The organism is Pseudolysinimonas kribbensis (genome assembly GCF_039531715.1).
Classification (GTDB): domain Bacteria; phylum Actinomycetota; class Actinomycetes; order Actinomycetales; family Microbacteriaceae; genus Pseudolysinimonas; species Pseudolysinimonas kribbensis.
On the sequence record NZ_BAAAQO010000002.1, the window covers coordinates 928,243 to 1,036,167 of the forward strand.

At 72.9% G+C, this 107,925-nt stretch carries 114 protein-coding genes and 1 pseudogene (1 of these 115 only partly in view); 79 read left to right on the plus strand and 36 right to left on the minus strand.

Annotated elements, in window-relative coordinates; genetic code table 11:
* Positions 1–179: 179 nt before the first annotated feature.
* The 4 genes from ABD285_RS05230 to nhaB all read left to right on the plus strand — a co-directional run bounded on the left by ABD285_RS05230 (position 180) and on the right by nhaB (position 5,063).
* The gene (locus ABD285_RS05230; protein WP_284254224.1) at positions 180–1,484 is read left to right on the plus strand and encodes an ABC transporter substrate-binding protein; all 1,305 of its coding nucleotides are present in this window, start codon (positions 180–182) and stop codon (positions 1,482–1,484) included.
* 92 nt (positions 1,485–1,576) lie between these two features.
* On the plus strand, positions 1,577–2,503 hold the full coding sequence (locus ABD285_RS05235) for a carbohydrate ABC transporter permease (protein WP_344200837.1): 927 nt from the start codon (positions 1,577–1,579) through the stop codon (positions 2,501–2,503).
* Entirely contained in the window at positions 2,500–3,402 is a 903-nt protein-coding gene (locus ABD285_RS05240) for a carbohydrate ABC transporter permease (RefSeq protein WP_284254226.1), read from the plus strand. The genes ABD285_RS05235 and ABD285_RS05240 overlap by 4 nt, the downstream gene beginning before the upstream one ends.
* A 158-nt stretch (positions 3,403–3,560) precedes the next feature.
* Positions 3,561–5,063: a sodium/proton antiporter NhaB gene (nhaB, locus tag ABD285_RS05245; RefSeq protein WP_344200840.1), complete on the plus strand. Its 1,503-nt coding sequence runs from the start codon at positions 3,561–3,563 to the stop codon at positions 5,061–5,063.
* Here the strand turns inward: nhaB and ABD285_RS05250 are convergent.
* Complete coding sequence (locus ABD285_RS05250; protein WP_344200843.1) at positions 5,060–5,662, minus strand: TetR/AcrR family transcriptional regulator; 603 nt, start codon at positions 5,660–5,662, stop codon at positions 5,060–5,062. The genes nhaB and ABD285_RS05250 overlap by 4 nt on opposite strands.
* A gap of 145 nt (positions 5,663–5,807) precedes the next feature.
* Between ABD285_RS05250 and ABD285_RS05255 the strand changes: the two genes are divergently transcribed.
* Positions 5,808–6,833 carry an aldo/keto reductase gene (locus tag ABD285_RS05255; RefSeq protein WP_344200846.1) on the plus strand — a complete coding sequence of 342 codons (1,026 nt, stop codon included), beginning with the start codon at positions 5,808–5,810 and terminating at the stop codon, positions 6,831–6,833.
* Positions 6,834–6,853: 20 nt separating this feature from the next.
* Here the strand turns inward: ABD285_RS05255 and ABD285_RS05260 are convergent, their stop codons facing one another.
* Positions 6,854–7,246: a carboxymuconolactone decarboxylase family protein gene (locus tag ABD285_RS05260; protein ID WP_344200849.1), complete on the minus strand. Its 393-nt coding sequence runs from the start codon at positions 7,244–7,246 to the stop codon at positions 6,854–6,856.
* Positions 7,247–7,329: 83 nt separating this feature from the next.
* Here ABD285_RS05260 and ABD285_RS05265 point away from each other — a divergent pair, with 83 nt between their 5' ends.
* The 4 genes from ABD285_RS05265 to ABD285_RS05280 all read left to right on the plus strand — a co-directional run bounded on the left by ABD285_RS05265 (position 7,330) and on the right by ABD285_RS05280 (position 10,296).
* Positions 7,330–7,989, plus strand: a complete 660-nt coding sequence (locus ABD285_RS05265) for a TetR/AcrR family transcriptional regulator (RefSeq protein WP_284254227.1) — start codon at positions 7,330–7,332, stop codon at positions 7,987–7,989.
* A gap of 42 nt (positions 7,990–8,031) precedes the next feature.
* On the plus strand, positions 8,032–8,649 hold the full coding sequence (locus ABD285_RS05270; protein ID WP_284255681.1) for a TMEM175 family protein: 618 nt from the start codon (positions 8,032–8,034) through the stop codon (positions 8,647–8,649).
* A 73-nt stretch (positions 8,650–8,722) separates the two neighbouring features.
* A complete protein-coding gene (locus ABD285_RS05275; protein WP_284254228.1) occupies positions 8,723–9,142 on the plus strand; it encodes a hypothetical protein in 420 nt (139 codons plus the stop codon).
* Between the two features lie 2 nt (positions 9,143–9,144).
* Positions 9,145–10,296 carry a serine/threonine-protein kinase gene (locus ABD285_RS05280; protein ID WP_425564941.1) on the plus strand — a complete coding sequence of 384 codons (1,152 nt, stop codon included), beginning with the start codon at positions 9,145–9,147 and terminating at the stop codon, positions 10,294–10,296.
* Between the two features lie 5 nt (positions 10,297–10,301).
* Here the strand turns inward: ABD285_RS05280 and ABD285_RS05285 are convergent, their stop codons facing one another.
* Both ABD285_RS05285 and ABD285_RS05290 read right to left on the minus strand, forming a co-directional pair.
* Positions 10,302–13,376, minus strand: a complete 3,075-nt coding sequence (locus ABD285_RS05285; RefSeq protein ID WP_284254231.1) for a DUF7507 domain-containing protein — start codon at positions 13,374–13,376, stop codon at positions 10,302–10,304.
* Positions 13,377–13,529: 153 nt separating this feature from the next.
* Positions 13,530–14,987, minus strand: coding sequence for a cation:proton antiporter domain-containing protein (locus ABD285_RS05290; RefSeq protein ID WP_284254232.1), 1,458 nt, complete (start codon positions 14,985–14,987; stop codon positions 13,530–13,532).
* A 244-nt stretch (positions 14,988–15,231) separates the two neighbouring features.
* Here ABD285_RS05290 and ABD285_RS05295 point away from each other — a divergent pair, with 244 nt between their 5' ends.
* Together ABD285_RS05295 and ABD285_RS05300 are read left to right on the plus strand one after the other, a co-directional pair.
* Complete coding sequence (locus ABD285_RS05295; protein ID WP_284254233.1) at positions 15,232–15,657, plus strand: Hsp20/alpha crystallin family protein; 426 nt, start codon at positions 15,232–15,234, stop codon at positions 15,655–15,657.
* Positions 15,657–15,830 (plus strand): hypothetical protein, encoded by a 174-nt coding sequence (locus ABD285_RS05300; protein WP_284254234.1) that lies wholly within the window; start codon positions 15,657–15,659, stop codon positions 15,828–15,830. The genes ABD285_RS05295 and ABD285_RS05300 overlap by 1 nt, the downstream gene beginning before the upstream one ends.
* 75 nt (positions 15,831–15,905) lie before the next feature.
* Here ABD285_RS05300 and ABD285_RS05305 read toward each other — a convergent pair whose 3' ends face one another.
* Positions 15,906–16,199, minus strand: coding sequence for a DUF2277 domain-containing protein (locus tag ABD285_RS05305; RefSeq protein WP_284254236.1), 294 nt, complete (start codon positions 16,197–16,199; stop codon positions 15,906–15,908).
* A 176-nt stretch (positions 16,200–16,375) separates the two neighbouring features.
* Here ABD285_RS05305 and ABD285_RS05310 point away from each other — a divergent pair, with 176 nt between their 5' ends.
* A complete protein-coding gene (locus tag ABD285_RS05310) occupies positions 16,376–16,903 on the plus strand; it encodes a flavin reductase family protein (RefSeq protein ID WP_344200861.1) in 528 nt (175 codons plus the stop codon).
* 123 nt (positions 16,904–17,026) lie between these two features.
* Complete coding sequence (locus tag ABD285_RS05315; protein WP_425564942.1) at positions 17,027–18,100, plus strand: fatty acid desaturase family protein; 1,074 nt, start codon at positions 17,027–17,029, stop codon at positions 18,098–18,100.
* Between the two features lie 25 nt (positions 18,101–18,125).
* On the opposite strand, the gene ABD285_RS05320 is transcribed toward ABD285_RS05315, so the two are convergent.
* Positions 18,126–19,277, minus strand: a complete 1,152-nt coding sequence (locus ABD285_RS05320; RefSeq protein WP_284254237.1) for an ROK family transcriptional regulator — start codon at positions 19,275–19,277, stop codon at positions 18,126–18,128.
* A 192-nt stretch (positions 19,278–19,469) separates the two neighbouring features.
* Between ABD285_RS05320 and ABD285_RS05325 the strand changes: the two genes are divergently transcribed.
* The 11 genes and pseudogenes from ABD285_RS05325 (at position 19,470) to ABD285_RS05370 (ending at position 29,604) form a co-directional block, all read left to right on the plus strand.
* Positions 19,470–20,750 carry an extracellular solute-binding protein gene (locus ABD285_RS05325; protein WP_344200865.1) on the plus strand — a complete coding sequence of 427 codons (1,281 nt, stop codon included), beginning with the start codon at positions 19,470–19,472 and terminating at the stop codon, positions 20,748–20,750.
* Positions 20,751–20,754: 4 nt separating this feature from the next.
* Positions 20,755–21,723: a carbohydrate ABC transporter permease gene (locus tag ABD285_RS05330; protein ID WP_284254239.1), complete on the plus strand. Its 969-nt coding sequence runs from the start codon at positions 20,755–20,757 to the stop codon at positions 21,721–21,723.
* Positions 21,720–22,556: a carbohydrate ABC transporter permease gene (locus tag ABD285_RS05335; protein ID WP_344200868.1), complete on the plus strand. Its 837-nt coding sequence runs from the start codon at positions 21,720–21,722 to the stop codon at positions 22,554–22,556. Before ABD285_RS05330 ends, ABD285_RS05335 begins: the two co-directional genes overlap by 4 nt.
* A complete protein-coding gene (locus tag ABD285_RS05340; protein ID WP_284254242.1) occupies positions 22,553–24,151 on the plus strand; it encodes a glycoside hydrolase family 66 protein in 1,599 nt (532 codons plus the stop codon). Before ABD285_RS05335 ends, ABD285_RS05340 begins: the two co-directional genes overlap by 4 nt.
* Positions 24,148–25,899 (plus strand): alpha-glucosidase, encoded by a 1,752-nt coding sequence (locus tag ABD285_RS05345; RefSeq protein ID WP_344200871.1) that lies wholly within the window; start codon positions 24,148–24,150, stop codon positions 25,897–25,899. The genes ABD285_RS05340 and ABD285_RS05345 overlap by 4 nt, the downstream gene beginning before the upstream one ends.
* A gap of 87 nt (positions 25,900–25,986) precedes the next feature.
* Entirely contained in the window at positions 25,987–26,589 is a 603-nt protein-coding gene (locus tag ABD285_RS05350; RefSeq protein WP_284254243.1) for a dihydrofolate reductase family protein, read from the plus strand.
* Positions 26,590–26,621: 32 nt separating this feature from the next.
* On the plus strand, positions 26,622–26,960 hold the full coding sequence (locus ABD285_RS05355; protein WP_344200874.1) for a YciI family protein: 339 nt from the start codon (positions 26,622–26,624) through the stop codon (positions 26,958–26,960).
* 50 nt (positions 26,961–27,010) lie between these two features.
* Complete coding sequence (locus ABD285_RS05360; RefSeq protein WP_344200877.1) at positions 27,011–28,177, plus strand: RNA polymerase sigma factor; 1,167 nt, start codon at positions 27,011–27,013, stop codon at positions 28,175–28,177.
* A gap of 6 nt (positions 28,178–28,183) precedes the next feature.
* Positions 28,184–28,228 (plus strand): annotated as a pseudogene (locus tag ABD285_RS16980) (hypothetical protein); the annotation flags it as partial.
* Positions 28,229–28,232: 4 nt separating this feature from the next.
* Positions 28,233–28,907, plus strand: coding sequence for a Type 1 glutamine amidotransferase-like domain-containing protein (locus ABD285_RS05365; RefSeq protein ID WP_284254245.1), 675 nt, complete (start codon positions 28,233–28,235; stop codon positions 28,905–28,907).
* Positions 28,897–29,604 carry an MBL fold metallo-hydrolase gene (locus ABD285_RS05370; protein ID WP_344200880.1) on the plus strand — a complete coding sequence of 236 codons (708 nt, stop codon included), beginning with the start codon at positions 28,897–28,899 and terminating at the stop codon, positions 29,602–29,604. The genes ABD285_RS05365 and ABD285_RS05370 overlap by 11 nt, the downstream gene beginning before the upstream one ends.
* Before the next feature lie 30 nt (positions 29,605–29,634).
* Here the strand turns inward: ABD285_RS05370 and ABD285_RS05375 are convergent, their stop codons facing one another.
* From ABD285_RS05375 to ABD285_RS05385, 3 genes are read right to left on the minus strand one after another with little or no spacing between them, the layout of a single operon-like run.
* Complete coding sequence (locus tag ABD285_RS05375; RefSeq protein WP_284254247.1) at positions 29,635–30,459, minus strand: M23 family metallopeptidase; 825 nt, start codon at positions 30,457–30,459, stop codon at positions 29,635–29,637.
* Between the two features lie 56 nt (positions 30,460–30,515).
* Complete coding sequence (locus tag ABD285_RS05380) at positions 30,516–30,890, minus strand: RodZ family helix-turn-helix domain-containing protein (protein WP_344200883.1); 375 nt, start codon at positions 30,888–30,890, stop codon at positions 30,516–30,518.
* A gap of 16 nt (positions 30,891–30,906) precedes the next feature.
* Complete coding sequence (locus ABD285_RS05385; protein ID WP_284254248.1) at positions 30,907–32,298, minus strand: dihydrolipoyl dehydrogenase family protein; 1,392 nt, start codon at positions 32,296–32,298, stop codon at positions 30,907–30,909.
* Positions 32,299–32,371: 73 nt separating this feature from the next.
* Between ABD285_RS05385 and ABD285_RS05390 the strand changes: the two genes are divergently transcribed.
* From ABD285_RS05390 to ABD285_RS05405, 4 genes are read left to right on the plus strand one after another with little or no spacing between them, the layout of a single operon-like run.
* Complete coding sequence (locus ABD285_RS05390; protein WP_344200886.1) at positions 32,372–33,328, plus strand: AraC family transcriptional regulator; 957 nt, start codon at positions 32,372–32,374, stop codon at positions 33,326–33,328.
* 22 nt (positions 33,329–33,350) lie between these two features.
* The gene (locus tag ABD285_RS05395; RefSeq protein ID WP_344200889.1) at positions 33,351–33,968 is read left to right on the plus strand and encodes a TetR/AcrR family transcriptional regulator; all 618 of its coding nucleotides are present in this window, start codon (positions 33,351–33,353) and stop codon (positions 33,966–33,968) included.
* A gap of 19 nt (positions 33,969–33,987) precedes the next feature.
* Positions 33,988–34,755, plus strand: a complete 768-nt coding sequence (locus ABD285_RS05400) for an ABC transporter ATP-binding protein (RefSeq protein WP_284254253.1) — start codon at positions 33,988–33,990, stop codon at positions 34,753–34,755.
* Positions 34,740–36,263, plus strand: a complete 1,524-nt coding sequence (locus ABD285_RS05405; RefSeq protein WP_284254254.1) for a hypothetical protein — start codon at positions 34,740–34,742, stop codon at positions 36,261–36,263. The genes ABD285_RS05400 and ABD285_RS05405 overlap by 16 nt, the downstream gene beginning before the upstream one ends.
* A gap of 7 nt (positions 36,264–36,270) precedes the next feature.
* Here ABD285_RS05405 and ABD285_RS05410 read toward each other — a convergent pair whose 3' ends face one another.
* Positions 36,271–36,660, minus strand: a complete 390-nt coding sequence (locus tag ABD285_RS05410) for an ester cyclase (protein ID WP_344200892.1) — start codon at positions 36,658–36,660, stop codon at positions 36,271–36,273.
* Positions 36,647–38,059, minus strand: a complete 1,413-nt coding sequence (locus tag ABD285_RS05415; RefSeq protein ID WP_344200895.1) for an MFS transporter — start codon at positions 38,057–38,059, stop codon at positions 36,647–36,649. The genes ABD285_RS05410 and ABD285_RS05415 overlap by 14 nt, the downstream gene beginning before the upstream one ends.
* A gap of 159 nt (positions 38,060–38,218) precedes the next feature.
* Between ABD285_RS05415 and ABD285_RS05420 the strand changes: the two genes are divergently transcribed.
* The gene (locus ABD285_RS05420) at positions 38,219–38,413 is read left to right on the plus strand and encodes a hypothetical protein (RefSeq protein ID WP_284254257.1); all 195 of its coding nucleotides are present in this window, start codon (positions 38,219–38,221) and stop codon (positions 38,411–38,413) included.
* Between the two features lie 22 nt (positions 38,414–38,435).
* Here ABD285_RS05420 and ABD285_RS05425 read toward each other — a convergent pair whose 3' ends face one another.
* Entirely contained in the window at positions 38,436–38,942 is a 507-nt protein-coding gene (locus ABD285_RS05425) for a DinB family protein (protein WP_284254258.1), read from the minus strand.
* Positions 38,943–39,010: 68 nt separating this feature from the next.
* On the opposite strand from ABD285_RS05425, the gene ABD285_RS05430 reads away from it, so the two are divergent.
* Genes ABD285_RS05430 through ABD285_RS05450 form a run of 5 tightly spaced genes read left to right on the plus strand, consistent with a single transcriptional unit; the run spans position 39,011 to position 42,329 of the window.
* Positions 39,011–39,715, plus strand: coding sequence for a response regulator transcription factor (locus tag ABD285_RS05430; protein ID WP_284254260.1), 705 nt, complete (start codon positions 39,011–39,013; stop codon positions 39,713–39,715).
* 8 nt (positions 39,716–39,723) lie between these two features.
* The gene (locus ABD285_RS05435) at positions 39,724–40,803 is read left to right on the plus strand and encodes a sensor histidine kinase (protein ID WP_344200898.1); all 1,080 of its coding nucleotides are present in this window, start codon (positions 39,724–39,726) and stop codon (positions 40,801–40,803) included.
* 55 nt (positions 40,804–40,858) lie between these two features.
* Positions 40,859–41,476 carry a D-alanyl-D-alanine carboxypeptidase family protein gene (locus ABD285_RS05440; protein ID WP_344200901.1) on the plus strand — a complete coding sequence of 206 codons (618 nt, stop codon included), beginning with the start codon at positions 40,859–40,861 and terminating at the stop codon, positions 41,474–41,476.
* 50 nt (positions 41,477–41,526) lie between these two features.
* A complete protein-coding gene (locus tag ABD285_RS05445) occupies positions 41,527–41,850 on the plus strand; it encodes an ArsR/SmtB family transcription factor (protein WP_344200904.1) in 324 nt (107 codons plus the stop codon).
* Positions 41,847–42,329, plus strand: coding sequence for an SRPBCC domain-containing protein (locus ABD285_RS05450; protein WP_284254264.1), 483 nt, complete (start codon positions 41,847–41,849; stop codon positions 42,327–42,329). The genes ABD285_RS05445 and ABD285_RS05450 overlap by 4 nt, the downstream gene beginning before the upstream one ends.
* A 10-nt stretch (positions 42,330–42,339) precedes the next feature.
* Here ABD285_RS05450 and ABD285_RS05455 read toward each other — a convergent pair whose 3' ends face one another.
* Positions 42,340–42,738, minus strand: a complete 399-nt coding sequence (locus ABD285_RS05455; protein ID WP_284254265.1) for an arsenate reductase ArsC — start codon at positions 42,736–42,738, stop codon at positions 42,340–42,342.
* 221 nt (positions 42,739–42,959) lie between these two features.
* Between ABD285_RS05455 and ABD285_RS05460 the strand changes: the two genes are divergently transcribed.
* Positions 42,960–43,313, plus strand: a complete 354-nt coding sequence (locus ABD285_RS05460) for a metalloregulator ArsR/SmtB family transcription factor (RefSeq protein WP_344200909.1) — start codon at positions 42,960–42,962, stop codon at positions 43,311–43,313.
* Between the two features lie 76 nt (positions 43,314–43,389).
* Entirely contained in the window at positions 43,390–43,713 is a 324-nt protein-coding gene (locus ABD285_RS05465) for a hypothetical protein (protein ID WP_284254266.1), read from the plus strand.
* Between the two features lie 18 nt (positions 43,714–43,731).
* Here ABD285_RS05465 and ABD285_RS05470 read toward each other — a convergent pair whose 3' ends face one another.
* A complete protein-coding gene (locus ABD285_RS05470; RefSeq protein ID WP_284254267.1) occupies positions 43,732–44,007 on the minus strand; it encodes a hypothetical protein in 276 nt (91 codons plus the stop codon).
* Positions 44,004–44,273: a hypothetical protein gene (locus ABD285_RS05475; RefSeq protein ID WP_284254268.1), complete on the minus strand. Its 270-nt coding sequence runs from the start codon at positions 44,271–44,273 to the stop codon at positions 44,004–44,006. The genes ABD285_RS05470 and ABD285_RS05475 overlap by 4 nt, the downstream gene beginning before the upstream one ends.
* Positions 44,274–44,446: 173 nt before the next feature.
* On the opposite strand from ABD285_RS05475, the gene ABD285_RS05480 reads away from it, so the two are divergent.
* Positions 44,447–44,731: a hypothetical protein gene (locus ABD285_RS05480; RefSeq protein ID WP_284254269.1), complete on the plus strand. Its 285-nt coding sequence runs from the start codon at positions 44,447–44,449 to the stop codon at positions 44,729–44,731.
* 34 nt (positions 44,732–44,765) lie between these two features.
* Here ABD285_RS05480 and ABD285_RS05485 read toward each other — a convergent pair whose 3' ends face one another.
* Positions 44,766–45,239, minus strand: a complete 474-nt coding sequence (locus tag ABD285_RS05485) for an SRPBCC family protein (protein ID WP_284254270.1) — start codon at positions 45,237–45,239, stop codon at positions 44,766–44,768.
* Positions 45,240–45,393: 154 nt separating this feature from the next.
* Between ABD285_RS05485 and ABD285_RS05490 the strand changes: the two genes are divergently transcribed.
* The 4 genes from ABD285_RS05490 to ABD285_RS05505 are packed head-to-tail and all read left to right on the plus strand — an operon-like array spanning position 45,394 to position 48,619.
* Entirely contained in the window at positions 45,394–45,813 is a 420-nt protein-coding gene (locus tag ABD285_RS05490) for a hypothetical protein (RefSeq protein WP_344200914.1), read from the plus strand.
* Positions 45,813–46,541: a DUF981 family protein gene (locus tag ABD285_RS05495; RefSeq protein ID WP_284254272.1), complete on the plus strand. Its 729-nt coding sequence runs from the start codon at positions 45,813–45,815 to the stop codon at positions 46,539–46,541. Before ABD285_RS05490 ends, ABD285_RS05495 begins: the two co-directional genes overlap by 1 nt.
* Before the next feature lie 41 nt (positions 46,542–46,582).
* A complete protein-coding gene (locus ABD285_RS05500; protein WP_344201286.1) occupies positions 46,583–47,626 on the plus strand; it encodes an alcohol dehydrogenase catalytic domain-containing protein in 1,044 nt (347 codons plus the stop codon).
* Positions 47,627–47,683: 57 nt separating this feature from the next.
* Positions 47,684–48,619 (plus strand): ROK family protein, encoded by a 936-nt coding sequence (locus ABD285_RS05505; RefSeq protein ID WP_284254274.1) that lies wholly within the window; start codon positions 47,684–47,686, stop codon positions 48,617–48,619.
* 36 nt (positions 48,620–48,655) lie between these two features.
* On the opposite strand, the gene ABD285_RS05510 is transcribed toward ABD285_RS05505, so the two are convergent.
* Positions 48,656–49,048: a hypothetical protein gene (locus tag ABD285_RS05510; protein WP_284254275.1), complete on the minus strand. Its 393-nt coding sequence runs from the start codon at positions 49,046–49,048 to the stop codon at positions 48,656–48,658.
* A gap of 107 nt (positions 49,049–49,155) precedes the next feature.
* On the opposite strand from ABD285_RS05510, the gene ABD285_RS05515 reads away from it, so the two are divergent.
* Positions 49,156–49,812 (plus strand): VOC family protein, encoded by a 657-nt coding sequence (locus ABD285_RS05515; protein WP_284254276.1) that lies wholly within the window; start codon positions 49,156–49,158, stop codon positions 49,810–49,812.
* Positions 49,813–49,818: 6 nt separating this feature from the next.
* On the opposite strand, the gene ABD285_RS05520 is transcribed toward ABD285_RS05515, so the two are convergent.
* Complete coding sequence (locus tag ABD285_RS05520; protein WP_344200920.1) at positions 49,819–51,021, minus strand: iron-containing alcohol dehydrogenase; 1,203 nt, start codon at positions 51,019–51,021, stop codon at positions 49,819–49,821.
* Between the two features lie 149 nt (positions 51,022–51,170).
* Between ABD285_RS05520 and ABD285_RS05525 the strand changes: the two genes are divergently transcribed.
* The 4 genes from ABD285_RS05525 to ABD285_RS05540 are packed head-to-tail and all read left to right on the plus strand — an operon-like array spanning position 51,171 to position 58,361.
* Positions 51,171–54,146, plus strand: coding sequence for an FtsX-like permease family protein (locus tag ABD285_RS05525; protein WP_344200923.1), 2,976 nt, complete (start codon positions 51,171–51,173; stop codon positions 54,144–54,146).
* Positions 54,143–56,788 (plus strand): ABC transporter permease, encoded by a 2,646-nt coding sequence (locus tag ABD285_RS05530; RefSeq protein ID WP_344200926.1) that lies wholly within the window; start codon positions 54,143–54,145, stop codon positions 56,786–56,788. Before ABD285_RS05525 ends, ABD285_RS05530 begins: the two co-directional genes overlap by 4 nt.
* Before the next feature lie 2 nt (positions 56,789–56,790).
* Entirely contained in the window at positions 56,791–57,690 is a 900-nt protein-coding gene (locus tag ABD285_RS05535) for an ABC transporter ATP-binding protein (RefSeq protein ID WP_284254283.1), read from the plus strand.
* On the plus strand, positions 57,687–58,361 hold the full coding sequence (locus ABD285_RS05540; RefSeq protein WP_344200930.1) for an ABC transporter ATP-binding protein: 675 nt from the start codon (positions 57,687–57,689) through the stop codon (positions 58,359–58,361). The genes ABD285_RS05535 and ABD285_RS05540 overlap by 4 nt, the downstream gene beginning before the upstream one ends.
* Here the strand turns inward: ABD285_RS05540 and ABD285_RS05545 are convergent.
* Together ABD285_RS05545 and ABD285_RS05550 are read right to left on the minus strand one after the other, a co-directional pair.
* Positions 58,351–59,076, minus strand: coding sequence for a GtrA family protein (locus tag ABD285_RS05545; protein WP_344200933.1), 726 nt, complete (start codon positions 59,074–59,076; stop codon positions 58,351–58,353). The two genes, ABD285_RS05540 and ABD285_RS05545, sit on opposite strands and share 11 nt — an antisense overlap.
* Entirely contained in the window at positions 59,069–59,836 is a 768-nt protein-coding gene (locus tag ABD285_RS05550; RefSeq protein ID WP_284254284.1) for a polyprenol monophosphomannose synthase, read from the minus strand. Before ABD285_RS05550 ends, ABD285_RS05545 begins: the two co-directional genes overlap by 8 nt.
* Before the next feature lie 181 nt (positions 59,837–60,017).
* Between ABD285_RS05550 and ABD285_RS05555 the strand changes: the two genes are divergently transcribed.
* The 3 genes from ABD285_RS05555 to ABD285_RS05565 are packed head-to-tail and all read left to right on the plus strand — an operon-like array spanning position 60,018 to position 62,770.
* On the plus strand, positions 60,018–60,695 hold the full coding sequence (locus ABD285_RS05555) for a response regulator transcription factor (protein ID WP_284254285.1): 678 nt from the start codon (positions 60,018–60,020) through the stop codon (positions 60,693–60,695).
* On the plus strand, positions 60,692–62,074 hold the full coding sequence (locus ABD285_RS05560) for a sensor histidine kinase (RefSeq protein WP_344200936.1): 1,383 nt from the start codon (positions 60,692–60,694) through the stop codon (positions 62,072–62,074). The genes ABD285_RS05555 and ABD285_RS05560 overlap by 4 nt, the downstream gene beginning before the upstream one ends.
* Positions 62,075–62,092: 18 nt before the next feature.
* A complete protein-coding gene (locus ABD285_RS05565; RefSeq protein WP_284254287.1) occupies positions 62,093–62,770 on the plus strand; it encodes a response regulator transcription factor in 678 nt (225 codons plus the stop codon).
* Positions 62,771–62,831: 61 nt separating this feature from the next.
* On the opposite strand, the gene ABD285_RS05570 is transcribed toward ABD285_RS05565, so the two are convergent.
* Positions 62,832–62,981, minus strand: coding sequence for a hypothetical protein (locus ABD285_RS05570; protein ID WP_344200939.1), 150 nt, complete (start codon positions 62,979–62,981; stop codon positions 62,832–62,834).
* Between the two features lie 141 nt (positions 62,982–63,122).
* On the opposite strand from ABD285_RS05570, the gene ABD285_RS05575 reads away from it, so the two are divergent.
* Positions 63,123–63,830 carry an ABC transporter permease gene (locus tag ABD285_RS05575; RefSeq protein WP_284254289.1) on the plus strand — a complete coding sequence of 236 codons (708 nt, stop codon included), beginning with the start codon at positions 63,123–63,125 and terminating at the stop codon, positions 63,828–63,830.
* Positions 63,831–63,834: 4 nt separating this feature from the next.
* Here the strand turns inward: ABD285_RS05575 and ABD285_RS05580 are convergent, their stop codons facing one another.
* Positions 63,835–64,296 carry a DUF2127 domain-containing protein gene (locus ABD285_RS05580; protein WP_284254290.1) on the minus strand — a complete coding sequence of 154 codons (462 nt, stop codon included), beginning with the start codon at positions 64,294–64,296 and terminating at the stop codon, positions 63,835–63,837.
* 76 nt (positions 64,297–64,372) lie between these two features.
* On the opposite strand from ABD285_RS05580, the gene ABD285_RS05585 reads away from it, so the two are divergent.
* Entirely contained in the window at positions 64,373–65,284 is a 912-nt protein-coding gene (locus ABD285_RS05585) for a cation diffusion facilitator family transporter (RefSeq protein WP_344200943.1), read from the plus strand.
* Positions 65,285–65,351: 67 nt separating this feature from the next.
* Positions 65,352–65,786, plus strand: a complete 435-nt coding sequence (locus ABD285_RS05590; protein ID WP_344200946.1) for a hypothetical protein — start codon at positions 65,352–65,354, stop codon at positions 65,784–65,786.
* On the opposite strand, the gene ABD285_RS05595 is transcribed toward ABD285_RS05590, so the two are convergent.
* On the minus strand, positions 65,783–66,439 hold the full coding sequence (locus ABD285_RS05595; RefSeq protein ID WP_284254291.1) for a response regulator transcription factor: 657 nt from the start codon (positions 66,437–66,439) through the stop codon (positions 65,783–65,785). The two genes, ABD285_RS05590 and ABD285_RS05595, sit on opposite strands and share 4 nt — an antisense overlap.
* Positions 66,439–67,857 carry a sensor histidine kinase gene (locus ABD285_RS05600; protein WP_344200949.1) on the minus strand — a complete coding sequence of 473 codons (1,419 nt, stop codon included), beginning with the start codon at positions 67,855–67,857 and terminating at the stop codon, positions 66,439–66,441. Before ABD285_RS05600 ends, ABD285_RS05595 begins: the two co-directional genes overlap by 1 nt.
* Before the next feature lie 112 nt (positions 67,858–67,969).
* Between ABD285_RS05600 and ABD285_RS05605 the strand changes: the two genes are divergently transcribed.
* Positions 67,970–70,075: an MMPL family transporter gene (locus ABD285_RS05605; protein ID WP_344200952.1), complete on the plus strand. Its 2,106-nt coding sequence runs from the start codon at positions 67,970–67,972 to the stop codon at positions 70,073–70,075.
* Here the strand turns inward: ABD285_RS05605 and ABD285_RS05610 are convergent.
* Complete coding sequence (locus ABD285_RS05610; RefSeq protein WP_344200955.1) at positions 70,072–70,920, minus strand: IclR family transcriptional regulator; 849 nt, start codon at positions 70,918–70,920, stop codon at positions 70,072–70,074. The genes ABD285_RS05605 and ABD285_RS05610 overlap by 4 nt on opposite strands.
* A 105-nt stretch (positions 70,921–71,025) precedes the next feature.
* Between ABD285_RS05610 and hutH the strand changes: the two genes are divergently transcribed.
* The 4 genes from hutH to ABD285_RS05630 are packed head-to-tail and all read left to right on the plus strand — an operon-like array spanning position 71,026 to position 76,278.
* Positions 71,026–72,603: a histidine ammonia-lyase gene (gene hutH / locus ABD285_RS05615; RefSeq protein WP_344200958.1), complete on the plus strand. Its 1,578-nt coding sequence runs from the start codon at positions 71,026–71,028 to the stop codon at positions 72,601–72,603.
* Positions 72,600–74,261, plus strand: coding sequence for a urocanate hydratase (hutU, locus tag ABD285_RS05620; RefSeq protein ID WP_284254293.1), 1,662 nt, complete (start codon positions 72,600–72,602; stop codon positions 74,259–74,261). The genes hutH and hutU overlap by 4 nt, the downstream gene beginning before the upstream one ends.
* Positions 74,262–74,285: 24 nt before the next feature.
* Positions 74,286–75,437 (plus strand): imidazolonepropionase, encoded by a 1,152-nt coding sequence (hutI, locus tag ABD285_RS05625; protein ID WP_344200961.1) that lies wholly within the window; start codon positions 74,286–74,288, stop codon positions 75,435–75,437.
* Positions 75,430–76,278, plus strand: a complete 849-nt coding sequence (locus ABD285_RS05630; RefSeq protein WP_344200964.1) for an arginase family protein — start codon at positions 75,430–75,432, stop codon at positions 76,276–76,278. The genes hutI and ABD285_RS05630 overlap by 8 nt, the downstream gene beginning before the upstream one ends.
* 194 nt (positions 76,279–76,472) lie before the next feature.
* Here the strand turns inward: ABD285_RS05630 and ABD285_RS05635 are convergent, their stop codons facing one another.
* On the minus strand, positions 76,473–77,210 hold the full coding sequence (locus ABD285_RS05635) for a CDP-alcohol phosphatidyltransferase family protein (protein WP_284254294.1): 738 nt from the start codon (positions 77,208–77,210) through the stop codon (positions 76,473–76,475).
* 50 nt (positions 77,211–77,260) lie between these two features.
* Here ABD285_RS05635 and ABD285_RS05640 point away from each other — a divergent pair, with 50 nt between their 5' ends.
* From ABD285_RS05640 to ABD285_RS05675, 8 genes are all read left to right on the plus strand, one after another.
* On the plus strand, positions 77,261–78,256 hold the full coding sequence (locus tag ABD285_RS05640; RefSeq protein WP_344200968.1) for a zinc-dependent alcohol dehydrogenase: 996 nt from the start codon (positions 77,261–77,263) through the stop codon (positions 78,254–78,256).
* Positions 78,253–78,663, plus strand: coding sequence for a 6-pyruvoyl trahydropterin synthase family protein (locus ABD285_RS05645; protein ID WP_284254295.1), 411 nt, complete (start codon positions 78,253–78,255; stop codon positions 78,661–78,663). The genes ABD285_RS05640 and ABD285_RS05645 overlap by 4 nt, the downstream gene beginning before the upstream one ends.
* Entirely contained in the window at positions 78,660–79,682 is a 1,023-nt protein-coding gene (locus ABD285_RS05650) for a glycosyltransferase family 4 protein (protein WP_284254296.1), read from the plus strand. Before ABD285_RS05645 ends, ABD285_RS05650 begins: the two co-directional genes overlap by 4 nt.
* On the plus strand, positions 79,679–80,494 hold the full coding sequence (locus tag ABD285_RS05655; RefSeq protein ID WP_284254297.1) for an SAM-dependent methyltransferase: 816 nt from the start codon (positions 79,679–79,681) through the stop codon (positions 80,492–80,494). The genes ABD285_RS05650 and ABD285_RS05655 overlap by 4 nt, the downstream gene beginning before the upstream one ends.
* Positions 80,482–81,441 (plus strand): lysylphosphatidylglycerol synthase domain-containing protein, encoded by a 960-nt coding sequence (locus tag ABD285_RS05660; protein ID WP_344200973.1) that lies wholly within the window; start codon positions 80,482–80,484, stop codon positions 81,439–81,441. The genes ABD285_RS05655 and ABD285_RS05660 overlap by 13 nt, the downstream gene beginning before the upstream one ends.
* Complete coding sequence (locus ABD285_RS05665) at positions 81,438–82,181, plus strand: RibD family protein (protein WP_284254299.1); 744 nt, start codon at positions 81,438–81,440, stop codon at positions 82,179–82,181. Before ABD285_RS05660 ends, ABD285_RS05665 begins: the two co-directional genes overlap by 4 nt.
* On the plus strand, positions 82,178–83,791 hold the full coding sequence (locus tag ABD285_RS05670; protein WP_344200976.1) for an alkaline phosphatase family protein: 1,614 nt from the start codon (positions 82,178–82,180) through the stop codon (positions 83,789–83,791). Before ABD285_RS05665 ends, ABD285_RS05670 begins: the two co-directional genes overlap by 4 nt.
* Positions 83,792–83,859: 68 nt before the next feature.
* A complete protein-coding gene (locus ABD285_RS05675; protein ID WP_284254302.1) occupies positions 83,860–84,399 on the plus strand; it encodes a GIY-YIG nuclease family protein in 540 nt (179 codons plus the stop codon).
* 98 nt (positions 84,400–84,497) lie between these two features.
* Here ABD285_RS05675 and ABD285_RS05680 read toward each other — a convergent pair whose 3' ends face one another.
* Positions 84,498–84,986 (minus strand): Lrp/AsnC family transcriptional regulator, encoded by a 489-nt coding sequence (locus tag ABD285_RS05680; RefSeq protein WP_344200979.1) that lies wholly within the window; start codon positions 84,984–84,986, stop codon positions 84,498–84,500.
* A 127-nt stretch (positions 84,987–85,113) separates the two neighbouring features.
* On the opposite strand from ABD285_RS05680, the gene pdhA reads away from it, so the two are divergent.
* Genes pdhA through ABD285_RS05720 form a run of 8 tightly spaced genes read left to right on the plus strand, consistent with a single transcriptional unit; the run spans position 85,114 to position 94,625 of the window.
* Positions 85,114–86,244: a pyruvate dehydrogenase (acetyl-transferring) E1 component subunit alpha gene (gene pdhA, locus ABD285_RS05685; protein WP_344200982.1), complete on the plus strand. Its 1,131-nt coding sequence runs from the start codon at positions 85,114–85,116 to the stop codon at positions 86,242–86,244.
* Positions 86,241–87,302, plus strand: a complete 1,062-nt coding sequence (locus ABD285_RS05690) for an alpha-ketoacid dehydrogenase subunit beta (protein WP_284254304.1) — start codon at positions 86,241–86,243, stop codon at positions 87,300–87,302. The genes pdhA and ABD285_RS05690 overlap by 4 nt, the downstream gene beginning before the upstream one ends.
* Positions 87,299–88,570 (plus strand): dihydrolipoamide acetyltransferase family protein, encoded by a 1,272-nt coding sequence (locus ABD285_RS05695; protein WP_284254305.1) that lies wholly within the window; start codon positions 87,299–87,301, stop codon positions 88,568–88,570. The genes ABD285_RS05690 and ABD285_RS05695 overlap by 4 nt, the downstream gene beginning before the upstream one ends.
* Positions 88,571–88,581: 11 nt before the next feature.
* Entirely contained in the window at positions 88,582–90,189 is a 1,608-nt protein-coding gene (locus tag ABD285_RS05700) for a carboxyl transferase domain-containing protein (RefSeq protein WP_284254306.1), read from the plus strand.
* A 5-nt stretch (positions 90,190–90,194) separates the two neighbouring features.
* Positions 90,195–92,123, plus strand: coding sequence for an ATP-binding protein (locus tag ABD285_RS05705; RefSeq protein ID WP_344200987.1), 1,929 nt, complete (start codon positions 90,195–90,197; stop codon positions 92,121–92,123).
* Entirely contained in the window at positions 92,120–93,313 is a 1,194-nt protein-coding gene (locus ABD285_RS05710) for an acyl-CoA dehydrogenase family protein (RefSeq protein WP_284254307.1), read from the plus strand. The genes ABD285_RS05705 and ABD285_RS05710 overlap by 4 nt, the downstream gene beginning before the upstream one ends.
* Positions 93,310–93,822: a MaoC family dehydratase gene (locus tag ABD285_RS05715; RefSeq protein WP_284254308.1), complete on the plus strand. Its 513-nt coding sequence runs from the start codon at positions 93,310–93,312 to the stop codon at positions 93,820–93,822. The genes ABD285_RS05710 and ABD285_RS05715 overlap by 4 nt, the downstream gene beginning before the upstream one ends.
* Positions 93,819–94,625 carry an HpcH/HpaI aldolase/citrate lyase family protein gene (locus ABD285_RS05720; protein ID WP_284254309.1) on the plus strand — a complete coding sequence of 269 codons (807 nt, stop codon included), beginning with the start codon at positions 93,819–93,821 and terminating at the stop codon, positions 94,623–94,625. The genes ABD285_RS05715 and ABD285_RS05720 overlap by 4 nt, the downstream gene beginning before the upstream one ends.
* Before the next feature lies 1 nt (position 94,626).
* Here ABD285_RS05720 and ABD285_RS05725 read toward each other — a convergent pair whose 3' ends face one another.
* From ABD285_RS05725 to ABD285_RS05745, 5 genes are all read right to left on the minus strand, one after another.
* The gene (locus tag ABD285_RS05725; protein WP_284254310.1) at positions 94,627–95,928 is read right to left on the minus strand and encodes an MATE family efflux transporter; all 1,302 of its coding nucleotides are present in this window, start codon (positions 95,926–95,928) and stop codon (positions 94,627–94,629) included.
* Between the two features lie 89 nt (positions 95,929–96,017).
* Positions 96,018–97,391, minus strand: coding sequence for a D-alanyl-D-alanine carboxypeptidase family protein (locus ABD285_RS05730; RefSeq protein WP_344200993.1), 1,374 nt, complete (start codon positions 97,389–97,391; stop codon positions 96,018–96,020).
* 72 nt (positions 97,392–97,463) lie between these two features.
* Positions 97,464–98,129, minus strand: a complete 666-nt coding sequence (locus tag ABD285_RS05735; protein ID WP_284254313.1) for a nitroreductase family protein — start codon at positions 98,127–98,129, stop codon at positions 97,464–97,466.
* Positions 98,126–99,001 carry an LLM class flavin-dependent oxidoreductase gene (locus ABD285_RS05740; protein WP_344200997.1) on the minus strand — a complete coding sequence of 292 codons (876 nt, stop codon included), beginning with the start codon at positions 98,999–99,001 and terminating at the stop codon, positions 98,126–98,128. The genes ABD285_RS05735 and ABD285_RS05740 overlap by 4 nt, the downstream gene beginning before the upstream one ends.
* Before the next feature lie 43 nt (positions 99,002–99,044).
* Positions 99,045–99,866 (minus strand): aldo/keto reductase, encoded by an 822-nt coding sequence (locus tag ABD285_RS05745; protein ID WP_284254315.1) that lies wholly within the window; start codon positions 99,864–99,866, stop codon positions 99,045–99,047.
* A 52-nt stretch (positions 99,867–99,918) separates the two neighbouring features.
* Here ABD285_RS05745 and ABD285_RS05750 point away from each other — a divergent pair, with 52 nt between their 5' ends.
* Both ABD285_RS05750 and ABD285_RS05755 read left to right on the plus strand, forming a co-directional pair.
* Positions 99,919–100,677: an SDR family NAD(P)-dependent oxidoreductase gene (locus ABD285_RS05750; protein ID WP_344201000.1), complete on the plus strand. Its 759-nt coding sequence runs from the start codon at positions 99,919–99,921 to the stop codon at positions 100,675–100,677.
* Between the two features lie 61 nt (positions 100,678–100,738).
* On the plus strand, positions 100,739–101,383 hold the full coding sequence (locus ABD285_RS05755) for an HAD family hydrolase (protein ID WP_344201002.1): 645 nt from the start codon (positions 100,739–100,741) through the stop codon (positions 101,381–101,383).
* A gap of 243 nt (positions 101,384–101,626) precedes the next feature.
* Here ABD285_RS05755 and ABD285_RS05760 read toward each other — a convergent pair whose 3' ends face one another.
* Entirely contained in the window at positions 101,627–102,250 is a 624-nt protein-coding gene (locus ABD285_RS05760) for a flavodoxin family protein (protein WP_284254317.1), read from the minus strand.
* A gap of 66 nt (positions 102,251–102,316) precedes the next feature.
* Positions 102,317–102,568: a DUF6953 family protein gene (locus tag ABD285_RS05765; protein ID WP_284254318.1), complete on the minus strand. Its 252-nt coding sequence runs from the start codon at positions 102,566–102,568 to the stop codon at positions 102,317–102,319.
* Positions 102,569–102,684: 116 nt separating this feature from the next.
* Here ABD285_RS05765 and ABD285_RS05770 point away from each other — a divergent pair, with 116 nt between their 5' ends.
* The gene (locus ABD285_RS05770; protein ID WP_284254319.1) at positions 102,685–103,134 is read left to right on the plus strand and encodes a rhodanese-like domain-containing protein; all 450 of its coding nucleotides are present in this window, start codon (positions 102,685–102,687) and stop codon (positions 103,132–103,134) included.
* A gap of 38 nt (positions 103,135–103,172) precedes the next feature.
* Here ABD285_RS05770 and ald read toward each other — a convergent pair whose 3' ends face one another.
* Positions 103,173–104,273: an alanine dehydrogenase gene (gene ald / locus ABD285_RS05775; RefSeq protein WP_284254320.1), complete on the minus strand. Its 1,101-nt coding sequence runs from the start codon at positions 104,271–104,273 to the stop codon at positions 103,173–103,175.
* A gap of 96 nt (positions 104,274–104,369) precedes the next feature.
* On the opposite strand from ald, the gene ABD285_RS05780 reads away from it, so the two are divergent.
* From ABD285_RS05780 to ABD285_RS05790, 3 genes are all read left to right on the plus strand, one after another.
* Positions 104,370–104,876: an Lrp/AsnC family transcriptional regulator gene (locus ABD285_RS05780; RefSeq protein WP_344201007.1), complete on the plus strand. Its 507-nt coding sequence runs from the start codon at positions 104,370–104,372 to the stop codon at positions 104,874–104,876.
* A gap of 131 nt (positions 104,877–105,007) precedes the next feature.
* Positions 105,008–105,934 carry a DUF4190 domain-containing protein gene (locus ABD285_RS05785; protein WP_344201010.1) on the plus strand — a complete coding sequence of 309 codons (927 nt, stop codon included), beginning with the start codon at positions 105,008–105,010 and terminating at the stop codon, positions 105,932–105,934.
* A 132-nt stretch (positions 105,935–106,066) separates the two neighbouring features.
* Entirely contained in the window at positions 106,067–106,744 is a 678-nt protein-coding gene (locus ABD285_RS05790; protein ID WP_284254323.1) for a YoaK family protein, read from the plus strand.
* A gap of 26 nt (positions 106,745–106,770) precedes the next feature.
* Here ABD285_RS05790 and ABD285_RS05795 read toward each other — a convergent pair whose 3' ends face one another.
* On the minus strand, positions 106,771–107,925 hold the 3' portion of the coding sequence (locus ABD285_RS05795) for an aspartate aminotransferase family protein (RefSeq protein ID WP_284254324.1). It continues 246 nt past the right edge of the window; the window shows 1,155 of its 1,401 coding nt (coding positions 247–1,401); the start codon falls outside the window, past its right edge; its stop codon occupies positions 106,771–106,773.

A 107,925-nucleotide genomic window follows, 5' to 3' on the forward strand; every position in this document is an offset into this window, starting at 1 on the left:
CGACCCTAGACGGTTGGACCGGTCGCACACCACGCCATCATCGGATGATGGGGACGAACCGGCCGCCCGCCTTGACAGCGCATGCGGACGATCCTAGGGTCGACTGGAATGCGCATTCCGCCCACATCGGCGTGCCAACCCCGCACCCTTGCGACATCACATCAAAGGAGATGCACCACGTGAACAAGAAGCTCCTGCGCGGCCTGGCGATCCCGCTCGCCGGCCTCGTCGCGCTCGGCGGCCTCGCGGCCTGCTCGACCTCCGGCGGTCAGTCCGACGGCTCGGGCGTCGTGAACCTGACGTTCGTCAACTGGGACAACGGCATGGACAAGGTGGTCGACGCCTGGAACACCGCCAACCCCAAGATTCAGGTCAAGCTCATCAAGCCCTCGGGCACCGGCTACACGCTCTACAACAAGCTGATCACCGACAACAAGGCGGGGACCAACCCCGACATCGCGGAGATCGAGTACCCCGCGATCCCGCTGATGATCTCGAACAAGGTCATCGTGCCCGTCGACAAGTACATCTCGTCGCTCGACAACTACTCGCAGAACGTGCTCGACCGGGTGCGGTTCGAGGGCAAGACCTACGGCGTGCCGCAGAACATCTGCCCGCTCGTGTTCTTCTATCGCAAGGACCTCTTCGAGGCGGCCGGCATCACCAAGCCGCCGGCCACCTGGGACGAGTTCGCGGCCGACGCGGCGATCATCCACGGCAAGAACCCGAAGCAGTACATCAGCAACTTCGACGCCGCGAGCCCCGAGTGGTTCTCCGGCCTCGCCGAGCAGGCGGGCGCCAACTGGTGGTCGGCGAAGGGTTCGACCTGGACCGTCGACATCGACGACGCCGCGACGCAGAAGGTCGCGAACTACTGGCAGGACCTGCTCACGAAGGACCTCGTGGCGCCCGGGCCGAGCTGGTCGACCCAGTGGAACACCGACATGAACACCGGCAACATCGTGGGCTGGATCTCGGGGCAGTGGGCGCCGAACCAGCTGCCCTCCATCACGCCCGACACGGCCGGCAAGTGGGCGGCGGCCCCCGTGCCGTCGTGGACGGCGGGCGACCAGCAGATCGGCACCTGGGGCGGTGAGGTCGAGGGCGTGACCGCGAACTCGAAGCACCCCGCCGAGGCCGCCAAGTTCGTCGACTGGATGAACAACAGCGAGAAGGGCATCGACCTGCTCATCACGAAGGCGCAGGTCTTCCCGGCGTCCGCGAAGTACCAGTCGCTGCCGGCGCTGAAGACGCCGCCGCCGTTCATGAGCACCCAGCCCGACTACAACGCGCTCATGGCTCAGCTCGCCTCGCACGTCCGCGGCTTCGACATCTGGGGCCCGAACGCGAACATCACGTTCAACGCCTACTCCGACGCCTTCGGCAAGGCCGTCCAGAACAAGACCTCGTTCCAGGACGCCCTGAAGACCGTGCAGGAGGCCTCCGTCGCCGACATGAAGAAGGCGGGCTACACGGTCAAGTAGCCGTCTGCTTCACTCGGGCGGGATGCCGGCGGCGCGTTCGCCGGCATCCCGCCTCCCCCTGCTCCCGCCCCTCCCACCCCGCAAGGAAGCCGATGGCCACCGTCCCCGCCGCAGCCCCGGCGCGACCCGCACCCGCTCGGCGCCGACGGCGCGGCCCGATCCTGCCGGTCGTGCTCGTCGCCCCCGCCGTCGCGCTGCTGCTGCTGTTCACGTTCGCTCCCGCGGTCTACGCCTTCGTGCTGAGCCTGTTGCGCGTGCACGTCTCGGGCGGCCTGCTCGGCACCTCGACCGAGACGGTCTTCGCCGGTGTCGCCAATTACGCGTCGACGCTGGCCGACCCCGAGTTCTGGGCGAGCCTCGGGCGCATGCTGCTGGTCGCCTCCGTCGGGGTGCCCTCGGTGCTCATCCTCGCGACGCTGTTCGCCCTCTGCCTCGACGCGAACCGCGCGCGTCTCACCGGCTTCAGCCGGCTCGCGATCTTCCTGCCCTACGCCGTGCCGGGCGTCATCGCCTCGCTGCTCTGGGGCTTCCTCTACCTCCCCGCGACGAGCCCCATCGGCGGTCAGTTCATCGACTACTTCGGCAACACGACGATCTTCTTCGCCGTCGCCAACGTCGCCATCTGGGGCGTGCTCGGGTTCAACATGGTCGTGCTCTACACCGCCCTGCAGTCCATCCCCCGCGAGCTCTTCGACGCCGCGCAGATCGACGGCGCGAGCGAGCTGCAGATCGCCGTGCGCATCAAGCTGCCGATGATCGCCCCCGCCATGACGCTCGTCGCACTGTTCAGCGTGATCGGCGCCCTCCAGCTCTTCAACGAGCCCACCACCTTGAAGCCGCTCACCAACGCGATCAGCTCGACCTGGGTGCCGCTCATGCGCGTCTACTCGGACGCCTTCGTCAACAACGACATCTACGGGGGAGCCGCCAGCGCCTTCACGCTGCTCGTCATGACCGTCGTGGCGACCGTGCTCGTGAACGTCGTCGGCAACCGCCTGAGCAGAAGGAGCGCCCGATGACCGCGGTCGTCTCATCCCGTCGCCGCAGCGCTCTGCGGCCGAGTCGTGACGGCCGGCCCGGCGCGCGACGGGTCAGCTGGGTGCCGACCCTGATCCTGCTCGCGGGCGCGGTCTACTGCCTCGTGCCGGTGCTGTGGATCCTCATCGCCGCGACCAAGTCCAACGGGGAGCTGTTCTCCACGCCCCCGCTCGTGCCGTCGTTCGACGGGGCGTTCGGGAGCAACATGGTCGGCATCCTGACCTACGATCACGGGATCTGGGTGCGATGGGCCCTCAACACCGTGATCTACGCGGTCGGCGGCGGCATCCTCTCCACCTTCATCGCGGCGGCCGCCGGCTACGCGCTCGGCAAGTACCGATTCCGGGGCAGCCGCTTCGTGTTCCGCTCGATCGTGGCGGCCGTGCTGCTGCCGCCGGTGCTGCTCGCGGTACCGCAGTACCTGCTGCTGGCACCGGTGGGGCTGACCGACACCTACTGGAGCGTGCTGCTGCCGCAGCTCGTGAACCCGTTCGCGATCTACCTCTGCAAGATCTACGCCGAGGCGTCGGTCGCGGACGAGATCATGGAGGCCGCGCGCCTCGACGGCGCCTCGGAATGGCGGATCTTCCACTCGATCGGGCTGCGCCTCATGTCGCCCGCGCTCATCACGGTGTTCCTGATCCAGTTCATCGGCGTCTGGAACAACTTCCTGCTGCCGTTCGTGATGCTGACCGACCGCGAGCTCTATCCGCTCACGCTCGGGATGTACGGCATGATCATGCCGACCGGCGGGCAGCCCAATCAGTTCTCGCTCGTGATCGGCGGGGTGTTCCTCTCGATCGTGCCGCTCGCCGCGATCTTCCTGTCGCTGCAGCGGTTCTGGAAGGTCGACCTGCTCTCCGGCGGCGTGAAGCTTTAGGCGAATGAGACGCACTCGAGAAGGCGAAGAGGTAGCTTCAGAGCACCCGGGTCAGGCGGGGTACCGACCGCCGGCACGACCCCGCCGCATAGGCTGGTGCCGGAGCGCCGGGAAGTCTGGTCGGCCGGCATCTGTGCCGTGACCGAACGGGAGGCCGTGTGCTGAGAGCCCTGCCGTCCTCCCTCGCCCGCAACTTCCTCGGCGACTCGCCGCGCTGGTACAAGATCACCATCGTCGCGTTCCTCGTTGCGAACCCGGTCGTGTTCCTGCTGATCGATCCGTTCGTCGGCGGCTGGCTGCTCGTCGCGGAGTTCATCTTCACCCTCGCGATGGCGCTGACGTGCTACCCCCTGCAGCCCGGGGGCCTTCTCGCGATCGAGGCGGTCGCGATCGGGATGGCGTCGCCCCAGGCGGTGTTCGAGGAGACCCGGTCGAACTTCACCGTGATCCTGCTGCTGATGTTCATGGTGGCGGGCATCTACTTCATCCGCGAGCTGCTGCTCCTGCTGTTCACCAAGCTCCTGGTCGCGGTCCGCTCCAAGGTGCTGCTGTCTCTGGCCTTCGCGACGATGACAGCCGTGTTGTCGGCGGTGCTCGACGCCTTGACGGTGGCGGCGGTCGTCATCGCGGTGGCCGCGGGCCTGTATGCGGTCTACCATCGCTTCGCTTCCGGTCGCGGCGCGGGAGACCTCCACGATCACAGCGATGACCGTCTGGTGCACGAGCGCCATGAGGGCGACCTCGAGACCTTCCGCGCCTCCTTGCGGAGCCTCATGATGCACGCGCTGGTCGGCACCGCGCTCGGCGGCGTGGCCACGCTCGTGGGGGAGCCGCAGAACCTGCTGATCGGCGACACGGTGGGGTGGGATTTCGGGCAGTTCCTGCTGCACGTCGCGCCGGTCTCGATCCCCGTCGTCATCGTCGGGCTCGCGATGTGCGCGCTGCTCGAGCGCACCCGATCGTTCGGGTACGGAGCGCGCCTGCCGGACTCGGTGCGCTCGGTGATGGAGCACTGGGACGAGGGTCAGAGCGGCGGCCGTGACGCCCGCGCGCGGGCGCGACTGCTCATCCAGGGGCTCACCGCGGTCGCCCTGGTCGTCGGGCTCACCCTTCATCTCGCCGAGGTCGGCCTGGTCGGGCTCGCCGTGATCGTCCTGGCGACGGCGTTCGCCGGAGTGACGGAGGAGCACGCGATCGGCAAGGCGTTCCAGGAGGCGCTGCCCTTCACCGCGCTGCTGGTCACGTTCTTCGCGATCGTCGCCGTCATCCACGAACAGCACCTGTTCGCGCCGATCATCGACACCGTGCTGGCGCAGCACGGACGGGCCCAGCTCTCGCTCATCTTCCTGGGGTCGGGCGCGTTGTCGGCGATCAGCGACAACGTGTTCGTGGCGACCGTGTACATCAGCGAGATCGCGAAGGCCTTCCACGCCGGCGACATCTCGCGGCATCAGTTCGAGCTGCTCGCCGTGTCGATCAACACCGGCACCAACATCCCGAGCATCGCCACTCCCAATGGGCAGGCGGCGTTCCTGTTCCTCCTCACGTCGACGCTCGCGCCGCTCATCCGGCTCGGCTACGTCCGGATGCTGTGGATGGCGCTGCCCTACGCAGCGGTCCTCTCGGTCACCGCATACCTGGCCACGGTGTTCCTGCTCTAGCCGTCCGAGGCGCGCAGCCCGGCCAGCAGCAGGCGCACCATGCGCTCCGCGTGCGCGGGGCTTCGGCCGTGCTGCTCGGCGCCGTGGCAGAGATTGGCCACCGCGCCCAGGAACTCGCCGGCGTCGACATCCTGGATGCGCACCCCCGAGCGCCGCGCCGATTCGAGCAGTCGTTCGAGGGTCGGGGTCAACCGCGCCGAGAAGTAGTCCGCGAGCGGAGCGTAGGCCGGGTCGCCCGAGTGCAGCGCCGCGGCGAGACCCTGCTTGGTGGCGAGGAACTCGGTGTACCGCAGGATCCACCGATCGAGCGCCTCGTCGGGCGGGAACGACGCCTCGATCTCCGTGGCCGCCGTGACGCACGCATCCATCTCGCGTCGGAACACCGCCGAGATGAGGTCGGACCGTCGAGGGAAGTGGCGGTACAGCGTGCCCACACCGACGCCCGCGCGGTCGGCGATCGCACGCACCGGTGTATCGACGCCGGATGCCGCGAACTCCGTCTTGGCGGCCTCCAGCAGCGCGTCGAGGTTCTGCCGCGCATCGGCGCGCATGACGCGCGGCGCGTCGCTGGGGCTCTCCGCGGTCGGGACTGAGGGCATGGCGGCATCCGAGACTTGCGGCGGAACCCTGTTCCGCATATGGTCGTCTTAAGCGGAACCATGTTCCGGTTATATCCGGAGTGTCGTTCCGTCTCTCACCACACTATGCCGCCGCGGTCCCGATCGCGGCGACGAGGAGCACACCATGCAGTACCGCACGCTGGGCCGCACCGGCATCAAGGTCACGCCCTACGCGCTGGGGGCGATGATGCTCGGCTCGCTGGGCAACCCGGATCGCAGCGCCGGCGTCGCGATCATCCACCGCGCCCTCGATGCCGGCATCAACTTCGTCGACACCGCCGACCGCTACGGCGACTCGGAGGAGGTGGTCGGCGAGGCGCTCAAGGGGCGCCGCGACGAGGTGGTGCTGGCCACCAAGTTCTGGGGGCCCGTCGACGACGACGTCAACCATCGGGGCGCGTCGCGGCGCTGGATCCGGGAGGCGGTCGAGCGATCGCTGCGTCACCTCCAGACCGACTACATCGACCTGTACCAGCTGCACCGCCCCGACCCCGACACCGACATCGACGAGACGCTCTCGGCCCTCACGGATCTCGTTCGGGAGGGCAAGGTCCGCTCGGTCGGCAGCTCGTCGATGCGCGGCTCCGAGATCGTCGAGGCGCAGTGGATGGCGGAGCGCCGCGGCTTCGAGCGCTTCCGCACCGAGCAGCCGAACTACTCGATCCTCGACCGGGAGATCGAGCGCGAGATCCTGCCCGTGGCCGAGCGCTACGGGATGGGCACGCTCGTCTACAGCCCGCTCGCGGGCGGCACGCTGACCGGGCGGTACCGGTCGGGGCAGGAGAACGACAACTTCCGCTCCACCCGGACGGGGATGCGCCACTTCCGCGACGAGCGTCGGCTGGCCGCCGTCGAGCAGCTCGTCGCCCTCGCGGAGGAGCTCGGCGTGAAGCTGACCCACCTCGCGATGACCTTCGCGATCGCGCACCCGGGCGTCACGTCGGCCATCGCCGGACCGCGCACGATGGAGCAGCTGGAGGACACCCTGGCCGGGGTCGACCTCGCGCTCTCCGACGAGGTGCTCGACCGGATCGACGCGATCGTGCCCCCGGGCGAGAGCATCGGCGCGATGGACATGGTCTACCGGGGTCCGCAGGTCGGCGCTGCGGCCCTGCGCCGACGGCCCCCCGCGGAGCGTTCCGCCGGCTGACCTTCGCCGACACGGCGTCGTCAGGCGCGTTCGGCGAAAACCGCGGCCGCGACTCCGTACCCCTCGAATGCCCTCGCCACGCCGGCATAGGCGGCGACCTGCACGAACACCTCGACCACCTCCCGTGCGGTGGCGCCGCTGTTGAGGGCGATGCGGATCTGGCCGCGGAGCGGCTCGAGGGTCCCGAGCGTGGCGGCGATGGCCACGGAGACCAGGCCGCGGGTGCGGTGGTCGAGGTCGTCGGTGCGCGGCCACGCGTCGGTGAACGCCTGGATGGTGGCGATCCGCTTGAAGTCCGCGCCGTTGGCGGGTTCGCCCGGGGTGGCCGCGAGGAACGGCTCGAGGGGTGTGCCGAGCAGCTGCCCGGCGTATTCCAGCGCTGCGGAGTAGTCGCGGTCGGACGCGAGGGTCATGACGGGGTCCTGTCTCTCTCGGAGAACACCTAGTACAACATGGTTGTGTTATTAACGCAACCCAGGCGCGTTACGCTCACTGCATGTCCGAGTTCCAGCGCGCGCGCACCGCCGACGCCAAGCGCTCCCGTGAGACCGCGATCCTCGACGCCGCCCGCGCGCTGGCGACGCGCGACGGTGTGCGCTCGGTGACGCTGACCGGCATCGCGCAGCAGATCGGGATGCACAAGTCGGCGCTGCTTCGCTACTTCGAGACCCGGGAGCAGATCCTGCTCCGTCTCGCCGCGGCCGAATGGGCGCGGTGGGGTCCCGAGCTGAGCGCGGCGCTGGCCATGCTGGACGATCCCCGTGACGTCGGCGGGGCGGTCTCCGCGACCCTCACCGCTCGCCCGTTGTTCTGCGACCTGCTGGGTCACGTCTCGCTCAGCCTCGAGCGCAACGTCTCGGTCGACTCGGTCCGGGAGTACAAGCTGGTGACGCACGGGGAGGTCGACCGCATCGGCGCAGCGCTGCGGGCTGTCCTGCCCGAGCTGGTCGAGCAGGATGCCGTCGATGTCATCTCGACGGCGATCTCGGTGGCCGGCACCATGTGGCAGATGTCGACGCCGGGGGAGGTGCTGAGCGACGTGTATCGGCGCGACCCGCGCCTGGCGCACGCCATCGTCGATCTGCAGCCCACGTTGACGCGGATCCTCGATGCGGTGGTCGAAGGGTTGCGGGTTGCACGGCACGCAGGCGGGTGAGCCGACGCCGGCGCGAGGGCGCAGGATGGTGCCGTGTCGAAGATGAGCCCCAGCACGCCGGAGCGGCTGTCCGGCTACACCGACGCGGTGTTCGCGGTGATCATCACGATCATGGTGCTCGAGCTGAAGCCGCCGGCCTCCGCCGAGCTGAGCGCGCTGCTGTCGCTGTGGCCGGTGGCGTTGAGCTACGTCGTCAGCTACGCGTTCGTGGCGATCATCTGGATCAACCACCACTACCTGATGACCTACATCACGTCACCGTCGCTGCGGGTGATCTGGCTGAACTTCGGCCACCTGTTCTTCGTCTCGCTCGTGCCGTTCACGACGGCGTGGATGGCGCAGACCGAGTTCGCGCCCGCTCCCGTCCTCGTCTACGCGGCCCTGTTCGTCGTGACCGACGGCATGTACAACCTGTTCGAGCGGGAGATCCTGCGCAGCTCCGGCGAGTTCAGTCCGGTCGAGTACCGGGCGACCCGTCGCCGCTCGCTCTTCGCGTTCCTGCTGTTCGTGGTGGCGGCCGTGCTGGCGGTCTTCTCCAACTGGGCGGGATTCGGCTTCATCTGCGTAGCGCTCGCGCTGCACCTGGCCCCGGATGCGACCGGGTGGCGGCGCCGGGCGCGCGAGACGCGCCGGCAACGGCGCGCGACTCCCGGGATGTGAGCTCCTCGGCGCCGGTCTGAACGGCCGCTCGGAGCTTGGGAGGCGCCCAGCGTTCGACCGGCATCCTGGATCCATGAGAGGCATTCCCGTGGCGGCGGCCGCCGTCGCGCTCGCGATCGGGCTGAGCGGGTGCGCGGGCAACGCGGGCTACTCGACGGCCACTGCGCGGGGTCTGCAGCGCTCCGTGTTCGACGTGGCGAGCTCCGCGGCCGGCAGCGACTACTCCGCCGCGCTCACCCGGCTGAGCGCGCTCGAGAGGCTGAACGACGCGGACGCCGAGAAGGGCACGATCGAGCCCGCGCGCCACGACGCGATAGCCCGGTCGATCGCCCTCGTGCGCGCCGACCTGATCCAGCTGCAGGATGCCGCCACCACGGCCGAGCTGCGCGCCCGGCTCCAGCAGCTCCAGGAGCAGCAGGAGCAGCAGAAGACGCAGGCTCCCACGCCGCCGAAGAAGAAGGGCGGCCCGAAGCCCCCGGGGCCGAAGGGATGACGGTGACCGAGAGCCTCGACCTGATCGCGGCGCGATACCGGCTCCGGGATCGGGTCGGCACCGGCGGCATGGCGGAGGTGTATCGAGCCCTCGACGAGAGCCTCGGCCGGGACGTCGCGCTCAAGATCTTCCGGCGCGAGCTCGCGGAGGGCGAGGACCTGCATCGCCAGCAGGGGGAGATCCGCCTGCTGGCGCGCCTGTCGCACCCCTCCCTCGTGACCCTGTTCGACGCGGTCTCGGACGACCGCGGCCGCGGGGTGCTCGTGCTGGAGTACGTGCACGGGTCCGACGTGCGCGCTCGACTCGCGCGCGGACCGCTGCCGCCCCCGGAGGTCGCGGCGATCGGCGCCGACGTCGCGCGCGCGCTCGCCTACATCCACGGTCAGGGAGTCGTGCACCGCGACATCTCGCCCGCGAACATCCTCCTGCCCGACGACAACGCGTCGGGCCCGACGGCGAAGCTCACCGACCTGGGCATCGCGCGCCTGGTCGATGATGCGAAGATCACCGCCACGGGGTCGGTCATCGGCACCGCCGGGTACATGAGCCCGGAACAGGCCGAGGGCCGCCCGGCCACGCCGGCCGGCGACGTCTACTCGCTCGGGCTGGTGCTGCTGGAGTGCCTCACCGGGCGGCGCGAGTTCCCGGGCAGCGGGGTCGAGTCCGCGGTGGCGCGGCTGGCGCGCGACCCCGCCATCCCGCCCGCCCTTCCGGCGGCCTGGCAGGAGCTGCTGCGCACCATGACGGCGCGTGATCCGGATGGGCGCCCCACCGCCGCGGAGGCCGCCCAACGGTTGAGCGCGCTGGTCTCGCTCCAGGCCCCCGCGCTCGACGACCCCTCCCTCGCCGAGCTCCCCACGGTGGCGATGACCGTGGCCGCGGCACCGGATCCGACCAAGGTGCTGCCCGCGAACCCCGCGCCGGACCAGCCGGCGGCGGCGAAGCCGCGCATGCGGGGCCGCCGCGCGGTGCAACTCGTCGCGGGCCTCGCGCTCGCGGTCGCCGTCGTGCTCGTGGTCGTCCTCGTCATGGTCTCCGCGCACGGCGCCACGCCGCGGCCGGACCCCGTGACGAGCTACCCGGCGGTCAGCGGTCCGCTCGGCGAGCACCTGAAGCAGCTCGAGAAGCAGACCTCCGTGACCTACGCGCCGTAGCGGCGTCAGTCCGTCGGCGATCCGTCTCCACGCCGCCGACGGATCACGATCGCGAGACCGCCCGCGAGCAGCAGCACGAGCGCCATCGCGACGCCCGGGAGCAGGAGGTCGCTGCCGGTGAGCGCGAGCCCGCCCGGCGGGTCGACGAGCACCCGCGACGTGGACGGATCACTGGTGATCGTCCCGCCGCCGCGGAGCGTGCCGCTGACCGTCGCGCTGTTGCTCAGCCGGGAGCCGCGGACGAGGTCGGCATCCACGACCGTGTAGGTCGCGGTGCAGGTGACCGACTCAGCCGGTGACAGCGTCGACGCGCTGTCGGGGCAGGCGATCGCCGAGAGCGTGCCGTGACCGGTGAAGGCGCCCTCGTGCACGACCGGGTCGGTGATCGTCACGTTGCCGGTGTTGGTGACCGCGAACGAGTAGGTCACCACCTGACCCGCGCGGGTGACCTTCGCGGCGTCGGCCGTCTTCACGATCGTCAGCGCCGGTGCCGGACTCGTGGTCACGACCGAGGTCGACGGCGGCGACACGGGAGGCGTCGTGCCGTCCGGCGGGGTGCCGGTGACCGTGGCGGTGTTGGTGAGCGCCCCGGAATCCACGTCGTCCTGGGTCGCCGTGTAGTCCGCGGTGCAGCTGACGTCATCGCCGGGCGCGAGGCTGATCGGACCGGTCGGGCACTGGATCGCCGACAGCGCGCCGCTGCCCGAGAACGCGCCCTCGTCGATCACCGGATCGGTGATCGTGACGTTGCCGGTGTTCGTGACCAGGAACGAGTAGGTCAGATGCTGCCCCGCCGCCGCCGCCGTCACATCCGCCGTCTTGGCGAGGGTGAGCGCCGGTGTCCGCGTCACGTTCACCGTCGCGGTGGAGGGGATGGACAGCGCGACGACGCCGCTCGGCGCGACGCCGGTCGCCGTCGCGGTGTTCGAGACGACGCCGCCCGCGTCGATGTCGGCTTGGGTGACCGTGTAGTCGGCGCTGCAGGTCTCGAACTGCCCCGCGAGCAGGGTCTCCCGGGGGCAGTCCAGCGCGCCGAGGGTGCCGGTGCCGGTGAACGTGGTCTCCGGCACATCGATCGCCGAGAGCGTGACGTTGCCCGTGTTCGTCACGAGGAAGGAGTAGGTCACGCTCTGCCCGGCGGCGTCGACGGTGGTCGGCGTCGCGGTCTTGCTCAGGGTGATCCCGGGCGCCTCGGGCGTGGGAACGACGATGGTCGACGGCTCCGAGGGGACCGGGATCTCCGATCCTGGCGGCGTGCCCGTCACCGTCGCGGTGTTGCTGACGCTGCCCGCGTCCACATCCCCACCGCTGAGGGTGTAGTCGGCGGTGCAGAGCGTCTGCTCCCCGGGCGCGAGGGTCGTCTGCGCGCACGTCGGCGTCGGCAGCGAGCCGGTGCCCGTGAAGGTGGAATCGTCGATCGCGATGTCGCTCATGGTCACGTTGCCGGTGTTGGTGACCACGAAGTCGTAGGTGATCGTCTGACCCGGCTGGAAGGTCGCGTCTCCGGATGGCGTGGCCGACTTCACGACGGTGAGCGCCGGAGCGGGGTCGGCGGCGGGCGTCGACGTCGTCGACGGCGGAGAGGTGGTGACCACGCCGCTCGGCGGGGTGCCGTGGGCCGTCGCGGTGTTGTCGACCGCGTGCGCCGCCACATCATCCGGGGTCACCGTGTAGAGCGCGTCCGCTGTGCACGTCTCGGTGTCCCCGGGTGCGAGCGTCGTGCTCGGACAGGTGACCGGCCCGGCCTTGGCGTCGGTGACGCCGACGTCGGTCAGGGCCACGTCTCCGGTGTTCGTGACGGTGAAGGTGTAGCCGATCGTGTCACCGGCATTCGTGATGCCGTCGCCGTTGGCATCCGTCGGCGTTCCGGCGTGCTTCACCAACGTGAGGGCCGGGCTCTCGAAATGCACCGTGCTCGATCCCGGCGGGTTCAGCCCGACCGTCGTCACGTTGCCGGGGCCGTTCGTATAGGCGACCCCGGTGGTCGCGGAGGCGACCTGCACGGTGACGGTGCACGACGCCATGCCGGCGGCGAGGTCGCCCGTCGCGGCGACGCTCGTGCTGCCCGCGGCGGCCGTGACCACGCCGGACGGGCAGGTGGTGCTGATCGCCGGCACCGCCGCCACCCGGAGGCCGGACGGCAGCGCGTCGGTGAACGACCAGCCGTTCTTCGCGGCGAGCTCACTCGTGTTGGTGACCGTGAACGTCAGGGCCGACGCGCCCCCGGTCGGAACGATCGCGGGGCTGAAGGCCTTGTCCAGCTGCGGGGTCACGTCGAGGATCTTGAAGTTGTCGAACGCCTGGTCGTTCCCGGAACCGGACGGCTGCTGGTTGGTGAGGCGGAATCCGATCGTCGAGCTGGTGACCAGAGCGGACTGGTTGCCGGTGAACGTGCCGACGGTGACGGTCGCTGCGTCGACGGCGAAGCTGCGCCGATTCGGGTCGGCGCAGATGTTGTAGTCGGTCGTGTTCAGCGGGATGGCACTGCCTCCGTCGAGGAGGTAGAACCGATCGAGCGCCTGTACTCCGGTGGAGCAGAGGTTGCCGACCTGAACGGAGAACGTGAGGAACCGGCCACTGGTGGGCACGGTGATCCCGTTGCCTTGCAGCATCGTGCCGGTGTAGTTGTTCGACGTGCCGCCGACGGTCTGGTCGGCGACCGCGAGGTTCTGTGTCGGGTCGGTCATGCCGTTGTAGAGCCCGATGCCGGACGGGATCGTCCGCGCGCTCGGCCACCATCCGCTCGACGCGCCGCAGAAGCTCTGCGCCCCGAGGGCCGCGTTGGTCGCCTGGTGGCCGAAGATCAGCCCGTTGCAGAGCGTGGTGTTCTGGTACACGGGGTCCGCCGTGTAGGTCGCTCCGCTGCTGCTCGTGTAACCGGCGATCCTGGTTGCGCCCGCGACCGGCGCATTCTGGAAGTCCTCCTGGTAGACGAGGGTTCCGTCGCTCGGCACCCCCGGGTTCCCGGGTGCGGCGCTCGCCGGTTGGGCGACCAGACCCAGGGCCAGGCCGGAGGCGATCAACGCGGCGGCGCCCGCCGCCGCAGCGAGACGCAGCGGCAGCGATCGCAGTGCCGGCAACAGGCCCCGCCTGCCCTGCTTCGAACCAGGTACGGACAGACCGGTCACTCGGATCCCCCTGCGAATCGCGACTCGGCGCTCCCAGCCCCATCCACACCCGTGGATCACGCGAATAGTCGTCAGCATAGCGATCGGCGCGGCCGGCGCCCATGGTTACTCCCGGGGCGTGAAGAGGTCCGTGATGTCGTGCCCGTCGTCGATGTCGGTGAGCACGACATCCCCGGATCGGAGCCGGGTGCCGGAGCGGACGGGCAGGCTGCGTCCGTCCCGGCTCGCGAGCGCCACGCGGGCGAGCTCGTCGGGGAACAGGTCGCCGACCGTGGCGCCGTCGGCGGCCGACCCCGACTCGACGGTGTGGCGCTCGAGGCCGGTGGGCCGGTCCGCGAAGCGGACGTCGAGCGACCAGGGACGCGCCTCCACCTCGCGCATCGGCACCCGGAGCGCTCGGGCCAGCAGCGGCACGAGTCCGCCTTGCACCACGACGGAGAACAGGACGACGACGAAGACGATCCCGTATAGCGTCTGCGCGCCGGGCACGTCGGCACTCACGATGAGCAGCCCGAGCAGGATCGGCACCGCGCCCTTGAGCCCCGCCCAGAGCAGGAACGCGCGCTCGCCCCACCGGATGCGCAACGGGAGGCTCAGTGCACCGACCAGCACCGGCCGAATGATGAACGACAGGATCGCCGCGATGGCGAGTCCGGGCACCAGCACCTCCGGCCGGAGCACGACGTCGAGCCGGATCGTCAGCCCCAGCACCGCGAACGCGACGATCTCGGCCAGGCTGGCGATGCCCGAGGTGAATCGGGTGATCTCCGTCTTGTAGGGCGCGTGCAGGTCGCCGATGAGGATCCCGGCGATGAACACGGCGAGGAACCCCGAGCCGTGGGCGGCGGTGCCCAGACCGTAGAGCAGCCCGGCGGCGGCGATCGCGAAGACCGACGCGAGCGATTCGCTGGGGAGGGTGAGGCGCGACAGCAGCAGTCGCAGGCCGAGCCCTCCGATGATGCCGACCACGGCGCCGATGCCCAGTTGCAGCAGGAATTCGAGCACCCCGCTGCCGACGGCGCCCCACCCCGTGCCGGTGGCGGCGAGCAGGGCGGCCATGATGGCGATCCCCACCGGGTCGTTGGCGCCGGACTCGCCCTCGAGGATCGTGCCGGTGCGGCCGCCGATCTCCTTGCGCCCCAGCACGGAGAAGACGACGGCCGGGTCGGTCGGCGAGAGCGCAGCCCCGAGCAGAAGCGACGCGGTGAGATCGAGCCCGAGCAGGAGATGAGCGGCGAGGGCGACTGCCGCGGCCGTGACGGCGGTGCCGGCGATGCCGAGCCAGAGAATGGGCGCGGCCGAGCCGCGGAAGCGCCGCCAGCCGATGTGCATGCCGCCGTCGAACAGGATGAAGGCGAGCGCGATGCTGACGACCTTCTCGTCGAGCTGTCGTCCGGATTCCGCGACGGGCGGAAGGGCCAGAGCGAGGAGGGCTGCCGCGACCAGGAAGAACGCCGGGGCCGGGATCCGCAGCCGCTGGCTCAGCCGGTTGGAGAGCACCGCGAGGATCACGGCGGCGGCGACGGCGGCCACCACGAGCGCGAAGGCGATCTGATCGGTCATGCGGCTCCAGGGCGTGCGGGGATGGAGCCGACCAGACTTCCCGGCGCACCTGGGGCCAGCGTAGCCGGGCGTCCACCGGCGGAGCACGAGCGGATCGTCGGGCCCGGACTCCGGGCCGCCTGCACGGCACCTTCGGATATGTCGAAAGCACCCACGACACTATTGGCACTCGGCAGCGGAGAGTGCTAATACATCTTCCGTGGCCCCTCGACCGGGACCGCACCCGATGAGGAAGGAGAGATCCATGTCCAACCCGTTCGATGTTCTGAGCCAGCTCGACCGCCTCGCGTCCGGCGTGTTCGACACGGCCCTGACTCCTCGCCTGATGCCCGTCGACCTGTTCCGTGACGGCGACCAGTACGTGCTGTCCGCCGACCTCCCCGGCATCGATCCGGCCAGCGTCGACCTCGACGTGGACGGCCAGCTGCTGACCATCCGCGCGGAGCGCAGGACGCCGGCGAACGACGGCGTGCAGTGGCTGAGCCACGAGCGCCCCGACGGCTCCTACATGCGCCAGTTCACCCTCGGGGACGGCGTCGACGTGGAGCGGATCACCGCGAACTACGAGCACGGCGTGCTGTCGGTCATCATCCCGATGGCCGAGCGCGCCAAGCCCCGCAAGATCGCCGTCGCCGCGGGCGGTGCGGAACAGAAGCAGGTGAGGGCCTGATGAGGCGGCTCGTGGCCGTGCCGCAGGACCCGCGCGATCGCCGCTCCGAGGGCTCCGGGGTGCGGCTTCCGAACCTCGGACGACGGCTCACGCCGCCGCTCGGGGAGCGTCGGCCGTCGCGCACCGGCTGGTCCGGGCGCTTCCCGGGAGGCCCGCCGCTGCGCGCCGCCTGAGCAACCGGGTCCCGGACGCGTCCTCGCGCCCGGGACCCCTCGGCTCGGGTCGGGGCTCATCGATGCCGTCGGACGTCAGGTCGCCGTTCGGATCCTGACCTCGCGCTCCATCCGCTTCTCGTGCCGCCGGCGGCCCTTGATCGCCTCGAGCTCACGGCTCTTCGGCGGCGCGCTCGTCACCAGCTGCTCGAGCATGCGGCGAGTCGCGAGCGCGATCTCGTCGATCGCCTGCTCGAACGCCGCCGCGTTCGCGCGGGAGGGCCGGGTCGACCCGCTGACCTTGCGCACGAACTGGAGCGCGGCCTCCCGTACCTCGTCATCGGTGGTCGGCGGCTCGAAGTTGTGGAGGCACCGGATGTTGCGGCACATGCCGCCGACCATAGTCCGTGAGGAGCGCCGTGGTGCCGTGTCCGAATCCCGCGAGCCCAGGCATCCGGCGATCGTCAGGATCGACAGGTGCGAACACACGACGTGATCAGCCCCGCGATCTTCTACTTCGGCACCCCGGTCGCTCTGCTGAGCACCGTGACCCCGACCTCGCTCCGATGTCGAGCATCTTCTGGCTCGGCCGACGGGCCGTCATCGGCATGTCGCCGCGGTCGCAGACGGCGCTCAACATCCGCGCGACCGGCGAGTGCGTGATCAATCTGCCCTCCGCCGACCTCGTGGATGCCGTCGACCGGCTCGCGCTGACGACCGGCCGCAATCCGGTCTCGGAGCGCAAGGCCTCTGTCGGATACCGGTACGAGCCCGACAAGTTCGGTGTCGCCGGGCTCACTCCCGTGCCCTCCGATCTCGTGCACCCGTTCCGCGTCGCCGAATGCGCGGTCAACCTCGAGGCGCGACTGGTGGTCGACCACCGGTCCGACGCCGATGCCGACTCGATGCGGCCGATGGAGCTCGAGATCGTGCGCACGCACGTCCATCCGCGCATCCGCTCCGACGAGGGGATGCAGCGGGTCGACCCCGATGCATGGCGGCCGCTCATCATGAGCTTCCAGCACTTCTACGGCGTCGGCGAGCGGCTGCACCCCTCCCGGCTCGCCACCATCGGTGAGGAGTGGTACCGGTAGGCGCGGCGGACCGCCGCGTTCGGTCGGCGCACAGCCGAACCGGCTAGATTCGACCCATCTGTTCGATGGGCGAGTCGCCCGCACCTCTGACTGGGAAGTCGGACTTCGATCCCAGGAGAGGCCATGTCCTCCGTTTCGTACACGCGCACCATCTCGGCATCCGCCGCGGGCCCGAACTTCGCCGCGATGTCGCGTGTCGTCCGCGAGACGGGGCTGCTGCGCCGCAGTCGCTGGTTCTACGCCCTCCTGCTCGGCGGGCTGTTCGTCGCGCTCGGCGGGGCCATCACCGGCTTCGTCATGCTGGGCGACTCGTGGTACCAGTTGCTCATCGCCGCGGCACTCGGGCTGATCTTCACACAGTTCGCCTTCCTGTCCCATGAGGCCGCGCACCGCCAGGTGCTCGCATCCGGGCCGGCGAACGACCGCCTCGGGCGGTTCATCGGCACGGCGATGGTGGGCATGAGCTACCAGTGGTGGATGACGAAGCACACCCGCCACCACGCCAACCCGAACCAGCTCGGCAAAGACCCCGACATCGCGGCCGACACGGTCTCCTTCCACCAGGATTCCGCGGCGTCGCGCCGGGGCCTCCTCGCTCTGTTCACGCGGGTGCAGGGCTACGTGTTCTTCCCGCTGCTCTCGGTCGAGGGCGTCAACCTCCACGTGCAGTCCGTGCGCTCGCTCGTCGAGCGCCGCAAGGTGCACGGCCGTGGATTCGAGCTCACCGTGCTCGCTCTGCGCTTCGGGATCCTGCTGAGCGCCGTCTTCCTCGTCCTTCCGCTCGGGATGGCGTTCGCCTTCCTCGGTGTGCAGCTCGCCGTGTTCGGCATCTACATGGGGGCCACGTTCGCCCCGAATCACGTCGGCATGCCGTTCGTGGCGCGCGACGCGAAGCTCGACTTCCTCTCCAAGCAGGTGCTGACCTCGCGCAACATCACGGGCGGCTGGGCGATGACGCTCCTCATGGGCGGCCTCAACTACCAGGTCGAGCACCACCTCTTCCCGAGCATGTCGCGACCGCACCTCGCCCGGGCCCGCGACATCGTGCGCGAGCACTGCGAGCAGCACGACGTCCCCTACACCGAGTCGACGCTCCCGGCCGCCTGGCATCGGGTGATCGAGCACCTCAACACGGTCGGCGGAGCCGCTCCGCGGATCTTCGAGTGCCCCGTCGCCGCGCGCTACAGCGCGGGCTGAGCCGGCCCGTACCCCGGGGGATACCTCAAGAGCGCTTGCCCAGCACGAAGCGCTGGATCGCGATCACGGCGGCGCCGCGGCACCACTGTGAGTCGTCGCCTGAGGTGCTGACGAGGTCAGGCGTACGCGCTCTCGGGTCGCGGTCGAGCGCGATGCCCTCCCGAATCGCGTCGGCAGCCACGTCGGTCAGGCCGATGCCCTCACCACCCAGCACGATGCGCTCGGCAGCGGTGAGATTCGCCACGGCCGCGATCAGGCGGCCGAGCGCGCGACCGGCATCGTCGACGACGCGCAATGCAGCGGAGTCGCCCGACGATGCGAGTTGCAGCGCCTCCGGGTAGTCGACGACGCGACCGACTGCAGCGGAGACCGCCTGGCTGATGGCGGTCGAGGTGAGCACGCTGCGCGCGCACCCGCGATGGCCTGCCGGGCACACCGGGCCGAAGGGATCCAGCGGCCAGTGGCCGACGAGCCCGAGTCCCGAGTCGCCGTCGACGACGACATCGCCGTGGATGACGAGGCCGTACCCGACTCCGGCACCCAGGGTGATGACGGCGAAGCGGTCGAGGCCGCGCCCGACCCCGAACCAGTGCTGCGCCTCGGTGAACGCGACGACGTCGTTCTCGATGACGACAGGAAGATCGGTCTCGTGCTCGACCATGCTCCCGAGGGGCACGTCCTCCCATCCGAGGAACGGGGCGCTGCGCACGGTGCCGTGGTCGGCAACCAATCCGCCGATCCCGATCCCGACGGCCGTCGGGGTCGGCAGACCCCGCGAGACGCTCGACACCAGCTCGCCGACCTGGCGTGCGACGGCGCGCGGTTCCTGCGATGTGAGCTGCATCGACTCCTCAGCGACCACGTTGGCACGCAGGTCCGTGACGACGGCGCGCAGGTCGGCGCCCGTCAACTTCATCCCGACGAAATGCCGCGAGTCCGCCACGACATCCAGCGGCCGCGATGGCCGCCCGGCACGCGGTGTCTCGGATCGCTCGTCGAGCTCGACGAGCAGACCGCTCTCGATCAGCGGAGTGCTCAGTCGGGTCAAGGATCCCGGCGAGAGATCTAGTCTCCGCGCGATGTCGCTCCGGGAGATCGGACCGTGCAGCAGCACCTCGAGCGCGACCGCGAGCGTGGCCCCCGAGTCGGGCGTCCACGCCGGCGTGGTGATCCGCATTCCGTCCCTCCTTCGATGTGCTCAGAGTGACATAGCGGGGTATCTATTGCAAAGGAAACAACTAGGCCATCGATTGGCCGCGGATCTCGCAGTTGACAGTGTATTTATTTTTGTTGTAAAACTTACCTCGCACGGCCCCCGACTCTCGCGGACGAGGTCGGACCCCCGAACCACGACAGGAGAACCCACGCAATGAAGCGCTCGTACAAGATCGGATCGGCGGTGGTGATCGCGACTTCCGTCGCTCTGATCGCCAGCGGTTGCTCCACCGGGGCCGGTACCGGATCCGATTCGCACAAGGACGTCACCATCACCTTCTGGGGGGCCTACGGCAACGGCGGCAACTCGACCCAGCAGGATGCGCTGAACAAGACGCTCATCCCCGCCTTCGAGAAGGCGAACCCGGGCATCACGGTCAAGTACGTGGACGTGGCGTACGACTCGCTGCTGCAGAAACTCACGACGAGCGCCGCCGGCGGCAAACTGCCGGACCTCGTCCGCGCGGACCTCGGCTGGGTGCCGCAGTTCGCCGACCTCGGGGTGCTCGAGCCGCTCTCCACCTCGATGTCGGACTACAAGGCCCTCGCGGCCAAGGACTATCCGGGCAGCGTCGCAACCAATCGATACAAGGGCGAGTACTACGGTCTGCCGCTGGACACCAACACGCGCGTGCTCATCACCAGCCAGCAGGCGCTCGACAAGGCGGGCGTCAGCGAACCGCCGAAGACCTTCGCCGACCTGAAGACGATGGCCACCGCGCTCAAGGGCACCGGCGTCTCGCTCTGGGCCGACAGCAAACTCGAGGCCTGGAACATCGCGCCCTGGATCTGGTCGGGCGGCGGCGAGTTCACCAACAAGGCCGAGACCAAGGCCACCGGCTACCTCAACAGCGCGGCCAACGCCGCGACCATCCAGATGCTCGTGGACTGGTACAAGGAGGGGCTGATCCCCAACCTCCTGACCGGCAACAGCGGGGCGGTCGCCACACAGGACGGCCTGCCCAAGAACGACTACGCGACGATCTTCGACGGTCCGTGGATGGCGGGCGTGTGGTCCGGCTCGTACAAGGACTTCCACCCCATCTACGCGCCGATTCCGGCCGGCAAGGGCGGCTCCGTCAGCGTCGTGGGCGGCGAGGACATCGTCATGACCGCGAGCTCCGCGCACAAGGCTGCTGCAGCGAAGTTCATCCGCTTCACGCAGAGCAAGCAGTTCCAGATCGAGATGGCCAAGACGGGTCAACTCACGGTGCAGCCGCGCCTGGCCGATCAGCAGGCCGAGATGGCGGCCGACTACAGCGTCTACTCCGACCAGTTGAAGACGGCCAAGTCGCGCATCGCGAGCCCGAACCAGAGCAAGATCGATGCCGTCCTCGCGGCGGCCCTGACACCGGCCTTCACGGGCGGCACCACGGTCAAGGCGGCGCTGAACAGCGCCGCGTCGCAGATCGACGCTCTGCTGTCGGGAGACTGATCGGATGACGAGCATCCCCACCCGGGGGACGACGACCGGCCGCGCGACGGGATCCGTCGCGCGGCCGGCGCGGTCTCCCCGCCGTGGGCGCTTGCGGGTGGGTGCGGTGCCGTACCTGTTCCTGGCCCCCGGTGTGATCCTCTTCGCCGTGTTCATCGTGTGGCCGGCGGTGCAGGCGCTCCGCATGAGCTTCTACGACTGGAAGATCGTCGCGGGCGCGATCAGCAGGTGGGTGGGTCTCGACAACTACGTCCGAGCAGTGCAGGACCCGCACTTCTGGCTGAGCCTGACCAACAGCGGCATCTACATGCTGGCGACGGTCGCGCCGCAGATGGCGCTGGGGCTGGCCATCGCCCTGCTGCTCAAGCGCAAGAGCCCTGTGCAGCCATTGTTCCGCGTGCTGTTCTACCTTCCGGTCGTCACGAGCTGGGTGGTCGTCTCGCTGCTGTTCAAGTACCTCTTCGCCGACAGCGGGCTCGTCAACTTCACACTCCACGACTTCCTCCACCTGATGAACAGCGACGTGTCGTGGCTCGCCCAGCGCGGCACGGCTCTCGTGGTGATCTGCCTGCTGGGCATCTGGAAGGGCATCGGATGGTCGATGATGATCTACCTCGCCGCCCTGCAGGGCGTGCCGCAGGCCCTCGAGGAGGCGGCGATCATGGACGGCGCAGGCCGGTGGCAGCGCTTCCGCGCGGTGACGCTGCCCGCTGTGAATCCGGCCACGGTGTTCCTCTCGGTGATGCTCGTGATCGGCGGTCTGAACGTGTTCGCATCGGTCGTCCTCGTCACGAACGGCGGCCCGATCGGGCAGACCGACGTGGTGCTGACCTACATGTACAAGCAGGCCTTCACCTACCTCGACTTCGGCTACGGGTCGGCGATCGCGATGCTGCTCGCCGTGCTCGTGTTCGTGCTGGCGGTCCTCCAGCTGCGGATCGCCCGCGGCCGCGCCGACGAGGCACTGGCGTGACGCCCGCCCGTCGCGGCGCCTCCTCGGTCCTCCGCTACGTCGCCCTGATCGCGGGCGCGCTCGTGATGGTGACGCCGTTCGTCTACATGCTGTCGACGAGCTTCCAGCCACAGGCGTACGTGCTCTCCCTGCCGCCGCAGCTCATCCCGAATCCGGCGACCATCGACAACTACACACGGGCGCTCACGACGGAGGACTTCGCCCTCTACTTCGTGAACTCGATCATCGTCACCGCGATCTCCACCTTCTTCTCGGTGCTGATCAGCTCGATGATGGCGTTCGCGTTCGCCCGATTCCAGTTCCGGTTCAAAGAGACGATCTTCCGCGTGCTGCTTGCGGGGTTGACCATCCCGGCCATCATGCTGCTGATCCCGCAGTTCGTGCTCGCGAAGAACCTGGGCATTCTGGATTCGCTCGGCGGCCTGATCGTCTTCTACGTCGCCGGGTCGCTGTCGTTCAACACGTTCCTGCTGCGCGGCTTCCTCGCCTCGATGCCGGGGGAGCTCGACCAGGCCATGCAGGTCGACGGCGCCTCGGCGTGGACCCGCTACGCGCGGCTCGCCCTGCCGCTGGCTCGGCCGGCGCTCGCGACGGCGACGATCTTCACATTCCTGAACGGCTGGGACGAATACCCGATCGCTCTGACCCTCATCAGCGACCCCGGTTCGCGCACCCTGCCGCTCGCCATCGCGACGTTCCAGGGCCAGAACGCGACCCAGTGGGGGCTCGTGTTCGCGGCCTCGCTCATCGCGGTGGTGCCCGTGATCGTCATCTTCCTGGTCTTCCAGCGTCAGTTCGTGCAGGGGCTCACGGCCGGGGCCGTGAAGGGATGAGCGCCGAACTCCTGCCGTTCGCGGCGACGGGCGCACCGGGTCAGCCCATCGTCATCGAGGTGCGCGGGATGCGGGGCCCGGGCATCGTCAGCGTCTGGCGGCTCGGCGATCCGGTCCTCGAGCAGTCGTGGTCCGGCGACGGATCCATCGAGCTGCCGCCACTGCCGGCGGGCGGGTACGGGGTCGAACTGACGGTCGGGGAGCACGTCGTGAGGACCGCGGTCGATGTGCGCGACGATCCTCGCACCCGTCTGCGCTACGGCTTCACCGTCGACTTCCGGCCCGGCCGCGACCCAGGGGCCCTCGTCGACACCGTGCGCCGGCTGCACCTGACCGGCATCCAGTTCTACGACTGGGCCTACCGGCACGCCGACCTGCTCGGCGGTGGTGACGAGTACCTGGATGCCCTCGGCCAGCCGGTAGCGCTCGCGACCGTGCGCCGGCTCGTCGCTGCGGTCACCGATGCCGGCGCGGACGCCCTCGGTTACGCGGCGGTCTACGCGGTGGGGCCGCAGGAGTGGCCGCGGTGGGAGCACCGCGCGCTGCTCACAGCGACCGGCGAGCGCTACGCGCTCGGCGACTTCCTGTTCCTCGTCGACCCGGCGGCACCCGACTGGCGGGAAGCCTTCGCGGCGCAGCTGGCCGAGGCGGCGCGGGAGATCGGGTTCGCGGGGTACCACCTCGATCAGTACGGCTACCCCAAGACCGCGGTCTCGCCCGACGGCGGGGCCGTCGACGTCGAGCGCTCCTTCTCCGCGCTCATCGAGGCGGTCCGCGCGGCGCTGCCCGCGAGCCGTCTCGTGTTCAACAACGTGAACGACTTCCCGACCTGGCGCACAGGCGCCGACCCGCAGGACGCGCTCTACATCGAGCCGTGGGCCCCGCACACCACGCTCGGCGACCTGGCCGACGTCGCGCGTCGCGCGCGGGCAGCGGGTGGCGAGAAGCCGATCGTGCTCGCCGCCTACCAGCACGTCTACGACGACGCTCCAGCGGCGAACGCCGACCTCGCCACCGCATTCACCATGGCGACCCTGTATTCGCACGGTGTGACGCAGTTGCTGGCCGGTGAGGGCGACCGCGTCCTGGTCGACCCCTACTACGTGCGCAACCACGTGGTGGAGCTCTCGACCGCTGACCTCCTGCGCCGCTGGTACGACTTCCTCGTCGAGCACGACGAGCTGCTGCTCGATCCCAGCATCGTCGAGGTCACCGGCTCGTACGCGGGCGAGTACAACGCGGAGCTCGACGTCACCTTCGCCGGCGCCGAGCTCGATCACCGTGCGCGCGCCGGCACCGTCTGGCGCCGGGTCACCAGAGCCGGCGACCGTCTCGTGCTGCACCTCATCAACCTCGTCGGCCAGGACGACACCGAGTGGGACGCGCCCCGCGCGCCCGTCGGCGATCCGGCGGCCGGGGTTCTGCGCTTCCGCCGGGTCGGAGCCCACGCGCCGCGCGTGCGCGTCGCCGACCCGGATGGCGCACCGCGCCTGGTCGAGCTGCCGGTACGGCTCGAGGGCGAATGGGCCGAGGCTGAACTGCCGCCGCTGGCGGTGTGGCAGCTCGTCACGATCGAACGGACGCCGACACCATGACCGACACCCTCGCCGGCCGCGAGCCGGCTGCGGGCCTGCCACCGATCGATCCGTGGTGGCACTCCGCCGTGATCTACCAGATCTATCCCCGCAGCTTCGCCGACGCGAACGGCGACGGCATCGGCGACCTGCGCGGCATCCTGCAGCATCTCGACCACCTCGAGGACCTCGGCGTCGACGCCATCTGGCTGTCGCCGATCTACCCGTCGCCGGGCGACGACAACGGCTACGACATCAGCGACTACGAGGCCATCGACCCGGTCCTCGGCACGCTCGAGGACTTCGACGACCTGGTCGCGGCGCTCCACGCGCGCGGCATGCGCCTCGTCATGGACCTCGTCGTCAACCACACGAGCGACGAGCACCCGTGGTTCGTGGAGTCGGCATCCGGACCCGACAGCCCGAAGCGGGACTGGTACTGGTGGCGCCCGGCGCGGCCGGGCACGTTGGCGGGAACCTCGGGCGCCGAGCCGACGAACTGGGAGTCGTTCTTCTCGGGGCCGGTCTGGCAGCTCGACCCGGCGAGCGGCGAGTACTACCTCCATCTCTTCTCGGCCAAGCAGCCGGACCTGAACTGGGAGAACCCGGACGTGCGGCAGGCCGTCTACCGGATGATGCGCTGGTGGCTGGATCGCGGCATCGACGGATTCCGGATGGACGTGATCAATCTCATCTCCAAGGACCCGTCCCTTCCCGACGGCGCCGTACCGCCCGACGGGACGCTCGGTGACGGGTTCCCGCACTATGCGGCCGGTCCCCGCATCCACGAGTTCCTGCAGGAGATGCATCGCGAGGTGTTCGCCGGCCGGGACGCCGCCGACCTCCTCACGGTCGGGGAGATGCCCGGCGCCACGGTCGAGCAGGCGCGGCTCTTCACCGATCCCGAGCGGCGCGAGCTCGACATGGTGTTCCAGTTCGATCACGTCGGCCTGGATCACGGGCCTGGCGGCAAGTTCGACGTGCAGCCGCTCGATCTCGTCGAGCTCAAGGCCTCGTTCGACCGCTGGCAGCGCGGCCTCGCGGACGTGGGCTGGAACAGCCTCTACTGGAACAACCACGACCAGCCCCGTGCCGTCAGCCGGTTCGGCGACGACGGCGCATTCCGTGTGGCATCCGCGACCGCGCTCGCCGCAGTGCTTCACCTGCAGCGCGGCACCCCGTACGTCTACCAAGGCGAAGAACTCGGCATGACCAACGCGAGGCTGCGCACGAGTGACGACCTGCGCGATATTGAGTCGCTGCGCCATTACGAACTCGCGGTCGCGTCCGGTCAGGACTCCGAGCGTGTGATGGATTCGATCCGACGGATCGGTCGCGACAACGCCCGTACGCCGATGCCGTGGAGCGATGAGGAGAACGGCGGCTTCGGATCCCATCACCCGTGGATCGATATCCATCCGGACTTCGCCGAGGTCAATGCGCGGCAGCAGCGCCAGGATCCCTCGTCCGTCTTCGCCTTCTACCGGCGGCTCATCCGGCTCCGACACGAGGAACGCGTGGTCGCAGCGGGCCGATTCGAGTTGCTCGCGCCTGGGCATCCGCAGGTGTTCGCCTACCGTCGCGACCTCGACGACCGGCGTCTTGTCGTCATCGCGAACCTGTCCGGCGAGGTCGTGGCGATCGCGGGAATCGCCGACGTGCAGATGTCAGTGTCGGCGGCGCCTTTCCTGTTCGGCAACGTCGGCCGCCCGGCGGACGCGCGTCTCGATGCATTACAGGCGTGGGAGGCGCGGATCTTTCTCGGGTGAGTCCTCGCAGACCTGTCGAAATCCGCCGATCCCGTTCGTAGCAGGAGTGAAGCCGCCCACCGGGGGCGGCGCGAACGGAGCAGCATCATGAGCACCACGTTGACGGTCGACTTCTTCTGCAGCCTCGACGGCTACGGCATGGCCCGGGGCTGGCCGGGCTACTGGGGCAAGGAGGGACCGGAGGTCGTCGAGGATCGCGTGCGCACGTTCGCGCAGGATCAGGTGCTGGTCTTCGGAGCGACGACCTTCCGCCAGTTCCGGAAGTTCGTGACGATGTTCGACGAGCCGTACTACCCGAGCCTCAATGAGCTGCCGAAGATCGTGTTCTCCCGCACGCTCGGCGACGAGCCGCTCGGCTGGCGGAACTCGACGGTCATCGACGAGGACGCCGTGACGGCGATCGAACGGCTCAAGCGGACGACCGATGTGCCGATGCGCTCGCACGGCAGCATCTCGCTGAATCGCGCCCTGCTCGCCGCCGGCCTCGTGGACCGCATCGAGGTCATGATGTTCCCCGCCGTCTCCGGCAGTGCCGGCGAGGCGGCGCTCTTCCAGGGCGGGGCCGAGCTCGACCTCGACCTGGTCGAGTCCACCGTGCTCGACGGCCGGACGATGAAGCTCGTGTACGAGCCGCACCTGCACGGGGAGGTGCCGGAGGGCGCCGGGCCGCGCCCCCGGGCGGCGCAGTAGCGCCGGCATCCGGCACAGGGCAGGATTTCGGGATGCAGTACCTGGTGAACGTCATCGACAGTCGCAGCGAATCCGGCACCGCCGAGGAGGCGGTCGCGATCGACGCCTTCAACCAGCGGCTGGTCGCGGGGGGCAACTGGGTGTTCGCGGCCGGGCTGGCCGACCCGACCGTCTCGACCGTCGTCGACGCCCGGGGCGAGGAGCCCATCCTCACCGACGGGCCGTTCGTCGAGGCCAAGGAATGGGCGGCCGGCTTCTGGATCATCGAGGCGCCCGACCTGGACGTCGCGCTGTCCCTCATGACCGAGGGCTCGAGGGCTTGCAACCGGCGGCTCGAGGTGCGCCCGCTGCTTCCTCCGCCGGCGGAGTGATCGACCCGCGGGATGCCCTCACCCGCGCCCACCGCGAGGAGTGGGCACGGGTGGTGGCCACCCTCGCCAAGCGCTTCGGGAGCCTCGACATCGCGGAGGACGCGGCCGCCGAGGCCTTCGCGACCGCCGCCGAGCGCTGGCCGGGGGACGGCATCCCCCCGAACCCCGGCGCCTGGCTCACGACGACGGCGACCCGCAAGGCGATCGACCGGATCCGGCGCGAGAGCGACCGCGACGCGCGACACAGGGAGGCGAGGCTCGTGTACGACAGCGATCCCGAGCCCGTCGGCGCGATCGACGACGACCGCCTGCGGCTCCTGTTCATCTGCTGCCACCCGGCACTCGCGATGGAGGCGCGCGTCGCGCTCACCCTCCGGATGGTGGGCGGCCTCGACGTCCCCGAGATCGCGCGGGCGTTCCTCGTGCAGGACACCACCATGGGGGCGCGCATCACGCGGGCCAAGGCGAAGATCGCGGCAGCGGGCATCCCGTACCGGATGCCGACCGCCGACGATCTGCCACGGCGGGTCACGGGGGTGCTCGCGGTGCTCTACCTGATCTTCAACGAGGGCTATCTCGCGTCCTCGCCCGACGCCGAGCCGGTGCGCGCCGAGCTGACGGGCGAGGCCATCCGGCTCACGCGGCTGCTGCACGGGCTGCTTCCCGACGACGGCGAGACGACGGGTCTGCTCGGTCTCATGCTGCTGACCGACGCGCGTCGCCCGGCGCGGGTGTCGTCATCCGGCGAGCTCGTGCCGCTCGGCGAGCAGGACCGGCGCCGGTGGGATGCCGCCCTCATCGCCGAGGGGCAGGCCCTGGTGCGCGAGCGGCTGGCCTCCGGTGTCGCGCCGGGCCGGTACCAGCTGCTCGCGGCCGTCAACGCCGTGCACACCGACGGCGACGCCCCCGACTGGGCGCAGGTGGTCGCCCTCTACGACCAGCTGCGGCGGCTCGACGACTCGCCCATCGTGCAGCTCAACCGCGCCGTCGCCGTGGCCGAACGCGACGGGCCGGGCGCGGGGCTCGCGATCCTGGATGCACTGGAGCCGGCACTGTCCGGGTATCACTCGTTCCACGCGGCGCGCGCCGACCTGCTGCGCCGGTCGGGTCGCCTCTCCGCGGCCCGGTCGGCGTACGACGCCGCGATGCAGCTGACCGGCAACACGGCCGAGGTCGCGTTCCTCAGCCGGCGGCGCGAGGAGCTCGACGCCGGCTGACACGGGCGCACGCCCGCATGTGGACGCTGTCCACTTCGGGTGACATGCTGATGCCGTGAAGTTGCTGCTCACCTCCGGAGGGGTCACCAACCCGAGCATCCGTGAGGCGCTCGTCCGGCTCCTCGGCAAGCCGATCGCGGCGTGCCATGCGCTCTGCATCCCGACCGCGCAATGGGGTCATCCGATGTGCGGGCCCGCATCGGTGCGCCGCTTCATCGCCGACGACTCCGCGTCGCCGCGACTCACCGGTCTGGGCTGGGCGTCGGTCGGCGTGCTCGAGCTCACCGCCCTGCCGAGCATGGGCACGGACCGCTGGACGGACTGGGTTCGCGATGCCGACGTGCTGCTGGTCGACGGCGGCGACGCGACCTACCTGTGCCACTGGATGCGGGAATCCGGGCTCGCCGAGCTGCTGCCCGAATTGACCGACACGGTGTGGGTCGGGATCAGCGCCGGCAGCATGGTGATGACGCCGCGGATCGGCGAGGACTTCGTCGAATGGCCGCTCGCGCCCGACGATCGCACCCTCGGCGTCGTGGACTTCGCGATCTTCCCGCACCTCGACGTCTTCCCGACCAACACGCTCGCCCACGCCGAGCGGTGGGCGGAGCGGGTCGGGCTGCCCGCGTACGTCATGGATGACGAGACCGCGATCGTCGTGGCGGACGACACGGTGGAGGTCGTCTCTGAAGGAGCGTGGACGAGCCGGGGAGGACCGGATGCTGCATGAGGTGGCCGACGGCGTGTGGGTGCGCCGAAGCGAGTGGGTGTCGAGCAACACCACCGTCGTCCGCGCGGACGACGGGCTGATCCTCGTCGATCCGGGCATCGCCGGCGCCGATCTGGAGGACCTCGCCGACGACGTCGACGCGCTGGGGATCCCGGTGGTGGCCGGCTTCTCGACGCATCCGCACTGGGACCACCTGCTGTGGCATCCCCGGTTCGGCGACGTGCCGCGCTACGGCACGGCCGTGAACGCCGGGATCGCCGCCTCGGCCCGGGACCGCGGGCGGCAGATGGCGGCGGAGAGCGCCCCGGGCATCCCGCTCGACCTGCTCGGGATCATCACCCCGCTCCCGGCGGACGGCGGACCGCTGCCCGGTGAGCTCATCGTGCACGACGCCCACGCGCCGGGCCACGCGGCCGTGCTGCTCGCCGACCGTCGCGTGCTGCTCGCGGGAGACATGCTCTCCGACGTGCTGGTGCCGATGTTCGGGATGGCGGGCGCCGACGGGGCCGGCGAGTACGCGGCCGCGCTCGACCTGCTCGCCGACGCGGCGACGGGGATGGATGCCGTGATCCCCGGGCACGGGACGGTCGCGACGGGAGGCGAGATCGCCCCCCGCATCGAGGTCGACCGTGCGTACGTCGCCGCCGTGCAGCGGGGCGAGCAACCCGCGGACGAGCGCTGGGGTCCGCGCGCGTAACGATCCCACCCGCGCGTGGGACGGCGATCGCTACCCGAGCCGGATGCCGCGGCGCGCCATGAACGGCACCGCATCGACCGCCTTGCTGTCGATCCGGGTCTCGAAGTGCAGGTGGCATCCGGTCGCCGCCCCGGTCGACCCGACCCGCGCGATCTCCTGGCCGGCGCTCACGGTGTCGCCGATCGCGACCTCGATGCCGCCGTTCTCGATGTGCGCGTAGCCGGTCTGGATGCCGTCGCCGTGCTCGAGCAGGATCCAATTGCCGTAGGTGCCGTTCCAGCCGGCCTGCACGACCGTGCCGGCCGTGGCCGCGTGAATGGGCGTGCCGCACGCGGTCGCGAGGTCGGTGCCCTCGTGATAGGCGCTGACCCCGGCGACCGGGCGGTCGGGGCGGGGTCCGAAGCCGTCGGTGATGCGCCCGGCGACCGGGAGCGCCCACGGCTGGTCGGTGAGCTGCCCGGTGTCGAGCAGCAGCTCGCTGCCGATGGTCGCCGATCGCAGCACGGGCGCCGGCAGGCTGGCCGAGTAGCCGTCGCGGGCGCCGGGCACGGCGACGTCGCCGCCGCGGACGACGGCCTGCGGGGTGCCGGTGCCCGTGGCGAGGCGCGGGGCGGCCCGCGCCGGGTCCTGCATGTCGGTGACCAGCGGCAGAGCGGCGACCGCGATGAGGCCGAGGGCGCTCGCGGCCGCCAGCACGGCGTGGGCGGGGCGGTGGCGCGGGCGCGCCGAGCGCTCCGGACGGACGGGGCGCTCCGGACGAGCCGGACGCGTCGCGCGGTGGGTGCGCTCGTACGCGATGCGCTGACGGCGGGTGGCGAACGCGGCGGGGGACGGAACGGGTGGACGGTCGGGCATTCGAGTGATCTCCGGTCGATCGGATGTATGTCGGGCACGGCACAGGCCGCGCCCGACTACACCCGGAGGACGCAGAGATCGATCGTGGAGGGGACGCCGTGCGGCGGCGGCGCGCGGGAGGACGCGGAGGTCGGCGCGATGCCGGCGCCGGTCGTCGAGCCGGCGCCGTCGTCGACCGACACCAGCTGCGGGGGGTGCGCCGGGGTGGTCGGCGAGGCGGCGACCATCGCCGGGGTCTGGATGATGCAGGACGGGTTCGCGGGAACCGCCAGGGCATCCGCGGGGGAGACGGTCCCGGCCGCGATCGCGGCGGTCGCGGGATGCGGAGCCAGGATGGGCCGGGGGCAGTGCCCGGCCAGCAGCGCGACGAACAGCAGCAGACCCCCGAGCACCGCCGCGAGCGCGGTGATCGAGGGTCGCAGCCGGGTCATGACCTCTCCAGGCTAGTCAGGCCTCGGAGACGATGTTGTCGAAGACCTCGTTGAAGGCCTCCGTCGAGCTCGGGTGCGTGTAGATCGAGTCGCGCAGCTGGGTGGCCGTGATGCCGTGGCGCATCGCGAGCGCGACCGTGTTCACGAGCTCCTGCGCGTCGATGCTCAGCAGCGCGGCCCCGAGGATCAGGTCGGTGTCGGAATCGACGATGAACTTCATGAGCCCGCGCGTCTCCTCCATCGCGTACGCGCGCGGCATCGCGACGATGTCGGCCACGTTCTCGCGCGCGACGCGGACGCGCCGCCCCTCGGTGCGGGCGCGCCGTTCGGTCAGCCCGACCGTCGCGAGCGGCGGGGTGGTGAACAGCGTGTGCGGCACGGCGACCCGGTCGGTCGTGGCGCGCTCGCCGGATCCGAGGAGCTGATCCAGCACGATGCGCGCATCGTCGAGCGAGATGTAGGTGAACTGCTCGCCGCCGTTGACGTCGCCGAGCGCGAAGATGTGCGGCCGGCTCGTGCGCAGGTGCTCGTCGACCCGGATGCCGCCCCGCTCGGTCAGCTCGACCCCCGCGGCCTCGAGACCGAGCCCCTCGATCACGGGGCGGCGCCCCGTCGCGGGCAGCAGAGCGTCGGCCTCGACCTCGCCCGAGTCGCCGTCCACCTCGTAGCGCACGATCGATCCGGCCTCCTCGTCGCGCACGTCGAGCACGGTCGCCCCCGTGATGATCCGGATGCCGTCGCCGGCGAGGATGCCGGTCACCGCTGCCGCGACGTCGTCGTCCTCCCGCGGCAGCAGCCGCTCGGCGCTCTCGAGCACGGTGACCTCGGCCCCGAAGTGCCGGTAGATCGACGCGAACTCGAGGCCGAGGTACCCGCCGCCGATGACGACGAGACGCCGCGGCAGGTGGTCGTTCTGGATCAGTTCCGTGCTGCTGACGAGCCGGGTGCTCTCGGCGAGGCCGGGCACGGCGGGCACGATCGCCTCGGATCCCGTGTTGATGAGGATCGTCGCGCCCGTGACGGTGACGGCATCGTCGCCCTCTCCGACGGAGACGGTGTGCTCGTCGAGGAACCGGGCCGTGCCGGTGAGCACCATCGCGGTGGGCCGGCCGTCGATGGCGGCGAAGTTGCCGGCGCGGAACGCGGTGGTGAGCTCGCGGACGCCGGCGATCGACTTCGCGAAGAACTCCTGGGCGTCGTCTTCGAGGCGGCGCTCGCCGGAGTAGTGCACGAGCATCTTGCTCGGCACGCAGCCGACGTTGGGGCAGGTGCCGCCGTACATGTTCGCGGAGCGCTCGACGAGCACGACGCTCCTGCCCGCATCCGCGAGCACGCGCGCGGCGGTCTTGCCGCCCTTGCCGAAACCGATGACGATGACGTCGGCGGTGAGCTGGTTGTCGTGATCCATGTCCCCATGGTGCCGCGCGCGTGTGAGCCGCACCCGCTGGACAATCTCGACTTCCTGTCCCAGAGTGTCAAGAGTGGATGCCCTGAGCCGCCTGCTGCGGATGGCCCGTCTCGATGCCGCCCTCGACAAGCACTGCCTGCTCGCGCCGGCGACGGTCATGGACATCGACCGGCAGGGCGAGCGGGAGGCGGCCTTCCACGTGCTGCTCGAGGGCGAGTGCCGATTCGAGGTGGGCGACGTCGTGCTCGAGCTGACCGCGGGCGACGTCGTCATCGTGCCGAGCGGATCGTCGCACCGGGTGACGACGCCCGGGGAGGGGCGCCCCACCGGCACGATCGAGACCCGCGGCCCGGTCTTCGTGACGACCCGCAGCGTCGGCGGCGGCCATCCGGCCATCGATCTGTACTGCGGGCATTACACGTACGGGCCGGGGGCGGGCGCGGTGCTGTTCGACAGCCTGCCGACGCCGTTGCGGGTCTCGCTCGGCTCGCCCGAGCAGCAGCCGCTGCTCTCGGCGCTGAGCGCCCTGCTGCGCACCGAGGCCCTCGACGAGGGGCGCGGCACGGCGGCCGTCATGAGCTCGCTCTGCACGGTGCTGCTCGCCTACGTGCTGCGGACGGCGCGCGCCGCCGCGGAGGCTCCGGTGTGGACCGGTGCGGCCGACCCCGACATCGCGCGCGTCATCGACGCGGTGCTCGACGCCCCCGGCGACGAGTGGCCGATGCAGCGGCTCGCGGCGGTGGGGCGGATGTCGCGCGCGACGTTCCTGCGTCGCTTCCGGCGCGAGGCGGGGACCACGCCGGGACACTTCCTGGCGCGGGTGCGGATCATCGCGGGCGCCGACCTCCTGACCTCGGCCGACCTCAGCGTGAGCGAGGTCGCCGCGATGGTGGGCTATCGCTCCGAGTCGAGCTTCTCGCGCGCCTTCCGCGGCGAGATCGGGCAGTCCCCCGGACGGTTCCGCCGCTCGGCCGCCGCCTCGCCCTCCCCGGCATCGGACGAAGCCGGAGGGCCGGCCGGCGCGATCTGACCGAGCGTGCTAATTTCTGACCATGCGGTCAAACAGCGCCGGCCGCCAGCCGTCCGGCTCCCTCACGGAGGCCGCCCGGCGCTCTCAGATCGTGTCGGCCGCCGTCACGGTGCTCGCCGGCCGCGGGTTCGCCGCCACCGCGCTGTCGGCGATCGCCGGTGAGATCGGGATCAGCAAGGGCGTCATCTCGTACCACTTCGCCGGCAAGGCGGAGCTGCTGCAGGAGGTCGTCCGGCACGTGCTGCAGCAGGCGGCGGAGTGGATGACCCCCCGGATCCAGGGTGCGTCCTCCTACGCCGAGGCGCTGCGCTCGTACATCGTCGCGAACCTCGCCTACCTCGATGAGCACCGCGCGGAGATCATCGCGCTCACCGAGGTGCTGGCCAATGCCCGGGCGACGCCGGGCGTGGAGCAGATCTTCCGCGACTCGCATCGGGAGGCGGTCGCGGCCCTGCAGGCGATCCTCGACGGCGGGGTCGCGGCCGGCGAGTTCGCGCAGCTGCCGACCCGCACGACCGCGATCGCGTTGCGCGCCGCGATCGATGCCGCCACCACGGCCATGCGCGCCGACCCCGACTTCGAGCTCGCGACCTTCGGCGCCGAGCTGGCCCAGCTGTACGGGCGCGTCGTCACGCGCTGACCAGGAGATGAGGAGGGCGATGAACGCCCCGGATGCACCCGCCGCGCTCGAGCTGCACGGACTGCGCAAGACCTTCGGCGACAAGGTCGCCGTCGACGATGTCGACCTGACCATCCCGCGCGGCTCGTTCTTCGGGCTGGTCGGGCCGAACGGCGCCGGCAAGACCACGAGCCTGTCGATGGCGGTCGGTCTGCTGCGCCCGGACCGGGGCACGGCGACGGTGCTCGGGCACGACGTCTGGCGCGACCCGGTCGCCGCCAAGACCGTGCTCGGTGTGCTGCCGGATGCCGAATCGCTGCCGCAGCGGTTGACCGGTGCCGAGCTGCTCGGGTACCTGGGGCTGCTGCGCGGGCTCGACCCGGCGGTCGTCACGGCGCGCTCGGCCGAGCTGCTGCAGGTGCTCGACATGCAGGATGCCGCCGGTCGGCTCGTCGCCGACTACTCGACGGGGATGCGCAAGAAGATCGCGCTCGCCGTCGCGCTCCTGCACGGACCCGATGTGCTGGTGCTCGACGAGCCGTTCGAGGCGGTCGATCCGGTCTCGGCGTCGACGATCCGCTCGATCCTGCACGGATTCATCCGCTCCGGCGGCACGATCGTGTTCTCGAGTCACGTCATGGCGCTCGTCGAGCAGTTGTGCGATCACGTCGCCGTGCTCGCGAACGGGCGGGTGCGGTCCGCCGGAAGCCTCGACGAGGTCCGTGGCGGGCACACGCTCGACGAGGCGTTCGCCGACCTGGTCGGCACGTCGGTGGACCGGGCGGAGCTGTCGTGGTTCGCCTCCTGATCCGGATGCGTGCCGCGATGGCGGCGCACCGGCGGTCGACCCGCTTCGGCGTGGCGTCGGCCATCGTCCTCGTAGCCGCGGGTCTGCTCTCCGCGTTCAGCAGCCTGCTCGTCGGCGTCCCGGCCTATCCGACCGCCGCCTCGGGGGCCGCCGTCGTGTCCGCGGTCGTCACGGTCTGGGTCGTCGGGCGGGTCGCCTACGCCGCGTTCAGCGGCGGGTCGACCCCGCGCCTCGAGCTCTTCCGGCCGTTGCCGATCCCGCGCCGCACCCTCGCGCGGGGCCTGCTGGTGACGGGGCTGTTCGATCCGGCGCTCGTGGTCATGGCGATCGCGTTCGGCGCGCTCGTCGCCCTCGGTGCGCACGGCGGGGTCGGTCCGGCGCTGGTCGGCGCGCTCGGCGCGATCCTGACCGTCCTGCTGAGCAGCGTGCTCGTGTCGGTCGTCGAGGCGCTCATGCCACCCGCCTCGCAGCAGCGACGGGCGATGGGCACCATCGTGGTGGCCGTCGTCATCAGTCTCGTCGCGGTCGTCGGCACCCTCCTGCCGTCGGTCGCCGCCGCGCTGATCGCGGGCACGGTGCCGGCGCTCGGGCTGATCCTCGGCATCCTGCCGACGGGGTGGGCCGCCGACGCGGTCAGGGCGACGACGACCGGAGACCTGCTCGGCGCCGTGCTGCCGCTCGCCGGATCGGTGCTGCTGCTCGCCGCGCTGACGCTCGTCTGGCCGGCCGTGCTGTCGCGCCGGCTCGACGGCGACCTGGCCGCGACGAGCCGCCGCCGCGCCACCCGACGGCGCCTGCTCCCGGGAACGCCGGTGGGCGGGGTCGTGAGCAAGGAGCTGCGGATGTGGGCGCGCGATCCGCTGCGCCTCACGTTCCTCGTCATCGCCGCGATCATCGGGCTCGGCGTGTGCATCGTGCCGGAGCTGAGTCAGGGCACGGGGTTCCTGCTCCCGTTCGCCGGCATCCTGTCGGTCGTCATCGCCGGGGCCGGAGGGTGCAACCTGTACGGCTCCGACGGTCTGGCCCTGCGTCTGACCCTCATGGTGCCGGGCGCGGCGCGCGCCGACATCCGCGGCCGTCAGGGGGCGTTCCTGCTCCTGGTCGGTCCCTATGCGCTCATCGCGACGATCGTGCTGACGACGCTCAGCGCACAGGGCTGGGCGTGGCCGTGGGTGCTCGCCCTGCTGCCGGCGATCGTCGGGGGCGCCACGGGCCTCCTGCCGATCGCCTCCCTCGTCGCCGTGCTGCCGCTCGATGCGAACGGCGGTCCGGCGCCCGCCTGGCCGGTCAAGGTCTACGCGGCCATGGTCCTCACGCTGCTGACCGCCGCGCCGACCGCGGCGGTGCTCATCGCCGGGGCGATCACCGGCTCGACGGCGACCCAGTGGGCGGCGGTGCCGGTGGGCGTCGCGAGCGGTCTGCTCGCCGCGGGACTGCTCGGCCGTGCCGCGACCATCCGGCTGCGCCGGCGCGGGGTCGCGATCGTCGAGCAGCTGAGCGCGGCCTGACCGGGCGTCAGCCCAGCTGCGCGAGCAGCTCGGCTCCGTCCGCGGTTCCGGCGTACTCGACGATGCGCCCCTCCGCGATCCGGTAGATGGCGAACTCCGCGACGTTGACGTGTCGCCCCGTCGCGGGGATGCCGCGGAACGTTCCGCGGTGCGTACCCCCGGCGCGCAGGTGGGCGGCGAGCCGGTCGTCCTCGACGAGCACGCTCACCCGCTTCCACCGGAAGTCCGGGAACGCGTCGAACAGATCGCGCAGGTCGTCGATCCAGGCGTCGGCGCCGCCCGGGAGGTGCGCGCGGCGCACGGCCGGGTCGAGCAGCGTGCGCAGCTCGGCGAGATCGTGGCGGTTGCACACGTCGAGGTAGTCGGCGTACCAGGCGCGCAGCTCATCCGGAGACACGGGCCGCCTCGCGCGGGTGCTCGGCGCGGAACGCGATCGGCACGGCGAGCACCGCGATCGCGAACGACAGCAGGATCGATGTGGAGAACCCGGCGCCGGCGGTGCCCCCGGCCGCGGCGAACAGCAGACCCCCGAGCGCGATGGCGGTCGCGCCGCCGACCGACTCGATGTTGCTGAGAGCCGAGCTGTTGAAGCCCTGGTCGGCGGGAGCCGAGTAGCCGAGCATCATGGTGCTGAGGCGCGGATAGATCGTGCCCATGCCCCCGGCCGCGATCAGCCAGCCGACGCCCACGACGGCCGGATGCAGCGTGAGCGCGGCGGTCGCGAGCTGCAGCCCGATCCCGAGCACGAGCAGCAGCGCGCCCCCGATCAACGCACGCGTCTCGGAGACCCGCCCGGCCAGCCGCGGCTGGAGGACCGACGCGGCCCCCCACGAGACCGCGCCGACCGTGAGGATGAGGCCGGCCTCCCAGGGCTTCATGCCGTAGTGCGCCTGGAGCAGGTACGGCAGGCGCACCTCGGTCGAGAAGAACGAGGCGGCGATCGCACCGCGCAGCAGGATCGTGGAACCGAGGCCGCGGCGGGCGGTCAGCGTGCCGCGCGGCAGCACGGGCCGGAAGAGCAGGATCGCGGCGACGACGCAGCCGGCGGCCACGATCCAGCCCACCCAGGTCGGCAGCTCCTCGGCGGTGCTGATGCCCACGACCGCGAACGCGAGCAGGGTCGCGAGCACGAGATCGCGCGCGATCCGGGCGGCGCTCGCCGGAGGGCGGGCGACCTCCCCGTCCGTGGCCGGGATGGGCGCCCCGCGCAACCGGCGAAGCGACGGCCCGATCGCGACGAGGGCCACGATCACGAAGACGCTGACGCCGACGAAGACCCAGCGCCATCCCGGACCGTCGGCCACCGCCCCGGCGGCGACCGGGCCGACCAGGCCGGGCACGACCCAGGCCGCGGCGAAGGTCGCGAAGACCCGGGTGTGCACTCGTGCGGGGTAGACGCGGGCCACGATCACGTAGATCGCGACGATCGCGGCGCCCATGCCGAGGCCCTGCAGGAAGCGGCCGACGACGAACAGCGGCATCGTGCCGGCCGTCGCCGCGACGACGAGGCCCCCGACGAACACCGCGACGGCGGCGACGAGCGGCGCGACCGGACCGCGGCGGTCGGCCCAGGCTCCGGATGCGACCGTGCCGATCACGCCGGCGGCCAGGGTCGACGAGAACGCGGCCGAGTACAGGGTCGCCCCGTCGAGGTCGCGGGCGACCGTCGGCATGATCGTCGTGACCGCGAGGGCGTCGAACGCCGCCAGGAAGATGATGGCGTTGGCGCCGAGGGTCATCCAGAGCAGGGAACCGGTCCAGATCCCCGTGGGCGGGGCGGGGGTCTCGGTGCTCACTTCCTCACGCTACCCGGACCCACCCCCACCGCCGCGCGATAGTCAACCCCTGGGCGGCGACCGTCGCCGCGGATAGCCTTCGACTACCGGACATCGCATTCTCCGGGGTTAGAACAGCCGGGGCGTCGACCAGCGGACCCCGACGGAAATCGGGTCATCATGACCATCTCTTCAGCTCCCGCATACCGGTGGGAGCAGCTTCGACCCGGGGTCTGGTGGGGCCTGTACGGCGAGGACCACATCGGGAGCATCGCCGAGTACGGATGGCGCTTCCGCACCCGCGACGCCGCCGACGTCTGGCTCGGCGACTACCCCACGCTGCAGATGGCACGGACCGTCCTGCAGCGCCGCTGATCGCGCATCCCGGCGCCGCGGGTCAGAGGCCCCAGGAATCCTGCCAGCTCGGCGGGGTGTCGAAGCCTCCGAGTGCGGCGTAGACGCTCCACTGCCCGTGGTGGATCGCCTCGTGCTGGACGAACTCGCCGGCGAACAGGTCGAACGTGTACGGGAAGCCGTCCCAATCGATCGAGATGGCGGGATCGACATCGCCCAGCAGGGCACCGAGCCTCTGCTGCTGCTCGTCGAGGCCCTCCAGGAGCGCCGCACGGGAGAGGGGTCCGCCGTAGTGCTCGTTCTTGCGCGACCAGTCGACCTTGCCGTTGGCAAGGGCGTCGGCATACACCCCGCGCACGCAGACGACGTGCCGGAGCTGCTTCGAGAACGGCGCGAAGCCGTCGCCGAGGCGGCCCGGCGCGGGCGGGCGACCCGATGACCCCGCCGGCGACGGGGTGAAGTCCCAGCGATCGTCCGGGACGGCGCGAGCGAAGTCGGCGGTGAGGAGCGTCAGCACACGGGTGTGCGCGGCGAAGTCCTCGATCGTCATGCGGTCACCGTAGCCCCGCGACCCGGCGGATACGCCCGCGATAAGGACGGCTGCCTAAGATCCGCGCTATGCGCGTGTTGATCGTCGAGGACGAGCCCTACCTGGCGGAGGCGATCCGCGACGGCCTGCGCCTCGAGGCGATCGCCGCGGACCTCGCGGCTGACGGCGGCGCGGCGCTCGAGTCGCTGGCGGTCAACGAGTACGACGCCGTCGTGCTCGATCGCGACATCCCGGTCGTGCACGGCGACGAGGTCGCGCGCCGGATCGTCGAGCAGCAGCTGCCGGTGCGCATCCTGATGCTCACCGCGGCGGACAGCCTGAACGCGAAGGTGACCGGGTTCGAGCTCGGCGCCGACGACTACGTCACGAAGCCGTTCGAGATGCGGGAGCTCGTGATGCGGCTGCGCGCGCTCGCGCGCCGGCCCGCGGAGGGCGCGCCGCCGGTGCTCGAGTTCGCGGGGCTGCGGCTCGACCCGTTCCGCCGCGAGGTCTATCGCGACGACCGGTACGTCGCACTCACGCGCAAGCAGTTCTCGGTGCTGCATCTGCTGATCCAGGCGCGGGGCGGGGTCGTCAGCGCCGAGACCCTGCTCGAGCGCGCGTGGGACGAGAACGCCGATCCGTTCACGAACGCCGTGCGCATCACGATCTCGTCGCTGCGCAAGCGACTGGGCGATCCGGCCGTCGTGCAGACCGTCGCGGGCGTCGGGTACCGGCTCGCCGACCCCGATCGCGACCCCGATCGCGACGATGCGAGCGGGGCGGCCCGATGAGCGCCCGGATGCGGTTGACCCTGAGCTACGCGGTCTTCCTGCTCGTCGCGGCGGCCGCGATGTTCGCGCTCATCCTCTACGTGCTGCATTTCGTGCCGCTCGCCACAGGCCTGCGCGGCAGGGACGGATTCCTGCCGGGGCGCGACGACCTGTTCCGGGCCGTGTGGCCACGGCTCTGGCAGGTCGCGGGAGTGCTGCTCGTGATCGGCCTGGTCGGCGGCTGGTTGCTGAGCGGCCGGATGCTGCGACCGCTCGGGCGCATCAATGCGGTCGCGCAGCGCGTCGCCGCCGGGTCGCTCGACGACCGCGTGGCGATGACGGGGCCGCACGACGAGTTCCACCAGCTCGCCGACACGTTCGACTCGATGCTCGACCGCCTGCAGCACGCGTTCGAGGAGCAGCGGCGGTTCACGGCGAACGCGTCCCACGAGCTGCGCACCCCGTACGCGATCAGCCGCTCGATGATCGATGTCGCACAGGCCGACCCCGACGGGGTCGACATGCCCGAACTGCTGCGCCGGCTCGACGAGACGAACCGTCGCGGTGCCGAGACGGTGGCGGCACTGCTGACCCTCGCGTCGCTCGACTACCTGCCCGAGGTGCTCGACGAGCCGGTCGATCTCGCGGACCTCACGGCCGACGTCGTGGAGGAGCTGCGCCCGATCGCCCGGGCGTCGGGGGTGAGCGTCACGACGACGCTCGGCGAGGGCGACATCGACGGGCGCACGGCGCTCGTGCGCCAGCTCGTCGGCAACCTCGTGCTGAACGGCATCCGGCACAACGCTCCGGGCGGCGACGTGGAGGTGACGACGCGCTCCGACGACTCGGGCGCGGTCGAGGTCACGGTCGTCAACACCGGACCGGTCGTGCCGCCGGAGGTGGTGGGCACCCTGACCGAGCCCTTCGTGCGGGGGGCGGGGCGGGTCGCCGCGGGAGCCGGCCGGGCGGCCGGCGAGGGCAGCGGCCTCGGGCTCGCCCTCGTCGCGCGCATCGCGGAGGTGCACGGCGCGGCACTGCGGCTGGTGCCGCGAGCGCAGGGCGGGCTCACCGCACGGGTGACCTTCCCGGCGCCGCGGGCGGTCCGCTGAGGCGCCTATCGCGCACGTATCCGAAACCGCGAACGCCGGCGAGACGGCTGCTCTGATGCCATCGAGGATGCAGCATCCCCTCGCCTCCGCTTCCCGTTCGCGCCGCTCGACGGGTGAGACGCCGAGGCGATGGCGTCCCGCCGTCGCCCTGCTCGTGGCCTCCGGCCTCGTCGCGGTGTGCTTCGCGCTCGCGAGCCCGCTCGTGACCGCGGTCGCGGAGGCGGGCGACGCTCCGGATGCGGCCGACGGCTACGTCGACCCCCAGGCGCCGATCTCGCCCTTCGACGACGTGCCCGCGCTCACCCGCCTGCGACCCTCGCTGCGGGATGCGCTGCACGCGGCGGCACGAGATGCCGAGGCCGACGGTGTCGCCTTCGTCGTCACGAGCGGCTGGCGCGATCAGCGCTATCAGGACTGGCTGCGCGACCAGGCCGTCGCGCGCGGTGGCGCGCAGGAAGCGAGCGAGTACGTGGCCGCCGGCACGTCGTCGCGGCATCTGAGCGGCGACGCGGTCGACATCGGGTACACCGACGCCGACAGCTGGATGCAGCAGCACGGATCCCGATACGGGTTGTGCCAGATCTACGCCAACGAGATGTGGCACTACGAGCTGGCGACGACGCCGGGCGGCACGTGCCCGCCCCAGTACGCGGATGCGGGCTCCCGTCCCTGACCGCATGCGTACCCTTGTGGTTACGTACACGAGTTGATACGTTGGTGCCGATGGATGCGATGTGGCAGGCCCTGGCCGACGGCCATCGGCGCGCGATCGTGGAGCTGCTGCGCGAGCACCCGGCCACGGCCGGTGAGGTGGCCGCGGTGATCCCGATCGCGCGCCCGGGGGTCTCACGGCACCTCCGGGTGCTGCGGGAGGCCGGGCTGGTCGACGTCGAACAGCAGGCGCAGCGCCGGATCTACCGGTTGCGCACCGAGCCGCTCGCCGACCTCGACGAATGGCTGGCGCCCTACCGGGCGCTGTGGCAGGGACGACTCGCCGCGCTGCACACCGAGGTGGCGCGCGGCAGGAGAGAACGGAGAGCGACATGACCGACCGGATCATCGGCACGATGCGGCGCATCGACGACAGGCTCGGGGCGGTGCGGGTCGAGGACCTGTACGACACCGGCATCGACGACCTCTGGTCGGCCCTCACGCGGCCGGAGCGTCTGGCGCGCTGGATCGCCGTGGTCGAGGGCGACCTGCGACTCGGCGGAACCTTCCACGCCCGGTTCACGAGCGAGTGGGAGGGTCCGATGCGCGTGGAGACCTGCGAGGAGCCGCACCGGCTGCTGCTCACCGGTCTCGAGGACGGCACCCAGGTCGAGGCGACCCTCACCGCCGAGGGGGCGCGCACCCGGCTCGTGGTCGAGGAGCGCGGACTGCCCGTCGACAAGCTGCACTTCTACGGGGCGGGATGGCAGGTGCACCTGGAGGACCTCGGCCACCTGCTCGCCGGCGAGGGGTCGGAGTGGAAGCCGCGCTGGCAGGCGCTCACCCCGGCGTACGAGGCGCTCGAGGTCGCCTGAGCCGGTCCCGTCAGCCGACCAGCTCGGCGACCAGGGCCTCGACCCGCGCCCGGATGTCGTCGCGGATCGGACGCACCGCCTCCAGCGGCAGGCCGGCCGGGTCGGCGAGCTCCCAGTCCTCGTAGCGGATGCCGGGGAACACCGGGCAGGCGTCGCCGCAGCCCATGGTGATCACGGCATCCGCGGCGCGCACGTCGCCGACGTCGAGGATCGACGGCACGGCCGGTGCGATGTCGATGCCGTCCTCGGCCATCGCGGCGACGGCGATCGGATTGACGGCCTCGGCCGGCTCGGTGCCGCCCGAGAGCACGCGCAGCCGCCCGCGCCCGAGCACCCGCGCGTAGCCGGCGGCCATCTGGGAGCGGCCGGCGTTGTGCACGCAGACGAAGAGCACGGTGGCGTCGGGCACGGGGGATCTCCGATCTCGGGAGGGGTCCGGGTCGCCGTGCGCGCCGACGGCCCGGACGGGTCGATCAGCAGCAGTCGGTCTCGCAGTCCGAGCCCGGCACGCAGATCGTCGGGTCGCAGCATTCGTTCATGGTGCGATCCTCCTCTCCATCGACGGGTGTCGATGCACCGAGCGTCGCGTTAAACATCGACGTTTGTCAATGTATCTGCGAGAATCGGTGCATGCCGGTCGCCGAGCTCATCCCGTTGCGTGATCTGTCGGCGTGCTGCGCCCCCATCACCCGCGAGGTGATCAGCGCCGCCAACGCCGAGTCGCTGGCCCGCTCGGTCAAGGCGCTCGCCGATCCGGCCCGCATCCGGATCGTGTCGATGATCGCGGCCCACGACGACGGCGAGGCGTGCGTGTGCGACCTCACCGACCCGCTCGGCCTGTCGCAGCCGACCGTGTCGCACCACCTGCGGATCCTGATGGATGCCGGCTTCCTCACGCGCAGCAAACGCGGCACCTGGGCCTACTACCGGCTGGCGCCGGGAGCGCTGGGCGCCCTGACCTCGTTCCTCGCGTCGGCGGTCTGAGGCGCGGATCCGGCCGCAGCCTGGGATCTGCCTGTTGTCTGTCCCGCGGCACGCGCGCGCGAGCGACGCTCGGAGCATGTCGCATCCTGCCGAGCCGTCGATTCTGGGGCGGCTCAGCACTCCGTACCTGCAGGCACTCGGCGAGCTCTCGATCTGCGCGCGACGACTGCACCGTCGGCGCGAGGGCCACGGGGGCGATCCGGCGTGGAGCCGGGAGGCGGACCACCTGCTCTCCCTCAACGACGCGTTGTCGGCGCGCCTGGGGGTCGGCCCGCTCGTCGAGCACAGCATCGCGATCGAAGACGCGGACGGCACGTTCGTGCCCGCCGACGTCGAGTTCGTCCGTCACCTCGTCGACCGGATCGTCCGTCACCTCGATCACGCGGCCCCCGAGTCCTGACGGGGCCGGCCGCCGCGGTCAGGTGATCGGCTCGAGGGCGGGCGGCTGCCGGTCCCAGCCGTAGGCGTAGGCGTGGGGATCGAGCTCGCCGCGGCGGCCGAAGTAGATGTACGCGACATGCGTGCCGTCGTCGAGCTCGACGTCGAGGGTCGCCGGGGGTGTGTCGTCGACATCGATCGCGCGGAAGCCGCCGGCCGCGGGCCCGTCGATCAGCTCGGCTCGGTGATCCGGAGTCGGGCTCGGGGTGTCCTGGATGTCGACCGCGTCCGACCGGATCGGCGACGCCCCGGTCATCGGTCGCCGTCCGCCGCGTGCCGGTCAGCGAATCGGTCGGCGCCCTCCGCCGCGGCCTCGAGCGCATCGCTCGCGGCGCCGCCCACGCCGGGCACCCTGTCGCGGACGGCGCGGCGGATCGTGCCGGTCGCCCTGCGCACCCCCGGCGACCGCCACGCCTCGGCAGCGCGTCCGGCGACCCGCTCGTACGCCTGCCGTCCGGTGCGGGCTCCGACGAGCCATCCGACGGCGGCACCCGCGACGAAGATCATGACCTTGCTCCACATGACGGCCTCCCAACTGGTGAGTGGATGCCGACGACGCTAAGCGGACCGCTCGCCGCCCGGTGCGCCGTCGCAGCCGACTCGCAGCCACCCCGCGCGCGCACGTTCACTTACTGTCTACGGGCCCGTCGCGCAAGACCCTCGAGGTCGTCGGCGGGCGAAGTTAGCGTGACGACATGAGCAGTGCCACCGAATCGTCGGATCCGATCCTCTGGGCCGCCGTGACCGACGACCTCTGGGTCGCGTCGCGGGGCGGCGACTTCGTGGGCACCGTCGAACGGATCGAGAACCGCTTCGTCGCGCTCGACGGCCGTGGCGCCCCCGTGGGTGTCAACGGGTCGCTCGACGGGGCGCGGCAGCGGCTCGAGACGGCGCCGTCGAGGACGGCGCAGAGCGGCCTCCCGCTCGTGCGCCGTCTGCGCCGACCGCGTCTGCGCCGGACGACGCAGGCCGCCGCCTGATCCCCGCGGCGCGCCTCGCCGCGGCCCCGCCGCCTCAGCGGCCGTCGGCGTCCGGAGCGCGATCCACGTCGCCGCGCCACGCGCCGTCGGCCGATCCGCGGCTCTCGATGTAGTCCTTGAACCGGTCGAGGTCGCGGCCGATCTGGAGGTCGTCGGCCTGCAGCACGGCGCCGGCCTTCTCGACCAGTCCCTCGGGCTCCCAGTCCAGCTGCACGTTCACGCGGGTCGTGGCATCGCCCAGGCGGTGGAACGTCACGACGCCGGCGTGGGTGGTGCCGTCGGTCGAGCGCCAGGCGACGCGCTCGTCGGGATGCTGCTCGGTCACCTCGGCGTCGAACTCGCGCTCGACCCCGCCGACCTTCACCTTCCAGTGCAGGTGGGTGTCGTCCAGCTGCGTCACCTGCTCGACCCCGCCGAGGAACTCGGGAAAGGTCTCGAACTGGGTCCACTGGTCGTACGCCCTGCTGATCGGCACGTCCACGTCGATGGACTTCTCCACGGTCGTCATCTGCTCGTCCTTTCGGTCGGAATCCGTCGACGGTAGCCAGCGGTCGGTGACGGCGGACGGCTCTCGGACGTGACGTCCAGCCACCTCCCGCGTGTCTCCTGGGCGATCGCGAGTCCGCCTTGCGCGCCGCGGCCCGGCACAGAAGGGTCGAGGCATGTCCGCTCGCTCCGCACGTCTTCCCGCGGCCGTCGGCGCCGGTGTCGCGGCCACCGTCGTCATGAGCGCCTACATGCTCGGCGGCGAGAGCCGCGAGGCGATCGGCACGGCCCCGCCGGCTCGGATCGTCGCGCGGCTGCGGCCCGGATGGTCGGCGGAGCAGGTGTCCGCGGCCGGCACGGCGCTGCACCTCGGCATCGGGGCGAGCGGCGGCGTGCTCGCGGTGCTGCTGCGCCGGTTCGGGCCGCCGTCGTCGCTGCCGGCGGCCGTCATCCTGTGGCTCGTCGGTTACGAGGTGATCGCGCCCGCGCTCGGGGTGCTGCCCCCCGCCCATCGTGACGGCGAGCGGGCGCGCCACCTGTTCCGGGCGCACCTGGTCTACGGGGCCGCGCTCATGCTGCTGCGCCGAGTGCGCTGATGATCCCGACCGACGCCGCTCTCACGGTCGACTGGACGCAGATGCCGACCTACAACACGATCATGTCGGTGGCCGCGGGGGCGGCCATGCTCACGATCGTCGATCTGGGGCGGCGGCTCATCCGCGGCCGGCCCGTGCACCACGAGGGGTACGCGGTCAGCTTCGGCGTGCTCGGGCTGATCCTCGCGGCGACGGGGCTGCACATGACCCTGACCTGGCCGTTCGCGAAGTACTTCCCGTTCGACGACATCATCTTCGGCGAGCCGAGCCTCGCCTTCGGGGTGCTGCTGCTCGGCGGAGCGGTGCTCCTCTGGGCACGCCGCGGTGCCGCCCGGCATGCGGCATCCGGACCGGCGCGCGATCTCGCGGATGCCGTCGCGCCGCTCTCGATCTTCGTGTGGGGGCTCGGGCTCTCCCTCATCGCGATCGCGATCGCCGGGCTCGTCTTCCAGCTGTTCGCGGCGCCGCCGGAGGAGCCCATCTCGGGCGCCTTCGCCTCGTGGCCGTGGGTGGAGGCCATCTTCATGTCGGGGCTCTTCGCGCTCGGCGGCGTCGGTGCGATCCTCTTCCCGTTCACGGCGGACCGGCTCGCGGAACGTGAACGGTTCACGCCGCTGGAATGGGTCACCGGACTCTGCCTCGGGCTGAGCGGCCTCGCCTTCCTCCTGTTCGGTGCGCTCAACTTCTTCACCCACATCGGGCTCGTGATCAACACGATGCCTCGGTAACGGAGCGAGCGCACCGCGCGAGGCACGACGATGGGAGCGTGATGATGCGCGCCGTCCGGGTCGGGGGGTTCGGCGAGCTGCCGACCGTGCGGGAGGTTCCGGTGCCGGAGCCCGGCGCGCGCGACGCTCTCGTGCGGGTCGAGGCGACGGGACTCTGCCGCAGCGACGCGCACGCCTGGGCCGGTGCCGACGACACGGTGCATCCGCCGTACACCCCCGGCCATGAGCTGGTCGGCGTAGTGGCCTCCGTCGGTGCCGAGGTGCGACGGGTCGAGGCCGGGCAGCGGGTGACGACGCCGTTCGTGTGCGGCTGCGGCGAGTGCGAGGACTGCACCGGCGGGCGCGCGCAGGTGTGCCGGTTCCAGCAGCAGCCGGGTTTCACCTACGACGGCTCGTTCGCCGAGTACGTGCTCGTGCGCAACGCCGACGTGAACGCGGTGATCGTGCCCGACGACGTCGACCCCGAGGGCGCCGCGCTGCTGGGATGCCGGTTCGCGACCGCCTACCGGGGCCTGGTCGATCGCGCGCGGCTGCGTGCGGGCGAGACGGTGGCCGTGCTCGGCTGCGGCGGCGTCGGCCTGTCGGCGATCCTCATCGCGTCGGCGCTCGGCGCGCGGGTCATCGCCGTCGACGTCTCCGCGGCGGCGCTCGAGCTGGCCCGCGGCGCGGGCGCGGCGGCGACCGTCGACATCGCCGGGCTCGACGACCCCGCGGTGCCCGGCGCGATCCGGGATGCCGCCGGCGGCGCCCCGGAGGTCGTCGTCGAGGCGCTCGGACGCCCCGCCACCCTCGCCACCGGGTTGCGCACGCTCGCGAGCGGTGGCCGGCTCCTGCAGATCGGGCTGCTGCCTCCGGAACCTCCGGTGCCGATGGGCGAGGTCATCGCCCGGGAGCTCACGGTGCTCGGCAGCCACGGCATGGCCGCCGCCGACTACCCGCGCCTGCTAGAGCTCGCGCGCTCGGGCGGCCTGCGGCCGCAGTCGCTGGTCTCGAGGCGCATCGGGCTCCAGGAGGTGCCCGCGGCACTCGTCGCCCTCGGGTCGCGTGGATCGGCGGGACCGGGCGTCACGATGATCCGCCCCTGACGCCGGCCGGCGTCCGGCGGTCCCCGTCGGCGGCCGGGACTGGCTAGCGTGGCGACCATGACGTCTGCGCCACCGGCGGTGATCGCGATCGATGTCGGCGGAACGACGATCAAGGGCGCTCTCGTCGATGCCGCGGGGGTGGTGCGCGCCACCGAGATCGCGCCGACCCCACGGCCGGGGGCGGAGCGGACCGTGCTCGAGGTGGCATCCCGCCTCGCGGCGGCCGCTCCGGGGGTGGGCACGAACCCGGTCGCGGTCGGCATCGTCTCGCCCGGCATCGTCGACCCGGGCGGCGTGGTGCGGATCGCCGTCAACCTCGACTGGCGCGATCTGCCGCTCGCGCAGCTGGCGGAGGACGCACTCGGCCTGCCCGCCGTGGTGACCCACGACGTGCGCGGCGCCGGAGTGGGCGAGCTCCGCTGCGGCGCCGGGATCGGCGTGCGCGACCTCGCCGTCGTGCAGCTCGGCACGGGCATCGCGTCCGCGCTCGTCGTCCATGGCGAGCTCGTCGTCGGTGCCGGGAGCGCCGCGGGCGAGGTGGGCCATCTGCCGGTGATCCCGGGAGGCGAGCGCTGCGCCTGCGGGCAGGAGGGCTGCGTGGAGGCGTACGCCTCGGGCGGCGCGATCGCCCGCCGCTACGCCGCCCGCACCGGTCGTCCGGCGACGGCCGAGCAGATCGTCGGGCTGCTCGGGGGCGACGCCGATGCCGACGCGGTGTGGGCCGAGGCGATCACCGCCCTCGGGCGGGGAGTGCTGTCGATCGTCGCGCTGCTCGACCCGGCACTCGTGGTGCTCGGCGGCGGCGTCGCGGCGGCCGGGGACGCGCTCCTCGAGCCGCTGCGCGGTTCGATCACGGGCACGTTGACCTGGCGGGAGTGCCCGCCCATCGTGGTCTCGCCGCTCGGAGCGGAGGCCGGACGGCTGGGTGCGGCCGTGCTCGCGTTCGAGCGGGCCGGCATCCCGGTCGACGCGGCGAGCTGGCGCCGCGCCTGACGCCAGTCGTCGGCCGTGTACCGGCGTCCCGGCCTGCTACGCCGCGCGACGGCGCAGCATGACGGCGGTCGCGATCGCCGCCACGACGATGCCGATCGCCTCCACGACCACCGTCGCCGGCACGAGCGTGAACGTCCACACCTCGGTGATGCCGAAGAACCCCACGGTGAGGGCGAGCAGCAGAGCCGCCAGGCTGCCGAGGAGGAAGAGCAGGCTCAGCACCAGCACGATCCGGCGCAGGACGCCGCGGGTCACGAAGAGGGCGACGGCCAGTACGAGCGCGGCGATCGACTGCAGCACGAACAGCACCCCGAGGGTGCCGCCGACGTGGGCCACGACCACGAGGTAGAGGTGGAACAGCGCCACGACGATGAGGAGGATCCCGGTGAGGATCCGCCAGATCCCCGATGCTCTCGTGCTTGCGACCACGCCGATACCCCGATTCGTCCCGGCCTCCCCGATGGAGGCGTCACCCATGAACACGCGGCGGCGGGCCCGGCGGTTCACCGCGGCTCTGGTGCTCGAGCGTCTCGGAGATGGACGATGGACGCCTCACACCCTCATCGCGGGAGGTCGTCATGGATCAGAAGCTCGAGGTCGTGGTGCTGCCGGTGGCCGACGCCGACCGGGCCAAGGCGTTCTACTCCTCGCTCGGATGGCGAGAGGACGCGGACTTCGCGACCGGCCCCGACTTCCGCGTGCTGCAGTTCACGCCGCCGGGATCGGAGGCCTCCGTCATCTTCGGCACCGGCGTGACGAGCGCGACCCCGGGATCCACCGAGGCGATCATGCTCACGGTGACCGACCTCGACGCGTGCCTGGGCGACCTGCGCGGCCGCGGGGTCGAGGTCGACGGACCGTGGCACGACGCGGGCGGCGTGTTCCATCACGGCGGCGAGGAGCAGCGCGTACCGGGGCGCGATCCGCAGGACCGGGCGTACTGCACCTTCGCGTCGTTCGCCGATCCCGACGGCAACACCTGGGTGCTGCAGGAGATCACGACCCGGCTGCCCGGGAGGGTGGTCGGTCCCACCCGGTACGCCGACGCCGACGACCTGGCCGCGGCGCTGCGCCGGGCAGCGGCTGCGCACGGCGAGCACGAGAAGCGCACCGGGGCCGAGGACCCCGACTGGCCGGACTGGTACGCGCGCTACCTGGTCGCCGAGCAGGCCGGCACCGAGCTGCCCGAGTAGCCCGGCTCAGTCGAGGAGCGACGCGAGGTCGCCCGACCAGGCCGCCTCGAGGATGCGCTCCAGCAGCGCGGCGTCGACGGGGACCGGGGTGATCGCGATCAAACGCGCCGAGCCCAGCGCGAGCTCGGCGATCCCGGGCAGCTGCTCGCGCGTCAGGCCGATGTCCTGCAGCGAGTGCGGGAGGCCGATCGCGCGATCGATGTCCGCGATCCGCCGGATGGCGACCTGCGCACTCCCGTCGACTCCGAGGGCCTGGCCGACGAGGGCGAGCTGCTCGGGGATCGCGGCTGCACAGGCGGCCAGCACGTACGGCAGCATGAGCCCCGTCCCGAGGCCGTGCGGGGTGTGGGTCAGCGCGCCGATCGGGTACTGGAGCGCGTGCGACAGGTGCGTGCCGGTGGGGCCGAAGGCCATCCCCGCCAGCAGGCTGCCGCGCGCCATGTCCTCCCGGGCGGTGCGGTCGGTCGGATGCGTGACGGCGGACTCGATCGACGTGCCGATGAGCCGGATCGCCTCGAGCGACAACGGCTCGGTGAGCAGGTTGCGGCCGACGAACACGGGTGGTGTCGTCGACCAGGTGGGCTCGAGGGGGCGACCGGTGAAGGACTCGACCGCGTGCACCAGGGCATCGATGCCGGCGTGCGCCGTGACACCCGCGGGCGCAGCGGCGGACAGCTCCGGATCGACGAGCGCCGCCGTCGGGATGAGGTACGGGCTCGAGATGCCCACCTTGACCGCGCGCGCCGGGTCCGCGACGACCGCGACCGGTGTCACCTCCGACCCCGTGCCGGCCGTCGTGGGCACCGCGACCAGGGGCAGCACGGGGCCGGGCACCGCGTTCTCCCCGTAGTAGTCCGGCAGCGCTCCGCCGTGCGCGAGCAGGAGCGCGACGAGCTTGGACGCGTCGAGCGCGCTGCCGCCGCCGTAGCCGATGACGACGTCGGGGCGCACCGCGCGGGCCGCCTCGGCGGAGGCCTGCAGCGAGTCCACCGGCAGCTCGGGCAGCACATCGGTGTGCACGTGCGTCTCGATCCCGCTCGCCTCGAGCGCCGCGACCGCCTCGCGGAACGCCGGCGTCGTCGCCAGGAAGGGATCGACGACGACGAATGCCCGGCGCCCGAGGGGCGAGACGATCCGGGGCAGGGCGGCGCGGGCCCCCCACCCGAACTCGATGGTCCGGGGCAGCCGCAGAACTCCGATGTCGCTCATGTCGTGCTCCTCTGGTCGATCGGATCCCCACGCGGCCGGGGATCCGCTCGACGAGGCTACGACTCAGTATCGGTGCCGACCTCCCCGAACGATGCGGAACCCGCGGCGGCGCACCCGTGTCACGGTGAACAGGCTCCATAATCGGCAGGATGCTCGTCTTCTGGCGCCGGCGCGCGGCCACGCAGCGCTGGCTGCGTCGTGCGCTCGGCGGCGTCGTGCTCGTCGCGGTGCTCGGCACGACCATCGCGGTCGGCGTCGCCGCGCGTCAGCCCGACGTCGCGGTGCGGGCGGCGCTGCGGTCCGCCTCCGCGGTCGACGGGTCGATGGTGTGGGAGCGGCACGCCGCGACCGACTCCGCCGCTGCGGATGCCGCCGCTCGCAGCCGCATCCGCCGGGCGTTCGGCGCCGCTCCCCTCACCATCTCGTCGAGCGCGGTGGGCGACCCGGTGCGCCTCGCGGGGGCGGACCGCACGGTGCTGCCGCTGCGCGACGACGCCGCGCTGCGGGCGGCGGCATCCGGATTGCACCGGGTCGACCGCGGGCAGCTCGCGATCGACGAGGCGGGGGCGCGCGCTCTCGGCGTCTCCCCGGGCGACACGCTGCGACTTCTGACGGATGCGGGGGACCGCGAGCTGACGGTCGCGGCCGTGTGGCGCCCGACCGGTCCGCGAGCCCCGATCTGGAACGGCATCGGCGCCGGCTCGGCGGGCACCGTCGCGCGAGTGGTGCTCTCGCCGGCCGAACTCGCCGCCGATGGCATCGAGCTGACCGCGCGGTGGAGTATCGCACCCGACCCGGCGCGCGTCCACGCGGCCCAGCTGCCGTCCCTCGCGACCGGCTACGCGCGGCTCGCGGCGAGCGCCGCCGGGTCGTTGACGTTCGCGCACCTCGAGGGCGGCGGTGCCGGCACGGTCGCCGCACTGCGGAGGGGCGCCGATGCGGCGGCGGCCGTCGTGCCGGTGCCGGTCGCGCTGCTGGCCGCCGGCGCGCTCCTGGCGCTCCTGCTGCTGGTGCGGCTGCTCGCCGAGGTGCGGACGGAGGAGACGGAGCTGCTGCGCGCGCGCGGCGCCGCACGGGCCCAGATCGCGGGCGGCGATCTCCGCGCCGCGTTGCTGCCGGTGCTCGCGGGCGCCGTGGTCGGCTGGGTCGCGGCGCAGGCACTCCTGCTGGTGGTCGCGCCGCCGGCAGGGGTGCTCGAGCTCGTCCTGCCGTTTCTCGTGCCGACGACCGGCGCGCTGCTCGTGGTGGTGGTCGCCTCGTTCCTCGCGGCGGCGCCGGAGCACGCGGGCGGCGGACGCGGTGGCCGGGTCGCGGGTGTCGCGGGCGCGGCGCTGCTCGGCGTGCTCGCGATCGTCGGGGTCGCACGGCTCGTGGGTGCGGGCGTCGGCGCGGACCCGGCGGCCGAGCTCGCCCCCGCCCTGGTGATCGCCGCGCTGGTGGTCGCCGGTCTGCTGCTGAGCGCACCGCTCGCCGCGGCGTGGGATGCGGTCGCCCGCCGCCGGGACGGGGTCGCCGCGCCGCTCGCCGCCCGCCGGTTGCGCCGCCGGCCCGGCCTCGTGGCGGGCGCGCTCGTGCTCGTCGCGCTCGCGGTCGGCGCCTCCGGTTTCGCCGCCGGCGCCGTCGCGAGCTCCGCCGGCTTCCTGCGCGATGCGGGACGCCTCGTCACCGGCGGCGACGTCGACGTCGAGGTGCCGGGGGCGGCGTCGGTCGCGGCGGGCACGCCGGCACCCGACGTCGCGCGACTCGCGCGCATCGCACACGCAGCCGGATCGGCGCCGGCGCTGACCGAGCAGGTGGCGGTCGGCGACCTCGCCGCGACGCTCACCGCGGCGCCCGTCGCCCGGCTGGGCGCCCTGCAGGATCGTGACCTGGCCGCTCTCCCCGCGCTCGCCGGGCTCGCCGGGAGGGAGGTCGGCATCCCGCTGACCGGGTCGGGGCGGCTGCGGCTCCGGCTCGACGCGCGGGGCACGGCCCCCGACGACGCCCGGCTCGACCTCACCGCGTGGCTCGTGGGTTCCGACGGCGAGGCCGTGCGGATCGACCTCCCGGGTGCGCGGATCGCCGCACCCGGAGCGGAGGAGCCCGGCACCGTGGAAGCACGCCTGCCCCGGATGACGCCGGGCGCGGCGGCCTGGCGGCTGGTCGCGCTCGATGCGGCGGTGCAGTCCTCGGGCCCCGTCACCGGGCTGTCGGTCGCGGTCGACCCGGTCGCCGCTCCCCCGGAGGCGTGGGCCCTGACGCACGCGTACCGGCCGGCGACGGGCTCGGCGGCCTCCGGCCCGCTCGGCTGGACGGTCGCGGGCGTCCTCGACGCCGGGGGAGGTCGCGCCGAGCTCGGGCGGCTCATGCCCACCGGAACGACGGTCGTGCCGGCCGCGGTCTCGCGTCCGCTCGCGGCGGCGGCGGGCCTCGGCACGGGCGCCCGCGCCACCCTCGACGCGGGGGCGAGCGGCATCCCGGTGCGGGTGGCCGCCGTCGTGCCGCACACGATCGGCGCCCCGGGGCCGTCGGGCGTGTTCGTCGACCTGCCCACGCTGCAGGTGGCGCAGCTGCGCACCGGGGCCGACCTGCCGCGGCCGGATCATGCCTGGTTCGCCGTCGCCGACGCGACGGGCGCCGCGGCACGCCTCACGGCCTCCGACCCCGCGATCACCGCCATGCCGGCTCCCGCCGCGACCGTCGGCCGGCTCGCCCTGCCGGCGATTGTCGCGAGCGTGACGGCCGCGGCCGGCACGGTGCTGTTCGCGCTGCTCGCGATCGCGACGGCGGTCGCGGCCCTGCTGCGCGCGCGGTCGGCCGAGATCGCGGTGCTCCGGGCGCTCGGCGCGGGATCGCGGCTGCAGCGGCTCGCCGCCCGCATCGAGCTGCTCGCGGTGCTCGGCTACGCGGGGGTGGTCGGGGCGGTGGCGGCGATCATCGCCGTCGTGCTGACCGTGCCCCAGCTCGCGCATGCCGCGGCACCGGGGATCGAAGCGGAGGTCGTCGCGCCCATCGCGGCGGATCCGCTCGGGCTGACCGTGGCGGCCGCGGCGCTCGTGGCGGGCGTGGTCGTCGGACTGGTCGTGCAGGAGAGGGTCGTGCGGCGGCTCGCCGAACGCCCGCGCATCGAGGAGGTGCGGCGATGACCCGGCTCGGCCCGGCGCGCCTGGCGCTGCGCGGACTCCGCGTGGCCCCCGGGGTCTCCGCGCTCGTCGCACTGCTCGTCCTGGTCGGCGTGATCCTGGCGGTCGGCGGACCGCGTGCGACCGACGGCGTCCTGACGACGGCGCTGCATCAGGGTCTCGCGCACGCCGGCAACGGGCGGATCGCCCTGAATGCGGTGCTCGGCGATGACAGCGCCTACGACCCCGGGACCGACACCCGCAGCGTCGAGCCGATCTGGTCGGGCCTGCAGAATCGCCTGGACGAGATCCACGGGAGCTTCGCGAGTCTCGGCCGGGTCGTCGGGCCGGGCGCGTTCGTGGGCCGGGCGGTCGGGGAGGGCTCCGGCGGCTTCGCGGGCGCGGGAACCGCGACCGCGGCCAGCAACGCGCGCTTCCGCTTCGCGCTCGAGGCCGCCCCCGGCCTGCGCGACGAGGCACGGCTGGTCTCGGGTCGCTGGCCCGGCGCCGTGCGCGCGGGCGGTCCGCTGCAGGTCGTGATGTCGGCCGAGGGCGCGGCGACGATGCACTGGAAACCGGGACAGCGCCAGACGATCGGCACCAGGCCGGCACGGCAGGCCGTGCTCGTGGGCACGGTCGCCCCGCGCGATTCCGGCGACGCGTTCTGGTCGCTCGATGCGAGCCGTGCCGAGGCGGGAGCGCAACCGAGCAGGGACGGCTCCTACACGACCTACTACTCCACGCTCTGGGTCGACGACGCATCGTGGCCGGCCATCGCCCCCACCCTCACCGGCCACCTGATCGAAGCCTGGTACCCGGTCGACGCGTCGGCGATCACCGCGGGCGATGCGCCACGGGTCGCGGCACAGGTGCGGCGGTTCGCGGTCGAGCCGTCGGCGCTCGACATCCCGCGCGCCCCGCAGACCCTGGCATTCCGCACCGACCTGCCCGCGGAGCTGGTCGCCTTCTCGGCGCGGGCCGCGCCGTCGATCGCGCTCATCGCGCTGTTCGCGCTCGGCCCGGCGGGGGCGCTCGCGGCGGTGCTGCTGCTGGGCCTGCGGCTGCTGCGGCTGCGCCGGAGCGCGGCCGGCGCGCTCGTGCGCGGCCGGGGCGGCTCCGGATGGCAGCTCCGCCTGCTCGCGGCGGCCGAGACCGCGGTGTGGACGGTGCCGGTCGCGGTGGCGGGCGCGGCGCTCGCCGTGCTCCTCATCCCCGGCGGCGGCTCGTGGACCGGTGCGCTCGTGCCCACCGCCCTGTGCGCGCTCGCGGCACCGATCGCGGCCGCGGCGCTCGCCTCCCCGTCGTACGGCGACGGGGCGACGTCGCCCGCGCTGCGCGCCCTGCGCCTCGTCGCGGAGGGCGCGATCGTGCTCGTCGCCGCGCTCACCCTCGTTCTGGTCGCGGCGCGCGGGCCGGTCGGTGCGGCGGGTGGCGCCGATCCGCTCGTGGAGGCGGCACCGCTGCTGCTCGCGGTCGCGGTGACCGTGATCGTGCTGCGGATCGCACCCGCCGGCATCCGGTGGCTCGGGGCGCTGCTGCGCCGCGGCCGGGGGCCGGTCGGGCTGGTCGCGGCATCCGGCACGGGGCCGGCCTGGCGCGGCGCCGCGTGGGCGCTCTTCGCTCTCGTCATCGGGGTCGGGATGTCGGTGTTCTCGCTCACGATGGTCGCCACCCAGCAGCACGGCTCGCAGCAGGCGGCGCTGCGCCAGACCGGCGCGGACGTCGCGATCAACAGCACCCGGCTGAGCGCGAAGGAGGTGCGTGCGCTCGAGGCGATCCCCGGCGTCGCGGCGCACGCGACGATCGCCGTGCTGCCCCCGCAGCCGGTCGGCTCCACGCCCGCGGCGGTGTACCTCGCCGATCCCGCGGCCCTGGCATCGGTGCAGCGCGGGATCGACCACTCGGCGCTGGCCGACGCGCACGGCCGGGATGCCGTGGTCGGCGGCATCGACACGCCGCCCGCGACGATGACGATCTCCGATCCCGACCGCGTGACCCTGACGCTGCACCCGGTCGACTCCGACGAGGTGAGCGTCGTGCTCACCGAACCGCGCTGGGTGCTCGTGGATCGCGCGAGCCTGCCGAAGGCCGCGCCCGAGGCGGTGACCGTCGGCGTGCTCCTGCGGGTCGCGCCGCACGCCGACCGCGCGGCCGTCGCCGCCGCGGCGCGGGAGGCCGCCGGCTCGGACGCGTCCGTGCGGACCGCGGGCACGAACGTCGGGTCGCCGCTGGATCAGGCCGTGCGCGCGACGATCCTCGCCGCGACGATCCTCGCGGCGCTGCTGTGCCTCGGCGTGTTCGTGGTGACCCTCGCGGCGGGCGCCGCCGAGCGGCTGCGCCGCGGCGCCATCCTGCGGGCTCTCGGCTTCGACCGCCGGCAGACCGCGGGCCTCGTGCTCGCCGACCTCGCCCCGACCGCCGTCATCGGCGTCGTCGTGGGAGCGCTGACCGGCGCGGGCCTGGCGGCGATCGTGTTGCATACGATCGACCCCGCGGGCTTCGTCGGATCCACGGTGCCGCCGGCGCTCGTGATCGACGTGCCGGCGACGGCGCTCGCCCTGCTCGGCTTCCTCGTCGCGGCGGTCGTCGCGGCGGCGGTGGCCGTGGTGCTCGACCAGCACCGTCCCGCGACGGCCGGGCTGCAGACGCTCGGAGAGGAGCGATGACCATGACGACGACGGCTCCGCCGCCCCCGGGATCGGCCGACGTGATCGACTGCGCCGACCTCGTGCGCATCTACCGCGGCGAGGGCGTGGAGGTGCAGGCGCTGCAGGGGCTCACGCTGCGGGTGGGCGAGGGCGACATCGTGGCCATGGTCGGCGCGTCGGGGTCGGGCAAGTCGACGCTGCTCGGCATCCTGTCGGGTCTCGACCGGCCGAGCGCCGGCCGGGCGACCGTCGCCGGCTACGACCTCACCGCCCTCTCCTCGAAGCAGCGCCTGGCGTACCGGCGGGGCGCGGTCGGCTTCGTGTGGCAGCAGACCGAGCGCAACCTGCTGCCCTACCTGACCGCACGCGAGAACGTCGAGCTGCCGATGCTGCTGGCCGGCCGGCGCGACCGGACGCGGCGCGCCGACGAGCTGCTGAAACTGCTCGACGTGCAGGCGCACACCGACCGGCGGCCGGCGCAGCTCTCCGGCGGCGAGCAGCAGCGCGTCGCGATCGCGGTGGCCCTCGCGAACGGGCCGCAGGTGCTGCTCGCCGACGAGCCGACCGGCGAACTCGACGAGGCGATGTCGGCGGAGGTGCTGGAGGCGATCCGCTCCGTCAATGAGCGGCTCGGCGTGACCGCGCTCATCGTCACGCACGACCCGGCGGTGTCGGAGCACGTGCGCCGGACCGTGCAGATCCGTGACGGCCGCACGTCGACCGAGGTGCTGCGGGATGCCGACCGCACCGGCGCCGAGACCTTCACCGTCATCGACGCCGTCGGCCGCCTGCAGCTGCCCTCGGACTACGTGCACCGGCTCGGCCTGCGCGAGCTCGTGCGCCTCACGCTCGAGGACGATCACGTGCGGGTGCATCCCGACCGCGGCGGGGCGCATCCGGCAGCGGGGGAGAAGCGATGAGCCCGATCATCAGCGTGCGCGGCGTGACCCGTGTGTTCGGCACGGGGCCCGCGGCCGTCGCGGGCTGCCGCGACATCGACCTCGACGTCACCGCGGGGGAGCTGCTCGTCGTCCGCGGTCCGTCCGGAGCGGGCAAGACGACGCTGCTTACGCTGCTCGGCACGCTCGACCGGCCGAGCCTCGGCACGATCGTGATCGACGGGGTCGACACGACCGCGGCGCCCGAGGCGGAGCTGGTCGGCATCCGGCGCCGGCTGCTCGGCTTCGTCTTCCAGCGCTTCGGGCTGCTGCCCGCGCTCACGGCGGCCGAGAACGTCGAACTCCCGCTGCGGCTCGCGGGCGTCGGCCGCGACGAGCGGTCCGCACGCGTGGCGCTGCTTCTCGAGCGGGTGGGGCTCGCCGAGCACGGGCTGCAGCATCCGGACGAGCTCTCCGGCGGGCAGCAGCAGCGGGTCGGCATCGCTCGGGCGCTCGCCGCGGAGCCGCGGGTGCTGCTCGCCGACGAGCCGACCGGTCAGCTCGACAGCGCCACGGCATCCGCGGTCATGGACCTCGTGGTCGAGCTGGTGCACGAGAACGGCGTCGCCGGCGTGGTCACCACCCACGACCCCGCGTTCATGGAGCGCGCCGACCGCGTCGCGCACCTGCACGACGGCCGCCTCACCCCCTAACGCGCCCCCCGCCCGTCGCCCCGCCCTCGTCGTCTCCTTCCGAAATGAAGGAGTCGGCCCGATCTGCGCCGAACACCGGAGCCGTGATGGCGGCCGCGGCGTCCCGCCGGTCCTGCATTTCGGAACCGGAACTGGAGCCGGGCACGGAACCGGAGCCGGAGCCGGAGCCGGGCAGGAGGTCGGCCTCGGATCGCGGACGGTCGGCGCGGAACACCCAGAGGCGGTAGAGGGCGAAGCGCAGCGCGGTGCCGAGGGCGAGGCCGACGACGTTGGCCGAGACGTTGTCGTCGATCGCGGAGCGCAGGCCGAGCAGGTCGTGGCTGACCACGAGGCAGACCAGCGCGACCGCGCTGCCGAACAGGCTCGCGACGAAGAACTCGACGGCCTCCCGCAGCACGACGCGGCCGCTGCCGCGACGACGCTCCCGGCGGAACGTGAGCGAGCGGTTGCCGACCCAGTTGACGATGATCGCGAGCGACACCGAGACCGCCTTGGCCCAGAGCTCGCCGTTAGCGACGTGCTCGGGCGAGAGCACCGTGGCGCGCAGCGCGTTGAACACCCCGACGTCGACGAGGAACCCGACGCCGCCGACGGCCAGGAACGCGACGCCCTGGCCGAGCAGCGCGCGCAGCCGCGGCGACCCGACGGCGGCCCGCAGCGCGGGACTCCGCGGCCCGCCCACCTGGATCGCGCCGGTCGCGACGCGCTCAGACATGCGACACCACCGGGGCAGCGATCCGCACGCGGCGGGCGACCGCGCGTCGCCGACGGGTGGGCAGCCCGGCGACGCCCCAGCGCGTGACCCGGGCGATCGCCTCGAGCACGATGCGGGTGCTCATCTTGCTCTGCCCGAGCTGGCGGTCGGTGAACGTGATCGGCACCTCCGCGATGCGCAGGCCCGCGAGCACCGCCTTCCACAGCAGCTCGATCTGGAAGCTGTAGCCCTCGCTCGCGATCGCCTGGGGCCCGATCGCCCGGATGGCGTCGGCGCGGTATGCGCGGAACCCGCTCGTCGCGTCGTGCTCGTCGATGCCGAGCGCGATCCGCGCGTACAGCGAGCCCGCGCGCGAGATCAGGCGGCGGGGCAGCGGCCAGCCGTGCACCGATCCGCCGGGCACCCAGCGCGATCCGATCGCCACATCGTGCGTCTCGAGGGCCGCCAGCAGGGCGGGCAGCTGCTCCGGGCGGTGCGAGCCGTCGGCATCCATCTCGACCAGCACGTCGTAGCCGCGGGCGCTGCCCCACGCGAACGCCGCGAGATATGCAGCGCCGAGGCCCTGCTTGCCGGCGCGGTGCAGCACGTGCACCCGGGCGTCGGCACGCGCGAGGCCGTCGGCGATCGCGCCCGTGCCATCCGGCGAGTCGTCGTCCGCGATCAGGATGTGGGCGTCCGGCACGGCGGCGAGGGTGCGCTGCACGATCGCCCGGATCGTGGGCGCCTCGTCGTAGGTCGGGATGCAGACGAGAGCGGTCATGCGATCAGGACATCAGCCGTGGCCCCAGAAACGTCCCAGAAAGCGCTCGTCGCGCATGCGAAAGCCTTCAGCGTGGCCTGGACGACCTCGCTCTTCTGGGAGTCGTCTCAGAGCCCGATCGGGATGCTGGGGCGGCGATCCGCGACCGGATGCGGGGTAGTGTCGCGACACCGGAGGGCTCATGAGATCGATCCTGATCGTCGAGGACGACGCGCACCTCGGCCCCACGCTCGAGCGAGGCCTCACGGACGAGGGCTACGCCACCACGCTCGTCGCCACGGGCGTCGACGCGCTCGTGGAGCTGGCGCGGCATCCGTTCTCGGCGGCGGTCGTCGATGTCGGGTTGCCCGCGATGTCCGGATTCGAACTCGCGCGCCGGGTGCGGGACACGGGCAGCTCGATGCCGGTGCTGCTCCTGACCGCGCGCGACGCGGTCGACGATCGCGTGCGCGGCCTCGACGCCGGAGCCGACGATTACCTCACCAAGCCGTTCAGCTTCGCCGAGCTCGCGGCCCGGCTGCGGGCGCTGCTGCGCCGCGACCCGTCGGACCTGTGGATCCGCGTCGAGCACGGCGACCTGCAGCTCGATTCGGCGCGCCGGCGGCTCACCGTCGGGGACCGGGCGGTGGCCCTGAGTCCCCACGAGTTCGATGTGCTGCGGCTGCTCGTCGCGAGTCCGGAGCGGTCCTTCGCGGTCGCCGACATCCTGGAGGAGGTCTGGGGCACGGCCGAGTACATCGACCCCAACACCGTGCAGCAGTACATCAGCGCGCTCCGCAAGAAACTCGTGCGCGCGGGCAGCACGACCTCGATCGTGACGATCCGCGGCGAGGGCTACCGGATCGAGGCCGGCGCGTGAGGTGGTGGGGCCGCCTCGGGGTGCGCTGGCGCATCACCATCGGGAGCGTGATCGCCGGGGCCGTGCTGCTGGTCGGCGCCGGCGCGCTGCTGCTGCAGCAGGTGGAGCAGGCGCAGATCAACTCGGACAAGAAGATCCTCTACGGCGCCAGTACGCCGTATGTCGCCCAGGTGCGGAGCCACCCCACCGCCCTCGATCGGCCCGGCGGGGAGGAGCGGCTGGTGGTTCTCGATCCGGCCGGGTCGGCGCGCGTGAGCAACCTGCCCGACGCGATCTCCGACCGGCTGCCGGAACTTCATCGGCTGTCGTCCGGCTCGCACTTCGCCTCGTACCGCGGCACCCGGTATCTGCTCGTCGTTCGCAAGGTCGAGCGCAGCGACGGGGTGTGGCGGATCGTCGCGGCCCGCGACGAGTCATCGACCACCGACATCGTCATGCGCAACCTCACGAACATCATCGTGGTCGGCGGGGTGGCGTTGCTGGCGGGATTCGGCGTCGCCTCGTGGGTGCTCACGACGGTGGCGCTGCGCCCGGTGACCCTCATGCGGCGCCGCGCCGAGACGCTCGAGGCGATCGGGTCCGACGAACAGCTCCCCGTCGGGCGCGCCCAGGACGAACTGTCGGCGCTCGCCGTCACGCTCAACGCCTTCCTGGCGCGGGTGCGCGCGTCCGCCGCCCGCGAGAAGCAGGTGGTCGCGGATGCCAGCCACGAACTCCGCACGCCCATCGCCGTGCTGCGCGGTCAGCTGGAACTCGCCAAACGCGATCCGGGCGACCTCGACCGCCTGAGAGAGATCGACGAGACCGCCGCACGTCTGTCGAACCTCGCGGTCAACCTGCTCGTGCTCTCGACCCTGGAGGCCGACACGACGCGCCCCACGAGCACGTGGCCGCAGCTCGTCGACGAGTTCGCGGCCGCGACGGACCGCGCACGCATGCTCGCGACACCGGCGGGCGCGGAGATCGACTTCGATGTCGAGCGGCCCGACGGCGACGGGTCGTATGCGATCTCGGCGACCGACCTCGGCCGTGTGATCGACAACCTCGTACGCAACGCTCTCGCCGCCGGCGGCGCGGGCACGACGATCCGGGGGTCGCTCGCGCGCACGGCGACGCTGCTCGAGTTGAGGATCGAGGACGACGGCCCCGGCATCCCGGACGACTTCATCGCCACCGCCGCCGACCGTTTCACGCGGGCATCGCCGGCAACGGAGGGCGCCGGCCTCGGCCTCGCGATCGTGCGACGGATCGCGGACCGCGCCGCCGGCTCCCTCGAGCTCGCGAACCGGGAGCCCCACGGTCTCCGCGTCACACTCGGGATCCCGGCTGCAGAGACCTTCAGGCGGGCGGCGCGGCCTTCGGGCGCGGCTGTGCGCTGACGGGGGGAGGATGCCGCCATGAGCGAGGCCGCCCCGTCCGAGCGGGCCCGGCTGCTGCTCATCGAGGACGACCCGAAGCTCGGCCCGGTGATGCGCGACGTGCTCGAGGAGGCGTACGCGGTCACGCTGCGCGTGGATGCCCGCTCGGGGTTCGAGACCGCGCGCGACGAGGATTTCGACGTCCTGGTCGTCGATCGGCGCCTCCCCGGTGCCGACGGGATCGACGTGGTCGAGGCGCTGCGCAGGGCGGGCAACACGACGCCGATGCTGATGCTCACGGCGCTCGGCACCCTTCACGACAAGGTGCGCGGGCTCGACGCGGGGGCGAACGACTACCTCGTGAAGCCGTTCGAGTTCGGGGAGCTCTTCGCCCGGTTGCGTGCCATCCGGCGGGTGTTCTCCGGCGAGGGACCCTTCATCCGGATCGGAGGGTGGGAGTTCTACCCCGAGAACCGCGCCATCTACTCCCCGTACGACGGCCGGTACATCCTGACCGAGCGGGAGAATCAGCTGCTGCGGCTGTTCGCCGAGCACCCGCAGCGCACCTACTCGCGCCCGCAGATCCTGCGCTCGGTCTTCGATGAGGACGACCGGCCGGGCACGGTCGACACCTACGTGCACTACGTGCGGCGCAAGACGGACCCCGACATCATCACCACCGTCCGCGGGCAGGGGTACCGGCTCGGGCGGCTCTGAGATGTCGCCTCCGTGGTGCCTGAGGTGACGCGCGAGCTTTCGGTGATGCGTGCGCCCTCCGTCACCGCACTCGACCGTCGCCGTCGCCGTCGCCGTCGCCGTCGTCGTCGTCGACCATCGCCTCGGCTTCCGCGAGCACGGCGATCACGAATCGGCCTCCCGCGGCGAGCACGACCACGGTCCCCACGACGACTCCGAGCACCCACCACATGACGACCTCCGACCATTGCGCGAGCAACTGCGACCATGCTCCCGGCGGTGACCCCAGAAACCTCTCAGCAGCCGGGTTCGCCCGCGGCCGACTAGCCTCGGCGTCATCGACATTCCCACCCTCCTGCGCACGCTCCTCGGCGTGGTCGTGCTCGTCGGGGTCACGTTCGGGGTGCTCGCGGCGACGCGGGCGCGGCATCCGTGGTCGCCGGTGCTCGCGATCCTGCGGGGGCTCGTGCAGCTGGCCGCGATCAGCGTCATCCTGGCCGGCGTCATCACGAGTCCGTACTGGGTCGGGCTCGCGCTGCTGGTGATGTTCTGCGTGGCGGTCGGCGTGGCGACCCGGCGGCTCGGCGGACGCGGCCGGCTCCGGATGGTCGCCACGGCGATGGCGGCGGGCGCCGGCGTGGCGCTCGTGGTGGTCTTCGCCTCCGGCGCGCTCGAGCTCACCGCCCGCTACGCGCTCGCGATCGGCGGGATCGTCATCGGCAACACCATGTCGATCGCGACCATCGGCGGCCGCCGGCTGCTGGAGCTCGCCGACGACCGCTGGGACGAGCTGGAGGGCTGGTTCGCGCTGGGGGCGACGCCGTGGCAGGCGACGCGCTGGATCGCGCGCGACGCCGTGTACGCGGCCCTGATCCCGACCACCGATCAGACCAAGACGACCGGGCTGGTGACCCTGCCGGGGGCGTTCGTGGGCGCGATCTTCGGCGGGGTCTCGCCGGTGGAGGCGGGGCGCTTCCAGATCGTCGTGCTCGCCGCGATCATGTGCGCGGGGGCGATCACGGCGTCGACGCTCGTCGCGTTCCTGCGCCCGATCCGGGTGCGTCCGCAGCGTCCCGCCTGACCGCTCACCCGGCGCGTTCCGGGCGGTGGCGGATCCAGGCGACCGTCGCCGCGAACGTCTGCCGCAGGCTGCGATGGGCGCGCCACTCGCGCCAGGTGAGCGCGATCACGATCAGGTCGAGGATCGTCAGCAGCACGACCCCGAGCGACGGCCGGAGGGCGAGGTCGGCGATCTGCAGCACCGTGAGCACGGCGAGCGCGCCGATCGCCCACGGATAGACGCGCAGCGCCCCGACGATGAGGGCGACGACGACGGCCACCTTGACGACGCCGTGCACGAGGAGGAAGACGACAAGCAGCGGCACGTCGTGCGCGTGCAGGTGCCCGTGGGCGATCGACACCGATGTCGTGGCCGGCAGGACCGCGGCCGCGGCACCGCCCGCCAGCTCCGCGACGCCGTTGAGGCCCTTCACGACCACGCCGATCAGGAACAGGAGGTCGAGCAGGTGGCGGACCGTCGGGCGCACGGCCCCAGCATGCTCGGCGGCGCGCCGCGGCGCACTCGGGGGTCACCGATCTCCCAGGACGGAGCAGGATGGCTGCATGGCCGATGCCCACGCGAGCGCGCACGCGGGCGGTCGTCGACGCCTGGCGATCGCCTTCGGCATCACCGCCGCCATCCTGGTCGCCGAGATCGTCGGCGCCGTGCTCACCGGCAGCCTCGCCCTCATCGTCGACGCGGGGCACATGGCGGTGGATGCCGGGGGCCTCCTGGTCGCGCTGCTCGCGTCGGTCCTCGTGCTGCGTCCGGCCTCCGACCGGCGCACCTGGGGGTTCGCGCGCGTCGAGGTGCTCGCGGCGACGCTGCAGGCCGCGGTGCTGCTGGCGGTCGGTCTCTTCGTGCTCGTGGAGGGCATCCAGCGCCTGGTCGAACCGCCGTCGATCCCCGCGGGCGGCCTGCTGGTGTTCGGCGTCGTCGGCCTGGTCGGCAACGTGGCCTCGGTCGCGGTGCTGTTCTCGGGGCGCGGAGCGGACTTCAACCGCCGCGCCGCGTTCCTCGAGGTGCTGGGCGACGCGCTCGGCTCGGTCGGGGTCATCGCCGCCGCGACCGTGATCGCGCTCACCGGATGGCAGGGGGCGGACTCGATCGCCGCCATCCTCATCGGGGTGCTGATCCTGCCGCGTGCGATCCGGCTCCTCGGCGAGACGACCTCGGTGCTGCTGGAGTCGACGCCGCGCGGCCTCGACCTCGACGACCTACGCACCCACCTCGTCGCGCTGCCCTACGTCGACGACGTGCACGACCTGCACGTCACCCAGATCGCCAGCGGGCTGCCGGTGCTCACCGCGCACGTGACCGTCGAGCCGCGCTGCTTCGAGGAGGGCAGGGCGCCGCGACTGCTCGACCAGCTGCAGGCGTGCGTGGCCGAGCATTTCGACGTGAGCATCGAGCATTCGACCTTCCAGCTGGAGCCCGCGGCGCACACCGCCCACGAGCACGTGCCGCACACCTGAGCCGTCACGCCCGGGGATCTCCTGATGACCCGTGGGATCGCGTCGAGGTCCGTGGCACCATGACCCCATGCGACTCGCGCTCGTCTCGATCGTCGCGGCCTCGGTGGCCGTGGGGTCGGTGGCGGGCGCCGTGATCGTGACGAATCGGCCGGGGGACCAGCCCGGCATCCGGATGCAGCAGCCGGCGATCTCGGTCGCCGGCGTCGGTTCGCCGGCGACCTCGCGCACTCCGGCCGCATCGAGCTCCGCGGTCCCCGCGTCCCCGGCGCTGCCGGCCTCCCCCGCGCAGCCGCCGGCCTCGACGTCGACCGCGACCCCGGCCTCGCCCCCGCAGCCCGCCTCGCCCGCGCAGCCCGCGTCACCCGCGACGCCGACCGGGCCGGCGCAGTCGGTGGCTCCCGCGCCGGCGCGTCCGGTTCCGCCTGGCGACAAGGGCCGGCATCAGGGGGCGGATGCGGGCGGAACGCCGCGCGGCACCGGTGGGCCGGCCGCGAAGCCCTAGCCCGCCATCCGGTAGCCCTCGCCCCGGACCGTCTGGATGCAGTCCGCGCCCGCCTTCTGGCGCAGGTAGCGCACGTAGACGTCGACGACGTTGGAGCTCTGCCCGGTTCCGTAGCCCCACACGTCCCGCAGGAGCTGCTCGCGCGAGAGCACCCGCCCCGGCCGGCGCATGAAGTACTCGAGCAGCTCGAACTCCCGGGTGGGCAGGCTCACGATGCCGAGCGGGCCGGACACGGTGCGGGCGACGAGGTCGAGCGCGAGGCCGCCGCAGGCCAGCGATGTCTCGGTGGTCCGCGCCGAGCGCAGCCGGGTCTCGACCCGCGCCACGAGCTCGTCGAAGCGGAACGGCTTCACGATGTAGTCGTCGGCCCCGGCCTGCAGTCCCGAGACGACATGCGCCGGCGCGTTGTCGGCAGTGACGATGAGCACCGGCAGCCCGGGCGCCGCCTCCCGGATGCCGGCGAGGACCTGCAGGCCGTCCATCCGCGGCAGGCCGACGTCGAGCAGCACGAGGTCGAATCGGCCGGAGAGCGCCTCGGTCGCCGCGGCGACGCCGTCGCTCACGTGCTCGACGCGATGCCCGGCCGCCGTGAGCGCTCGCCGGATGAGCGCCGCCAGATGGTCGTCGTCCTCGGCGACCAGGATGGCTGCCATCACACCCTCCCCGGGGTCCGGGCCGGCAGGTGGATCGTGAACGTGTTGCCGCCGGCGTCGCTTCCCAGCGTGACACGTCCGTCGTGCGCCGCCGCGATCGCCGCGACGATCGCCAGCCCGAGGCCGGATCCGCCGCGCGCGCCGGCTGCGCGGCCGCGCGCGAAGCGCTTGAAGATCCGGTCCCGATCCGCCAGCGCGATCGGGGTGCCCTCGTCGACGACCCGCAGCAGCACCTCGCCGCCGGCGACCTCGCTGCCGATCGCGATCGGTGAGCCGGGCGGGGCGTACTTGGCCGCGTTGTCGGCGAGCTGCAGCCAGGCCTGGATGATGCGCTCGCGATCCAGGAGCACGACCGCGGCGGCCCGGGCGTCGACTCGCCACGCGTGACCGGACATCGTCGAGGCCCGCGCCAACAGGTCGTCGGTGAGGGCCGCGACGTCGACCGGGGTCCGGGCGAGTGCGGAGGTCTGCACCTCCGTGAGGTCGGTGAGGCCGTCGACGAGGGCCGCCATCCGGTCCACCTCCTCGACACCGACCCGCTGCGCCTGGGCGATCACCAGCGGATCGCCGGAGTCGAGCAGCTCGAACTCGCCCCGCACCACGCTCAGCGGCGCCTTGAGCTCGTGCCGCACGTCGTCGAGCAGGGCGCGGCGCTGCTGCACGCCCGTCTCGATGCGGTCGAGCATCGAGTTGACGGTGCCGGTGAGCACCGAGACGTCGTCGTCGCCCTCGACGGGGATGCGCTCGCGCAGGTCGTCGGCGCCGATCCGCTGCGCCATCGCGTTGAGCCGGCGGATCGGGGCGAGCAGTCTCCCGGCGATGATCCAGCCAATGAGGCCGATCACCACGACGACGATCCCGGCGATGAGCGCGTACGCCCGGAACGTGCCGTCGACCGGTTCGAGCCGCCGCCCCAGGTCGATCGCGACGGCGAAGACGCCGCGCGCCGGGTCGCCGGCGACCGAGACCGGCACGGCGAGGTAGCGGTAGGAGCGGTCACCGGCCGTGAACGTGCCCTTGCGCACCGAGCCGTCGGCGGTCTCCCTCGCGATCCGGGTCGCGAAGCCCGCGAGCTTCTCGGGGTGCACGGGTTCGGTGACGCCCGGCGTGAAGGCGACCCGGCCGTCGAGGAGGCCGACCGTGCCGCCGTCCTCCGGCGGCACCGCGACCGACAGGACCTGCCGCAGGGCCGTGCGGGTGGAGGTCACGCCGCTCTGCGCGCCGACGACCCGCCGCGCCTCGGTGAGTTCGGTGGTGAGCCGCGCATCGACCTCGCGCAGGGTCGCCCCGCGCTGCAAGCCGTATGAGACGAGTCCCGCGACGACGAGCCCGAGGGCGGCGGTGACGAGGATGCTCGCGAGGATGCGGACCCGCACCGACCATCCCGGGCGTGCGCTGGTGGTCCCCTCGGACGCCATCCCCTCAGTATCCCGGGCTGGTCCCGGGCTGAGAAGCGCACCGGAGACGGATCGCCTCCGCCATGATCGACGCAGCGCCCGGCGCCCGCCGGCGGTGCGGAGAGGACACCACGTGACCGCGCCAGCCCCCTCGCGCCGTGCCCGGGTGATCGCGCTCCTGCTCGCCGTGCTGCTCATCGGCGGATGGCTCGGGGTCGGCGCGGTCGGCGGTCCGGTGTTCGGCACGATCTCGACGGTCGAGAACGACGACCAGGCGTCGTACCTGCCGGCGTCCGCCGAGGCGACGAAGGTGCAGAACCTGCAGGCGTCGTTCTACGGCGGCGACACCGTGCCGGCGACCGTGCTCTTCGTGCGTGACGGCGGCATCACCGGCGCGGACCGTTCCGCGGTGACCGGGATGGCGCGCGACCTCGGCGACGTCGCCGGCGTGCGGGAGGTGAGCCCGCCGATCCCGTCGGAGGATGGGCGCGCGCTGCAGCTCATCGTCTCCGTCGACGAGGGCGCCGACGGCACGACGGTCGTCGGGCACATGCGCGGCGTGCTGACCGACGGGCACATCGCCGGGCTGCGCGGCTGGGTCACCGGCCCGGTCGCCCTCGGTGCCGACTTCGGCGCCGGCTTCAGCGGCCTCGACGGCGTGCTCCTGCTCGTCGCGCTCGCCGCGGTCTTCGTGATCCTGCTCATCGTCTACCGCTCGCTGCTGCTGCCGATCGCCGTGCTGGCGGTGTCGTCGTTCGCGCTCACCGGCAGCATCCTGATCGTGTACCTGATGGCGAAGGCGGACTGGATCACGGTGACCGGCCAGAGCCGCGGCATCCTGGCGATCCTCGCCATCGGCGCGGCGACCGACTACGCGCTGCTGCTCGTGGCGCGGTACCGCGAGGCGCTGCTGCACGAGCCGAGCCCGCTCGTCGCCCTGTGGAGTGCCTGGCGCCGCACGATCGCGCCGATCGGCGCCTCCGCGGCGACGGTGATCCTGGCGGTGCTCTGCCTCGGGTTCTCGGACCTCAACTCCAACAAGGGTCTCGGGCCGGTCGCGGCGATCGCGATCGCGTTCGCCTTCCTCGCCGCGACCACGGCCCTGCCGGCGATCCTGGCCCTGCTCGGCCGGGCCGCGTTCTGGCCGCTCGTGCCGCGGGTGCTCCCGGTGGATGCGCCGGCCAAGCGCAGCCGCACGTGGGCTGCCGTCGGCCGTCTGGTCGACCGTCGCCCCCGCACGGTGTGGGTCGTCACCGCGCTCGTGCTCGGCGCCCTCGCGACCGGCGTGTTCGGGCTGCAGGCCGCGGGCGTGCCGCAGAGCGACCTGCTGCTCACGGCGTCGCAGTCGGTGGCGGGCGAGAAGGAGCTCGCGAAGCACTACGACGCGGGCAGCGGCACGCCCGCGGTCATCGTCGCGCCCGAGGGGGTGCGGGCCGACGTGCTGGCGGCCGCGACGCGCGTGCGGCACGTCGCGTCGGCGACCGTGTTCACCGGCGCGCGCGGGCGCCCGGGCGGCGAGCCGAAGGTCGTCGACGGCAGGGTGCTCATCGAGGCGACGCTCTCGGTCGCGGCGGACTCCGCCGCGGCGCAGCGCACCGTCTCGGCGCTGCGATCCGAGCTCGGGGCGATCGATCCGCACGTGCTCGTCGGCGGCAGCTCGGCGCTCGACCTCGACACCAACGCGGCGGCGCAGCGCGACCTGCGGGTGGTGATCCCGATCGTGCTCGCGGTGATCCTGGTGATCCTCGTGCTCCTGCTGCGCTCGCTCGTCGCGCCGCTGCTGCTCGTGGCGACCGTGGTGCTCTCCTACGGCGCGACGCTCGGCGTCGCCGCGCTCGTCTTCAACGGGATCTTCCGGTTCCCCGGCGCCGATGCGTCGGTGCCGCTGTTCGGCTTCGTCTTCCTCGTCGCGCTCGGGGTGGACTACAACATCTTCCTCATGACGCGGGTGCGCGAGGAGACGACCGCACTCGGGCACCGGCGTGGCGTCGTGGCGGGGTTGCGCGCCACGGGCGGCGTGATCACCTCGGCCGGGATCGTGCTGGCGGCGACGTTCACGGCGCTCGCCACGATCCCGATCCTGTTCCTCGTGCAGATCGCGTTCATCGTCGCGTTCGGGGTGCTGCTCGACACCTTCGTGGTGCGCACCCTGCTCGTGCCGGCCCTCGCGATCCACGTCGGGCGGCCGTTCTGGTGGCCGGCGCCCCGGTCGCGCGGTCGCACCGCGGTCGCCCCCTAGTCGGGCGCGCTCTGCGGCCCGGCGCCGAGGCGGCGGGCGAGCTCGTCGGAGAACTCGCGGATGCGCGTCGCCAGCGCCGGCCGCCGGGCGGGCGGGATGGCGTCGGACGGGAAGCTGACCGTCACCGCCGCCTCCGGCCACCCCGATCGTTCGGCGACCGCGACGGCCACCGACGCGATGCCCTCCGTCACCTCGCCGTCCTCGAAGCCGTAGCCGAGCCGGCGCACCTCGTCGAGCACGCTGCGGAGCTCGGAGACCGTGTGCGGGCCGCGCTCGCCGCGCTCGGCGAGGGAGGCGTCATCCGGGAACAGCGCGCGCAGCTGCGCCTCGGGCAGCATGGCGAGCATCGCGCGACCGCTCGCGGTGAGGTGACTCGGCAGCCGGACGCCCACGTCGGTCACGAGGGCCGGCCGGTGCGGCGCGCGCTCCTCGACGAGGTAGAGCACGTCGCGCCCGTGCAGCACCGCGAGATGCGCGTTCTCGCCGAGCCGGTCGACGAGCGAGGCGAGCAGGTGGGCGCCGATACGGGCGAGCGGCTCCTGCCGCAGGTAGCCCGAGCTGAGCTCGAACGCGGCGATGCCGAGCGCGTAGCGGCGCTCCTCGCGCAGGTGCACCACGTAGCCGAGGTGCTGCAGCGCGCGCAGGTGCTGATAGACGGAGGAGCGCGGCAGCTGCAGGTCACGGGCGATCACGGCGGCGGCGACCGGTCCGCGCTGCCCCGCGAGGAACCGCAGCACGTCGAGCACCTGCACGGCCGCGGGCGCCGCGCCGGCCAGCTCGCGCCGGGGGGATCGATCTGACGCGAATGCCCGGTGGGCGTGTTGCACACCGGCCATTCGCGTCATCTCGATCAGCCTCTCTGCGTCGGGACGTCGAGGCGTCCGGGATCCCGGACGCTATCCGCCCATTGTGGCATCCCGAACGGGCGCGGGTCGGCTGGAATGAGGGCCATGGACGACGACGCCGACGACGGGGTGCGGCTGGATGGCGTGCCGCTGACGGTGGAGGACGTGGTGCGCGTCGCTCGCGGGCGTGCGAGCGTGACTCTCGACGACGCCGTCCTCGACAGGGTCGCGGCCAGTCGGGCGATCGTCGACGGCCTCGCCGACGACCCCGTGCCGCACTACGGCGTCTCGACGGGATTCGGGGCGCTCGCGTCGACGTCGATCCCGCCGGAGCGCCGCCGGGCTCTGCAGCGCTCGCTCATCCGCTCGCACGCCGCGGGCGCCGGCCCGCTCGTGGAGCGCGAGGTGGTGCGCGCGACGATGCTGCTGCGGCTGCAGACCCTCGCGACGGCGCGCACCGGTGTGCGACCGGAGGTCGTGCGGCTCTACGCCGGCATGCTCGACGCGGACGTCGTGCCGGCGGTGCACGAGAACGGGTCGCTCGGCTGCTCCGGCGATCTCGCGCCCCTCGCGCACATCGCGCTGGTCGCGACCGGCGAGGGCGAGGCCGTCGCGCCCGACGGCACGCGCATCCCCGGCGGCGACGCCCTCGCCGCGGCCGGCCTGAAGCCGGTCGAGCTCGTCGAGAAGGAGGGCCTCGCCCTCATCAACGGCACCGACGGGATGCTGGGCCAGCTCTGCCTCGCGATCCACGACCTGCGCGCGCTGCTCGACGCGGCCGACGCGGCGGCGGCGATGAGCATCGAGGCACTGCTCGGCACCGACCGCGTGTTCGCCGCCGACCTGCAGGCGCTGCGGCCGCATCCGGGGCAGGCGCGCTCGGCGACGCTCATCCGCACCCTGCTCGCCGGATCGCCGATCGTCGCGAGCCACGCCGGTCCCGACGATCCGCGGGTGCAGGACGCGTACTCGCTGCGATGCGCCCCGCAGGTGCACGGCGCCGCCCGCGACACCGTGGACCATGCCGAGCGGGTCGCGAGCATCGAGCTGGGCTCGGCGATCGACAACCCCGTCGTCACCCTCGACGGCCGGCTGGAGTCGAACGGCAACTTCCACGGCGCGCCGATCGGGTACGTGCTCGACTTCCTCGCGATCGCCGCGGCCGACGTCGCCTCGATGTCGGAGCGGCGCGTCGACCGGATGCTCGACCCCGCCCGCAGCGGCGGCCTCCCGCCGTTCCTCGCCGATGACCCCGGCGTCGACTCGGGCCTCATGATCGCGCAGTACACGGCGGCGTCGCTGGTCTCCGATCTCAAGCGCCTGGCGGTGCCGGCGTCGGTGGACTCGATCCCGACCTCGGCGATGCAGGAGGACCACGTGTCGATGGGGTGGTCGGCGGCGCGGAAGCTGCGTCGTGCCGTCGACGGGCTGCGGCAGGTGATCGCGATCGAGCTGCTCACCGCGGCGCGTGCGCTCGACCTCCGGGCGCCGCTGACCTCGAGCGCGGGGATCGCGCGCCTGCGCGAGCTCCTCCGCGCGGCCGTGCCGGGGCCCGGGCCCGACCGGTTCCTCGCGCCCGAGATCGCGGCGGTCGTGGAGCTGGTGGGGAGCGAGGCGCTCGCTCCCGTGCTCATGCCGCTCGCGGCATCCACCCCCGTCCCGACCGACCAGGAGGACGCATGACGGCCGCCGCCCGACCCGTCCGCGCCCCGCGGGGCGCGGAGCTCACCGCCCGCAGCTGGCAGACCGAGGCCGCGCTGCGGATGCTCATGAACAACCTCGATCCCGAGGTCGCCGAACGTCCCGACGACCTCGTCGTCTATGGGGGCACCGGCCGCGCCGCGCGCAGCTGGGACGCGTTCGACGCGATCGTGCGCACGCTGCGCACCCTCCAGGCCGACGAGACCCTGCTCGTGCAGTCGGGCAAGCCGGTCGGGGTCTTCCGCACCCACGAGTGGGCGCCGCGGGTGCTCATCGCCAACTCCAACCTCGTGCCCGACTGGGCGACCTGGCCCGAGTTCCGCCGGCTCGAGGGCCTCGGCCTCACGATGTACGGCCAGATGACGGCCGGCTCGTGGATCTACATCGGCACCCAGGGCATCCTGCAGGGCACGTACGAGTGCTTCGCCGCGATCGCCGAGAAGCGCTTCGGCGGCACCCTCGCGGGGAGCCTCACGGTGACCGGAGGGTGCGGCGGCATGGGCGGCGCGCAGCCGCTCGCCGTCACCATGAACGGCGGCGTCGTCATCGTGATCGACGTCGACGAGACCCGGCTGCGGCGCCGCATCGACCACGGCTACCTCGACGAGCTGGCGACCGACCTCGACGACGCGCTCGCCCGCGCGGCGGCCGCGGTCGCCGAGAGGCGGGCGCTGTCGATCGGCGTCGTGGGCAACACCGCGGCGGTGCTGCCGGAGCTGCTGCGGCGCGAGGCGCCGGTCGACATCGTGACCGACCAGACGAGCGCGCACGATCCGCTCAGCTACCTGCCGGAGGGCATCGAGGTCGCCGACTGGCGGGATGCCGCGGCCGCCGACCCGGACGGCTTCACGTCCCGCGCGTACGAATCCATGGCACGCCACGTCGAGGCGATGGTGGGCTTCTCCCGGCGCGGCGCCGAGGTATTCGACTACGGCAACTCGTTGCGCGCCGGGGCGCGGCTCGGCGGTTGCGCCGACGCGTTCGCCTTCCCCGGCTTCGTGCCCGCCTACATCCGGCCGCTGTTCGAGGAGGGCAAGGGGCCGTTCCGGTGGGTGGCGCTCTCGGGCGACCCGGCCGACATCCTCGAGACCGACAAGGCGGTGCTCGAGCTGTTCCCGGAGGATGCGGCGCTGCGGCGCTGGATCACGCAGGCGCAGGAGAAGGTGCAGTTCGAGGGACTGCCGGCCCGCATCTGCTGGCTCGGCTATCGCGAGCGCCACCTCGCGGGCCTGAAGTTCAACGAGCTCGTCGCGTCGGGCCGCGTGTCGGCGCCCATCGTGATCGGGCGTGACCACCTCGACGCGGGCTCGGTGGCCTCGCCGTACCGCGAGACCGAGGACATGAAGGACGGGTCCGATGCGATCGCCGACTGGCCGTTGCTGAACGCGATGCTCAACACGGCGTCGGGCGCGACCTGGGTGTCGATCCATCACGGCGGCGGCGTCGGGATCGGGCGCAGCATCCACGCCGGTCAGGTCATCGTCGCCGACGGCACCGAGCTCGCGGCGCAGAAGCTCGAGCGGGTGCTGACCAACGACCCGGGCACGGGCGTCATGCGCCACGTGGATGCCGGATACGAGCACGCGGCCGAGGTCGCGCGGGAGCGCGGGCTGCGGGTGCCCATGCTCGAGGGCGACTGAGGACGCCCCGGGGGCGGCGCGCACATGGCATCCGAGCTGATCACCGGCATCGGCGAGCTGACGACGCTCGCCGACGGGGAGGAGCGTCGACGCGACGCGGCCCTCGTGATCGACGGGGACCGGATCGCGTGGATCGGCGCGGCGGCATCGGCGCCGGCCGCCGACCGCAGGTTCGACGCGGCCGGGGGCGCGGTGCTGCCCGGCTGGGTCGACTCGCACTCGCACCTGGTGTTCGCGGGCGACCGCTCCGCGGAGTTCGAGGAGCGGATGGCGGGGCGGGCGTATTCCGCGGGCGGCATCGGGGCCACGGTGACGGCCACCCGCGCCGCGAGCGACGACGACCTGCGGGCGAACCTGCGCCGGCTGCGCGCCGAGGCGCAGCGCCAGGGCACGACGTTCCTCGAGACCAAGACCGGGTACGGGCTCGACGTCGAGACCGAGCGTCGCAGCGCTGAGCTCGCGGCGGAGGTCGCCGACGTCGTGACGTTCCTGGGCGCCCACGTCGTGCCCGCCGGCATCGACCCGCGCGCCTACGTCGACCTCGTGACCGGCCCGATGCTGGAGGCCGTGCGTCCGTGGGTGCGCTTCATCGACGTGTTCTGCGAGACGGGCGCCTTCGATGTCGACCAGTCGCGCGAGGTACTGGCGGCCGGCCGCGCCGCGGGGCTCGGCCTGCGCGTGCACGGCAACCAGCTCGGCGAGTCCGGCGGGGTCGCGCTCGCAATCGAGCTCGGCGCCGCGAGCGTCGACCACTGCAATCACCTCTCGCTCGCCGACATCGACGCGCTCGCCGGCTCGGACACCGTGGCGACCCTGCTGCCGGCGACCGACCTCTCGACCCGGGAGGCGTTCCCGCCCGCGCGCGAGCTGATCGACGCGGGCGCGACCGTCGCCCTCGCCAGCAACTGCAACCCCGGTTCGTCGTACACGACCTCGATGCCGTTCTGCGTCGCCACCGCCGTGCTGCAGCTGCGCCTGACCCTCGACGAGGCGCTGCGGGCGGCCACCCGCGGCGGCGCCCGGGCGCTCCGTCTCAGCGACGACACCGGCACCCTCGTCGTCGGCGGCCCGGCCGACCTCCAGCTGCTCGACGCACCGTCGGTGTCGCACCTCGCCTACCGGCCGGGCGTGCCGCTCACCCGGGCGGTGTGGCGGAAGGGGGCGCGCGTTGTCTGAACTGCATCACGACCCGCTCTGGCCGCGCGCCGGCGACTGGCCCGCGCCGACCCCGGGCGAGAGGGCCGATGTCGCGATCGTCGGCGTTCCGACCTGGTCGACCTCGATCACCCCGGGGGGATGCCACACCACCCCCGCCGCCGTGCGCGACGCCCTTCGCCGGTACTCGGTCGAGACCGGGCTGACGATCGTCGACGCGGGCGACCTCGTCGACCCCGATTCCTCCCTCGCCGACGCGACGGCGGCCGTCGCCGCGCTCGACGCCCGGCTGGTGATCGCGCTCGGCGGCGACAACGCGGCCGCGGTCCCCGTCGCGCTCGGCCGCGGGACCGGCGCCCTCGTGACCGTCGACGCCCACCACGACCTGCGCGACGGGGTGTCGAACGGGTCGCCGGTGCGGCAGGTGCTCGAGCACGGCATCCCGGGTCGCCGGATCGCGCAGCTCGGGATCGAGCCGCTCGCCAACTCCGCGGCCTACCGCGCCCGAGCGGACGAGGCCGGCATCACCGTCGTCGAACGCTCGGCGCTCCTGACGACACCGCTCGGCGACGCGATGACCGCGGCGCTCGACGCGGTCGCCGCGGACGGGACCGCCATCCACGTCGACCTGGACGTCGACGTGTGCGACCGCGCCGTGGCGCCCGCGTGCCCCGCGTCGGTGCCCGGCGGCATCTCGGCGCTCGAGCTGCGGGCCGCCGCGCGCGCCGCCGGTGCGCACCCGGGCGTCGTCTCGATCGACCTGACCGAGGTGGATGCGACCCTCGACACCCCCGACGGCCGCACCGTGCGCCTCGTCGCGCTCTGCGTTCTCGAGGCGATCCGCGGCTTCGCGACCCGCTGAACGCTGTGGGAGCATCGGTCTGCGCGGCAGCGGGCGCCTGGACGACCGGTCAGCTCATCAAGAGCGACGGCGGCTTCTCGATCGGCTGGTAGCCCGGTCCTACTCGGAGGAGTCGCGACCCTGCTCGGGCCTCCGGGACCGGGACCACACGGTCCAGGCGATCCAGCCGACGGAGGCGAGGGCGGCACCCAGGATCATCGAGGCGGTGTCCATCCCGGTACCGTAGGCGGGCTCGCCGGAGATGTCGAACGGCGCCGGATCAGCCACCCGGCATCCCGGCCGAACGACTCGACCAGCAGCGCGAGCGCGACGCCGACGACGACCGCGTCGGTCACCGGCGGCAGCAGGCCGGTCGCGGCGAGGGTGAGCGCGATCCCGCACACGGCCGTCACGACCTTGCGCCAGTAGCGGAAAGGCAGCGTCGCCCGCATCCAGGGCAGCGCCCACCCGGCCGCGACGAACGCGTAGCGCAGGAGGCCGATCGCGAGCGCCCACCCGCCGACCGTCGGCGCGACGAACGCGCTCAGCACGAGCAGCAGGAACGCGTCCACCTCCATGTCGAAGCGCGCGCCGAGCTCGCTGGCCGTGCCCGTGCGCCGCGCCATCCACCCGTCGACCGCGTCGAGCGCGAGCGCCGGGACGGTCACGCCGACGAGCAGTGCGGTCGGGATCGGCTGCGTGAACGACGTGGCCGTCAGCGCCGTGACGACGGCGACGAGCGCCGAGCGCGTGGCCGTGACCGCGTTGGCCGGGCCGAACCGGCGCATCCGGCGCCGCACCAGGCCGATCGTGAGGAGCGTCGTCGAGCCGAGCAGCCAGAGGGCGCCCGCCGCCCAGCCGAGCGGTGACAGGCCGGCGGCGAGGTCGGTGCCGGCGAGCGCCGCGCCCCCGCCCAGCACCCATCCCCAGGGGGCGAGGTGAACCCGGGCCATGGCGCCTCCGTGTATCCGTTATGGCGTTCACGGTGGATACGAGTGCGGGGGTGCGCAGGGTTCACTCGCGCGAGCGATCCGAGCGGGTCGCGTGGTGGACGACCGGACCCGGCACGGGCGAACTGCGCGCCGAGCCGCTGCGCGATCCGGGCGCCGGCGAGGTGCTCGTGCGCACCCTGTGGACCGGCATCAGCCGCGGCACCGAGACCCTCGTGCTGCGCGGCGAGGTGCCGGCGTCGGAGCGCGACCGGATGCGGGCGCCGTTCCAGGAGGGCGCGTTCCCGTTCCCCGTGAAGTACGGCTACCTCACCGTCGGCGTCGTGGAGGGCGGGCCGCTCGACGGCCGCACCGTCTTCTCGCTCGCGCCGCACCAGTCCCGCTCGGTGCTGCCGGCCGACGCGGTGACGCCCGTCCCGGCGGGCGTTCCGGCCCGCCGCGCGGTGCTCGCGGGCGCGGTCGAGACCGCCGTGAACGTGCTCTGGGATGCCGCCCCGCGACTGGGCGACCGCGTGACGGTGGTCGGCGCGGGCATGATCGGCTGCTCCATCGCGCGGCTCGCGGCCGGCATCCCGGGCGTCGAGGTGGAGCTCGTGGATGTCGACCGGGCCAAGGCGCCGATGGCCGCCGCCCTCGGCGCGGCCTTCGCCTCCCCCGATGACGCCACCCCCGACCGCGACATCGTGATCGAGGCCAGCGCCTCCCCCGCGGGGCTCGCGCTCGCGCTCCGGCTCGCGGCGACCGACAGCGACGTCGTCGTCGCGAGCTGGTTCGGCAGCCGGCCGGTGCCGCTCGAGCTGGGCGCCGACTTCCACTCCCGCCGGCTCACGCTGCGCTCCAGCCAGGTCGGCGCGGTCGCGTCCGCCCGTCGGGAGCGCCGGACGATGCGGCAGCGGCTCGCGCTCGCCCTCGAGCTGCTCGCCGACCCGGCGTTCGACGTGCTGCTGAGCGGCCCGTCGCCGTACACCGCCCTGCCGGACGTCGCGGCGGCGCTCGCCGCGGGCACCGACACGGGCCTCTGCCACACGATCGACTGGAGTGCCGCATGAGCGCCGTGACGCCGGGATTCTCGGTGACCGTGCGCGATCACCTGATGATCGCCCACAGCCTGCGCGGCGCGGTGTTCGGTCCGGCGCAGCGGCTGCACGGCGCGACCTACGTCGTCGACGCGACCTTCCGCGCGGAGCGGCTCGACGCGGACGGGATCGTGGTCGACATCGGGCGGGCGACGCGGGCGCTGGGGGAGCTGGTGGCATCCCTGTCGTATCGCAACCTGGATGAGGAACCGGACCTCGCCGGCATCAATACGACGACCGAGCGGCTCTGCCAGCTGCTTGGCGATCGGCTGGCCGACCGGGCGCGATCCGGCGACTTCGCCCCGGCCGAGCTCACGGGGATCGCGGTCACGCTGCACGAGTCGCACGTGGCGTGGGCCTCCTACGAGGTGGCGCTGTGAGCGTGCCCGGCGCGGCGCGCGCGCTGCGATTCGTCGTGCCGGCGGGGCTCGACGATCCGGCGCGGGTGAGCGGGGGCAACGTGTACGACCGGGAGGTGCGCGACGGGCTCGGCCGGCACGGGTGGGCGGTGCGCACGGCCGAGGCCGCGGAGGCGGAGCAGGTCGCGGAGGCGCTCGACGGGCTGCCGAGCGGCGGGGTGGCGCTCGTCGACGGGCTCGTGGCCGGATGGGCGCCCGCCGCGGTCGAGTCGGCGGCGCGGCGCGGGCATCCGGTCGTGCTGGCCCACATGGTGGCGTCGGCGTTCCCGGGCGCGACGGCCGACGCCGTGGAGGCCGAGCGCCGGACGTTCCGGGCCGCCGCCGGAGTCATCGCGACGAGCCGCTGGACCGCCGCGGAGCTCGTGCGCCGCGGGTTCGTCGAGCGCTCGCGGGTCATCGTCGCCGTGCCGGGCAGTCACGAGCGCCCGCCGGCGGTCGGTCCGGTCGGTCACCGCGACCTGCTGTGCGTCGGCGTGCTCGCGCCGCACAAGGGCCAGGACGTGCTGCTCGACGCGCTCGCGCAGGTGGACGGTGACTGGACGCTCACGCTCGCGGGCTCGCGCGCAACCGATCCCGCCTTCGCCGCGCGGGTCGCGGTGGCGGCCGAGCCGTTCGGGCAGCGCGTCCGGCTGCCCGGCGTGCTCGACGGCGGCGACCTCGACCGGGCGCACCGCCGCGTGGGCGTGCTCGTGGCGCCCTCCCGCGCGGAGAGCTTCGGCATGGCGATCGTCGACGCGCGCCGACGCGGGATGCCCGTGATCGCGACCGAGGCGGGCGGCATCCCCGAGGCGGTCGCCGGCGGGGGCGCCATCCTGGTGCCGCCCGGCGACGCGGACGCGCTGGCCGACGCCCTCCGGCGCTGGATGACCGACCCCGCCCTGCGCGCGCGACTGCGCATCGAGGCGCTGCGGGCCCGCGCCCTCGCACCGCGCTGGGCCGACACGGTCGCGCGCGTCGACGAGGCCCTGGTGGCCGCATGAGCGCCATCTCGCTCGTCACGCCGGACTGGCTCGCCCTCCGCGGACCGGCCGACGACGCCGCACGCTCCGCCGCGCTCGCCGCCCGGGCGGCGCGGCTGCTCCCCGCCGGTCCGCTCGAGGTGCACGACCTCGGCAGCGGCACGGGGGCGATGATGCGCTGGCTCGCGCCGCGGCTGCCCGGCCCGCAGACCTGGGTGCTGCACGACGGCGACCCGGGCATCCTGGCCCACGTCGGCAGCGGGTTCGCCCGTGACGCCGACGGTCGGCCGGTCACCGTGCGCACGAGCGTCGAGCCGCTCGCGGAGCTCGACCCGGCGGCGATCGCGGGCGCGGCGCTCGTCACCGCCTCCGCGCTGCTCGACGTCGTGACCGCCGATGAGGCGCGCCGGATCGTCGCGGCGTGCGTCGCGTCCCGGGCGCCCGCGCTGTTCAGCCTGAGCGTCACCGGCCGCATCGACCTCCATCCGGTCCATCCGCTCGATGCAGAGCTCGAGGCCGCGTTCGACGAGCACCAGCGCCGGATCGCCGCCGGACGCCGGCTGCTCGGACCCGACGCCGGCCCCACCATCGCGCGCTTGTTCGCCGACGCCGGATGGCCCACCCGCGCCGAGCGCACCCCGTGGCGACTCGGACCGGCCGACGCCGCGCTCGTCGAGGCGTGGCTCGACGGCTGGATCGTCGCCGCCGTGGAGCAGCGCCCGGAGCTGTCCGCCGCCGCCATCCCGTATCGCGCCCGTCGCCTCGCCCAGCTCGCCGCCGGGGCGCTGCGGGTCGACGTCCATCACGAGGATCTGCTCGCATGGCCCGCCTGACGCCGCCGCTCGTGCGGCGCCTCCTCGTGCCCGCGATGGGCGCCGCGGTGGTCGCCGCCACCGTCGCGGCCGTCGGCGCCGGCCCCTTCCTGCGCGGCATCGCGAGCCTCACGCCCGTCCCGATCCTGGGTGCGGTGCTGCTCGCCGCCGCCGCGACCGCCGCCGCGGCGTGGCGCTGGAGCGTCGTCGCCGGCGCCCTCGGCATCCCGCTCACGTGGCCCGCGGCGGTCGCCGCCTACTACCGCTCGCAGTTCCTCAACACCGTGCTGCCGGGCGGCGTGCTCGGCGACGTGCACCGTGCCTACCGGCACGGCCGCGGCGCTGCGCAGCCGGTCGCCGCGGCGCGGGCCGTCGCGACCGAGCGCATCGCCGGGCAGCTGGCCCAACTCGTGCTCGTTGTCGCCGTGCTGACCGTGCTCGGTGCGTCGGCGGTCCTCCCGGGCACCCTGGCGCTCGCCGCCGTGATCGTGCTCGCCGCCGCCGCGGCGCTCGGCATCGTCGCGGCCACCCCGCGCGGCCGGCGTCTCGCCCGCCGCGAGCTCGCCGACCTGCGCCGCGTCGCCGCCTCCCCCGGACGCGTGCTCGCGGTCGTCGCGTCGTCGGCGATCGTCGTCGCGTGCCACGCGGCGGCCTTCGTCATCGCGTGTCTCGCCACCGGGGTCGCGGCGTCGCCGCGGGAGCTGATCGTGCTCGCCCTCGTCGCGCTCTCGGCGGGATCCGTGCCCGTGAACCTGGGCGGGTGGGGGCCGCGGGAGGCGGCGTCCGCATCCGCGTTCGCCCTCGTCGGCCTCGGATCCGGCGCCGGTCTCGCCGCCTCCGCCGCGTTCGGCGTGCTGACGATGATCGCGCTCGCCCCGGGCGCGATCGTGCTCGTCGCGGACCGGATCGCCGCATCCCGCGCCCCCACCCGCCGTCCCGTCCCCGTCCCGCAGGAGATTCCCGCATGACCGAGCGCCCCTACGTCACCCTGAGCTGCGCGATGTCGATCGACGGCTACCTCGACGGCGACCCGCCGCGGCGCCTCGCGATGTCGAACGCCGCCGACTTCGACCGGGTCGACGAGGTGCGCGCCGGCCACGACGCGATCATGGTCGGCGCCTCGACGCTGCGCCGCGACAACCCGCGCCTGCTCGTGCGCAGCGCCGAGCGCCGGATGCGCCGCGTCGAGGCCGGCATGCCCGCCGGCCCCGCGAAGGTCACCGTCACCTCGAGCGGCGACCTGCCCCGCGACGCGGCGTTCTTCACGGCCGGTGACGTCGACCGCTACGTCTACGCGCCGGTCGCCCGCGCGCGCCGGCTGCGATCCCGGATCGCCGGGGCCGCCACCGTCGTCGGCCTCGGGGAGCGCGTCACCATGGCCGCGGTGCTCGACGACCTGGCCGACCGCGGCATCCGGCGCCTCATGGTCGAGGGCGGTGGGCAGCTGCTGACGCAGTTCCTCGCCGACGACCTCGTCGACGAGCTGCAGCTCGTGATCGCGCCGTTCTTCGTGGGGGAGTCGCGCGCCCCGCGCGTGGTCGGGCCGGGCGCGTTCCCGTGGACGGCCGCGCGGCGCGCACCACTGGCCGAGACGCGGCAGGTCGGCGACGTCGTGCTGCTGCGCTACGCCCTGTCGGAGCGGTTCGGGCGGCCGGCCCCGGTCCTCCGCGCGCAGCCGCGCCAGCTCGCGACGCTGGGCGCTCGGTGAGGCGCGCCCCGGGCGCGGCCACGGTCCTCGCCGTCGCCCTGCTGGTCGCCGCGCCGCTGGCCCCCGGCGTGCTCGCGACCGGGTCGCCGGCCGCCCTCGTGCGCATCCCGGTCGAGTCGCTCGTCGTCGTGCTGCTGCTCGCGCTGCTGCCGTGGCGCGCGGTGCGCCGGTCGGTCGCCGTCGTCTACGGGATGGTGGTGGTGGCGGCGCTCCTGCTGGCCGGCATCGACACCGGGTACGAGTCGATCCTCGACACGCACTTCGATCCGAGCGAGTGGCGGCAGCTCGGCGATGCGTTCGGGGTCGTCGCGGATTCGATCGGCGTCGTGCCCGCGGCGCTGCTCGCGGTCCTCGCCGCCTTCGCCGCGCTCGCGCTCGTCGTCGTGCTCGCGTGGGCGGCGCTGCGCACGGACGCCGCGATCCGGCGCCACCTCGTCCGCGGCACCGCGGTCGCGACGACCGTGACCGCGGTGTGGGTGGTCGGCGCGCTCGCCGGATCGCAGCTCGTCGCCGGCGAGCCGGCGGCGGCCGCGGCATCCGTCGACACGATCGCGTCGGCCGCCGGGCGGGCCGGCGACACCGCGCGGGCGCAGGCCGACCTGGCGGAGCGCGTGCGGGACGATCCGTACGCGGCGGCGCCGGCATCCGATCTGCTGACGCGCCTGAAGGGCAAGGACGTGATCTTCGCCTTCGTCGAGAGCTACGGCCAGGTCGCGGTGCAGGACACGAGCTTCTCGGGCGGGGTCGACCGCACGTTGCGCGGCGGCGAGACCCAGCTCGCCGCCGAGGGATATCACGCGCAGAGCGCGTGGCTGACCTCGCCCACCTTCGGCGGCGTGAGCTGGCTGGCCCACTCCACGCTGCAGACCGGCCTGTGGGTCGACTCGCAGTCCCTGTACGACAAGATCATCCGCACGAAGCGCCTCACCCTGAGCGACGCGTTCCGCGGCGCCGGCTGGAACACCGTGAGCGACGTGCCCTCCGACACGCACCCGTGGTCGTACGCCTCGTCGTTCTATCACTACGGCACCGCCTACGACGACGGCAACGTCGGCTACGCGGGGCCCTCGTTCGGCTACGCCCGCGTCCCGGACCAGTACACGCTCAAGTACTTCGCCGACCACCAGCTGACCGGCCCGCACACCCCGGTGATGGCCGAGATCGACCTCGTCTCGTCGCACACGCCGTGGGCACCGCTGCCGCAGCTCGTGCCGTGGTCGCAGATCGGCGACGGCACGATCTACGCGCCGCAGCCCGCGCAGAGCCAGCCGTCGAGCGTCGTCTGGCGGGACCCGGCCCTCGTGCGGCAGTACTACGGGCAGTCCGTGCAGTACTCGCTGGGGTCGCTGTTCTCGTTCCTGAGGAACGTCGACGACCCGAACCTCGTCGTCGTCGCCCTCGGCGACCATCAGCCCGCGACGATCGTCAGCGGGGCGGGCGCGAACCACGTGGTGCCGGTCAGCATCATCGCGAAGGACCCGGCCGTGCTGCGGGATGTCGCGGGCTGGCACTGGCAGGACGGCCTGCTCCCGACCGCCGCGGCCCCGCTCTGGCGGATGGACGCCTTCCGCGACCGGTTCCTCGCCGCCTACGGCAGCACCACGGGGTAGCGGGGCGGGTGGTCGCGGGCCGCGGCGTCGGGGGCCGCGGCGTCGGGGGCGGAGGCGACACTGGCGCGATGCGATGCGCGATCCCCGGATGCCGTGCGACGTCCGAGCCGGACGCCCCGCTCCCGCTGTGCACGCCGCACCTCGCCGAGGCCGGCGCGTGGGCGACCCGGCGCGACGGGGTCGAGGATCTGCTGCCGGCGCCGTGCGCGGCGTGCGGGGCGCGGGTCGGCATCCGGTATCCGTCCGGATGGGCGTGCGCGGTCTGCGAGTGGCGTCCCGGCGACGTGCCCGACCCCGATCTCGCACCGCCGCGGGTCGACGTCGTCTACTACCTGCGGTTCGCCGACCGGGTGAAGATCGGCACGACCGCGAGCCCGCGGCAGCGCTTCGCCGCGATCCGCCACGAGGAGGTGCTGGCCTTCGAGCGCGGTGACCGCCGCCTCGAGCGCCGACGGCACGAGCAGTTCGCGGGGGACCGCTATCCGGGCTCGGAGTGGTTCCGCCTCACGCCGCTGATCGCCACCCACATCGACGCGCTCGCCGGCGGCCGCGACCCGTGGGACCTCCACGCCCGCTGGGTGAGCGCCGCCCTCGCGGCGCGGCTCTGACCCGCCTCTCCCCGCGGAAACTCGGGCAGGCGCCGTCCTTCGTCGAGCGGGGATCGACGAAGGGCCGCCGCTGCCCGACTTGGGCGGCGCGGCGCCCGTCACTCCGCGCGCCCCCGCAGCGCGCGCCGCCGTCGCTCCACGAGGGGCTGCACGCGGTACGGGATGAGCTCGCCCATCGAGAGCGAGGTCTCGGTGCGCTCGACGCCGTCGATCGCGAGGATCGCGGCATCCACGTCGAACAGCCGGTGGATGTCGGGCGACACGACCGTCGCGACCAGGTCGCTCGATCCGCTCATGCCGTGCGCCTGCAGCACCTCGGGGATCTCGGCCATCGCCGCGACGATGCGCGCGAGCTCCTTCTGCCGCGTCGTCACCGTGATGAACGCCGTCACGGGGTAACCGAGCGCCTCGGGGGCGATGCGCCGGTCGAACGCGAGGAAGGCGCCGGATGCCTCCAGTCGCGACATCCGCGCGTAGACCGTGTTGCGCGAGACCCCGAGCCGCTCGGCGAGCGCGACGAGGGAGGCACGCGGGTCGTCGGCGAGGGCCGTGAGCAGGTCGAGGTCGACGGCGTCGAGACCGGGCATACTGCGCAGGCTAGCAAGCAAGCGGCGTCTCACGCTACGCACTCTGTTCAGGATGCGGTGGCGATCTTGAACGGATCGGCGCATCGCGCGACGATGGAGACGCGACGCGACGATGCGGGAGGCGACGATGGCGAGGACGCCGGCGGAGATCGACGAGAGCGGTCTCGTGCAGCTGCTGAGCCCGGACGGCGTGCGGCGCTCCTCCCCCGAGCACGACGCGCTCGCGGCGGAGCTCACCCCCGCCGCGTTGCTCGACCTGTACCGCGAGATGCGGATCCTGCGCCGCATCGATGACGAGGCCACCGCCCTGCAGCGTCAGGGCGAGCTCGGGCTGTGGCCGCCGGTGCGCGGCCAGGAGGCCGCGCAGCTCGCGTCGGCCCGTGCGCTCACCCCCGGCGACTTCGTCTTCACGAGCTACCGCGAGCACGGCCTCGCGCTGCACCGCGGCGTGCGCGGCGCCGACCTCGTCAAGGTCTGGCGCGGCGTCGCGGGCACGGGGTGGAACCCGCACGAGATCCGGCTCGCCACCCAGCAGGTCATCATCGGCGCGCACACGCTGCACGCGGTGGGCTGGGCGCTCGGCGAGACGATCGAGCGCGGCGAGCAGCATCCGGATGCCGCGGTCGCCTACCTCGGCGACGGCGCGATGAGCGAGGGCGATGTCGCGGAGGCGATGGTGTTCGCCGCGTCGTTCCGTCTGCCGGTGATCTTCTTCTGCCAGAACAACCAGTGGGCCATCTCCGAGCCCGTGACGCTGCAGGCGCCGGGCGAGCTCGCGGACCGCGGTCTGGGCTTCGGCATCCCGTCGGTGCGGGTCGACGGCAACGACGCGCTCGCCGTCTACGCGGTCACCCGCGAGGCGCTCGAGCGGGCGCACACCGGCGGCGGCCCGACGCTCATCGAGGCCGTGACGTACCGGATGGGTCCGCACACCACCGCCGACGACCCCACCCGCTACCGCACGGCGGAGGAAGTCGCGGCGTGGGCGGAGCGCGACCCGATCGACCGGCTGGCGGCGCTGCTGCGCTCGGAGGGCGTGCTCGACGACGAGGCTGAGCGGGAGGTCGCGGCGGCGGCCGACGCGGCGGCGGCCGAGCTGCGCGCCGGATGCGTCGCCCTCGCCGACCCGGAGCCGCTCGCCGTCTTCGACCACGTCTACGCCGAGCCCAACCGGACCATCGAGCGGGAGCGCGCCGAGTACCAGCGGTACCTGGCCGGTTTCGCGGACGCGAACGGATTCGTGGAGGTGGATCGATGACCCGACTCACGTTCGGCGGCGCGCTGCGCTCGGCCCTGCACCGCGCGCTCGCCGAGGACGACCGCGTCGTGCTCCTCGGTGAGGACATCGGGGTGAACGGCGGCGTCTTCCGGGTGACCGACGGACTGCAGGCCGAGTTCGGCCCGCGCCGGGTGATCGACACCCCGCTCGCGGAGGCCGGCATCCTCGGCACGGCGGTCGGGCTGGCGATGCACGGGTTCCGCCCGGTGGTCGAGATCCAGTTCGACGGGTTCGTCTACCCCGCGTTCGACCAGATCGTGTCGCAGCTGGCGAAGATGCATTACCGCACCGGCGGCGCGGTGACGCTGCCGATCACGATGCGGATCCCGGTCGGCGGCGGGATCGGCGCGGCCGAGCACCACTCGGAGTCGCCCGAGGCGTACTTCGCGCACACCGCCGGCATCCGCACGGTCGTCGCGTCGACCCCGCAGGACGGCGCGGTCATGCTGCGCCAGGCGATCGCCTGCGACGACCCCGTGGTGTTCTTCGAGCCCAAGCGCCGCTACCACGTCAAGGCCGAGGTCGACGAGCGGGTCGACCTGCGCACGGCGCTGCCGCTCGACCGGGCGCGCGTCGTCGCCGAGGGCACGGACGTGACCGTCGTCACCTACGGCGCGATGACGGGCGTGTGCCTGGATGCCGCTGCCGCAGCCGGCGACGAGGGCGTCAGCATCGAGGTCATCGACCTGCGCTCGCTGTCGCCGGTCGACTGGGAGAGCGTGGAGGCGTCGGTGCGCCGCACCGGCCGGCTCGTGGTCGTGCACGAGGCCGCGCGGCACGGCGGGTTCGGCGCGGAGATCGCGGCGACGCTGACGGAGCGGTGCTTCCCCTTCCTGGAGGCCGCGCCGGTGCGCGTGACGGGCCACGACATCCCGTACCCGGTCGCCAAGCTCGAGAAGCACCACCTGCCCGACCTCGACCGCGTGCTCGACGGGGTGGATCGCGTGCTCGGCCGGGTCGCGGCGTCGCCGGTGTCCGCCGAGCCCGCGCCAGCCACCGAGTCCCTCGCGGTGCGCACGCCGGAGCCGGTGCGATGACGACGCGGGAGTTCGTGCTGCCCGACCTCGGGGAGGGCCTGACCGAGTCGGAGATCGTGAGCTGGCGCATCGCCGAGGGCGACCCGGTCGAGCTGAACCAGGTGATCGCCGAGGTCGAGACGGCGAAGGCGCTCGTCGAGCTGCCCTCGCCGGTGACCGGCATCGTCGCGCGGCTGCACGCCGAGCCGGGCACGACCGTGAGCGTGGGGCAGCCGCTGGTGACGTTCGAGCTGGCCGACTCGGTGGGTGAGCCGGTCGCGCCCGCACCGGAGCAGCGCGAAGCGACCCTCGTGGGCTACGGCGCCGCCCCGGAGTCCGGCGACCACCCCCGCCGCCGCCCGCGCATCGAGACGCCGGCACCGGCTCCGGAGCACCGCGACGCGCACGAGCGCGTGGCGTCGACACCGCCCGTGCGGCAACTCGCGGCACGACTCGGGGTGGACATCGAGCACGTCACCGGCCATGGGCCCGACGGGCTCGTGACGCGGGAGGACGTCGAGGCGGCAGCGGCGGGTGGGGTCGCGATCCGCCCGCCGGAAGCGGGCTCCTCGACCCGCGAGGGCGGCCCCGAGGACAAGCGCATCCCGGTGCACGGGGTGCGCAAGCGCACCGCCGAGGCGATGGTGCGCAGCGCGTTCACGGCACCGCACGCGAGCGTCTGGACCACCATCGACGTCACCCCCACCATGGAGCTCCTGGAACGGGTGGGGGCGAGCCGCGACGCGGCCGGCATCCGGATCACCGTGCTCGCCGCCGTCGCCCGCGCGGTGTGCCTCGCGCTGCGCCGGCATCCGGAGCTCAACAGCTCGTGGGACGACGCCACCGGGCAGATCGTCGAGTACGCGCGCGTGAACCTCGGGATCGCGGTCGCGACCGAGCGCGGGCTGGTCGTGCCCAACATCCCGGATGCCGGCCCCCTCGGCCTGCTCGACCTCGCAGCGGCGCTCGGCGGGCTCACCGAGACGGCGCGGTCGGGCCGGACCGAGCCGGCGCGGTTCCAGGGCGGCACCTTCACGGTCACCAATATCGGCGTCTTCGGCGTCGAGGGCGGCACGCCGATCCTGAACCCGGGCGAGACCGGGATCCTCGCGGTCGGTGCGGTGCAGCGCCGGCCGTGGGAGCACGACGGCGACGTCGCGCTGCGCCAGGTGTGCACGCTGAGCCTCTCGTTCGACCACCGGGTGGTCGACGGCGAGCGGGCCGCGCGGTTCCTGCACGACGTCGGCGAGCTGCTCGCCGACCCCGCCCTCGCGTTCGCGCGGAACTGAGAAGATCGCGCATGACCGTCCTGACGACCTCCGTCGACCCTGCCGCCGCGGGCCCGGCCGCGAACGATGCGGCCCAGCGGGCGCTCGCCGGTGAGCTGCGCGAGCGTCTCGCGACCGCGGCGCTCGGCGGGCCGGCGAGCTCGCGCGAGCGGCACGTCGCGCGCGGCAAGCTCCTGCCGCGCGACCGCGTGGACCGGCTGCTCGACGAGGGCAGCCCGTTCCTGGAGCTCGCACCGCTCGCCGCGCACGAGCTCTACGACGACGACACCCCGGGCGCCGGCGTGGTCGCGGGCATCGGCGTCGTCTCCGGGCGGCTCGCGATGATCGTCGCCAACGACGCGACGGTCAAGGGCGGCACCTACTACCCGATGACGGTCAAGAAGCACCTGCGCGCCCAGGAGGTCGCCCTCGAGAACCGGCTGCCCTGCCTCTACCTCGTCGACTCCGGCGGCGCGTTCCTGCCGATGCAGGACGAGGTCTTCCCCGACCGCGACCACTTCGGCCGCATCTTCTACAACCAGTCGCGGCTGTCGGCGGAGCGCATCCCGCAGATCGCGGCGGTGCTGGGATCGTCGACCGCCGGCGGCGCCTACGTGCCGGCGATGAGCGACGAGACGGTCATCGTGCGCAACCAGGGCACGATCTTCCTCGGCGGCCCGCCGCTCGTGAAGGCCGCGATCGGCGAGATCGTGACCGCCGAGGAGCTCGGCGGCGGCGAGCTGCACTCGCGCGTCTCCGGGGTGACCGACCACCTCGCGGAGGACGACGAGCACGCCCTCGAGATCGTCCGGAGCATCGTCGCGACCCTGCCGCCCGATCCGGCGCCGGCCTGGCAGGTGCTCGAGTCGATCGACCCGGTCGTCGACCCGGAGGGCCTGTACGCGGCGGTGCCCGTCGATGTGCAGCAGCCGTCCGACCCCCGCGAGATCATCGCCCGCCTCGTCGACGGCTCCGCGTTCCAGGAGTTCAAGGCGGAGTACGGCACGACCCTCGTGACCGGGTTCGCGCACATCCACGGGCATCCGGTCGGCATCCTCGCCAACCAGGGCGTGCTGCTGCGCGAGTCGTCGCTGAAGGGCGCGCACTTCATCGAGCTGTGCGACCAGCGCGGCATCCCGCTGCTGTTCCTGCAGAACATCTCCGGCTTCATGGTGGGCCGGGATGCCGAGGCCGGCGGCATCGCCAAGGACGGCGCGAAGATGGTCACCGCCGTCGCGACCACGCGCGTGCCGAAGCTGACGGTCATCGTCGGCGGCTCCTTCGGGGCCGGCAACTACTCGATGTGCGGCCGCGCGTACTCGCCGCGCTTCCTCTGGACCTGGCCGGCGAGCCGCATCTCGGTCATGGGCGGCCCGCAGGCCGCCTCGGTGCTCGCGACCGTCAAGCGCGACCAGCTCGAGGCGCGCGGCGAGCAGTGGAGCGCCGAGGACGAGGCGGCGTTCCGCGAGCCGATCCGCGCCGCGTACGAGAAGGCCGGCGACCCCTATTACGCGACGGCGCGGCTGTGGGACGACGGCATCCTGGACCCCCTCGACACCCGCCGGGTGCTCGGCATGGCCCTCGAGGTCTGCTCGCGCACGCCGCTGCCCGAGCGCCGCTTCGGCCTGTTCCGGATGTGATGGCGATGACCTCCCGACCGTTCCGGACCGTCCTCGTCGCGAACCGCGGCGAGATCGCGGTGCGCGTGATCCGCACGCTGCGACGGCTCGGCATCCGGTCGGTCGCCGTCCACAGCGACGCCGACGCGGATGCCCTGCACGTCCGGATGGCGGACGAGGCCGTGCGCATCGGCCCGGCTCCCGCGGCCGAGAGCTACCTCTCGGTCGACGCGCTCATCGCCGCCGCGCGACGCTCGGGCGCGGAGGCGATCCACCCCGGGTACGGGTTCCTCTCCGAGAGCCCGGACTTCGCGCGCGCATGCGCCGAGGCGGGCATCGTCTTCATCGGTCCGGGTCCGGATGCCATGGCCATCATGGCTGACAAGATCGCAGCCAAGCAGACGGTCGCCGCGCGCGGCGTGCCGGTCGTGCCGGGCAGCGACGGCCACGGACTGGGTGACGAGGAGCTCGCGGCGGCGGCTCGTGACGTCGGCTTCCCGCTGCTGGTCAAGCCGGCCGCGGGCGGCGGCGGCAAGGGCATGCAAGTGGTGACCGCCGAGCCCGAGCTCGCCCCGGCGCTCGCCTCGGCGCGCCGGGTCGCGGCCGCCGCGTTCGGCGACGACACGCTGCTGCTCGAGCGGCTCGTCGAGCGGCCGCGGCACATCGAGGTGCAGGTCATGGCCGACCGGCACGGCCACGTCATCCACCTCGGCGAGCGCGAGTGCTCGCTGCAGCGCCGGCACCAGAAGGTGATCGAGGAGGCGCCGTCGCCGCTGCTGACGCCCGCGCAGCGCGATCGCATGGGGGCGGCCGCGTGCGAGGTCGCGCGCAGCGTCGGGTACGAGGGGGCCGGCACGGTCGAGTTCCTCGTGTCGGACGGCGACCCGGATGCCTTCTTCTTCATCGAGATGAACACCCGGCTGCAGGTCGAGCATCCGGTCACCGAGCAGATCACCGGCCTCGATCTCGTCGAGCTGCAGCTGCGCATCGCCGCCGGCGAGCCGCTGCCGCTGACCCAGGACGACGTCGAGCTCCGCGGCCACGCGATCGAGGCGCGCATCTACGCCGAGTCGCCCGAGCGCGGCTTCCTCCCGGCGACCGGCACCGTGCTCGACCTCGGCCAGCCGGCGGGGGAGGGATGGCGCTGGGACAGCGCGCTGATCCCCGGTCTCGTGGTCACGGGCGACTACGACCCGATGCTCGCCAAGGCGATCGCGACGGGTGCGGACCGCGCGGAGGCGCTCGCCCGGCTCGACGGGATGCTCGCCGCCGGCCGAGTGCTCGGCCTCGACACGAACATGGGGTTCTTGCACGACCTCCTGGCGCTTTCCGAAATGCAGGAGGGGCGCGTGGATGTCGACCTGATCGACCGTCTGGGAGCCCCGGATTCCGGGAATTCCTCCGCCGAGGACCGCGCGGCCGCCTCGCTGGTCCTGCATTTCGGAAGAGCCGAGCAGGCAGGGTCGCCGTGGCGCGCCGACGGGTGGCGTGCGGGCCGCACGACCGAGGCGCCGGGCACGACGCTCACGCCGCTCGGCGGGACGGCGTACCGGCTCACGATCGACGGCCGCAGCGAGACGATCCACGCGGTCGCCGATCCCGACGGCGCCACGGTCTGGCTGCATCGCGACGGCCGCACCCGCGCGGTCGACGCCCCCGACCGCGCCACCGTCCTCGCCCGCCGGCTCGCCTCGCGCGAGCGCGCATCCGGGCCGGTCAGCCCCGAGGTCCGAGCGGCCATGCCGGGCACCGTCGTCCAGGTCGCGGTGCGCGACGGCGAGGTCGTCGAGGCCGGGGCCCTGCTCCTCACGGTCGAGGCCATGAAGATGGAGCACTCCCTCCTCGCCCCGCTCGCCGGCGTCGTGCGCATCGCACTGCTGCCGGGCCACCTCGTCCGACGCGACCAGGTCGTCGCGACGATCGAAACACCCGCCACACCCCAGGAGGTTCCATGAGCACTCTGCCCACGACCGCAGAGCTCACCCCGCAGCAGCAGAAGCTCAGCGACGACGTCCGCGCGTTCGCGGACGAGGTCGTCGCACCGCGCGCCTACCGGTACGACACCGATCGCACCCTGCCGATGGACATCATCGGCCGGATGGGCGAGATGGGGCTGTTCGGCCTGCCCTTCCCGACGGAGTTCGGCGGGCAGGGGCAGGACTACGTGTCGCTGTGCCTCGCGGTCGAGGCCCTGGCGCGCGTCGACCAGAGCCTCGCGGTGACGCTCGAGGCGGGGGTCGGGCTCGGCATGATGCCGATCTTCCGGCACGGCACGACCGAGCAGAAGGAGCGCTGGCTGCCGGATCTCGTGGCCGGTCGCGCCCTGGCCGGCTTCGGGCTGACGGAGGCCGAGGCGGGCTCCGACGCGGGGGCGACCAAGACCACCGCGCGCCTCGCCGACGGCGAGTGGATCATCGACGGCACCAAGCAGTTCATCACCAACTCCGGCACGCCGATCACCTCGCTCGTCACGATCACGGCCGTGACCGGGGAGTCCGAGCGCGCCGACGGCTCCATCAAGAAGGAGCTCTCGTCGATCATCGTGCCGACCGGCACGCCGGGGTTCCGGGCCGAGCCGGGCTACGACAAGGTCGGCTGGCACACCAGCGACACCCATCCGCTCACGCTCGACGACGTGCACGTGCCGGAGTCGTACCTACTCGGAGAACGCGGCCGCGGCTACGCGAACTTCCTGCAGTCGCTCGACGAGGGGCGCATCGCCTTCGCGGCGCTCTGCGCGGGGGCGGCGCTCGGCTGCTTCGAGGAGGCGCTGCGCTACGCGAAGACCCGCAACGTGTTCGGCCACTCGATCGGATCGAACCAGCACATCGCGTTCAAGATCGCCCGCATGCAGGTGCGCGCCCATTCGGCACGGCTCGCGTGGATGCACGCGGCGCGGAAGATGGTGAACGGCCGGCCCTTCAAGGCGGAGGCATCCATGGCCAAGCTCATCGGGTCGGAGGCCGCGATGGACAACGCGCGCGACGCCGCGCAGATCTGGGGCGGCTACGGGTTCCTCAACGAGAACGCGGTCGCGCGGCACTACCGTGACTCGAAGATCCTCGAGATCGGCGAGGGCACGACGGAGGTGCAGCTCATGGTGCTGACCCGCGAGCTCGGACTCGCCACCGCGGACGGGCGATGACGGGCGCCGGTGACGCGGGCGCCGGGGCCGAGCGGGCCGGCGAGGGCCGCACGGTCGAGCAGCGCGGCCTCTGGTTCGAGGAGTTCGAGGTCGGCACCCGCTACCTGCACCGCCCGGGGCGCACCGCGACCGAGGCCGACAACACCCTGTTCACGACGCTCACGATGAACACGCAGGGGCTGCACCTCGACGAGGCGTGGGCCGCGACGACCGAGTTCGGCGGCCGGCTCATGAACTCGATGTGGACGCTCTCGACGATGGTCGGCGCCTCGGTGACCCAGCTCACGCTCGGCACGATCGTCGCCAACCTCGGCTTCACCGACGTGACGTTCCCGCACCCGCTGCGGCCGGGCGACACCCTCTACTCCGAGACGACGGTGCTCGACAAGCGGCTCTCGAAGAGCCGGCCGGGCCAGGGCATCGTGACCCTGGAGCATGTCGGCCGCAACCAGCACGGCACGGTCGTCGGTCGCGCCATCCGCACGACCCTGGTCCGGACCGCACCGTGAGCCTCGCCCTCGGGCCGGCTCTGCTGTTCTGCCCGGCCGATCGCCCCGATCGCTTCGCGAAGGCGCTCGAGCGGGCCGATGCCGTGATCCTCGACCTCGAGGACGCGGTGGCTCCCGGGAGCCGGGATGCCGCCCGGGAGGCGCTGACCACGACCCTCCTCGACCCGGCGCGGGTGATCGTGCGGGTCAACGAGACCGGCTCCTCCGACCAGGGGGCCGACCTCGAGGCGGTGCGCGCCGCCGGCTACCGAACGGTGATGGTGCCGAAGGCCGATGCCCGGATGCCGCCCCTGCCGGGCCTCGACGTCGTCGCGCTGTGCGAGACCGCGGCCGGCGTTCTCGACGCGCGGGAGCTCGCCGGGCGCGAGGGCGTCGTCGCGCTCATGTGGGGTGCCGAAGACCTCGTGGCGTCCCTCGGCGGCACCTCCAGCCGGGATGCGGCGGGCGCCTACCGCGACGTCGCCCGGCACGCGCGCTCGACGGTGCTGCTCGCGGCGGCCGCGGCCGGCATCCCCGCGATCGACACGGTGCACCTCGACCTCGCCGACCTCGAGGGCCTGGCGGCGGAGGCCGAGGACGCCGCGGCCGTCGGTTTCGCGGCGACCGCCTGCATCCACCCCTCGCACGTCGACGTGATCCGCCGCGCCTACGCACCCACCCCCGAGGAGATGGCCGAGGCCCGCCGCATCGTGGATGCCGCCCGCGAGCACGGCGGCGTGTTCCGCCTCGACGGCCGCATGGTCGACGGCCCCGTCATCCGCCACGCGGAGTCGATCCTGCGCCGCGGTCCCGTTCGGGATTGAGCTACGCCGGCGCCCCGCGCCCCGCGGTCGGGACTCCCGTCACGATCCACCTCGTCCCCCGCGCCCGCAGCGACAGGGTCACGCATCGTGCCGCGAGGTACCCGACGCAGAACGCGAGCTGGATCGCCAGGATCGCCGGCGCCCCCGCGGGCACGAGCGCCGCGAGTGCGAGCAGCGGAGCGAACACGGCGAGGTTGAGCACACCGGTCCAGGCGAGGTAGCGCACGTCGCCCGCGCCGATGAGCACCCCGTCGAGCACGAACACGACGGCCGCGAGCGGCTGCGCCGCCGCGAGCACGATGACGCCGGGCACGATCGCCGCGCGCACGTCGGGGTCCGAGGTGAACACGGCGCCGATCACCGGCGAGACGGCCCCGAGCCCGACGCCGAGCGCGATCGCGGTGACGGCGCCCCAGCCGAGCAGGCGCCGCAGGACCGCCCGCACCCGCGGCACGTCGGCGGCGCCGAGCCCGTGGCCGATGAGCGCCTGGCCGGCGATCGCGAAGGCGTCGAGAGTGAGCGCCATCGTCGAGAACAGCGTGAACAGCACCTGCTGAGCCGCGAGCGTCGTGGTGCCGTCGGCCGACGCGACGGCGATGGTGGCGACGAGCGCGACGCGCAGCGAGAGGGTGCGCACGAGGAGCCAGCCGCCCGTGAGCGCGGATGACGAGACCCCGGCGAGCCCGGGTCGCAGCGTCGTGCCCTCGCGTCGCGCGGTCCGGATCGCGATGACGACGCAGGCCGCCGCCATCCCGGTCTGCGCGACGACGGTGCCCGTCGCCGAGCCGGCGATGCCCCAGCCGACGCCGTAGATGAGCACGGCGTTGAGACCCGCGTTCGCCGCGAAGCCGACGACGGCGATCGCGAGCGGCGTGCGGGTGTCCTGCATCCCGCGGAACAGCCCGGTCGCGGCGACGACGACGAGCATCGACGGCAGGCCGAGCAGCGCGATCCGCAGATAGGTGACGGCCGCCACAGTCGTGGGCGCGGACGCGTCGAACAGCCCGGCCAGCGCGGGTGATGCGACCCAGCCGGCCGCCGCGAGCACGACGCCGATGCCGGCGGCCAGCCACATCCCGTCGATCCCGGCGCGGACGGCGCCCGGCCGGTCGCCCGCGCCGAGGCGCCGCGCGACGGTCGGCGTCGTCGCGTAGGCCAGGAAGATGAGCAGGCCGATGGCGGTCTGCAGGATCGTGCCGGCGATCCCGAGGGCCGCGAGCCGGGCCGGGCCGAGGTGCCCCACGAGCGCCGTGTCGGTCGCGAGGAAGAGCGGCTCCGCGACGAGCGCACCGAGGGCGGGCACGGCGAGGGCCGCGATCTCGCGATCGAGGGGCAGGCGGATGGGCAGAGTCGGCTCCTGGTCTGGCGTGATCTCAGCCTCCCACGGCGTCCCTACCTCCCGAGCTCGAACGGGTGGGTGAGCCGCCACCAGGCGGTCGGTGGCCGGATGGCGCCCTTCAGCACCACGGGCGCGGTCGCGGTGTTCGGTCCGGCCTTCCACGTCACGGTGCCGACCCGCTCCCCGTTCCTGCCGGTCGTCAGGGTCGTCGTCGTCATGCTCGCCGTGATCTTCGTGTTCGACCAGACGAGCATCGTCGGGCTCGCCGCGAGCACCATGCGCGCCGATGATCCCCACGGCGTCGAGTACGTGCCCACCACGTCGCCCTCGTGCCCGAGGGGCACGTGGTGGAACCCGGCGGCGATCCCGTCGAGCAGCGCCTCGACGTCGCCGTCCACCTGGCTGCGCGTCGCGCCGCCCAGCTCGACGCCGATGACCCTGAGCGGCGTCGGGGTGCCGACGTCGAGGCTCGCCGAGTAGAGCAGGTCCGATCCGGAGGGGTCGAGGGTGCCGGTCTTGATGCCGTCGACACCGTGCGAGCCGAGCAGGTCGTTGGTGCCGGGCATGCCGCGCAGGTCGTCGGCCGGCACGTCGAGCTGCGTCTTCCCGACGATCGACGCGATCGCCGGGTCGGCCATCGCGAGCCTGCCGAGGGCGATGAGGTCGGCGGGCGTGCTCGTGTTGGCGGCGTCGATGCCGGTCGGCTCGACCATCCGGGTGTGCGTCATCCCGTGCGCGGCGAGCCAGGCACGGGTGGCGGCGAGGAACGCGCCCTCCGAACCGTAGGCCCAGTCGGCGAGCGCCTCCGCGTAGTTGCAGGCCGAGACGACGAGCATCGTCTCGAGCGCGTCGTGCTCGCTCAGGATGCTGCCGGTCGGCATGGGTGCGATCGTCGCGTTCTGCACGTAGTACTTGTCGTACAGCGCGTGGTCGGCCTTCGAGAAGGTGATGCGCGGCCCGGGGTCGGCGGCGCTCGCCAGGGGCTTCGCCTTCAGGATCACGAGCGCCGTGATGAGCTTGCTGATCGACGCGATCGGCACGGCGGCGTCGCCGTGCGCCTGCCAGACGCCGCTCGCGCCGGCACCGAGGTAGGCGTCCGCGCCGGCGACGCTGACCGCGGCCTCGCCCTGCGGGGGGAGGGCGATCTCGGCCGCGGCGGGGGTCGGAACGGCCGGGGGATGGAGCGTGGAATCCGCCCGCCCGACCGGCGCGTTGAGCGTGAACCCGGCGTACGACCCCAGCAGCGCGACGACCACCACGGTGACGATCAGCGTGGCGATGAGCGCGAACCGGCGCCGCCGTCGGCGACGGGCGGGGTCGACCGGCGGGCGCTGCCGCGGAAGCGGGCCGGCCGTGCCGCGCGGGCCGGAGCGCAGGAGTTCGGCGAGCTCGGAGATCCCGTCGGACGGTTCGTACCGCGATGCCATCGTCGGCCTCCCCGCCCGGATGTGTCACGACTCAGACGCGTTGCTGAGTTCTGATCATGCTAACGCGATCGCTCACGCCCGCTCCCGGCGCGAGCCGTACGCCTCCCAGTGCACGACGTCGGCGACCGGCTTGCGCCGCGGCTGGGACCAGCGCCCGCCCTCGGGGTAGCCCATCGGGATGAGGCACATCGTCAGAGCGTCGTCGGGCAGGCCGAGGAGTGCGCGCACGTCGTCCTCGTGCGCCCGGTAGAGCGTGGTCAGGTTGGTGCCGACACCGAACGCGCGTGCCGCGAGGAAGAGCTGCTGCACGGCGCCGTAGATCGACGAGCCGAGCCGCGGGTCGGTGGAGCCCGCGGCGCCGAGCAGCACCGGGATCACCCAGACCGGAGCCTCGGCGAGGTGCTGCGCGAGGTGCTCCGCGCCGAGGAACGCCTGCGGGCTCATCGGCAGCTCGCCCGGCGCGGCGGCGAGGAAGCGCTCGCGGTGGGAGCCGTACGCGGCGTTCCAGCCCTCGAGGTACCAGGCGGCGATGCGGTCCTTGGTGTCCTGCTCGCGCACGACGATCCATGCCCAGGTCTGCGCGTTGCCGCCGGAGGGACCGCGCACCGCGGCATCGAGCACGGCCCAGAGGACGTCATCCGGGATCGGCGTCGTCGAGAGGCGGCGACGCGCGGGGGTCGAGTGCAGGGCCTCGAGCACGGGGAGGTCGTCGGGAACGCGGATGTCGGGAAGGGTCACGCCCCCCAGTCTCGTGCCGCGATCCGGGCCGCGCTGTCCATCCACCGATCGAGGTCGGCCTCGTGCGCGAGCGACTGGAGCAGCACCGTGGTGGCGCCCGCCTCGACGAGAGCCGCGACGCCCGCGGCGACCGCCTCGTCGTCGCCGACCGCGGCGGTGCGGCGCTCGCCCGCGAGCCCCCACGCGTCGAACTCGGCCTCCATGCGCTCGGCCGATCCGTGGCCGAAGTCGGTCATCAGGAAGACGACGATCTCGTGCTGCCCGCCGCGTCCGGCCGCGGTGCGTGCGGCCCTGATCCGCTCGACGGCCGTGCGCACCATGTCGGGACTCGTGCCGGTCGTGAGGATCGTGCCGTCGGCGACCTCGCCGGTCACCCCGAGCGTCTTCGGCCCCTCGCCCGCGGCCAGCACCGGGACCGGTGCGGCGGGCGGCCAGTCGAGTCGCACGTGGTCCAGCTGCACGTACCGGCCGTCGACCGTGACCTCCTCGCCCGCGAGAAGACCCCGCAGAGCCGGCACGTACTCGCGCATGAGCGTGAGCGGCGAGGCCGCCCGGGCGCCCACCTGCCCCATCCAGTCGAGCACGCCGTGCCCGACGCCGAGGCGCAGCCGGCCGGGGAACAGCCGCTCGATCGTCGCGGCCTCCATCGCGAGCGCGGCGACATTGCGCAGCGGCATCGGCAGGATGCCCACGCCGATCCGGATGCGCTCGGTCGCCGCGAGCGCGGCGGTCACCGACGCGATGCCGCCCTCGCGGAAGCAGTCCTCGAAGACCCAGAGCTCGGCGATTCGCGCCCGCTCCGCGCGCTGGGCGGCCGGGCGCAGGCGCTCGGGCGGGAAGGACGGCTGGAAGATGACGCCGAGGGATGCCATGGGCCGAGTCTGCACCGGCCCGATGACAGCCCCCGGCGAGGACTCAGTCGACGGTGTTCGACAGGGCGTCGAGCGTGGCGACGTCGTCCGGGGCGATGTCGAAGTCGAGCTCGCCGTTGGCGCGGATGCGCTCCGGCGTGACCGACTTCGGCAGCGGCAGCACGCCGTGCTCGAGCAGGTAGCGGATCGACAGCTGGGCGACGCTCACGCCGTACTTCTCGGCGAGGGCCGAGAGGCGCTCGTCGTCGAGCAGCTTGCCCGTCGCGAGCGGCGAGTAGCCCTCGACGAGCACCCCGTGCTCGGCGCACCACGCCGTGGTCTCGGGTTGCGTGTTGCCGATGAACCAGCGGATCTGGTTCGCGTGCGGGGTGATGTCGGTCTCGGAGCCGAGCGACTCGAGGTCGGCGACGTCGAAGTTCGAGACGCCGATCGAGCGCACCTTCTTCGCGTCGTACAGCTCCTCGAACACCTTCCAGACCTCGATGTTGCCGGCGCGGTGGTCGGAGCCGATGGCCGTCCACGGCCACGGCGCGTGGATGAGGTAGAGGTCGATCACGCCCAGGTCGAGGGTCTGGATCGACCGCTCGAACGCGGCCCGGGCGCCCGCGGCGTCCTTGATCTCGGCGCGCAGCTTGGTCGTGATGAAGATCTCGTCGCGGGGCACCCCGCTGTCGCGCACCGCCCGGCCCACGCTCGCCTCGTTGCCGTACGCCGCCGCCGTGTCGATGTGGCGGTAGCCGGCATCCAGCGCGGTCCGCACGGAGTCGTAGGTCTCGGGGCCGTCGGGGATCTGCCAGGTGCCGAAGCCGATCTGCGGGATCTGCACGCCGTTGCCGAGGGAGAGGGTGTCGGTGAGAACGCTCATGGCTCGACGCTACGCCCTCGCGGCCGAGCGCTCGGCGGCGGAGAATGGGCCGATGCGGATCGACGACGCGGTGGCCGTGGTCACCGGGGGTGCCTCGGGCCTCGGCGCGGCGACGGTGCGGACGCTCGCCGCCCATGGGGCGCGGGTGGTGGCCCTGGATCTGGCCCGCAGCATCGAGGGTGCCGACGACATCCCGGGCGTCGAGTACCGCGAGGCCGACGTGACCGACGTCGACGGCCTCGGTGCGGCGATCGAGCACGCCGCGTCGCTCGGGCCCCTGCGGGTGCTCGTGAACTGCGCGGGCATCGGCCCCTCCGAGCGGGTGCTCGGGCGCAAGGGCATGCACGACCTCGCGCTGTACGCGCGCGTGGTCGGCATCAACCTCGTCGGCACGTTCAACGCGCTCGCGCTGTGCGCCGCCGAGATGGCGAAGACCGAGCCGGTCGACGCCGACGGGCAGCGCGGCGTCATCATCAACACGGCCTCGGTCGCGGCGTTCGACGGGCAGGTCGGCCAGGCCGCGTACTCGTCGTCGAAGGGGGGCGTCGTCGGGATGACGCTCCCGGCCGCCCGCGATCTCGCGCAGCACGGCATCCGGGTCGTCACGATCGCGCCCGGCATCGTCGACACGCCCATGATGGCGACGGTGAGCGACGAGTTCCGCGCAGGACTCGAGGCGAGCGTGCCGTTCCCGGCGCGGTTCGCACGACCCGCCGAGTACGCGCGGCTGGCCGTCTCGATCATCGAGCAGGACTACCTCAACGGCGAGGTCATCCGCCTCGATGGCGCGCTCCGGATGCCGCCCCGCTGAGTCATACGGACGTCGGCTGCGCGTTCGGAACGCCGGCGTGCCCGGCGCCTAGCGTCGCCCCATGGCCCTGCGCGCGATCCTGTTCGACGTCGACGGCACCCTCGTCGACTCCACCTACCTCCACGTCGACGCCTGGCAGCGCGCCTGCGCCGCGGTCGGACGCCCGGTCGACGCCTGGCGGGTGCACCGGGCGATCGGCATGGACTCCGGCGGACTCGTCGACGACCTGCTGGGCGACGCGGCCGGCGAACTCGGCGACGCGGCGAAGGACGAGCACGCGCGGCTGTTCGCCGGGATGCGCGAGCGCCTGCGTCCGCTGCCCGGTGCCGTCGAGCTGCTCGGCGCACTGCGCGAGCGCAGACTGACCGTCGTGCTCGCGACCTCCGCGCCCGAGGACGAGCTGGCGATGCTCCGCGACGCGCTCGGGCTGGCGGAGGGCGAGGTGCCCGAGACGAACGCCGACGACGTCGACGTCGCGAAGCCGCATCCCGGCATCGTGCAGGTCGCGCTCGAACGCGCCGGCGCGGCCGCCGACGAGGCGGTGCTCGTCGGCGACGCGACCTGGGACATGATCGCCGCGGGGCGGGCGGGGGTCCCCTCGGTCGGAGTGCGGTGCGGTGGGGTCGGTGCCGACGAGCTCACGGCGGCGGGCGCCTCCGAGGTGGTCGACGATCCGGCGGAGCTGCTGCGGCGCCGGTGGCCCTGACATCCGGCGACACCCGGACGTGGACGCGCCCCGGGCGGGAATCCCGCACCGGGGCGCTCGTCGTCGCGATCGGACCGGCGAGGTGAGCACTGCGCGCCGCCTCTGCCCCACCGGTGGAGGCCGATGCCCGTGTCGGGCACCTCCGCAGCCGAATGTCATGCGACGAAGCCGTCTCCATCATGACCCGAGCCGGGCACGGGCACCAGGGGGTGTCCGGCTTCGCAGGTGGCTCCCTGCTGAGCGCTATCCGGCGGGATACGGGGAGGCCGCCAGCAGCCGAGCGAGGTGCGCGGCGTTGCGCGTCGCCGTCGCGATCGTGGAGGCGACGGCCTCCGGTGTCTCGGGCAGGTCGTTGTAGTCGGTCGATCCCATCGCCTCGCCGTTCCAGTAGGCGACGCCCTGCGACGGGATGCTGAACCCGACGTCGTCGAGGGCCTGGAAGACCTTGGCGGTGATCAGATGCGCGCCGTCCTCGTTGCCGACGACGCCCGCGATCGCCACCTTGCCCTCGACCAGCGGACGACCGTTCTCGTCGGTCTCGGAGAGCTCGGCGTCGAGGCGTTCGAGCACGCGGGCCGCGACGCTCGACGGATGGCCCATCCATGTCGGGGTCGCGAGCACCAGGATGTCGGCGCCCGGCACCCGCGCGCGCAGCGCGGGCCACGCATCCCCGTCGCCCATGTCGGCCTCCACGCCGGGCTTCACGTCGTGATCGACGACGCGGATCAGGTCGCCCCTGACGTCGTGCCGGGCGAGCGCGTCGAGCAGCTGCCGCGCCATGCGCTCGCTGCTCGAGGGAGCGGGCGACGGCTTGAGGGTGCACACGAGCGCGACGGCGCGGAGGGGCAGGGGATGTTCGGCTGTCATGCCGCCAGTCTTCGAGCGCGGTGCGGCTTCCGGGCGCCCTCCCACCGGACATGCAGCAGGCCCCGCTCAGGGGATCGGAGCCTCTTCGGCCCGCGCGCGCAGCGACTCCCAGTAGGGGGACTGCCAGCGGATCAGGCCGGCGTGCCGGCGGCGGAAGGCGGCGAGCACGGGATCTGAGAAGCGCATGCCCTGCACCCCCACGACCACCCAGGCGCCGCCGAAGCGGGCGAGACCCTCGCGGGCGAGTTCGGCATAGTGCACACGGCCGCGCTCGTGGATCTGCTCGATCATCCACTGCGCCACGTCGTACTGGTTCACGTCTCCAGGGAGGTTAGGCAACTCGTCGGGAATGCGGAGAGGGCTTGACAGATCACCGGTGCATCGGGCATACGGTCGGCGCGCTCGACGTCGCGGGACGCCGCTAGCCTCCGTGCATGACCGACGCTCCCGCCGCCGCGCTCGACACCGATCACATCGCGCACCTGCGCCGGCGACTCGACTGGGAGACGGATGCCTCCGACGTGCACGCGGCGCAGGAGGCGAGCCGGCCGTTCGTGCTCGTCGACACCCGCGGCGACGCCGCGTGGGCGCAGGGCCGCGCGGTCGGGGCGGTTCACCTGCCCACCGCGAGGATCGCCGACGAGGCGCCGGGCGCGATCCCGCTCGACCTGCCGGTCGTCGTCTACTGCTGGGGCCCCGGATGCAACGGGTCGACCAAGGCGGCGCTGGCCTTCGCGCTGCTCGGCTACCGGGTGCGGGAGATGATCGGCGGCTTCGAGTACTGGGCTCGGGAGGGGTATCCGGTCGAGGACGACGCCGGCCGCGTGCACCGGCAGGTCGACGCGCTCACGGCGCCGACCGCCGGCGTCGCCTGCGACTGCTGAGCCGGGCGCGGCCCGCCCGACCGCGCGCGAGCGCCGCGTCAGTCCGTGGCGTCGAACGGAAGGTCCAGCGCCCGGGCGACGCCCTCGTTGCGCACGGTGCCCGCGCGGGTGTTCAGACCGCGCGCGAGGGCCGGGTCGGCCGCGAGCGCCGCATCGACGCCCTGGTCGGCGAGGGCGAGCACGTAGGGCAGCGTCGCGTTGGTGAGCGCGACGGTCGACGTGTGCGCCACCGCGCCGGGCATGTTGGCGACGCAGTAGTAGGTCGAGTCGTGCACCATGAACGTCGGGTCGTCGTGGGTCGTCGGGTGGCTGCCCTCGAAGCAGCCGCCCTGATCGATCGCGATGTCGACGAGCACGCTGCCGGGCTTCATGCCCGCGACCATGTCGTCGGTCACGAGCTTGGGCGCCGCCGCGCCCGGGATGAGCACCGATCCGATCACCAGGTCGGCCTGCTGCACGAGCTCGGTGATCGTGTACTGGGTGCTCAGCGCGGTCTCCAGGCCGGGGTGCGCCGCCTCGAGCTGACGCAGCCGCGGGATGTTGACGTCGACGACGGTGACGAGCGCGCCGAGGCCGAGCAGGTTGGTCGCGGCGTGCTCCCCGGCGACGCCGCCGCCGATGACGACGGCGCGGGCCTTGCGGGTGCCCGCGACACCGCCGATCAGGATGCCCATGCCGCCGTTCGGCGCCATCAGCTGGGCCGCCCCGACGTAGCCGGCGAGCCGGCCCGCGATCTCGCTCATGGGCGCGAGCAGCGGCAGCGATCGGTCGGCGAGCTGCACGGTCTCGTAGGCGATGCCGGTCGTGCCGGCGTCCAGCAGCGCGGTGGTGAGCGCCCGATCGGCGGCGAGATGCAGGTACGTGAAGACGACGAGATCCGGGCGCAGGTGCCCGTACTCCGACTCGATCGGCTCCTTGACCTTCAGCAGCAGTTCGGCCCGGTCCCACACCTCGGTCGCGGTGTCGAGGATCGTCGCGCCGACCGACGCGTACTGCTCGTCGGAGATGCCGGATGCCGCCCCGGCGCCCGTCTCGATCAGCACCTCGTGCCCGCGGCGGGTCAGCTCGTGCGCTCCCGCCGCCGTGATCGCGACCCGGCTCTCGTTGTTCTTGACCTCACGGGGGATCCCGACGCGCATCTTCGCGCTCCTCTCGACGCTCCCAATCTGGTGAGATGGGCGATGAGACACCAGAGACGCCGAATGATCTTCGGTGAAATCGGAGAAGAGGCGACCATGCCGTCGGAATCATCCCCCCCACTCGGCGTTCGGCGCAACGACGTGCGGCGCGATCCGGACGCGATCGACCGACGCCTCCTCGAGCTGCTGCGCGACGACGCCCGGATGCCGAACGCGCGCCTCGCGGCGGAGGTCGGCCTCGCGCCGTCCAGCTGCCTCGCCCGGGTCCGCGCCCTCGTCGACGCCGGGGTCATCGCGGGGTTCCATGCGCAGCTGGATCCGCGGGCGCTCGGCCTCGGGCTCGAGGCGCTCATCAGCGTCAACATCCGGTCGGGGGCGCGGCAGACGATCGCGGCGTTCGCCGAGGAGGTGCGGGCCCTGCCCGAGGTCACCCAGGTCTACTTCCTCGGCGGAGCGGAGGACTTCATCCTCGACGTCGCGACGCGCGACAGCGATCATCTCCGCGAGTTCGTCGTGGAGAACCTGTCGAGTCATCCGTCGGTCGCCTCGACCCGCACGAGCGTCGTGTTCGAGCACACGACACCGGGCCTGCGGATCGGCTGACCCGGCGGCGCCGACGCCCCTAGAAGGGGGGGTGCTCCTGCGGCCTGTCGTGCTCGGGTGCACTGGCATAGTTCAATCCGAGGGTCGCTCGGGCGCTGTCGCCGCGACCCGGACGAGAGGAACAGCCCCCGATGTCTCACCCGAACCCGTCCGGCACGCTCCGTACCGGCTCCGTCGTGCTCGCCCTCACTGGAGCGGCCGCGCTCGGTTTCGGGTATTACGCCCTCCTGATGCCGAGCCTTGCCGCGATGCTCGGCATCTCGGCCGCGTCAGCCGGCATCAGTCTGATCCTGTTCATCGCCGGCATCGTGGTGATCGCCGCCGCGATCGTGCTGAGCCCGGTGACGGTCCGGCTCCGCGCCTCGGGCGCGATCCTCGCGGCGGTCGGCGTCCTCCTGTCGTTGCTCGTCGGCTTCGTCGGCGGGCACCTGGCGGTTCGCTTCAGCATGCTGGCGGCGGGAATCCTGGTCGGAGTCGTGCTCGCGGGCCTGATGTGGGCCCTCGGTCTGCGCGGGCGGGCGTTCGCCTGGCTGGCGTTGCTCGCGGTGCCAGTGCTCGTCGGCGCGGCCGTCCCTTCCTTCGCGCTCCTGCTGATCGCGGAGTTCCTGATGGCGATCGTCGCTGCCCTGATCGTCGGCCTCGGCCTCCTCGGCGAGCGCTCCCGCGCCGCACGCGACGCGACGGTCCGGGAGCGCGGGGCGGCGGCGGAGCAGCAGGACATCGCGCAGCGCGCCGACGAGATCCGCAAGTGGGAGGAGGCCTACGCGCTCGCGCACGACGGGCAGAAGCCTCCCGCCGGCTTCATGCCGCCGGTCGTGCAGTCCCGGCCATCGGGAGGCGTCAACACGATCGCGGTGCTCGCGCTCGTCTTCGCGATCCTCGGCTCCATCGTCGGCCTGATCCTCGGCTACGTCGCGCGGGCGCAGATCCGGAGGACCGGTGAGGGGGGCGCGGGCCTCGCCCTCGCGGCGATCATCATCGGCTGGGTCGAGGTCGGCATCGGGGTAGTGGTCGTCGTCGCGTATGTCGTCGTCATCGCTGCGGCGGTGAGTCACTGAACGGTGGCGCGCCTCGGCGCGCCTCGGCGGCGCCGCGAGTGCCCCGCGTCCTTCCGGTCGGCGGTCCTTTGGCTCGCCGCACCGGTGGGGCCGAGAACGGCGACCGTCCCGTCGACCCCTAGCCTGGAAGCGATGCCCCGACTCCGCGACCATCCCGCCGGCCTGCACCTCGGACTCATGCTGGCCATGACGTTCTCGACCGGCGTCGTCGACGCCCTCGGCTACCTCGGCCTCGACAAGGTCTTCGCCGGCAACATGACGGGCAACGTCGTCGTGCTCGCGATGGCGCTGACCGGCGCCGGCGGACTCCCGGTCGTCGGTCCCCTGCTCGCGCTCGCGTTCTTCATCGTGGGCGCCGCGATCGCCGGTCGGACCCTGCGCCGCCTCGCCGCGGGATGGGCGGCGAGGACGACCGTGCTCTTCGCCGGGGTCGCGGCGCTGCTGGCGATCGTGGCGATCGTCGCGTTCGCGCTTCCCCAGCACCGTGCGGAGTGGGTCACCTACGCGATCACCGGCGCCCTCGGTCTCGCGATGGGATGCCAGGCCGGCTCGGCCCGGCACATCGGCGTCTCCGACGTCACCACGGTGGTGGTGACCTCCACCCTCGTCGGCCTCGCCTTCGACTCGCGATTCGGACGCGGCGCGGCGGGGCACCCGTGGGAGCGGCGGGTGGGCGCCATCCTGCTGCTGATGGCGGGAGCCGCGACCGGCGCCCTGCTGCTGCGCCTCGGGCTCGGCTGGCCGGCGCTCTGCGCCGCGGTCGTCTCCGCCGCGGTCGCCGTGCTCGGAGCGGTCGGCCGTCCGCACTAGCGCGGCGCTCCGGTCGCGCAGGACGGCTAGAGCCGCGCCCAGGCCTCCGTCAGCACGCCGCGCAGGATGCCCTCGATCTCGTCGAACTCCTTCGGCCCGATCGTCAGCGGCGGCGCGAGCTGGATCACGGGATCGCCCCGGTCGTCGGCCCGGCAGTACAGCCCTGCGTCGAACAGCGCCTTGGACAGGAACCCCCGCAGCAGGCGCTCCGACTCGTCGTCGTCGAACGTCGCCCTGGTCGCCTTGTCCTTCACGAGCTCGATGCCGAAGAAGTAGCCGTCGCCGCGCACGTCGCCCACGATCGGCAGGTCGAGCAGGCGCTCGAGGGCCGCGCGGAACAGCGGCGAGTTCTCGCGCACGCGCTCGTTGAGCTTCTCCTCCTCGAAGATGTCGAGGTTGGCGAGCGCGACCGCGGACGAGACGGGGTGCCCCGCGAACGTGTAGCCGTGATAGAAGCTCGTCGTGCCGTGCCGGAAGGGCTCATAGATCCGGTCGGAGATGATCGTCGCGCCGATGGGGGAGTAGCCGGAGGTCATCGCCTTCGCGCACGTGATCATGTCGGGCTGGAAGCCGTAGGTGGTCGACGCGAACCAGTTGCCGATCCGCCCGAATCCGGTGATGACCTCGTCGGCGACGAGCAGCACGTCGTACCGGTCGCAGATCTCGCGCACGCGCTGGAAGTAGCCGGGAGGGGGCGGGAAGCAGCCGCCCGAGTTCTGCACGGGCTCGAGGAAGATCGCGGCCACGGTCTCCGGGCCCTCGAACAGGATCATCTCCTCGATGCGGTTCGCCGCCCACTGGCCGAACGCCTCGATCGAGCCCTCGAAGCCCATCTCCTTCGCGCGGTAGTAGTTGGTGTTCGGCACCCGGAACCCGCCCGGCGTGACCGGCTCGAACATCTCCTTCATGGCCGGGATGCCGGTGATCGCGAGCGCGCCCTGCGGGGTGCCGTGATAGGCGATCGCGCGCGAGATGACCTTGTGCTTGGTGGGCCGGCCCTGCAGCTTCCAGTAGTACTTGGCGAGCTTGAACGCGGTCTCGACGGCCTCGCCGCCGCCGGTGGAGAAGAAGACCCGGTTGAGGTCGCCGGGCGCGTAGCCCGCCAGCCGGTCGGCGAGCTCGATGGCGTTGGGATGCGCGTAGGACCAGATCGGGAAGAAGGCGAGCTGCTCCGCCTGCTT

Excerpts from the sequence above, each read along its gene's own strand:
- ABD285_RS05235 (WP_344200837.1), top strand. The coding sequence starts at position 1,577 with ATGGCCACCGTCCCCGCCGCAGCCCCGGCGCGACCCGCACCCGCTCGG.
- ABD285_RS05240 (WP_284254226.1), top strand. The coding sequence starts at position 2,500 with ATGACCGCGGTCGTCTCATCCCGTCGCCGCAGCGCTCTGCGGCCGAGT.
- ABD285_RS05250 (WP_344200843.1), bottom strand. The coding sequence starts at position 5,662 with ATGCCCTCAGTCCCGACCGCGGAGAGCCCCAGCGACGCGCCGCGCGTC.
- ABD285_RS05255 (WP_344200846.1), top strand. The coding sequence starts at position 5,808 with ATGCAGTACCGCACGCTGGGCCGCACCGGCATCAAGGTCACGCCCTAC.
- ABD285_RS05260 (WP_344200849.1), bottom strand. The coding sequence starts at position 7,246 with ATGACCCTCGCGTCCGACCGCGACTACTCCGCAGCGCTGGAATACGCC.
- ABD285_RS05265 (WP_284254227.1), top strand. The coding sequence starts at position 7,330 with ATGTCCGAGTTCCAGCGCGCGCGCACCGCCGACGCCAAGCGCTCCCGT.
- ABD285_RS05270 (WP_284255681.1), top strand. The coding sequence starts at position 8,032 with ATGAGCCCCAGCACGCCGGAGCGGCTGTCCGGCTACACCGACGCGGTG.
- ABD285_RS05275 (WP_284254228.1), top strand. The coding sequence starts at position 8,723 with ATGAGAGGCATTCCCGTGGCGGCGGCCGCCGTCGCGCTCGCGATCGGG.
- ABD285_RS05290 (WP_284254232.1), bottom strand. The coding sequence starts at position 14,987 with ATGACCGATCAGATCGCCTTCGCGCTCGTGGTGGCCGCCGTCGCCGCC.
- ABD285_RS05295 (WP_284254233.1), top strand. The coding sequence starts at position 15,232 with ATGTCCAACCCGTTCGATGTTCTGAGCCAGCTCGACCGCCTCGCGTCC.
- ABD285_RS05300 (WP_284254234.1), top strand. The coding sequence starts at position 15,657 with ATGAGGCGGCTCGTGGCCGTGCCGCAGGACCCGCGCGATCGCCGCTCC.
- ABD285_RS05305 (WP_284254236.1), bottom strand. The coding sequence starts at position 16,199 with ATGTGCCGCAACATCCGGTGCCTCCACAACTTCGAGCCGCCGACCACC.
- ABD285_RS05310 (WP_344200861.1), top strand. The coding sequence starts at position 16,376 with ATGTCGAGCATCTTCTGGCTCGGCCGACGGGCCGTCATCGGCATGTCG.
- ABD285_RS05315 (WP_425564942.1), top strand. The coding sequence starts at position 17,027 with ATGTCCTCCGTTTCGTACACGCGCACCATCTCGGCATCCGCCGCGGGC.
- ABD285_RS05320 (WP_284254237.1), bottom strand. The coding sequence starts at position 19,277 with ATGCGGATCACCACGCCGGCGTGGACGCCCGACTCGGGGGCCACGCTC.
- ABD285_RS05325 (WP_344200865.1), top strand. The coding sequence starts at position 19,470 with ATGAAGCGCTCGTACAAGATCGGATCGGCGGTGGTGATCGCGACTTCC.
- ABD285_RS05330 (WP_284254239.1), top strand. The coding sequence starts at position 20,755 with ATGACGAGCATCCCCACCCGGGGGACGACGACCGGCCGCGCGACGGGA.
- ABD285_RS05340 (WP_284254242.1), top strand. The coding sequence starts at position 22,553 with ATGAGCGCCGAACTCCTGCCGTTCGCGGCGACGGGCGCACCGGGTCAG.
- ABD285_RS05345 (WP_344200871.1), top strand. The coding sequence starts at position 24,148 with ATGACCGACACCCTCGCCGGCCGCGAGCCGGCTGCGGGCCTGCCACCG.
- ABD285_RS05350 (WP_284254243.1), top strand. The coding sequence starts at position 25,987 with ATGAGCACCACGTTGACGGTCGACTTCTTCTGCAGCCTCGACGGCTAC.
- ABD285_RS05355 (WP_344200874.1), top strand. The coding sequence starts at position 26,622 with ATGCAGTACCTGGTGAACGTCATCGACAGTCGCAGCGAATCCGGCACC.
- ABD285_RS05370 (WP_344200880.1), top strand. The coding sequence starts at position 28,897 with ATGCTGCATGAGGTGGCCGACGGCGTGTGGGTGCGCCGAAGCGAGTGG.
- ABD285_RS05375 (WP_284254247.1), bottom strand. The coding sequence starts at position 30,459 with ATGCCCGACCGTCCACCCGTTCCGTCCCCCGCCGCGTTCGCCACCCGC.
- ABD285_RS05380 (WP_344200883.1), bottom strand. The coding sequence starts at position 30,890 with ATGACCCGGCTGCGACCCTCGATCACCGCGCTCGCGGCGGTGCTCGGG.
- ABD285_RS05385 (WP_284254248.1), bottom strand. The coding sequence starts at position 32,298 with ATGGATCACGACAACCAGCTCACCGCCGACGTCATCGTCATCGGTTTC.
- ABD285_RS05395 (WP_344200889.1), top strand. The coding sequence starts at position 33,351 with ATGCGGTCAAACAGCGCCGGCCGCCAGCCGTCCGGCTCCCTCACGGAG.
- ABD285_RS05400 (WP_284254253.1), top strand. The coding sequence starts at position 33,988 with ATGAACGCCCCGGATGCACCCGCCGCGCTCGAGCTGCACGGACTGCGC.
- ABD285_RS05420 (WP_284254257.1), top strand. The coding sequence starts at position 38,219 with ATGACCATCTCTTCAGCTCCCGCATACCGGTGGGAGCAGCTTCGACCC.
- ABD285_RS05425 (WP_284254258.1), bottom strand. The coding sequence starts at position 38,942 with ATGACGATCGAGGACTTCGCCGCGCACACCCGTGTGCTGACGCTCCTC.
- ABD285_RS05430 (WP_284254260.1), top strand. The coding sequence starts at position 39,011 with ATGCGCGTGTTGATCGTCGAGGACGAGCCCTACCTGGCGGAGGCGATC.
- ABD285_RS05435 (WP_344200898.1), top strand. The coding sequence starts at position 39,724 with ATGCGGTTGACCCTGAGCTACGCGGTCTTCCTGCTCGTCGCGGCGGCC.
- ABD285_RS05440 (WP_344200901.1), top strand. The coding sequence starts at position 40,859 with ATGCCATCGAGGATGCAGCATCCCCTCGCCTCCGCTTCCCGTTCGCGC.
- ABD285_RS05445 (WP_344200904.1), top strand. The coding sequence starts at position 41,527 with ATGGATGCGATGTGGCAGGCCCTGGCCGACGGCCATCGGCGCGCGATC.
- ABD285_RS05450 (WP_284254264.1), top strand. The coding sequence starts at position 41,847 with ATGACCGACCGGATCATCGGCACGATGCGGCGCATCGACGACAGGCTC.
- ABD285_RS05460 (WP_344200909.1), top strand. The coding sequence starts at position 42,960 with ATGCCGGTCGCCGAGCTCATCCCGTTGCGTGATCTGTCGGCGTGCTGC.
- ABD285_RS05465 (WP_284254266.1), top strand. The coding sequence starts at position 43,390 with ATGTCGCATCCTGCCGAGCCGTCGATTCTGGGGCGGCTCAGCACTCCG.
- ABD285_RS05470 (WP_284254267.1), bottom strand. The coding sequence starts at position 44,007 with ATGACCGGGGCGTCGCCGATCCGGTCGGACGCGGTCGACATCCAGGAC.
- ABD285_RS05475 (WP_284254268.1), bottom strand. The coding sequence starts at position 44,273 with ATGTGGAGCAAGGTCATGATCTTCGTCGCGGGTGCCGCCGTCGGATGG.
- ABD285_RS05480 (WP_284254269.1), top strand. The coding sequence starts at position 44,447 with ATGAGCAGTGCCACCGAATCGTCGGATCCGATCCTCTGGGCCGCCGTG.
- ABD285_RS05485 (WP_284254270.1), bottom strand. The coding sequence starts at position 45,239 with ATGACGACCGTGGAGAAGTCCATCGACGTGGACGTGCCGATCAGCAGG.
- ABD285_RS05490 (WP_344200914.1), top strand. The coding sequence starts at position 45,394 with ATGTCCGCTCGCTCCGCACGTCTTCCCGCGGCCGTCGGCGCCGGTGTC.
- ABD285_RS05495 (WP_284254272.1), top strand. The coding sequence starts at position 45,813 with ATGATCCCGACCGACGCCGCTCTCACGGTCGACTGGACGCAGATGCCG.
- ABD285_RS05500 (WP_344201286.1), top strand. The coding sequence starts at position 46,583 with ATGATGCGCGCCGTCCGGGTCGGGGGGTTCGGCGAGCTGCCGACCGTG.
- ABD285_RS05505 (WP_284254274.1), top strand. The coding sequence starts at position 47,684 with ATGACGTCTGCGCCACCGGCGGTGATCGCGATCGATGTCGGCGGAACG.
- ABD285_RS05515 (WP_284254276.1), top strand. The coding sequence starts at position 49,156 with ATGGACGATGGACGCCTCACACCCTCATCGCGGGAGGTCGTCATGGAT.
- ABD285_RS05520 (WP_344200920.1), bottom strand. The coding sequence starts at position 51,021 with ATGAGCGACATCGGAGTTCTGCGGCTGCCCCGGACCATCGAGTTCGGG.
- ABD285_RS05525 (WP_344200923.1), top strand. The coding sequence starts at position 51,171 with ATGCTCGTCTTCTGGCGCCGGCGCGCGGCCACGCAGCGCTGGCTGCGT.
- ABD285_RS05530 (WP_344200926.1), top strand. The coding sequence starts at position 54,143 with ATGACCCGGCTCGGCCCGGCGCGCCTGGCGCTGCGCGGACTCCGCGTG.
- ABD285_RS05535 (WP_284254283.1), top strand. The coding sequence starts at position 56,791 with ATGACGACGACGGCTCCGCCGCCCCCGGGATCGGCCGACGTGATCGAC.
- ABD285_RS05540 (WP_344200930.1), top strand. The coding sequence starts at position 57,687 with ATGAGCCCGATCATCAGCGTGCGCGGCGTGACCCGTGTGTTCGGCACG.
- ABD285_RS05545 (WP_344200933.1), bottom strand. The coding sequence starts at position 59,076 with ATGTCTGAGCGCGTCGCGACCGGCGCGATCCAGGTGGGCGGGCCGCGG.
- ABD285_RS05550 (WP_284254284.1), bottom strand. The coding sequence starts at position 59,836 with ATGACCGCTCTCGTCTGCATCCCGACCTACGACGAGGCGCCCACGATC.
- ABD285_RS05555 (WP_284254285.1), top strand. The coding sequence starts at position 60,018 with ATGAGATCGATCCTGATCGTCGAGGACGACGCGCACCTCGGCCCCACG.
- ABD285_RS05565 (WP_284254287.1), top strand. The coding sequence starts at position 62,093 with ATGAGCGAGGCCGCCCCGTCCGAGCGGGCCCGGCTGCTGCTCATCGAG.
- ABD285_RS05570 (WP_344200939.1), bottom strand. The coding sequence starts at position 62,981 with ATGTGGTGGGTGCTCGGAGTCGTCGTGGGGACCGTGGTCGTGCTCGCC.
- ABD285_RS05585 (WP_344200943.1), top strand. The coding sequence starts at position 64,373 with ATGGCCGATGCCCACGCGAGCGCGCACGCGGGCGGTCGTCGACGCCTG.
- ABD285_RS05590 (WP_344200946.1), top strand. The coding sequence starts at position 65,352 with ATGCGACTCGCGCTCGTCTCGATCGTCGCGGCCTCGGTGGCCGTGGGG.
- ABD285_RS05595 (WP_284254291.1), bottom strand. The coding sequence starts at position 66,439 with ATGGCAGCCATCCTGGTCGCCGAGGACGACGACCATCTGGCGGCGCTC.
- ABD285_RS05600 (WP_344200949.1), bottom strand. The coding sequence starts at position 67,857 with ATGGCGTCCGAGGGGACCACCAGCGCACGCCCGGGATGGTCGGTGCGG.
- ABD285_RS05610 (WP_344200955.1), bottom strand. The coding sequence starts at position 70,920 with ATGACGCGAATGGCCGGTGTGCAACACGCCCACCGGGCATTCGCGTCA.
- hutH (WP_344200958.1), top strand. The coding sequence starts at position 71,026 with ATGGACGACGACGCCGACGACGGGGTGCGGCTGGATGGCGTGCCGCTG.
- hutU (WP_284254293.1), top strand. The coding sequence starts at position 72,600 with ATGACGGCCGCCGCCCGACCCGTCCGCGCCCCGCGGGGCGCGGAGCTC.
- hutI (WP_344200961.1), top strand. The coding sequence starts at position 74,286 with ATGGCATCCGAGCTGATCACCGGCATCGGCGAGCTGACGACGCTCGCC.
- ABD285_RS05635 (WP_284254294.1), bottom strand. The coding sequence starts at position 77,210 with ATGGCCCGGGTTCACCTCGCCCCCTGGGGATGGGTGCTGGGCGGGGGC.
- ABD285_RS05645 (WP_284254295.1), top strand. The coding sequence starts at position 78,253 with ATGAGCGCCGTGACGCCGGGATTCTCGGTGACCGTGCGCGATCACCTG.
- ABD285_RS05655 (WP_284254297.1), top strand. The coding sequence starts at position 79,679 with ATGAGCGCCATCTCGCTCGTCACGCCGGACTGGCTCGCCCTCCGCGGA.
- ABD285_RS05660 (WP_344200973.1), top strand. The coding sequence starts at position 80,482 with ATGGCCCGCCTGACGCCGCCGCTCGTGCGGCGCCTCCTCGTGCCCGCG.
- ABD285_RS05665 (WP_284254299.1), top strand. The coding sequence starts at position 81,438 with ATGACCGAGCGCCCCTACGTCACCCTGAGCTGCGCGATGTCGATCGAC.
- ABD285_RS05675 (WP_284254302.1), top strand. The coding sequence starts at position 83,860 with ATGCGATGCGCGATCCCCGGATGCCGTGCGACGTCCGAGCCGGACGCC.
- ABD285_RS05680 (WP_344200979.1), bottom strand. The coding sequence starts at position 84,986 with ATGCCCGGTCTCGACGCCGTCGACCTCGACCTGCTCACGGCCCTCGCC.
- pdhA (WP_344200982.1), top strand. The coding sequence starts at position 85,114 with ATGGCGAGGACGCCGGCGGAGATCGACGAGAGCGGTCTCGTGCAGCTG.
- ABD285_RS05690 (WP_284254304.1), top strand. The coding sequence starts at position 86,241 with ATGACCCGACTCACGTTCGGCGGCGCGCTGCGCTCGGCCCTGCACCGC.
- ABD285_RS05695 (WP_284254305.1), top strand. The coding sequence starts at position 87,299 with ATGACGACGCGGGAGTTCGTGCTGCCCGACCTCGGGGAGGGCCTGACC.
- ABD285_RS05700 (WP_284254306.1), top strand. The coding sequence starts at position 88,582 with ATGACCGTCCTGACGACCTCCGTCGACCCTGCCGCCGCGGGCCCGGCC.
- ABD285_RS05705 (WP_344200987.1), top strand. The coding sequence starts at position 90,195 with ATGACCTCCCGACCGTTCCGGACCGTCCTCGTCGCGAACCGCGGCGAG.
- ABD285_RS05710 (WP_284254307.1), top strand. The coding sequence starts at position 92,120 with ATGAGCACTCTGCCCACGACCGCAGAGCTCACCCCGCAGCAGCAGAAG.
- ABD285_RS05715 (WP_284254308.1), top strand. The coding sequence starts at position 93,310 with ATGACGGGCGCCGGTGACGCGGGCGCCGGGGCCGAGCGGGCCGGCGAG.
- ABD285_RS05730 (WP_344200993.1), bottom strand. The coding sequence starts at position 97,391 with ATGGCATCGCGGTACGAACCGTCCGACGGGATCTCCGAGCTCGCCGAA.
- ABD285_RS05740 (WP_344200997.1), bottom strand. The coding sequence starts at position 99,001 with ATGGCATCCCTCGGCGTCATCTTCCAGCCGTCCTTCCCGCCCGAGCGC.
- ABD285_RS05745 (WP_284254315.1), bottom strand. The coding sequence starts at position 99,866 with ATGAGCGTTCTCACCGACACCCTCTCCCTCGGCAACGGCGTGCAGATC.
- ABD285_RS05750 (WP_344201000.1), top strand. The coding sequence starts at position 99,919 with ATGCGGATCGACGACGCGGTGGCCGTGGTCACCGGGGGTGCCTCGGGC.
- ABD285_RS05755 (WP_344201002.1), top strand. The coding sequence starts at position 100,739 with ATGGCCCTGCGCGCGATCCTGTTCGACGTCGACGGCACCCTCGTCGAC.
- ABD285_RS05760 (WP_284254317.1), bottom strand. The coding sequence starts at position 102,250 with ATGACAGCCGAACATCCCCTGCCCCTCCGCGCCGTCGCGCTCGTGTGC.
- ABD285_RS05770 (WP_284254319.1), top strand. The coding sequence starts at position 102,685 with ATGACCGACGCTCCCGCCGCCGCGCTCGACACCGATCACATCGCGCAC.
- ald (WP_284254320.1), bottom strand. The coding sequence starts at position 104,273 with ATGCGCGTCGGGATCCCCCGTGAGGTCAAGAACAACGAGAGCCGGGTC.
- ABD285_RS05780 (WP_344201007.1), top strand. The coding sequence starts at position 104,370 with ATGCCGTCGGAATCATCCCCCCCACTCGGCGTTCGGCGCAACGACGTG.
- ABD285_RS05785 (WP_344201010.1), top strand. The coding sequence starts at position 105,008 with ATGTCTCACCCGAACCCGTCCGGCACGCTCCGTACCGGCTCCGTCGTG.
- ABD285_RS05790 (WP_284254323.1), top strand. The coding sequence starts at position 106,067 with ATGCCCCGACTCCGCGACCATCCCGCCGGCCTGCACCTCGGACTCATG.